Raw genomic sequence first — 91,522 nt, forward strand, 5'->3', positions numbered from 1 at the left:
CTCAATCCAGCCGGTCACGCCGGCCAGTTTGCGGTGACCACCTCCGTTACCTTGCGGTCGTGGTGTCAGTGATCCGGTTTCCCGCCGCAGCTTGATCAGATCGTTCACAAATCTCGGCGAAACCCGGAAGTGCCGCGCCGCCTCGCGGTGCCCGTGACCTTCATCGACAAAGGCGACGACGCGCTCGCGTAGCTCTATTGGATGTGGTTTGCCCATCTGAGACCCCTATATCTGCCTCAACAGAAGGGAATCACATCACAACCAATCTGGGAAGCCTGAATCAGATAGGCCGCGACACGCTCTAGTTGCTCGCGGGCTGGTCACCGCCCGGCTTGCAGTTCGGCTGATTCGGCGGGCATTTCTTCGGACCCGGCTTCCCTTGCTTTCCCTGCTGCGGGCCGTCGTTGTTCGGGCCGTTCTTCTGCGGGCCGCCGTTATTCGGGCCGTTCTTGATCGGGCCGTTACTCTTCGGACCACCCTGAGCGGGACAACCCTCTGTTCCCGGCTTGCAGTTGGAGGACTGCTGTTTCCTTGGTCCTTGTCCCGGCTGCGGCTTGGGTTGGTTTTGGGCCAGCTCGACCTGGCTCGCCACGGGCGCTTTCAGACCCAGCCCGTCGGGCATGAATCCTGTCGGCACGGGTGCAAAGGCAATCGCAGGAAAGGAGATACCAACGGCCGCAACCGCGATCAGGCAAAACTTCATCAGAAAACCTCATTCAAAGAACAGACAATATCACGAAGTTACCGCAACCAGGATGCACCAGATAGCGTCAACTGAAAACATTATTTGCTTTTCTACCCCAAACCGGGTCTCCCCTCACCTCCGGGGCGCATTACTAGCCGCGCAACGCCAACCGGTCCGACTACGCCAACCGAAAACAGACGGAGGAAAAACGCCGTATGTCCCGATTTCGCGAACAAGGTGAATCATGGGCGACACACGGCTGGCCCGCCCCCGGAACCTTGCTGCTCGACGGCTGCACGGCCTTCTGAAACAGCCTTTCACTTTTTCCATCCAAAGGGGCGAATACGGTAAGATTGGGGTGGAACGCCGCATAAGCGCCCGTGAGTCACCTGACCTGCATCCGGAACCTCGAAGCTCCGGTAGCGTGACTTGACCGAGAACCGGGCAACAGCCGTCGCAAACTGTGTTCCCTCCACAACACCCTGCACAACCCGAGCGCATGCCAGCGATTCTGACGGATCACGTTTTGCTGCCGCGTGAAGCTGTGGTAACAAAATCGATAACACTCCTAAATTGGCAAAGCAGACATGTATCGTCCCGCACTAGATTCCCTACTCCTCAGCCTTCTGCTTGTGGTTGGATCGGTCAATTCGATCAAAGCTCAGGAAATGGCGCCAACGCTCCCGTCCGTCGACCAGCTGAACTTCACGGTTTCAGGGCTGTCCGGTGACTTGGGCGGTTACAGCAATTCGATGGTCGCCGGCAGCGTCGCGTTTCCGGTGAACGCATGGTACGGTGTGCAATTGGACGGAGCAGTCGGCAGCTACCGTGAAGACTACATGAGCTTCGGCACCGCCTTTCACTTCTTCCACCGCAACCCGGAACGCGGCGCGGTCGGGTTCTATCTCGACTATGGCTACGTCAACCCGGAACATAACGGACAGTTCGGCGTGGAGGGCGCGCTCTATCTCGACAATGTCACGCTGGAAGCGCTCGTCGGCGTTCGCGGCGGAACCAATGTCTATGTCGAGGCTTTCGACGAGATCGACATCACCTACTACTTCAACGAGAACATCAAGGCCTCGGTCGGTCACCGCTACAGCGCGCGCGGAAACGTCGGCAATGTCGGGTTCGAGATCGCCCCCTCGTCGTTGAACGGATGGAGCGTCTTTGGCGAGGCCGAGGCGGGTGAGGATGACAACCAGTCCGCATATCTGGGCATTCGGTACGCCTTTGGCAGCCAGCGTTACTCGTCGCTCATGGAGCGCGACCGTGAAGGCCAGATGCGCGTGCGGCTTCCGCGCGTCATCAACAACGTGACCCGCTGCGGTCCATTGCCGGAAACCCAGGATGCGAATCTGGGCCGCCACGAAATGAACATTCTGTGCGCCTCCGCCTCCGATCTCGAGGATGAAGGCGCGACCGAGGAAAAGAAATAGGCGTCACCCGGATGCGGGCGATGCATTCCATCGCCCCATAACGGTCCCAGCTTCCAACAAAGTCCAAAGGGCGCCGCAAGGCGCCCTTTTTCGATTCCGACCGGTAGATCGCACGCGCCACAGCGCCTGTCGCCGCCCTCGCCAGATCCGGAGGCTCAATGCCCCCGCCTTCGAAGAGCGGCACCATCCCGATGCAGCCGCGAAACGACCGCTCGGTCGATCCGGTAAGATTGTCTTGGAAGGAAATGGTGGGTGATGAGGGATTTGAACCCCCGACATCTTCGATGTGAACGAAGCGCTCTACCCAACACCGCACTTAAACCGCATGCAGTCCACTGACGTCGCGTGCATACTAATGCCAAATGATGTCAGATCCTTACATTGTATCCGCAGGTCATGTTTAGAGAAATGCCTATGCCGCCCGACGCACGCTTAATCAGGGCGCTGCGTCCACGATTGCAGCGGAGGCGCAGCGGAGACCTAGCCAAATTCGTTGGATGGGGTGCCAAAAACCGAAGGACGATGCGACGACCGGCGAGCGCATTTGCCGTTTTCCTTTGTGGAGCACCGCACGCATCATCGACACGATCTCGTGCAACACTCCCCCCGCAAAACCAAAAGGTGGCGTGGCCCACTGCACGCCAGCGTGGAGTGAGGTTGGACGCCCACCATACTTGAACGGAATTCGTTTTCAGTGTCAGGATGCCCTTGGATGGTATTAGAATGCCGGGTTTGCCGCCTTCGCAGTCATCCGATGAAAAAGCTCGGATGACGACTTCGCACCCAGAAGCCGCCGTCCGTGGCGACTGCAGCATCCCGTAGGAAGGGCGGTTTGCAGACATCTGCTGCAGCTGGTTCCAAGGTCCGGTTCAGTGCTCTGCAAAAAAGCCGCCTATGTGGAGGATTCGGGGTTCGGCGCCCCCGAGTTCAGGCTGTTTCGAAATCCAGCTGTGCTCTTCCCGTTCTTCGTCTTGAACGCCCTCGAGAAGTTTGAAGTGCTTCTGTAGCCCAGTTCGGCGGCTATCTCGGAAACACTGCACTCCTCTGATGTCAGTAGGTCTCGGGCCCTGTGCAGGCGCAGATCGTCGGGGATGTTCGCCGTGTTCGACGCCAAGGTCTCAGCAGCGGATTTTCTGGCCATATTCATCACGAAAGGGGATTGTGCTACTCGACCCACGGCAGCCATCAACACGCAAAAAAACGGACCGACCGAAAGCCACCGGAAAAAACTCGAGTATTTCAACGTCGCCGAGCTGAACCAGGTCTGGCGGAAATGGCGTTACGCCATGCGTTCTGCGACTTGCAGCGTCGACATATACGCTCTCCGAACCACTCACTCCAGAACGAGGTTTTGCAGCGAAGACACAAACGCTCTTGCGGCACATCATTGCGTGCGCGTTTGGGCGACATCGTGTCTTGCTCAGGCGATGTTATCATTGGTTCGTGACCTCCGTGTCAGACAAGCGGGCAAGATCGTCGAGCGCGCTTTGGATGAGTTCCTGTCGGCTGGCGTCCTGAGCCTCAGCGGTCTCGGAATAGCGGCGGATCAGGTACTGCACCTTCACGGCTGCATCCCGCCAGTTCATTGCTGGCTCGACGAGAAGGGTGGCTTCCAGTTCCTCTTGCCGCTCTCTAAGGTTTTCCCGATCGACCTCGAATTTCTGGAGAGAATGTCGACGGATGTGAGTCACCATGCTGCTTTCGGCGCTGCGTTTTGTGCCAAGCTCGACTGGGTTACTGGTCATGGCAGTGCTCCCGCCCGTAAGGCCGTCCGTCCGGAATGTAACGCTCCTAAAGAGCGAGATTGCACGCCCGGGTCGGCAATCCTTCGTTTTCGGCGGCCTCAATCGAAGCCGCGTCTTGCAGGCAATCTCGGGGCATTCGGACCACGGGCTTGTCGTCCAGTACCTCGCTATCCGATTGTTGTGCGCACGATCTGGAATAGAGCTGGCGAATCTGGATTTCAGAGAATCCGTCAGCCTGCATCACGAGGCGCACCATCGAGTCGGCCAACATCTCTTCCAGAAAGAGCTGCGACAACTCAAGCCCGGTCAACTTGTCCTTTGCTCGCACGCTGTCGAGATCAGCGAGCGAGACAGTCAGGGTCCGAACCAGCCCGGTATGGGACACCCGCGGTCGCAGATGAACAAGAACCGAGGCTTTCCATGCTTCGGGGTTCAGATGGTCGGGGGGCGAACAGAGTTCGGTTTCAATCTCGTAGTCTCCCGCCGGAAGCGTTTCATCAAAACCGGGCAAGGTGAACGGCCGAGAGAATATGGCGGTTGTCTTTTTGGTGAGAGGAGTCATAATTTTTCCAGTGCTGGAATTTCTTGTTCGTTTACGGAGCCAAGGACAGCTCAATTACTGTTGGAAGATGTCTTTTCATCTTTTGATTTCGTCTGCGCTTTCGGCTTGTGGACGTCGATTGCCCTGTCCTTGAGTTCGAGTGGGTCAGTCAAATCTTCAGGGGGCCGAAACTTCCGCAAAGCCGTCGCCCTGGACTTCAAATCCTTTAAAGACATGCTGTCTATTCCTTGATTGCCCGCGACCATTTCATGCCTGCAAAAGGGCGAGAAATGTTTGTGCGGCTATCACCTATATGGGGATCGAAGTCCCATTTTGCGATGGGTCGCCAAAATAGGAGACCACTGATTGGGGGCGGATTGGTTCCGTCGCGAGCCGAATGGTTACATTAAAGCCGGTCTCGTGTGGCATTGGCTATCCGCGATTTCGTTTCTCAAAGACCTGTCATGGCTTGAAATTTTCACAACACCGGGCGCGTTCATGACCCGCATAAGTGCATTGTAATTAAGTTGAAACCTCAGCTCGCTCCCAACGCGCAGCGGACTGTTTCTGCTTTCAACGACAATGTGATCACTGGTCGCTCCAACAAATGTGACTCCTAGCGGAAACTTCAGACCCGCCGCATCGGTGTCCTGAAATCCGACGGCGAGGAGAGATCGTGTTTTCCAATGGTCGTCGTGCACCAGACGCAGGTCCGAACGGGCCGGATTGACCGACTGCAACACCAATTTCTGTGGTTTGATCTTTGTTTCGATCACCTCGGCGACAAGCGTGAAGGCATCCGTGTGAAGCCCACCAATTGAAGCGCCTGAAACAGGGTCAACTCCCAGCAAAATCGCCTCACCCAGACGCAGATTGTTGACCCGGCCCATAGTCCCCAAACCGAGAGCCCAGGGTAAGCTTGCAGAGCTGCCTCCCGAAACCGTTTCAAGGACTGGCCCATATGATCCCTCGATGTCATTCGCCAGCGAAGTGAGCATCGCCATGGCCTCGGGGTTTGGCGCACCGCCACTCAGGCAAGTGAAATTGGCACCAATACCTTTCAAAGCGACACCGGGCATCTTGACGACTTGAGAGGCTGCGTCTGCCAGGTCCTCGGGCATGATCCCTTCCCGCATATCGCCGACTTCGACCATCAAGATGACGTTATGAACACTGCTGGTGCGCATAGCCTCGGCTGCAAGCTCCGCGATCACCTCCATCTCCGTGTTGTAACTGGTCTCGCTACTCGCGCAGATTCGTTCTATCTGGCTCAACATCGGCGTTCGGATCAGGGAGATGTGACACGTAATTCCCGCCTTGCGCATCCTTTCTACGTTCGTGATCCGTGCATCCGCAAGTCCCGCCGCGCCTCCTGCTAGCATTGCATTTGCAATGTCAGGGTGGCCGCAAGCGGCTTTTGTCACGCCGGTCACGATGATCCCGCGCGCTTTCAGACGCTCGACGAGGCAGCGAGTATTGTGCTGGATCTTGCCCAAATCGACTTCGATGCGCGGTGCCGTCATTCTGCTGCTATGACGGGCGCTCGTCGCAGTTCCGGAAATGCCGCAAGAACCAGTTCCGTCAGATATGGGACTGGTCGGTCAAGAGCATCGGTGACGGGGAGGTGCAGGCTACGCGAATAGCTTGTGATTGCGCCGTCAACCTCGGCATCCGTCATCCCTTCGTGATTGATCGTTAGCCCGATCACCTTGGTATCGGCGAAGGCTTCGATGAGGGCGATCTCGTTACTCGGTTCGGGCATCGCCATGTTTGGAAAGTCGCAGCGATGGGCGCGCTTTGGCGCATGCTGAAGGATCACGGCGTTCGGTTGACTGCCGCGCAAAATGAATGCCGACGTACAGAAGGCGGGATGACTGAGCGCACCCTGCCCTTCGATCAATATGACCTCGGGCCGTTCGCCTTTCGAGGCCGCAACGATGGCCCCCTCAAGTTCGCCACAGCAAAACTGTGGCGGCACCGCGTCCATCGCGACGCCGTATTTGGCACCCTGCATCAGACCTGTCTGACCCGTGCCAACCAGAACCGTCTTGATCCCCATTGCATTCAGGGCAAGCGCCAGAACGGTTGCTGTCGTCCGCTTTCCGATGGCGCAATCCGTCCCCAGGACGGCGATGCGGATCGCCTCTACATTGGCGACGCTGCCGTCGAACAACCGCATGTCCTTGCTGGGGCGCGGCTTGCGAAGATCGTGGATGGTTACCTTCTCGATTTGAGCGGCGGAGGAAATTTCCGTATCATCTCCGAGATATTCATGCAGCCCGCTGACGATGTTCATACCAAGCGAAATAGCATCAAGAACAACACGGCGATCCTCCACGGACAGTCTTCCATTGGATGGTGCCATTCCGTAGATCAATGTGTCTGGAGTCGTTACTTCGTTAGTAACGGCCGTTTCGAGACTCCCGAAAACGGGTATATGGTTTGTCATATTGTCGAGAACCTGACCGCTGTCCTTCCCGCCGTGGTCGCTGTCGATCACCGAAAGAATGCGGTAGGTTTGAGAATGTCGGACAAGTCCATTTGCAGTCTTTCCGTCAAGCTTCGCAAAGTTCCCTTCGCAGTACACAATTGCGGTGGGTATTCTCGACGAGGCGGATTCGGCCGAACGTCGCGGAGAATTGGCCCTTTTGGACTTGAACAATTGCTTGGCTTCGACGATCTCGCGCAAAACGTTCGGGTGAGTATGTGTCATTTCCATGGTCTATCCCTCTGATTCCGCAATGCCCTTCGCATCAATTCCAATGAGGCACGCAGAGTGCGTGCTCGGCTTATGCGCCGGAGCGGCATCTAATTGTTAAGTACGCACCGGCCCTTTGACCGTTGAAAGTTCCTGTGGCACTCCCATCGATTCCCTGACCGGTCGAGATGAGCATTCGGGGGCACTTCAATGGCGACGCATGTATCGCCAGACACAAAGAAGCCGCGGTCGCATTTCCAGCCGGAACCATAGCTCGTATCGTCAAGGTAGGCGTTTTCGGGGATGTCGACGGCCATGCATTTTCCGTCTTCCTCGAAATAACCACGTTCACATGTCCACGGATTGCCGTGACTAGAGGTGTTCAGAAAGGCATTATCCGGCACCGCAATGGCCGAACATGTCTCTCCCTTGACTTCATATCCGCGATTGCAGCGCCAAACTGATCCGTAGGAACCGTCTTCCAGATAGGCATTGTCAGGCAGCAGGACTTTGTTGCAGCCGCCATCAACCTTTGTGTAGCCGCGCAGGCATTTCCATCTGTTCCCCGAGTCGTCGAGATACGCGCCTTCGGGAACCGGAACCTCGACACAGGATGCGCGATCCACCTGTGTGAAACCATGCAGGCATTCCCACCCGGCGCCATAGGTCCGGTTCGTGGGATATGCGTTCGCCGGCACGACGATGGCGACGCAGGTATCGCCATCCAACCGATAGGACAGATCGCATTCCCATCCGCCGCCATAGCTTCTCGCATGTGCATTTTCGGGCATCGACGCAGTTGTCGATTGCGACATTGCCGGCGATGCAAAGGCCGTCAAGGTACCGATTGTGACCAAGAGAAGCGTTGCCACAACCTGTCCGATGGACCGAAGGTTGAGCCTTCGGTCCATGGTCGTGCCGTTTCGCGCGGCAGGCAGGTTTCTCCTTGGATTACGATTCACCTAGTTCCAGCCCCGCAATACATGCCTGTGCCAGATCACGGTTCGGTGCGTCGGAACCGGGGACTGTCGCCCAACCGGCCTCCATTACGGCATCACGCCGCTTGTAGTTCGTCGCTTCGCGGATCGTCGCAAGTTTCGCTATGCGGTCTGCATCGGTCCGGGCCATATCAACACAGACCGGAAGCAAAGCTGCGATGACATTGTCGTTGGCCAGGTCGCTGGCCATCTCTTCTGCACTGCCACCGGTGACCCAGCCACCCCAGGAGAAACCGACAATTACAGTAAGGGCGGCACCGACGAGGGCACCGTAGATGCCGGGTTTCAGCCATTCGAGAGAGTTCATTTTAGTTCCTCCAGCGGAGAAAGCGCCGCCTCGCTATATTTGATGGTTTCGGTGGTGATCCGATCACGCCGCAGTACCAGTTCGAGGTCCTTCTGGGTGATCGGGCGCATCGCAATGGAGCCCCCGCGATTGCCTTTTCCATGGACGATCAGGTAGGTCGAAATCCTTCGCCAGGCTTCGAAGCTGAGGCCTTGCAGAAGCTCTTCCTCGACGAGCACCTCGTAGGTACCGGCGGGAAGCTGGCCCGGATAACCAGGTTGGGCGAACGCATTGAAAAACGTCACCATTGATTTGGACGACCGTGTATTCATTCCAGGCCTCCGTGAATTTCTGTGGGGACAACCTGCACCATCCTGCGTTGGACATTCGGCAACGAGGTTCGGGCAAGGCTTGGTATTGTGGACGACCATAGGCCGAGACTGTCAGGCTTGCGCTGATCGAGGTTAGTTCCGGACGAAAATCTGTCTGGTCGGAAATGATCAGCGGACCACCTGCCAAGATCACCCTGGTGCGCCACTGATCTGCGTAAGGGCACCGGACCGTTCAACTCCATATGATTCCATCCAACAGCCCTGCCCTTTGGTAGGTGCATCGCCGACGGCGTGCGAACCTGATCATTGCCCCGGGCTCAAAGAGAAAAAGGGATACACTTGTCCGGAGTTGAACATCTGCAACCAGACCGAGCCGATTTCGATCGCTTTCTATACGCTACCGTTGGCGAAGACCGAAACGGGTCTGCCGTAACCGTTGTGTCCGCGCTGGCAAGACTTGGCCTCGATCCCTGGATAGAGGCCTCCAAACTTGCATCGCTGGGACGGGAGGCAGCCTGTGTACGACTTGGAAGGTCGCTCTCAGGGTTCAAGGATGTCCCAACGCTTGCGCTTGAACACGCGGCCGTTGCCGCAACCCTGACAGCGCTGTTGCCGGACCGCCTATCCCGCCACGCGACGAAACTGGCCAGGCCGGCGATGCCCAAGGGACCTCCGGTTCGAGGCAGATGGATTCTGGCCATCCTCATTCTCTTTCTCGTACTGGCACGCGTCTTATTCCTTGCCAATGGGGGGTGAGGTCGGACTCCTTCGAAACAGAAAACGCACCGACGGCAGGATCAGACGTCGACCGTTAGGCATAGCGGCGTAGTTCTTCGCCCAGAACGTATAGCCGGGTCGCAGGCGAGAAAACCAACCTGAAAACCACAATTTCGGTCGACGCTAACCTGCATCAGGGGCGAATAGCCGGTTCGGCGGTAGTGTATTAAGTGACTTCCAGACATCTGGGGGAGTGAGTGGATTTTAGCATTTGAGGGGCGCAGGAGCGTGAAGACCCCAAAGGTCTGATACGTCTCCGCGCTTCATATTCCTTTTGGTTTGCCGGGAGCCAGTCCCGGAATTCCGGAGAAGACCATAAATCCGGCCAGATAGCATTCGCATTGGTGTTGAGCCAAAATCGGCCGTCCTCAGCTCAGGAGAGGCCCGGTGTGGTTCAGATACTCGGGATCAAACTCCGCCAAGGTCACGAGACCATCGTAGTTTTCGAATGACACCCGGCCATCTCGAAAAGTGACCAATCCTTCTTCACGAAGCCTTCGAAGCACGCGGTTGACATGCACCGCACTGAGACCTAACGAATCGGCCAGATGATACTGGGTCAATGGGCACTCGAAGCCTGCCTTGCTTCCCAATCCGACGAGAGCCAGCCTGGCAGCGAGTTCCAGAAAGAAATGTGCAACGCGTGCTTCCGCGTCTCGTTGTCCGAGGCCAACAAGATGTTCGACCACCATCGCCTCGTCGCGTGAGGCTGCCCAGAGAATGGCCGTCGCCAGTCGCGGGGTGTGAGCGAAAGCATCCAGAAGGTCGCTTACGAGGATTTCCGCCGCTTCGATCTCGACGATAGGCACGATGCTGTGGTCCGACGTGTGCAACAGAACACTGCGTAGCCCAAGAAAATCGCCCGGGATCTGGAAATCGACGATCTGACGCGAACCGTCACGCTGGATCTTGTAGGAGCAAACCCAACCCTCGGCCAGAACATAAGCCGCCTGATCCGACTGCCCCTGATGCACGAGATCGATCCCCTGCACGAAGGTTCTCCGGCGCTGATGCAGACGATCAAGCACGGCCAGTTCCATGTCGCTCAGTGCCACGAAGACGGAAAGCTTTCGTGTGAGCGGGCTGTTTTCGATGGCGTTCAAGGAAACCTCCGAACTCGGTGAAGGAATCACGAAGATATCCGCGTAGGGACTGCTTTCGATCAGTTCTCAGTATCACGTTTCCTGCGAAAGTGCGGGAGATCATCAGGCTCTCGCTCGATCCTGCTCTCACATGCAAGGAGGAACGGCACGCGATGTCCGACCAAAATCACTATTCAGGGATGGCAGCGCTCTCGATTTGCGAAGCGCTCCTGCTCGCAATGAATGATCGCAAGCTTCTTCCCGAGCGCGAGATCGTTGGTATTCTCCGCGACGCGGCTGCGGCGCACGAAAACGCCATCGGTTCCGTCGCCGCAACGGAATCCCACCAGGCCGTTGCCGGGTTGATCAACATGATCATCGCGGGCGGATACTCTTCCGGGCGGCCGTGATGAAATCCGGCAGGTGCTGCAATCGTACGAGAATACTTGTGCGAGATGCGGGACCGGTGCGTTGCCCGGAAATTCGAAGGCGCGAGCTTCATTGGATCGAGCTTGCTTGACCGCCGAGCTCCGCCGCCCTGCGCGATCGACCCGCTCGTTCATAAACGACAAGATATCTACCTGATCCCGAAAGGAAAATCGATGTCCAAAGGCAACAAGAAGCGTAGCAACCGGGAAGTTAAAAAGCCCAAGAAGATCAAGGAAAAGGCTCCGGCAACTGCCGATTTTTCCAAAGGCAGAAGCCCGGCAACTCTCGGAGAGAAGAAGAAACCGTAGTTTGGCGCCGAACCGTATCGGTTGTTGATTTCATGATGCGGCAATTTCCGAGCCGACCTGTACGACCAGGCGACAGGATCGCCGTCTCTGGGTGGTAGTTCCGTTCGCCAAAGCTGCCATTCATCCGCCCTGCAGAATCCACCAAATTGGGCTCGTTCCGGCCGTTCGCCGCGGCTTGCATGAATGGCGGCAGTGGGCCGATAGCGACAGTTGAGTGATCCGAGGCAAAGGTCCGGAAAACCTCCACACCGGACCGTGCTCTAGGCACCCTGATGTCCGCAGCTAGCTGCCGTCACCGCGCATAGACCGACCGTAAACACAAACGGATTCCCGCCCGTTGCTGCGTGGTGCGTCGTCGCTATGCGCCATTGCTGGCAGGTGTCATCAGCTACTCCGGTATCAGATTGGTGCCGCGACATCGCCTCGTGCGTGTCTGGTGGGCTTGAACAGCCTAGCCGAACTGACCAGCTAAGTCAACTTATGACAACTATATCAAGATGATAGGAGGCTCATTGCAACTACATGTCGTGCGGATCACTGCGGCGGCATTGCCCTTCATTACACGTGCGATAGCAATGCCGCCACACAAGCAGGTCTGGCACTACCGCAGCTTCTCAACGATGTTAACGGCGTGTAAATGTGTATAGCGCATCAACATACGTGCATCGCGGTGCCCCGATATCATCGCCACTTCCGGCATCGACAAGCCGCGCTCGAAGAAAGACGAGATCGCCTCATGCCGTAGGTCATGAAAGTGCAAGTCTTCGATGCCTGCCCGCGTGCAGATCTGTCGCCATGCCAGTAGCACCGCGTTCTGCTTCATCGGGAACACCGTCGCAGCGCCCTCGCCCCGATCTGTCAGAATGCCTCGCACGTCTTCGAACACCGTTAACGCGGCGGGAGAGAGTGGAACGGTGCGAGCGTGACCGTTCTTCGTGCGAGGCAGATGCAGGGTAGCCAACCGCTCATTCAAATCGCACCAGCGCGCCGACAGCATTTCGCCTCTGCGCATACCGGTCTCCAATGCCAGGGCGATAAGAGGTGCCATAAGCGGATTAGCGTATGCCCTTGCCGCTTCCATAAGAACAGTACGTTCATTGTCCCGAACTCGACGCTCGCGACGGTTCCGAATGGTGGGTCTTCGAACGCCCCGCACGGGATTTGAATGCAAAGGCAATTGCCAATCTTGCATGGCGATGTCTAGGGCGTGCTGCATCAAACCAAGGTAGCGGCAAATGCTGGCAGGCTTCATTTCCGTCATCCGCTGGTCGCGCCACGCAGCGAAGTGGACGGCTTTCAATCGGTCGAGGGTCGTCCTCGCCAACTTGTCGTCGCGTTCTAGGACGCTGTTCAACATGCACGCTTCGTTGCGCCCTGCCTGTTTCTGCGGGACGATTTCATCACGGTAGCGAATTAGGATGGAAGCAAGCGTTGTCTCGCGCAGATCCGCCAATGCAGCGATATCCTGTAACTCTCCACGTTCTGCCTGCCGCTCCGTCTCGCGCGCCCACTGCACCGCATCTGCGCGCTTGCCAAACGATTTACTGCGCGCTTTCCCATCGTGCCGAACTTGGGCCTGCCACTTGCCGCTCGGACGTTTAACGATAGTTGCCATTCCTGCTGTCTCCCGCAAATTGCGGGCATTTCGTGCAGCGGAGGCGCAGCGGACAGTCTGCAGTGCAACAAGCACGGATCACGCAAAAACGTGCAAACCACTGACAATGCGGAGAAAGGAAATGGTGGGTGATGAGGGATTTGAACCCCCGACATCTTCGATGTGAACGAAGCGCTCTACCACTGAGCTAATCACCCGGTGCCGCGCGTCTTAGCGCCCTGAACCGCCGGCTGCAAGGGGGAAGCGGGCACTCGCATGCGCATTTTTTCCCGCCAGCCCGACAAAAAAAAGGGCGCGACCGAGCGCGCCCTTTGCAGGTTGTCAAATTGCAGACCGGCGCTCAATGCGCGGTCTTGCCCGCCTGGCTGCCTTCGGACAGGCTTGCGGCACGTGCCGCGGCGGCCTCTTCCTCGGCCGCCTCGTCCCATTCCACCGGCACCGGCGTATCGATCAGCGCGAGTTTCAGCACGTCGCGCACATGGGCAACCGGGATGATGTCGAGGCCTTCCTTCACATTGTCCGGGATCTCCGAAAGGTCCTTCTCGTTTTCCTGCGGAATCAGCACCGTCTTGATGCCGCCGCGCAGTGCCGCAAGAAGTTTTTCCTTGAGCCCACCAATCGCCAGCACGTTGCCGCGCAGCGTGACCTCGCCCGTCATGGCGATATCCTTGCGCACCGGAATGCGGGTCAGCACCGAAACGATGGAGGTCACCATCGCCACGCCGGCTGACGGCCCGTCCTTGGGCGTGGCGCCCTCCGGGACGTGCACGTGAATGTCGATCGTGTCGAATTTCGGCGGTTTCACCCCGATCTCCGGCGCGATGGAGCGCACGAAACTGTTGGCCGCGTCGATGCTCTCCTTCATCACGTCGCCGAGCTTGCCCGTCGTCTTCATCCGCCCTTTACCGGGCAATTTCAGCGCCTCGATCGACAGCAGGTCGCCACCGACAGAGGTCCATGCAAGCCCCGTCACGACACCAATCTGATCCTCTTTCTCGGCCAGGCCATAGCGGAAACGCTTCACGCCGAGGAAACCTTCAAGATCCTCCGGCTTCACGGTGACCGTCTCGGCCTCCTTCTTGACGATCTTGGTGATCGACTTCCGGGCCAGCTTGGCGATCTCACGCTCCAGGTTCCGCACCCCCGCCTCGCGGGTATAGGTCCGGATGATCTCCGTCAGCGCCTCGTCCGTCATATTGAACTCCTTCTCCCGAAGCCCATGGTTCTTCATCTGCTTCGCGATCAGGTGACGCCGCGCGATCTCGCGCTTCTCGTCCTCGGTGTAGCCGGCAAGCGTGATGATCTCCATCCGGTCGAGCAGCGGCCCCGGCATGTTGTAGCTGTTGGCCGTGGTCAGGAACATCACGTTGGAGAGGTCGTATTCCACCTCCATGTAGTGGTCGACGAAGGTCCCGTTCTGCTCCGGATCGAGCACTTCCAGCATCGCCGAGGCCGGGTCGCCACGGAAGTCCTGCCCCATCTTGTCGATCTCGTCGAGCAGGATGAGCGGGTTCGTGGTCTTCGCCTTTTTCAGCGCCTGGATGATCTTGCCAGGCATCGAGCCGATATAGGTCCGGCGGTGGCCGCGGATCTCGGATTCGTCACGCACGCCGCCGAGCGAGATGCGGATGAACTCGCGCCCCGTGGCATTGGCAACCGATTTGCCGAGCGAGGTTTTACCGACGCCCGGAGGCCCAACGAGGCAGAGGATCGGCCCCTTGAGCTTGGCCGAACGCTGCTGCACGGCCAGGTACTCGACGATACGTTCCTTGACCTTCACCAACCCGTAATGGTCGTTGTCGAGAACGGTCTGCGCCCGGTTCAGGTCCTTCTTCACGCGGGACTTCTTGCCCCACGGAATGGACAGCATCCAGTCCAGGTAGTTGCGCACCACCGTCGCCTCGGCGGACATCGGGCTCATGTTCTTGAGCTTCTTGATCTCGCCCTCGGCCTTTTCCAGCGCTTCCTTGGAGAGCTTCGTGGCGGCGATCTTCTCTTCGAGCTCGGCAATCTCGTTCTGGCCTTCGTCGCCATCACCCAGCTCGCGCTGGATCGCCTTCATCTGCTCGTTGAGATAATACTCCCGCTGCGTGCGCTCCATCTGGCTCTTCACGCGGGTCTTGATCTTCTTCTCGACCTGCAGGACGGACATCTCCCCCTGCATCAGGCCATAGACCTTCTCCAGCCGCTCCGCGACCGAGAGCGTCTCCAGAAGCTCCTGCTTCTGCGCCACTTCCAGCCCGAGATGGCCGGACACCAGGTCGGCCAGCTTGGCGGCCTCCCGCGTCTCGGCAACGGCGGCCAGCGCCTCCTCGGGGATGTTCTTCTTCACCTTGGAATAGCGCTCGAATTCCTCACCGACCGAGCGCACCAGGGCGGCGATGGTATCCGCATCGCCCGGCACTTCGGTCAGGAACTCCGCCCGCGCTTCGAAGAAATCTTCGTTTTCGAGATATTCGAGGATCTGCACCCGGCGGATACCTTCCACCAGCACCTTGACGGTGCCATCGGGCAGTTTCAGCAGTTGCAGCACATTGGCCAGCACGCCGGCCTGGTAGATGCCGTCGGTATCGGGATCGTCCTCGGCGGGATCGATCTGGCTGGCCAGAAGGATCTGCTTGTCGTCCTGCATCACCTCTTCGAGGGCGCGCACCGACTTGTCCCGCCCGACGAAAAGCGGGACGATCATGTGCGGAAACACGACGATGTCGCGCAGCGGCAGCACGGGATAAGATTGGCTCAGTGGCTCTTGCATGCTCGTTTTCCTGTTCTTGGCAAGAGGGTTCCGGTCCCGTTTCTCGGCAACACTCGACCCCCTCCGGTCCTGATTGCTAAAAGTGGGTCCTGACTCGCCCCGTTTCAAGCAGACCTTTCAATCCGGCCCAATGTGCCCGTCCCTGCGAGCATGGGCAAGCCGCCAACGGGAAGCTGGCGCTGCGAATGTCGCGCGGGTCCGGCAAAGCACTGGAAAGGCTACATTCAATCTGCGTGCGCTGAAACGGCTCCGCACGCAACGACATCGCCTTGCGAAAAGCCCCGGGCCCCTGCGATCGGTGCATGGTCTGTGGCGACAAATGTCGGCGCGCCTGTCCCGGATCCGAACCGGAATCAGAGCGGCTCGATATCGCCCTGCGCCCGTTCCGCGTGGAAGCCCGCCTCCCAATCGGCAAAGCGCCCGGCAGAGATAGCCTCGCGCATCCCCTGCATAAGCTCCTGATAATAATGCAGGTTATGCCATGTCATCAGCATCGAGGAGATGATTTCATGCGCCCGGAACACGTGATGCAGGTAGGCACGCGAATATTTCTGGCAGGCCGGGCATGTGCAATACTCATTGAGCGGGCGCGGATCGTCCTGGTGACGGGCATTCTTGATGTTCACCACGCCGCGGCGCGTGAAGACCTGCCCCGTTCGCCCCGAGCGCGATGGCAGCACGCAATCCATCATGTCGATGCCGCGCTTTACCGCCCCGACGATATCGTCGGGTTTTCCAACGCCCATGAGATAGCGCGGCTTGTCCCGTGGCAGCATTTCGGGCGCAAAATCGAGCACGCCGAACATCGCCTCCTGGCCTTCGCCGACCGCGAGCCCGCCGATGGCGTATCCATCGAAGCCGATCGTCCGCAGCGCTTCGGCGCTTTCGGCGCGCAGATCCTGCTCCAATCCCCCTTGCTGGATGCCAAAGAGCGCGTGACCGGGGCGATCGCCGAATGCGTCCCGCGAGCGCTCCGCCCAACGCATGGAGAGCCGCATGCTCTCTTCGATCCGCGCGCGGTCCGCCGGAAGGGCCGGGCATTCGTCGAAACACATCACGATGTCGGAGCCCAGCAAACGCTGGATTTCCATGGACCGCTCGGGGGTCAGCATGTGTTTGCTGCCGTCGATATGAGATCGGAACTCGACCCCTTTCTCGGTCAGCTTGCGCAGATCGGTCAGGCTCATCACCTGGAATCCGCCCGAGTCCGTCAGGATGGGGCGCTCCCAGTTCATGAACCGATGCAACCCGCCAAGACGGTCGATCCGTTCCGCCGTTGGACGCAGCATCAGGTGATAGGTGTTCCCCAGCAGGATATCGGCGCCGGTCGCCCGAACGCTTTCCGGCAACATTGCCTTTACCGTCGCCGCGGTTCCTACGGGCATGAAAGCCGGTGTCCGGATGTCGCCTCGCGGCGTTCGGATCACGCCAGTGCGGGCCCGGTCATCTGTCGCTTGAAGTTCGAATGTGAATCTCTGTGTCATGGCGTTCCAATCTCAGAAGCGAGACAGGAGTGCAATCTCGGCCAGCAGCCCAGCCAGACAAAGGAGGGCTTTTCCGGCTCCGGGCGGCTCGTCCTCGCCCCTCACTCTTCCGCCCTTCGAGACGTCATTCTCTCGCCTCAGAAAGCCCGCCGACCATTTCCTTACCGGCCCTCAAGCCAGTCCTTACCGGCCCTCAAGCCAGCAATCCCGTCTCAGGCAAAGTCCGAACCTGCTGCTGGGCCTTGGGTCTAGCTTGCGACGGGCAAGGAGCGCAAAGTTGATCCACCACTGCAGCCCAGTTCACCTCCCAACTGCCCTGACTTGAGAAGTTCCGAAATTTCAGCGCCGGGCAACGGCCTTTCGAAAAGGAACCCCTGGCCAAGTTCGCAATTGAGGTCGGCAAGCAATTCGTAAGTCTCCTCAGTTTCGATCCCCTCCGCCGTCACGCTGAGATCAAGCGTGTCGGCAAGCGAAATGATCCCGGCAACGATCTTGGCCTTTTGCGCATCCTTCGTGACCTGCGTCACGAAACTGCGGTCGATCTTCAACTTGTCGAACGGCAGGCGGGAAAGCGTCGCAAGGCCGGAAAACCCGGTCCCGAAATCGTCCAGCGAAATCCGGATCCCGATCCAGCGAAGCCGCTCGATTGTCTCCCGAGCATATCCCAGATCCTCGATCACTGCCGACTCCGTGATCTCGATCTCAAGCCGCTCGGGCGGAAAGGACGTGTTGCGCAACACGGCGGAAATCGTCTCGGCCAACTCGCTGTCGCGGAACTGACGCGGCGAGAGATTGAAGGAAATGCTCAATTCCTCGGGCCATTCCCGAACCGTATTGCACGCCTGCCGGAGGATCAGCCAGCTGATCGCGTTGATCTGGCCGGTATCCTCTGCGAGGGCAATGAAACGCGTTGGCGGCACTTGCCCGAGACGGGGATGTTTCCACCGCGCAAGCACTTCGAAACCGACAAGCCGACGCTCCGAAATGTCGACGATGGGCTGAAAATACGGCACGATCTCCTCGGCCTCGATGGCCTCGGTCAGCTCAACCTCAAGCTCGGCCTCCTCGCGGAGCCTCTCGCCAAGATCGTCATCGAAGAAATTCAGCCGACCACGCCCTTCGCGCTTTGCACGATACATCGCCTGGTCGGCATGACGGAACAGCTGTTCCTCGTCGATTCCGGGGCTCCAGACCGCAATTCCAACAGATGTGCCGACCGTGATTTCTCCCCCTCCAATCTGGAACTTGGTCTTCAGGGCCGACAGGATCCGTCGGGCCAGCCCGGTCGCGGCATCGAAATTCTCGTTTTCCGGGATCACGACGGCGAACTCGTCGCCCCCAAGGCGGACCGGCACCTGCCCCCACTGGCAGACAGTCTTCAACCGCCTGGCCACTTCCTGCAGAATCTGGTCACCTACATCGTGACCGCGCAAATCGTTGATCGGCTTGAAACGGTCCAGATCCATCAGGAGAATTGACAGCGCGCCACCGCCGCCCTCGGCATCCTTGATCCGCTCTCGCATGATCTCCGCCATGGCGCGACGATTGTGCAGTCCTGTCAATGGATCGTGGCGCGCAATGTGCTGGGCGCGCTCTTCGGCCTTCTGTCGCGCCAGAAGGCTCTTGCGCAGTTTGGTATTGGAGATTGTCAGGATCACCGGCAGAGCCAAGCCCAGCAGGATCATGAAACTGAAGACCTCGTCGATATCCCACGTCTCGTGCGCCCGGCTGAAATTGAATACCAACTCGAACATTTCAATATGTCCGGCCATGAGCCAGCCGGCAATCAACAGAATGGCCCAAATCGCAAACCATGTTTTCTGCATGCCCATGGCAATGCCTCCAACCGAACACATCGCCATGAAAAGAGCCGTAATTCCTGTAGAAATGCCTAACGTCCGATTTTTCTTTCAACCGGCGCGCGAAACCGAACGCCTCTGGACGCTTGGGCAGGCATTTCTTATATAATCCCTCAACATTCCCCCAACCCTGGGCATATGATGAACTCTGACGCGACCCCCATGGAAGGCGAACCCCTAATTCGGCCCTCCGATACGGAACACCCGCTGCACGATTCTGTCGTGGAAGCCTGCCGCACCGTTTTCGATCCGGAAATCCCGGTAAACATCTATGATCTCGGGCTGATCTACACGATCAACATCAATCCGGAGTCCGAGGTGAAGGTGACCATGACGCTGACTGCGCCGGGCTGCCCGGTTGCCGGCGACATGCCGGGCTGGGTCGCCGAGGCGATCGAGCCGATCCCGGGCGTCAAGCATGTCGAGGTCGATCTGACCTGGGATCCGCCCTGGGGCATGGAGATGATGTCGGACGAGGCGCGGCTCGAGCTGGGCTTCATGTAGGAAACACAGATATCTGGCCGTTTCGTGGCCGGATGAGAGACAAGGACCGAGCAATGTTTTCCATTCCCGGCAAGCAGGCCGTTACCCTGACGCCGCGCGCAGCGGCCCAGATCGTCAAGCTGATGGTCAAGGATGGCCACCAGGGCCTTCGGCTCGGCGTGAAGAAGGGCGGTTGCGCCGGCATGGAATACACGCTCGAATTCTCCGACACGATCGACCCCAATGACGAGGTGGTCGAACAGGATGGCGCGCGTGTCATGATCGCGCCGATGGCGCAGATGTTCCTGTTCGGAACCGAGATCGATTACGAGGTCTCGCTGCTGGAAGCCGGGTTCAAGTTCCGCAATCCGAATGTCACGGAAGCCTGCGGTTGTGGCGAATCGATCAAGTTCGACGAGAGCCTGGGCGCGCCGAAACCCTGAGCTTCCCGTCCCCCGAAAGGGAACGCCGCGACCGGCACTGCCCCGCTCCCCCCTGGAGGGAATGACGCGTCTCCGATCGTGCGGCGCGTTGTGATACGGCCAATCCGAACACAACTGAAGACCATTGCATGTCCGGTGATAGCGGCTTCGCTGCGCACAAACCCGGTATGAAACCGCCGGGAAGGCATCATTTGGCCGCGCCCTGCAGGCCTTGACGCGCCCGCCCCCCGGCGTCAAGCAAGCGCCAACCAGAACGCCCAAACGGAGGGATTCCCCATGGCGCAGAAACTTGCTGCCGGCAACTGGAAGATGAATGGCACCGAGGCCTCCCTGGCCGAGATCGACGCGATGCTCGCCGCCTATCCCGATCCGGGCTGCGGCGTGCTGATCTGCCCGCCCGCCACCCTGCTCGAGCGGATGAGCAGGCGCATTGGCCGTGGCAAGATCGCCACCGGCGCGCAGGACTGCCACATGAATGCCAACGGCGCCCATACCGGCGACATCTCCGCCGAGATGATCAAGGATGCGGGCGGCGCCTACGCGATTGTCGGCCATTCCGAGCGCCGCACCGATCACGGCGAGACCAACGAGATCGTCAACGCCAAGGCGCAAGCCGCCATCGGCGCCGGCCTCGTGGCCGTTGTCTGCCTCGGCGAGACGCTGGAGCAGCGCGATGCCGGCGAGACGCTGGACCTCGTAGGCAGCCAGCTTGCCGGCTCGATCCCCGACGGCGCCACCGGCGAGAACCTCGTCGTCGCCTATGAGCCCGTCTGGGCCATCGGCACCGGCCGCATCCCGACGATGGAGCAGATCATCGAAGTGCATGACTTCATGCGCGCCCGCCTCGTCGAGCGCTTCGGCGCCGAGATCGGCAAGTCCATTTCCCTGCTCTACGGCGGCTCGGTGAAACCCTCCAACGCCGCCGAGATCTTCGCCGTCGAGAACGTGGACGGCGCCCTCGTCGGCGGCGCCTCCCTCAAGGCCGCCGATTTCGGCGCGATTATCGACGCGCTGCAAAACGCCTGATCAGACCGCGGCGGCTTCGAGGCACCAGCCCTCGAAGCCGCCCGGCAAACCACCCGAGCGGCGACACAGGTTGCCGCTCCCTTCGGCCGACCGCGAGTTCGCACCCGGCACAAGCCCACCGGCCCGGATCTTGTTGTCTCCGGTCCTATCCTCTCCTTTTCTAGAGATCCGCCAATCATCATCGGCGCGGCGAGTGACGGCGATGAACCGAGAGTACTGAATGCTGCGGTCAGAACGAATGTATCGTTTGCCGACTGAGCGGCTATCCAACCAGATTTTTCGAATGCCTGCTTCGGCGTGTCGCTCTCCCCTTTGATACAAATCATTGCGCCTTGGCGCCTCAAATCGAAATAATGTTTTAACTGCTCAGAAGGTTCTGTGGGGCGGAATGGGTGGTTGTTCTTTTCGAAAGAGGGGTCAGCGTTCAAACCCGAGGAGGCGAGGATGGCAAAGGCGGTGGAGAGGTTGCGGAACTGTTCGCGGTGAAGCCACCGAATTTGACAAATCTCGCGGCACGGGCGGATGGGAAGTTCCCGTTTTCTGATGTCTTTCATGTCATTATCCTGGGAATGGAAGCGCCGGGCCACGGCCCTTCGGAGATGCCGATTTGAGGCGACTTTTTCCTTTCCGATGCGTTGCAGGATCGTGGTGTCAGCAAGGCCGAAGCCATCTACATGGCCGCCGGTCGAGCGATGTCACTTGCCTATTACCTAGAGTCCATTCAGGAGTGACAGAGGATTTCTAGTTCTCTCTGCCTTGGGATAACCAAGTCGAGATTCCATCGATCCATGCAAGATCAACGAACTTCGAGTTTGCGGAGGAAGCAGTTGAGACACGAGCGCCGCTAGGTCTTGATCTTAAGGCGATCGCAGAGCGGTGTATCTTGAATCTTCGTTTGTGGGGACGCGACCGGCCTCTATCTTCAGATCGGTCCATTTCGTGATAGACTACGGTGACGACTTACAGTGAAAACGGATCATCCTCGGCGTGGAGGTGGCGACATCAATCAAGTGCCTTCTATGCCGTTGCCCCCACCAAAAGGACCTCCACACCCAATAGATAACATCGAGTGAGATCGGGAATTGATAGGTTGGATGGAAACTGTTTGTTGACGCTAGGTAAGTAGCCAGCAGTATAGATCAAATGCAGAGCAGGCGTTGCCCGAATTGACCTTAGGTCGGCCAAACGCAGGAAGCGGCCCTCTGGTGGACCAACAGTGAAGGGCAGCAAGGTCCGATGACCAGAACCTCCGCACGATCTTCAGCCCAACGGGTGGGCCAGTCTCCGGGATTGGTTGGCACAAACGCAAATAGGTCGTTCTTTCGGTCAATCCCCATAAAGGAACGACCGAAAAAGCGACTCAAGCGCCCATTTTCAACCGTTTCGACCGCCACCCCTACCGCAGCCGCTCCCCCAGGTACAAAAACGACCGGAATTTCGGTCGTTCCGGACCGAGCTTTGTGCCAATTCGACCGGTTTTTCGGTCGATAACCCGCCCGGTCCGCCCTGTCTCGGCGTCTCGCCCTCCCGCCGCACTATTTCCGATTTCCGCCCCGAACAAAGTCCGATAAAAACGCTCATCATGAGCTTGCGCCCCTTCGCCCTGGCCGAGCGATTTGCGACCGGCCTCCTGCGTGGAGGGGCGCTTTTCGTTGCGGCCCTATGTCTGCTGCCGATGCTGGCCGTGACCGTTGCTGCGACCCTCGGCTCGACCGACACCTTCCGGCACCTCGCCGACACCGTGCTCTGGACCTATTCCGCTACCACGTTGAAACTGGTGGTAATTGTCGCCCTGGGCACCGCCGCCATCGGCACCGGGTCGGCCTGGCTGGTGACGATGACGCGCTTTCCCGGCGCGCGCTTTTTCGAGATCGGCCTCGCCTTGCCCATGGCCTTCCCGGCCTATGTGATGGGCTATGCCTATACCGATTTCCTCGACCATCCCGGCGCAGTGCAAAGCCTGCTGCGCGACGTGACGGGCTGGGGACCGCGCGACTACTGGTTCCCCGAGATCCGCTCGGTCGAGGGCGCGGCTATCATGTTGATTCTGGTACTTTATCCTTACGTCTACCTGCTCGCCCGCGCCGCCTTCCTGCAGCAGAGCGCGACAGCCTTCCTTGCCGCCCGCGCGCTCGGGCGCGGGCCTTGGTACTCCTTCCTTCGGGTCTCCCTGCCGATGGCTCGGCCCGCGATTGCCGGCGGCGTTCTGCTGGCCGTGATGGAAACCATCGCCGATTACGGCACCGTCTCCTATTTCTCGGTCCAGACCTTCGCCACCGGCATCTACACCTCCTGGTTCACCATGGCCGACCGGGCGGCGGCTGCGCAGCTCGCACTATGCCTGCTGGCATTCGCCCTGCTGCTGGCGATCATGGAACGCATCCAGCGCGGCGCGGCACGCCACCACGGGGCCGGGAAACGTTTTGAGCGCCTGCCACCGACCCAGCTGACCGGGCTGCCCAAATGGGGTGCCATGGCGCTTTGCGGCCTTCCGGTGCTCTTCGGCTTCGCATTGCCCCTCGTCTTGCTCTTCCTGATGGGGATGAGTTCGGAGCAATCGCTCTTCTCCGAGCGCTACCTGCGCTTCACCCGCAACACGGTGATACTGGCCACGACGGCGGCCCTGCTGACGGTGCTCGGCGCGATCCTGATCGGCTTCCGGCAACGGCTCTGGCCCGGGCGGGTGTCGAGCCTTGCGGGGCATGTCTCGCGCGTAGGGTATGCCGTGCCCGGAGGCGTGATCGCCGTGGGCCTACTCGTGCCCTTCGCCGCGCTCGACAACAGGCTGGACGCATGGATGCGCGCCACATTCGACATCTCGACCGGCCTGCTCTTCACCGGCTCGATCTGGTTGCTGGTGATCGCCTACATGGTCCGTTTCATGGCCGCCGCGCTGAACGCCTATGACAGCGGCCTGGGGACGATCCACCCCAACGTGGATTCGGTGACCCGCACCCTCGGCAAGCCGCCGCTGGAAATGCTGCGTCGCGTGCATGTGCCGATCCTGCGGCCCTCGGTGCTCACGGCCCTGCTCATTGTCTTCGTAGACACAATGAAGGAGTTGCCTGCCACGCTCATCATGCGCCCCTTCAATTTCGACACGCTTGCCGTGCAGGCCCACCGGCTCGCCGCCGACGAACGGCTCGATGGCGCGGCGGTGCCGAGCCTCGTGCTGGTCGCGGTCGGCTTGCTGCCGGTGATCATCGTCTGCCGCAACCTCGGGGAACGGAAGTCGCGGGTATATGGGCCTGCGCCCGTGATGGTTGAGTAAAGCGAGAGGGGCTCGGGGCGCCCGGTGGCGATATTGGCAGTTGCTCCTACGGTGGTGTCCGGCCGCGCTCTGCGCAATCCTGCCGTTGGCAGGTCACGGCACCTCGCACACGCAGCATGGTTTCCGACCGTCGTGAACGGCCCCGTGCGGATGTTCAGATTGAGCCCAGAGAAAGTCCGCTTCCAAGCGCCGATTCAGCGGGACGACGCTGGCTTTCCTTCCCGCGATCGAAACGGAGAGTGGAACTCGGTAAACGATAGCGTTGCCTAGCCAAGTGTCCAACTGTCCCCCTGGTGTCGCAGTGGCGGTTGCGCCGGCTCTGGATGGGATCGATTAAACTCACGCAATGTGTTGGGAGCCTCCTAATCGCAGCGACCTGCGTCGAGGAGGAAACAACCAAGCGTGGACTGCCTCGGAAATGATGAAATGATTTTGAAGGTCAATGAGGTCCAGACAATGATATGTGGGCAGTGTGGCCCGTGGGGCCAAGGAGACGATCCTCGGACGCCATCGGAGTGATTGGGCATGTCGGTATTTGGACTCAAACTGGAGCATCTGAGCTTTGGATACGGTGCCGATCCGGTCTTGAAAGACGTCAGCTTCACAGTCGAACGAGGCAATTTCTGTGCGCTGTTGGGGCCGAACGGGGCAGGAAAGACCAGCCTGTTCTCGCTCCTGACCCGCTTGGCGACCACGTCCACCGGGCGCATCGAGATCGCGGGGATCGACCTTGGCACGTCGCCGCGTGCTGCACTGGCCAGGATGGGGATCGTATTCCAGCAGATGACACTGGACCTTGACCTCACAGTTCGTCGAAATCTGTCCTACTACGCCGCACTCCGGGGGCTTTCGGGGCGGGATGCAGAAAGAAGGATAGACGCGGCCCTGGAAAGGCTGGAACTCGGGGAAAAGTCCTCGGTGCGCGCTCGCGACCTCAATGGCGGCCACCGGCGCAGGACCGAGATAGCACGGTGCCTCCTGCACGACCCAGAGATCCTGCTTCTGGACGAACCAACGGTGGGGCTCGACCCCGCCAGCCGGGCCGCGATCACGGACCATGTCCACAGGCTCTGCGCCGACGAGGCCCTGACCGTGCTCTGGGCGACCCATCTGGTCGATGAGGTCCGGGCCGAGGACGACCTGGTCATCCTCCATCGGGGCGGCGTGCTGGCCCATGACACGGCCAGGCGGATCGCGGGTGGCCAAACCGTCGAGAAGGTCTTTCTGGACATGACAGCGGTGACATCGTGAAAGCCTATCTTGTCGCCCTGCGGGCCATTGTCGAACGCGAAGTCCTGCGGTTTGTCGCGCAGCGCGGTCGGTTTGTCTCTGCCCTTGTACGGCCGCTGGTGTGGCTGCTGGTGTTCGCCGCCGGATTCGGCTCCGCTCTCGGGCTCTCGATCATACCACCCTACAACACCTACGTGACCTACGAGGTCTACATCGTGCCCGGCCTGTGCGGAATGGTGCAGTTGTTCAATGGCATGCAGTCGTCTCTGAGCCTCGTGTACGATCGGGAAATGGGATCGATGCGGCTCCTGCTGACCAGTCCGCTTCCTCGCTGGTGGCTGCTGTTCTCCAAGCTCGCCGGCGGAACGGCGGTGTCGATCCTGCAAGTCTATGCATTTCTCGCGATTGCGGCGGCGTTCGGCATCGTGATGCCGCCAGCGGGATACCTACTGGTGCTGCCGGTCCTGTGTCTGACGGGCCTGATGCTCGGTGCCCTTGGGCTGGCCCTGTCAGCCACGATCCGGCAGCTCGAGAACTTTGCCGGCGTAATGAACTTCGTGATCTTTCCCGCGTTTTTCCTATCGTCGGCGCTCTACCCGCTCTGGAAAATGGCCGAAAGTTCGACGCTGCTCTACCGGATCTGTGCGGTCAATCCTTTCACCCACGCGGTCGAGGCGATCCGCTTCGCGCTCCATGGCCAGGCCAACCTGCCAGCGATCGGATGGACGCTCGTGGCGTTTGTGCTTTTTCTGGGGCTCGCGCTTCTGGGGTACGATCCGACGCGAGGCATATCGCGGAAACGCTCTGCGGGCGGCTGACGGACGGTCAGGGTGCCGGGTCTTCAAATACCGCTGGGCTTCCGGTCAATCGAACGATCCGGGTCGCGAGCCGCTGCGCTTCTTCCATTGCATGGGAGACAAAGACCGTCGCGATGGAGCGGGACGCAAGCAGGCTTTCGGTGAGCTCCAGCATCTCCTCGACCAGGGGTGCGTCGAGCGAGACAAAGGGTTCGTCCATCAGAAGCATGTCGGGCGCGGCCGAAAACGCGCGCGCAAGCGACAGCCTGCGCCGCTGGCCAAGCGAAAGTTGCCCGGGAAACCGATTTGCCAAGTCGCGCAGGCCGACTTCGCCAAGCGCTGCGCGGGCGGCGGCGTCGCTGACACCGTTGACAAGTGTCAGGTTCTGAAGAGCGCTCCGCCATGGCAGGAGGGCCGGTTCCTGAAACACCATTGCACAGTGCTCCGGGACCTGCACCTGCCCCTCGAATTCAGTGTCCAACCCGGCCAGAACTCTGAGAAGGGTCGTCTTGCCGACGCCCGACGGCCCGACGACGGCAAGGGTCTCTCCCTCGGAAATCTCGAAGCTCACGCGGCCAAGCACCTTTGTATCGCCGATGCTCTTGCTGTCGATGGAAACGGAGATCATGCGTGCCGCCAACGCGCGGCATGCGCTTCCCAAGGTCGGAGAAAGAGGGCTTCGATCACCAGCATTACTACGACGAAACTGAGCGCATAGGCCAACACCATGCCAACATCGAAAAGCTGGAAGTAGAGGTGGATCTTGAAGCCGATACCGTCACTTCGCCCGAGGAACTCGACCACGAGGACGATCTTCCAAATCAACGAGATCCCAGATCGCCCGGCCGAGGCGATGTACGGGCCAAGCTGTGGCAAGACAACATGCCGGAACCGGATCCACCGGCTCATCCGGAAGACGGTCGCGACATCGCTCAATTGGCGGTCGAGGGCGCGCGTTCCTTCACGGATGGTGACGACCACGGTCGGGATCTTGTTGATCGCCACGGCTGTGACCGCCGCGACTTCGTTCAGCCCGATCCAGAGGTAGCAGAGAACGATCGTCACCAGCGCCGGCAGATTGAGAAACGCGATCAGCCAAGGGTCAAGCCACTGGTCGGCGCCCTGGTTGCTGCCCATCAGGAGGCCGACAGCAATACCGACGGACATCGCGATGACAAATGCGAGCGCCACCCGGCGAAGAGTGGCTGCTAGATGGTGTATCAGGTCTCCACTTGCGAGTTCGGCCCCGACAAGCGGAAGCACGCGCCAGGGGCCGGGAAGTACCGTCGGGTCTCCATTGATCAGCGCGAGAGCCCACCAGCCGAGTACCATCGCCAGAATCGAGGTCGCGGTGACCGCGATGGACCCTGAACGATCAGCCGCCCACTTCAACGAATACACCCTCAGGCATGCTGGAGGACGAACCGATCAGGTCGGAACCGCCAAGCTCGCCCATCAATTCGAAAACGCGCGCCGCGCTGCCAAGGTCGACGTCCTGTCCGTCCGGTATGCCGGCTCGATACCCGGCTTTCAGCGCCTCGAACTCGGCGTCATTTGCAGCCGGCATCCGCGGACGTAAACGCTCCCAGGCGGACTCGTCGGAATTCAGCAGTACCTTCGCGGCGCGCGAGGCGGCTGCGAAGCCCGCGACAAGTTCGGGCTGGTCCCGGAGGGTTTCCCCCTTGAAGACGTAGCCCAGAAGCGGCATGTCCGGATCGATTCCGAGCGCCTCGGCCGCCTCAGCCACCGAGATTAGATCTGTCATGCCGGCCGCCCGCATTCGTGCCATGAAATGCCAATAGTTGATCGCCCCGTCCAATTCACCGCTGAGCGCTGACTTGTATATGAGGGGCGGAGCGCCGAAGACCTGTTCGGTCTCGCCTGCAAGGTCCATGCCATGGAACTTCTCGGCGTAGGCGCGCAGGATGATCCAGCTCTTGTCCAATGGGCCACCGGCGATTCCGATCTTACCCCCCTTGAGATCTTCGAGCGACTTGGCAGTACTACCCGCAGGCACCATCATGCCCCCGACCGCCTTGGAATAGGGCACGAAGACGAAATCCCGGCCCTCGGCCCTCTGGCGCGCCACCCAGATCCAGTCAGACACGATCACATCCGCTTCGCCGCCCTGAAACGCGACCTGCGACGCCGAGCCGCCAGCCATGCCCTGGACCTCCATGTCGAACCCCTGGGCCGCATCGAGCCCATAGTTATCGATGGTGTCGATCTCCCAGTTGACCGTTCCGGCTTCCATGACCGCGATCCGAAGCACCGGTGTATCGGCGTGGAGCGCGCCGGCGATTGCCATGAGTGACGCGAACATCGAAGCGATCAGGATCATTCTCGGCATTGTGTTCTCCATTCAAATTGCTTCGAAATCTATTGTGGTTCCCTGAGACTGGTTCATCTCGCCCCCCCGGGCAATGGTGTTCTTCATCGTCGACACGCGCTGTCCGCCCTGTCGGCACCCAGGGTGTCGAGCGTATCGAACTGGTGTTCGAAGCCCCTGACCGGTGCGACCGCGATGACCGCGTTGGGTGTTGCAAGCAGGATCGGCTGCCGCAACTGGCCATCCCAGTCGCGGAGGTTCCCGCGTACGCCCTTGTAGAGATCCACGGACAAATCTGCCCCCCGAAGTGCCCGGTGGACAGCGGCGCGGTCGGCCGACTGGGCCTGCACTACGGCCTCGGTGACGATCTTGACGGCGACCCAGGCGGCCCAGTCCTCCGAGGTCATGTCGCGATCCGCCTGGCGCCGGAACCGCTGGTTCAGTTGCGGCGCCCCGTAGCGTTCGAATGTCCAGTGCCACGCACGCGGCACCAGTCCCTCTGATCCGATCACGGGGCGTGGCGAATAGGTCGCGAAGGGCAGATAGCGCCCGAAATCACCCAGATCATCGATCAGCCACACCACGTCGTATCGAACGCCGCCCGTCAGGAGCGCGATGTTGCTCTTGTCGCGGAGACGGGGATCGTTGGTCAACTCGAAGGCCCGTTCATCGACGATCTTGAGACCGAACTTGGTGGTGGATTGCCTGGCCGCCGCCGTCTGTTCCGCATCCGCATCCGTCGTTCCATGAATCAAGAGCACGTCGGTCCAACCGAGTGCCCGCATGTATTGGGCCAGCGCATCGCTCAGCATCGCGTGAGAAGGAGGAGTGTGCAGGAGTCCCGGGGCGCAGTCCTTGCCACGCCAGCGGCCGGACCGATCCCTAATGTTGATGAAAAGATCGTCCGTACCGGTGGCGGACAGAACCTGGACCATGCTTTCGGGCGGAAGATCGATCAGGATCGCGAGCGGTTGCGAGGTTTGAGCGTCGGTAAGCGCCTCGGAAAGCGTCTCGGGTGAGGCGATCACCTCGTCCAGCTCGAACGTCAGTCCCAGGGCTCGGCCTAGCACGCGCGTGTCCCGAAATCCGAGCCGTATCCCTTCGAGCGGCCGCTCTCGATCTCGCAACGAGAGCCCGGTGTAGAGCGGTTGCGGCTCGTAGTGAGGATCGCCCTCGACACCGAGATAGACCATTCGGGCGACATCCTGCGCGACCGCAGGACAGGTGAGTACGAACAGGAGTGCGAGAGCCCTAACGATCATCGATCAGAATGTCGTAGGGCACGCGGCCGACCGGGATCGAGGTGATTGGTTTCAGGCTCTTGGTGTCGACGACCGTGACATCATCGGAAAGCCCATTGGCGACGTAGAGACGCGACTCGTTGGCGGTCAGGGCAAGGCCCCAGGCGCGGCTGCCCACGAGCACATAGTCGATCACTTTCCGACTCGGGACCTCGACGACTGCAACATGGTTGGCACGGCCAAGCGCAACATAAGCGCGTTGCCCGTCCGCGGTGATTACAAGGTCCACCGGCGTCACCTGTTCCGGGCGGAACCCGGTTGGCAGGAAGGGAATGTCGCCGACGAGCTTCAGGGTCTCGACGTCGATGATATTAACGATGCCGGCGAGTTCGGCCGACACCCAGAGTTCCTTTTCGTCCGGGGTCAGGGCGAACCTTCTCGGGCGGGTGTCGACAAGAATGTCGGCGATCACGGCATCCGCTTCGAGATCAATCACATGGACCAGGTTAGCAGCCTCGGACGCGACGAATACCAGGCGCCCATCCGACGTGACCTGAACGCCTTCGGGTTCTTCTCCGGTCAGGTACTCGGCCAGGAACTCTCCTGTCTCCACGTCGTAGACAGACGCCGCCGCATCTTCCTCGTTGGAGACGATCAACCGGCGTCCATCCGGGTGAAGGTCAAATGTCTCGGGCGCTGGTACGCCACGGATTCGCCCGACGAGTTCCAGCGACTCGGTGTCGTAGATCGCGATCATGTCGTCATCCGCGCAGCCCAGGAAGAACCTCGTATGGTCAGAATCGAAATGGATGCCTCGGGGACGCGCGCAGGTCTCGACGGTTTTGACGACGTTCAGGTCGGGGGACAGAATGGTAAGATTGTCCCCGCGCTCATTGGGAACGATCGCATAGCCCGACTGCGCAGAGGCCGGCCCAGCTGCCGCTGGGAGCAAGAGCGTGCCCATCACCATGGCGGGGATGAAGAATCCGGATGACATCCAACCACTCTATTTTTTTTTCCGAAGTTGCGTTACGTTAGGTAAATATGTTGCGTTACGTTAGGTAAAATAGAAACAAAAATCCACAACGATAACCTTGGGAGGACACAGTATGTTTAACAGATCGGCAACGGCTGCGCTTTGTGTTGCGGCAACGTGTGTTTCGGGTGCAGCGAACGCCCAGGAGGAAACCTCGGCAAGTACGCTCTACGGCGATTTGCAGTCGGTCACGCAGAACATGCTGTCGCGTGCAGCGGGTGACGGAAACAACTTCCTTCACACCAACGGCAACTACGAACAGACCCGGTATTACCCTGCTAGCCAGATTAACACCGGCAACGTGAAGAATCTTCGCCCGGCCTGGATCTTCCAGACTGAGATCGTGGACACGATGGAAACCTCGCCGATCGTCGTGAACGGCATCATGTATGTCACCACGGCGTTCAACCACGTTTACGCGCTGGATGCGCGTACCGGCAAACAGATCTGGCACCACAAGCACGCCATGGGTCCGGTCACGACCTATTGCTGCGGGCCGAACAACCGCGGCGTGGCCGTTTCCGGCGACAAGGTCTTCATGGGCACGCTGGACGCCAAGCTGGTGGCGCTCGATGCCAAAACCGGTAAACAGCTCTGGGAAACCCAGATCGCCGAGGCCGAGCTTGGCTATTCAGAAACCATGGCGCCCAGCGTCGTCGAGAACATGGTGCTAATCGGCACCAACGGCGGTGAGTATGGCATCCGCGGCTTCGTGAAGGCTTTCGATACCGAGACCGGTGAAGAAATATGGACATTCCACACGATCCCCGAGGATTCGGTTGGTGTCTGGGCAACGCACGATGCCACCGGCCGCGACATGCTGCGCGACATCGAGGCGGAGAAGGCGGCGCTCGCCGAGATGGGCGACCCCTACGAGACTCTTGGCGGTGGCGTCTGGCAGAACCCGGCGGTCGATCTCGACACGCGCCGGATCTACTTCGTAGTGGGCAACCCGTCGCCCGACCTCGACGGCAGCCTGCGCCCCGGCGACAACCTTTACACCGACAGTCTGGTTGCGGTCGACTTGGATACCGGTGAGTATGTCTGCCACTTCCAGTATATCGCGCATGACGTATGGGACCTCGACGCGGTCTCCCCCCCGATCATCACCACCGTCGCGGATGCCGGCGGCAATGACGTGAAAGGCGTGCTGCATGCCGGCAAGACCGGCCATGTCTATGTCCACAACGCCGAAGACTGCTCGATGATCCGATTCTCCGAAGCGATGGTCCCACAGGAGAACATGTGGGTTCTGCCGACGGCCGAAGGGGCTCGGATGCTGCCAGGCGCGAACGGTGGTGTCGAGTGGTCGCCGATGGCAATCGACCCGAACCACCGTCTGAGCTATGCGATCAACCTACATCAGCCGATGACCTACACCGTGAAATCCACGCCCTATCCCGAGGGCAAGCTCTGGCTCGGTGGCTCGTTCGACGTGATCCCGGAAGAAGAGCAATGGGGCAACGTCACCGCGGTCGACTACGATACCGGTGATATCGCCTGGCAGGTGCGGACTGCGGAGCCGATGATCGGCGGCATCCTCGCGACAGCCGGCGGCCTTGTCTTCACGGGTGAAGGCAACGGCCTCTTCAAGGCCTTCGATAGCTCCAACGGTGCAGAACTGTGGCGCTTCCAGGCAGGTGCCGGCGTGAACGCGCCTCCGTCCAGCTACACGGTCGAGGGCCAGCAGTACGTAGTCGTCGCCGCAGGCGGCAATGCGCAACTCAACTTCAAGCGCGGCAACAACATCATTGCCTTCACGCTTGCCGACTGAGGACGTAACAGACTGACGTAAAGGGCGGGCTGCGCAGTCCGCCCTTTGCTTGCATGGAGACCCGCACATGAGACTGCCCTTTGTTACGTTGGCATGGACCCTTGCCGCACTGGCGCCAACCCTTTCCGCGACGCCTTCCATCGCGAAAGACGACTTCGTCCTTGAGGACGAGGTCGCGCTTTGCATGAGTTGTCATGGCGAAGACGGCATCCCGATCGAGCCGGAATACCCAGTCATCTGGGGACAGGAATACTTCTACATCTACACCCAGCTTCGCGATTACGGGGCCGGGCGACGCGAGAACGACACCATGTCGGCGATCGCTGCCGAGTATGACCGCGACCAGGCGAAGCTTCTGGCCGAGCATTTCGCGGCATTACCCTGGCCCGAACTTCCGGTAGTGTATCAAGAGGGTGATCAACAGTTGGCCGAGAAGGGCATCACCCGCGGGCAGTGCAGCGCGTGTCACGGGAAATGGCAGGGCGACAGCAGGATTCCCAGGATCGCGGGGCAGCAGCCGCACTACTTAAGCCAGACCATGCACGACTTCAAGAACGATGTGCGCATGAACGCCCCCGATCTGAACAGCACGATGAAACAACTCGACGACGAGACGATCGCCGCCCTGTCGCGCTATTTCACGACCATAAACGTGCAGTAGGGTCAGGGCTGCCTAAGCGCAGCGCGGATCTCGTCGGTAGCGGCGAAGTCCGCGGCGCTCGCATTGGATCTGTCCCGAAGGCCCGGATTGGCGCCCGCACCCAACAGGAACTCGACCATCTTGCCGTGCCCGCGTTCGGCGGCGATCATCAGCGCCGTGCGCCCCCTGTCGTCCTGCCGATCGATCCCGGCGCCAGCTTCGAGCAAGAACTCTGCCACAGCGCGCCCGTCCTCGGCCGGGGCATCGTTTGCGTGGCCGGCGGCCCACATCAAGGCAGTGAGGTCGTGGCCCCAGGTCCGGTCCGGGTCCGCGCCGGCTTCCAGAAGCGCCTCGATTATCGAGGGGAAAGCGCGACCCGCGGCATAGACCAGCGCGCCCTTTCCGTGGCGGTCCTCGACATCGGGCGCACCGCCCGCTTCGAGCAGCGCCGTCAGCATTCGGCGGTCACCCTCGAAAGCCGCGGCCATGACCGGCGTGATCCCCTCGCGGTTTGCAACGTTCACGTCGGCACCGGCGGCGATCAGGTCGGAGACCATGCGCCGGCGGCCCTCCTGCACGGCGGCCAGCAAAGGCGTCGTGCCCCCGAGGTTCGGATGATCAAGCTCGGCCCCGAGCTCCAGCAAGGTCGCAACGATCTCCCGCGCTCCGCGCGCCGCCGCCACGTTCAGTGGTGTGCCGCCGAAGCGGTTGCGCGCCTCGACTGAGGCACCCATCTCCAAAAGCACCGTCGCAGTCTCGGGGCAGTCCAGTGCAGCGGCTTCGAAGAGCGCATCGCTCAGGATCCTGCCTTCGAGGTTCGCGGGCGACTGGGCGATACGGGTTTCGAGCGCTTCACAGACGGGCGTGACAGGCTGGCCCTGAAGGCTTCCGGGTGCGGTGGCAAGAAGTGCGAGGCCAAGCAGTGCGGTCCTGATCATCGAACGATGAAGACGCCGCTGAACCCCTGTGTATCGAGCCCCTCGACAAAGAAGGGGTACTCGCCCGGGCGTTGGGGAATAAACCAGATGTCGATCTCGCCTTCGTCGTCGAATTCGACGGCGTGCAACCCGAATGGCTTGACCTCCTTGTCCTCGATCACGACCTGGTCGATCCAGCTTTCGCGAAAGAGACCCGGCGCGAGTAGCTTGTATTCCTCAAGACCGTCACTCTCGATCCGCCAACGGTAATAGACCCCGGTTTCAATCTCGTACTGCGTGACCGAGAAGCCGGTCGAGGCGTTCAGGACGAGCGGCTCTATGCGTTCAGCCCGGCGCGTCTTGTCACCCTCGGCGGCGATCGGCTGCGCAAGCGAGACAAACAACGTGGACAGCAAGAGTGAGTTGGATCTTCCCGGCATCTGTTCGTCGGCCTCCCCCATGATTTCCTGCCCTCGTCCTGAGGCTAACACCGGGTCGAGACACAAGGCAATCATGCTCGCGCATTGACCTTTCGAGGGCGAGCCACAACCTAACAGCCATGAGGCGTTGCTTTCACCTGCTTGCGGCATTGGTCGTAGTCAACTTCCTCGCGACCAACAATGCGCGGGCGCTCTCGCCAGACGACCTGCCGCCGCCGTTCGATGAGGAGATTTACCTCATCGAGCGCTACTGGACATGGTTGAAGGCGGAGGTGAATGCGCCCCTTTCTGTTTTATGGCCCAGGATCGAGATCGAACCCTTGCCGAAGACAGTCCGCATGGCGTTTGTGTTTCCAACCGAAGCTGCGCCTTGGCAAGAGACGCGGATCGTCATTTCGCCAAGGACCGTCGATCGTGCCGCCGGACCCGATCGGCCGGCTGGCATCGGCGAACTCGCCCATGAAGTGGTGCATTACATTCTGGTGCTTTCCGAGAATGTCTGGGATGCAGAGGCGGATGTCCTGCGAAACGACAGGCTGCACCACTGCGACCACGAGTTCATGCGGCTTTCCCGGAAGGTTTCTTACTTCATTTGGGAAGTTTATCATTCAAACGACGCCGTCAGATCCGTTCACCGCATGGTAAATCTCGCGTGCTGGCGTGATTGCCACACGATCGCGGATGACAGAGGCCGGTAAGCCGGTGCCATGGTCCTGCATGGCTGCGGGCGCCGGCCTGCCACAGCCGGACCAGCGGTTCGGTTCTCACGCCCGCATTCCCATCGCGCAAATCCCACCGCCATTGCAGTGCCGCTCACGATGCGTTCCGCCAAGGGTGTTACCTTGGGAGGGGGCAGCGCCAGCCTCGACCTGTCCGGGCGCGCTGATGAGTCCCGCTGCAAATTGGCGCGCTTCGGGGCCGATTTAGCTTGGCCGTTCAAATTCGGAATTATGCAAGTTCCGATACTCTGACCGGTACATCGGGCGGCGGCCTGTTTCATTGCCCTTCCAATGACCAGGCGCGACCAAAGGTAGTTCCCGCCTTGGCAGATTGGGAAATAAGCGGACGGTGGCACGGGTAGCAACGAATGGCGGCTTGCCGCCCTTCTTGACCGATGCCGCGAAGGCGTCGTCTCCTATTTCTCCATCGCAGCGAACGGCCGCTAGGTCGGCAAAGTCGACTCGCAAAACGGCGGGACCTGATAGGCCGATCGGATCGACCGGCCCAACTCGTCAGATCTCGACGGACTCGGCGATTGAGAGTGCATCCTCCAAATCGACACCGGCATAACGGACAGTACTGCCCATTTTCATGTGTCCCAGTAGGAGTTGCACCGCTCGCAGGTTGCCAGTTCTGCAATATATCTGAGCAACCCTGTTTCGAAGTATCGAATGCGTTCCGTACGAAGTGAGGTCCAGCCAGATTGACTGGACCCATTTTCGAACCAGGCGAGCATACTGGCTTTGCGCAACCCATTTCTTATCCGTTGGAATCATGGCTGGGCGGGGCTTGCGCGGCTGCGGTTGTTCTTTAGCGGGTGAACGACTGCACGTTTCCGGCATCCACGTTGATGATATTGCCTGTGGACTTGGCAGATGCCTCAGACACCAGGAAATACGTAGCTTCGGCGATGTCCTCGGGCAGGACCGAACGCTTGAGCAGGGAGCGTTGGCGGTACATCTCCTCAAGGCCATCCTTGTCGGTCTTGTAGGTGCTGGCGCGCTGGTCGAGCCACTCGCCGGACCAGATGCGCGAGCCGCGCAGCACCGCGTCGGGATTGACCACGTTGACCCGGATGCCCTCGGGAGCCCCTTCGAGCGCAAGGCAGCGGGCGAGGTGGATCTCGCTGGCCTTGGCGGTGCAATAGGCCGACGCGTTGGGGGAGGCTGCGAGGCCGTTCTTGGAGGCCACGAAGACCACGGCACCGCCGATGGATTGCACCTTCATAAGTTTGAAGGCGGCGCGCGAGACAAGGAAGTAACCGGTCGACAGGATCGACATGTTGCGGTTCCACAGCTCGAGGCTGGTGTCCTCGATCGGGGCGGACGATGCGATGCCGGCATTCGATACCAGCAGGTCCACGCCGCCAAATTCGCGAGCGGCGGTGGCAAAGGCCGCGTCCACGGCGGCTTCGTCGGTCACGTCGAGCGTCACGGCCCGGACGACGTCGGCGGAGTGGCGCGCCGCCAGCGCGGCCCGGGTTTCTTCCAGCGCGTCCTGGGCGATGTCGGCCAGGACCACGCAGGCGCCCTCGCGCAGGAACCGCTCCGCGGTGGCCGAGCCAATTCCGCCCGCCGCCCCGGTCACAAGTGCCACCCGACCGGCCAGCGGTTTCGGTTTCGGCATCCGCTGCAGCTTTGCTTCCTCGAGCAGCCAGTACTCGATGTCGAAGGCCTCCTGTTCCGGAAGGCCGCGATACTCCGAGACCGCCGAGGCACCGCGCATCACGTTGATCGCGTTGACATAGAACTCGCCCGAGATGCGCGCCGTCGCCTTGTCCTTGGCGAAGGTGATCATTCCGACGCCGGGCACCAGATACACCACCGCGTTGGGGTCGCGCATGGCCGGGCTGGTGTCACGCTTGCAGCGCTCGTAATAGGCGGCGTAATTCTCCCGATAGGTGGCAACCGACGCGTCCAAACCGTCGAGCAAGGCGGCCACATCCGGTGCGGCGGGATCGAAATCCACCACCAGGGGGCAGATCTTGGTGCGCAGGAAGTGATCGGGGCAGCTTGTCCCGAGCGCGGCGAGCGCTGGCATGTCCGCCGCGTTCACGAAGTCGAGCACCGCTGGCTGGTCGTCGAAATGGCCAACCATGTGCTGGGCGCCGGAGACCATGCCGCGGATGGCGGGCATCAGCTCGGAGGCGACGGCGGCGCGGGCTTCGGGCGCAAGCGCCGTGTGGATTGCACCGCCGAAAGCCGGCTTGCCGGCTGTCCTCGCGTCGAACCACGTGATGGCGCGATTGATCGTTTCAATCGTCAGCGCGTAGCAGTCCAGCGCAGTATCCGCCCATGTGAACAGCCCGTGGGATTCGAGGATGACGCCCTTGGCTTCCGGATTCCGCAGGCAGAAATCTTCCAGCCAGAGGCCAAGCTCGTACCCCGGCCGCTTCCACGGCAGCCAGCCGATCTCACCGCCAAAGATTTCCTGGGTGATCGCCTCGGACCCGGCCGAGGCGGCAATCGCGATGATGGCGTCCGGGTGGACGTGATCGACATGGCGCCTTGGCACATAGGCGTGCAACGGCGTGTCGATGGAGGCGGCGCGCGGGTTCAGGTTGAAGGTGCAATGGGGCAAGTAGCTCACCATTTCGTCCTCATGCTCAGCTCCGCGATACAGCCCCTTGAGCGCTTCAAGTTTGTCCATGTAGAGCGTGGAGAACCCGGCGCGTTCAATGGAGCCGAGATCACCGCCGGACCCTTTGACCCAGAGGACCTCGCAGCTCTGCCCGGTCAACGGGTCGGTCTCGGTGATCTTGGCCGAGGTGTTTCCACCGCCATAATTGGTCACGCGCTTATCAGAACCAAGCAGGTTTGACCGGTAGACCAGGCGGTCCGATTCGCTCATCCCGTCGGCGCGGGCTGCGTCCCATCGATTGCTCAGAAGGGTGTTTTCGGCTTTTATTGTCATGTGTTCTGCTCCTCCCAAGAGCGCGCGAAGTCTGTCAAAGCTGTGACAAGGCTGATAATCTATCCACTCAAAGTCAATCAATAATGATCACCACCGGACCAAAGTACTCAAAACTAGCGAATTGATGATTGAAAATGATTGACAGTGAGTGTTTGAGGGATCAACGTCTACGATAAGGAGGACGCAATGCTCGAGTCGGAACGCCACAGGGTCATTCTATCGGCTGTCCAGGACAGGCCGGTGGTCACCGTGGCAGATCTGTGCACCCTGACCGGGGCATCTGAAGCAACGGTTCGCCGCGATATCGCGGCATTGCACATGCAAAAGAAATTGCGCCGGGTGCGTGGTGGAGCCGAAGCGATTGCCCCGCCGAAATTCGTCGGGCTCGCCGGGCATCCATTTGCCATGAACCAGACCCGCAAGATCGCCGAGAAGCAGGCGATTGCGCTGGCCGCGGCGGAGCTCTGCGAGGATGGCGAGTCCATCATCATCAATGGCGGGACGACGACCTTCCAGATGGTGCACCCGCTGGCCAATCGCCGGCTGCAGGTTTTCACCAACAGCTTTCCGATCGCCGAGCACCTGCTGAAGAATTCCAAGAACACGGTGATGGTGCCGGGCGGCGTGATCTATCGCGAGCAGAACATCATCCTGTCGCCTTTCGACAATGACGTATCGAGCAACTTCTATGCCCGGCGCATGTTCATGGGCATCCACGGGATCGGGCGGCTTGGTCTTATGGAGGAAGACCCGCTGCTGATCCAGGCCGAACAGAAACTGATCGGTCAGGCTGATGAGTTGGTGGTTCTGGCTGACTCGTCCAAGTTCCGCAACCGCTCGAGCCTCGTGCTCTGCCCGCTGGAACGGATCGACACCGTGATTACCGATGACGGCATCGACGACGAGAGCGCCACGCTGCTGGAAGCAGCCGGTGTTCGGTTGATCGTCGCCACGGTTGACGCGCAACGCAATACCACCTCGCAGGCCGGGTAAAGGCCGGGCTGCGGGCAGGATACCAACGCTCAAGGGAGGAAACCATAATGAGCATCTTCAAGAAGGCCCTGACCACAGCCACGATTGCCACGACCCTGTTCGCCGGGGCCGCGCAGGCCGACGACATGCGCATCGCGCTCGTCGTCAAGGCGCTCGGCATCGGCTTCTTCGAGGCCGCCGCGAAAGGCGCCGAGGAAGCGGCCGCCGAGCTTGGCGGCGTCGAGATCATCTATACCGGCCCGACCGACACCACCGCCGAGGGGCAGATCGAGGTGATCAACTCGCTGATCGCCCAGCAGGTCGACGCGATTGCCGTCTCCGCCAATGATACCGACGCGCTTGTGCCGACGCTCAAGAAGGCCATGCAGCGCGGGATCACCGTGATCTCCTGGGATTCCGGTGTCGCCGAAGACGGCCGCCAGCTTCACCTCAATCCGTCGTCGAACTCGCTGATCGGCAACATGATCATCAAGCTGGCCGCCGACCATATGCCCGACGGTGGCGATGTGGCCGTGCTGTCCGCCACCACGACCTCGACCAACCAGAACATCTGGATCGAGGAAATGACCAAGGTCCTGCCGAACTACCCCGGCATCAACGTCGTGGCGACCGTCTACGGCGACGACCTTGCCGACAAATCCTATCGTGAGGCAACCGGTCTGATGCAGACCTACCCCGACCTGAAGGCGATTATCGCACCGACCTCCGTGGGCATCGTAGCCGCCGCGCAGGCCGTGGTGGATGCCGGCAAGGTGGGCCAGGTCAACGTGACCGGTCTGGGCCTTCCGTCGGAAATGGCGGGCGCCATTGAATCGGGTGCTTCCAAGTCCTTCGCGATCTGGAACCCGATCGACCTCGGCTATTCCGCAGCCATGCTGGCGCACGCGCTTGCTTCCGGCGAGGCTGAAGCCGGTCCGGGCGCCGAGATCCCGATGGGCCGCATGGGCAAGCTGAAGCTCGACGAGAATACCAACGGCGCGATGGCAGACCCGTTCGTCTACGACGCCTCCAATATCGAAGAGTTCAAGAGCATCTTCTGATCCTCTTGTCTCCCGGGTTCGGCCCATCCGGCGCCGAACCCACCCTTCATCACACATTGAACGGCTGGATCTCGCAATGTACCTCAGCCCTGATGTCAGCAAGGCAACCGACGCCCTCATGACAGACCCGATCCTCTCCCTCGACGGCATCACGAAGATCTTTCCGGGCGTGCGCGCACTCTCCGATGTCAAGCTCGATCTCTATCCCGGCCAGGTGACTGCGCTCGTGGGTGAGAACGGGGCCGGGAAGTCGACCATCGTCAAGGTCCTGACCGGCATCTACCAGCCCGAAGAGGGTACGATCCGCGTCGATGGCCAGGAAACCCGCTTTCCAACCGCCCAACACGCTGCCGATGCCGGCATCACCGCGATCCACCAGGAAACCGTCCTGTTCGATGAGCTTTCGGTGGCCGAAAACATTTATATCGGCCACGCGCCGCGCGGAAAATACGGGCTGATCGACACCGCGCGGATGCGTCGGGACGCCAAGGAACTGCTCGACCGCGTCGGCGCCGAAATCGACCCTGCCGTGCCCCTCAAGGATCTCGGTATTGCCAACAAGCACCTCGTTGCGATCTCCCGCGCGCTCTCCATCGATGCGCGCGTGGTGATCATGGACGAGCCGACCGCAGCCCTCAGCCAGAAGGAGATCGAGGAGCTTTACGAGCTGGTCGACCGTCTCAAGGCCGAGGGCAAGGCGATCCTCTTCATCAGCCACAAGTTCGACGAGATCTTCCGCATTGCCGACCGCTACACCGTGTTCCGTGACGGGCAGTATGTCGGTGCCGGAGCCATGGCCGATATCACAGAGGATGACCTCGTGCGCCTGATGGTCGGCCGCTCGGTCGAAAATATCTTCCCGGAGCGCGATGCGACGCCCGGCGACGAGATCCTGCAGGTCTCGGGTTACTGCCACCCGACCGAGTTCGAGGACATCAACTTCACTCTGCGCAAGGGTGAGATCCTCGGCTTCTACGGTCTCGTCGGCGCAGGCCGGTCCGAAGTGATGCAGGCGCTCTTCGGCATCACGAAACCTTCCGCCGGCACGATCTGCGTCGACGGAAAACCACGCCGCATCGGCTCGACGGCGGAAGCGGTCGAATCCGGTATCGTCTATGTGCCGGAGGATCGCGGAAAACAGGGTGCGATCATCGGCATGCCGATCTTCAAGAACGTCACCCTGCCATCGCTGAACCGCACTTCGAAAAACGGCTTCACCCGGATGGCCGAGGAATTCGCATTGGCGCGGAAATATACCGAGCGGCTCGACCTGCGGGCGGCTTCGCTCGATCAGGATGTGGGCAACCTCTCCGGCGGCAATCAACAGAAGGTGGTGATCGCCAAATGGCTCGCCACCGAGCCCAAGATCATCATCCTCGACGAGCCGACCAAGGGCATTGATATCGGCTCCAAGGCCGCTGTCCACGCCTTCACCGCCGAGCTTGCCGCGCAAGGATTGGCGGTGATCATGGTTTCCTCGGAGATCCCCGAGATCGTCGGCATGTCCGACCGGGTGATCGTGATGCGCGAGGGGCGCATGGTCGCCGAACTTCAGGGCGACGAGGTGACCCCCGAAACGCTTGTCCGACACGCAGCCGGCATTTCGGAGGGTTCGGCATGATTTCCAACATGATAAAATCCCGCGAGGCCATCCTTCTGGCAGCGATCCTCGGGTTGCTGGCGATCATCGCCTCGCGTTTTCCGGCCTATGTGGAACCGGGCAACCTTATCAACGTCTTCAATGACACGTCGACACTGATCATCCTGGCCATGGGCCAGATGTGCGTGATCCTCACCCGCTGTATCGACCTTTCGGTGGCGGCCAATGTGGCGCTCACCGGCATGGTCGTGGCCACGCTCAACACGTTGATGCCCGGAATGCCGGTGGTCGCGATCCTCGTCATCGCGCTCACGCTCGGCGCCTGCCTCGGCGCGGTCAACGGTTTGCTGGTCTGGAAGCTCCAGATTCCGGCCATCGTCGTCACGCTGGGCACGATGACCATCTTCCGCGGTATCGTCTTCCTGATCTCCGACGGCAAATGGATCAACGCGCACGAGATGAGCGCGGGCTTCAAGGCCTTTCCACGCATGGAGATCGCCGGCCTGCCGATGCTGTCCTGGATCGCGATCCTCGTGGTCATCTGCTTCGTGGTGATCATCAACCGCACGCCGCTCGGCCGCTCCTTTTTCGCCGTCGGCGGCAACCCGCACGCGGCAGTCTATACCGGCATTGATGTCGGCCGGACGCAGTTCCTGGCCTTCACCATCTCCGGCATGATGGCCGGGCTCACGGGCTATCTCTGGGTGTCGCGCTTCGCCGTGGCCTATGTGGACATCGCAGGCGGGTTCGAGCTTGAAGTCGTCGCAGCCTGTGTCATCGGCGGCATCTCCATCGCCGGCGGTGTCGGCTCGGTGGCAGGCACGCTTCTGGGCGCGCTCTTCCTCGGGGTGATCAAGAACGCCCTGCCGGTCATCAATATCTCGCCCTTCTGGCAGCTCGCGATCTCGGGCAGCGCGATCATCATCGCCGTCGCCTTCAACGCGCAGTCCAGCCGCACCAAGGGCCGGGTCATCCTCAAATCCGCGGAGCACACGGCATGACCGACGCAACTCATCACCATGTTCCCGACCGCCTGACCACGCCGCTTCAGCGCGCGCTGAAAAGCTGGGAAACGCTCCTGTTGACCGTCGCGGTGGCGATCTTCATCGTCAACTCCTTCGCCTCGCCCTACTTCCTCAATGCCTGGAACCTGAGCGACGCGACCTTCAACTTCACCGAAAAGGCCATGATCGCTTTCGCCATGGCGCTGGTCATCATATCGGGCGAGATCGACCTCTCGGTCGCTTCGATCATCGCGCTCACCTCGACCGCGATGGGGGCGGCTGCGGAAGTGGGCGTCGGCACGCCCGGCATCGTCGCCATCGGTCTCACGGTCGGGCTGGCCTGCGGGGCGTTCAACGGCGCGCTGGTCACAGGGCTGGGTCTGCCGTCCATCGTCGTCACCATCGGCACGATGAGCCTTTTCCGCGGCATCTCCTATATCGTGCTGGGCGATCAGGCCTTCATGAACTACCCCGACAGCTTCGCCTGGTTCGGACAGGGCTATGTGTTCTGGGTAATCACCGTGGAATTCGTCTTCTTTCTCGCCTTCGCGGCGGTCTATGGCGTGGTGCTGCACAAGACCAATTTCGGACGCGGCGTGTTCTCCATCGGCAATAACCCCGTCGGCGCCCTCTTCTCCGGTATCCGGGTCAAGCGGGTGAAGTTCATCCTCTTCCTGCTGACGGGCCTCATGGCTGCCTTCGCCTCGGTCTGCCTGACCTCCCGGCTCGGCTCAACGCGCCCCTCCATCGCCTTCGGCATGGAGCTGGAGGTGGTCACCATGGTGGTCCTTGGCGGGGTCAACATCCTCGGTGGCTCCGGCTCGATCCCCGGCGTGGTGATCGCGGCCTTCGTCATGGGGCTGGTTACCTTCGGCCTGGGCCTGCTCAACGTGCCGGGAATCGTCATGTCGATCTTCATCGGCTTGCTGCTGATTGGCGTCATCGCCTTGCCGCGGCTCTGGTTCCAGATCCAGGTGATGAGGGGCAAATGATGCAGAAATATGCTTTCCGCATGCGCCTCACCCCCGGTTGCCGCGAGGAATACCAGCGCCGCCATGACGAGATCTGGCCCGAACTGGAGGAACTGCTGCGCGGGGCTGGCATCTTGGACTATTCGATCCACCTCGATCCGGAGACAAACCTGCTCTTCGGCGTGCTCTGGCGGACCGATGATCACCGCATGGACAGCTTGCCCGAGAGCCCGGTTATGCAACGCTGGTGGGCGCACATGGCCGACATCATGGAGACCGGACCCGACAACAAGCCGGTCGTGACCGAGCTGGAAACGGTGTTTCACCTGCCATGAGCACGTACAGACATGTCGCCGTCATCGATATCGGCAAGACAAACGCCAAGGTGGCCCTTGTCGACATGCAGACCCTCACGGAAATCGATGTCCGGACAACTCCCAACACCGTGCTCGATACGCCGCCCTATCCGCATTTCGATATCGACCATCTCTGGGACTTCATCCTCGAAGGTCTGTCAACGTTCCAGAAGACCCATGGAATAGATGCGATCAGCGTGACGACACATGGCGCATCTATCGTGCTTCTGGACGCCGCGGGCGGGTTGGCTGTCCCGGTTCTGGACTATGAGCATGAGGGGCCGGACAGGCTTGCGGCAGAGTATGACGCGATCCGCCCGGGCTTCGAGAGCACGGGGGCGCCGCGCCTGCCGATGGGGCTCAATGTCGGCGCACAGCTTCACTGGCTGTTGCGTACCGTTCCCGGATTGCGGGAGCGGGTGGCAAAGGTCGTGACCTATCCGCAGTTCTGGGTGGCGCGTCTGACCGGGATCGCCTGTACCGAAGTCACTTCTCTGGGCTGTCATACCGATTTGTGGGAACCGGAAATCGGTCGTTTCAGCAACCTGCCGGCGCAACTGGGGATTGCCGACAGGATGGCGCCGGCCTACCTGGCCACGGACAAGGTAGGGCCCGTGCTGCCGATGTTGGCGCAGGCCATTGGGCTGGCGCCGGGTACCCCTGTTTTCTGCGGCATCCACGATTCCAACGCCTCGCTATATCCGCATCTTCTCGCGCTCAAGAGCCCGTTCACGGTCCTGTCGACAGGTACATGGGTCATCGCCATGGCTATCGGAGGGCAGGCAACGCGGCTCGACCCTGCACGGGATACGCTGATCAACGTCAATGCGCTCGGAAACCCCGTCCCTTCGGCCCGTTTCATGGGCGGGCGGGAATACGAACTGCTGATGCGGGGGGAGAACGTCGCCCCTACAACGGACGACATAGAGGCAGTGCTGTCGTGTGGCGCGATGCTCCTGCCCTCCATTGTCCCCGAGAGCGGACCGTATCAGGGACGACGCCCGGAATGGACCGTTCGGGGGGCAAGCCTCGCGCAAGGCGAGCGTGCAGCGGTGGTGTCGCTCTACCTCGCCATGATGGCCGAGACCTGCCTCTCGATGATCGGTGCCGCGGGACCGACGCTTACCGAAGGTCCCTTCGCCCGCAACCAGCTCTTCCTCGATATGCTGGCCGAGGCGACTGGCCGACCCGTCCTCCTCTCTTGCGGGTCGGCCACCGGAACGAGTATCGGCGCCGCGCTTCTGACCCGCGGCGCCGGCGCGACGCTTTCCGAGAAACCAAGGGTGCACCCACCGCTCGATCTGAGCCGCGCCCATGCGCTCCAATCCTATGCAAAAGACTGGCGGCAAGCCTGCGGCTCGCAAATCGCCGCGGCCCATTCCGCCTGAATACAAGGAAGCTGACATGACCCGTCCCGACTACACCGCCGCGCAAGACGCCTTCGGGCATTGGGGCGTCGATACCGAAGCCGCGCTTGACCGCCTCGCAAGGATCCCGATCTCGGTCCATTGCTGGCAGGGCGATGACGTGGTGGGCTTCGAAGGCGTGACCGCGGGGAGCGGCGGCGGCATTCAGGCGACCGGCAATTATCCCGGCCGAGCCCGAACGCCTGACGAACTGCGCGCGGATCTCGAGTTTGCCTATGCCAACATCCCCGGCAAGCACCGGCTGAACCTTCACGCCAGCTATCTCGACAGCGACGAGACGCCCGAGCGCGACGCGTTGGAATACAAGCATTTCGCACCCTGGGTGGACTGGGCAAAAGAGAATGGGCTCGGGCTCGATTTCAACCCGACCTTCTTTGCCCATCCCAAGGCTGACGACAACCTGACGCTGTCGCATCCCGACAAGGGCATCCGCGATTTCTGGATCCGACATGGCGAGATCTGCCGCGAGATCGCGGCGCGCATCGGCACTGAAATGGGTAGCCCCTGCGTGAACAACATCTGGGTCCCGGATGGCTACAAGGACATTCCCGTAGGGCGGATGGCCGCCCGAGAGCGGTTGGAGGCCTCGCTCGACGCGATGCTCGCCAAGCAGTTCGACAAGGCGCAGCTCCTCGACGCGGTCGAGAGCAAGCTGTTCGGGCTGGGCGTGGAGGCCTGCACTGTCGGCAGCCACGAGTTCTATCTCGGGTACGCGATCCGCAAAAACACGCTGCTCTGCCTCGACATGGGCCATTTCCACCCCACCGAGAATATCGCCGATAAGCTCAGCGCGGTGGCGCTGTCGGTGGACGAGATCCTGCTCCATGTCAGCCGCCCGATGCGGTGGGACAGCGATCACGTGATCCTGCTCAATGACGACATTCTTGCCATGGCGCAGGAGCTGGTTTTCGGCGATCTGCTTGGCCGCACCCATATCGGCCTCGACTTCTTCGATGCCACGATCAGCCGCACGGCCGCCTGGGTCGTGGGAACCCGCAACATGCAGAAGGCGCTGCTGCGGGCGCTGCTACAACCGGTCGAGATGCTGCAGGCCAAGGAGGCCGAGCTGAACTTCTCCGACCGTTTTATACTGACCGAAGAGCTCAAGGACCTGCCTTACGGCGCGGTCTGGAAGACCTTCTGCGAGCGGCAATCCGTGCCGAGCGGCGTGACCTTGCTCAACACACTCAACACCTACCAGGCCTCCGTGGCCGACCGAAAATAAGGAGGGCGACATGCCCGAATTCACCCACGCCATCTCGTTTGTCGAAGAGGCCGCCCCGTTCGTCCAGCTCTGCTGGGACATGGGCTGGAACGAGGCGAATGGCGGTAATTTCAGCTGGCGCCTGCCGACCGACGAGATCGAGGCAATCCTGCGTCGCCGCTTTCCAAAGGCGCGCCCGACCGCCCCGCTGCCGCTCGATCAGGCCCAACCGAGCCTCGATGGCGACTACTTCCTGATGACCGGCTCAGGGCAGTTCTTCCGCCACGCTCTGGCCCATCCCGACGAGGTGTTCGGCATCATCCAGATCGTCGATGGTGGCACGGCCTATCGCACCGTCTGGGGCTTTGCCATGGGTGGTCGGCCGACCTCGGAATTCGCCACGCATCTTGTTGGCCATGCCATCCGCAAGGAGGTCTCGGGCGGGCGCGAACGCGTGATCCTGCATTGCCACGTGCCGGAGTTCATTGCGCTCAGCTTCCTGATGCCGCTCGATTCCCGCGAGCTGAGCATGGCGCTCTGGCAGAAGATGCCGGAATGCATCGTGATCTTCCCCGACGGGGTGCGCGTGGTGCCGCCGCTGCTGCCCGGCACCGTCTCCATCGCTGAAGCTTCCGCGGTGGAGCTGCGAAACAGCCGCATCATCTCCTGGAGCCACCACGGGATTTTTGCCTCCGAGGAAAGCCCGGACAAGGTCTTCGCCCTTGTCGAGACCATCGAGAAGGCATCGGCGATCCAGCGCCGTGTTCTGTCTGCGGGCGGCCCGCAACGTGGGATCGAACCATCGCTTCTGAGGGAACTCTGCGACAAGTTCGGCCATATCATGGTGTCGGAACCGGCCTTTCTGGACTGACACCTCGCCTCCTTGAGGATGTGCAAGCCGATGCCAACGACAGAGCTGAGACGTGTTTGATCGAACCGGATCCGGCAAAGTCCGGATCTGGTTTATGATCTATGTACCCATTGCCAAAACTCCCAGCGGGGGGCGAATGGCACCGCAGAGTGTCTGGCAGGTTCCGAGTGACCGGCTCGAACCGGTCTTTCGCGATGGGTGCAGCGTGCGGAAGCACAGAGCTGATTGTGTTGAAAAACTCCTGCTTGATCGGGTGGTAGGTTGCTGATTCACTTTCCGTATTGAGCGGGAGAGTTGGTGATGATGGGACCGAGGAAAGAGGCGCAAGGCGCTCTGTTCTATGAGTTCTCGCTGGAAGATCATGTCCCGCAGGATCATTTGTTACGGTCGATTGACCGGTTCGTCGATCTGAGCGGTGTCCGCGGGCATCTGACAGAGTTCTATAGCCACACTGGCCGCCCTTCGGTCGACCCCGAACTGCTGATCCGGATGTTGCTGGTAGGATATTGCTTTGGCCTCAGATCAGAACGGCGCCTGTGCGAGGAGGTGCACTTGAACCTGGCGTATCGCTGGTTCTGTCGGCTCGACCTGACCGACCCGGTTCCGGATCACGCCACGTTTTCGAAGAACCGTCATGGACGGTTTCGCGAGAGTGACCTGCTCCGCCACTTGTTCAAGATGACCGTCCAGCGTTGCATGGAAGAGGGGTTGGTCGGCGGACAGGGTTTTGCTGTAGATGCCAGCCTGATCGTCGCGGATGTCCAGAAGCAGAACTCCAGCGGTCCTGACCAATGGAAGGCCACGGACATTGATCCCGACACAGCGCCCCGAGCAGTTCGCGAATATCTGGACGCGCTGGATGATGAAGCTTTCGGCGCAGCCACCACGGTTGAACCGAAGTTCACCGCGCATGCCGATCCAGCCAGCCAATGGACCGCGGCGCGCAAGGGGCCGTTCGCCATTGTCGCTCGGACCAATGGCGCTCCAAGGCTCACTTCTTTGCCTATTCCGACAATTACCTGATCGACACCGATCATGGCGTCATCGTCGATGTCCACGCCAGCCGGTCGATCAAGACCGCCGAGGTGGGCGCGATGCGCAAGATGATCGACCAAACGAAGGAGCGGTTCGGTCTGGAGCCGGATTGGATCGCCGCGGATACCGCTTACGGATCAACCGACAACTTGTTCTGGCTCACACTCAGGCGGAAGATCCTGCCGTTCATCCCGGTCTTCGACAAAGGCGAGCGCACGGACGGCACGTTTTCCAGATCCGACTTCACCTGGGACGACGAGAACGAGCGCTACATCTGCCCCGAGGGCAAGGAGATGCGACACACTTGGCGGACCTACTCTGATCCCACCCGGAATGCGCCGAACTGGAGATCGCGCAAATACCGGGCCCGGAAATCCGATTGCATGAACTGTCCCTCGAAGAGAGTGTCCCAACTCCGAGGCGCGCGCGATCCACCGGGAGAAATACGAGATCGTCCGAAACCTCGCCCGAAGTTGCACGGCTTCCGAATTCAACGCGACGGCTCAGAGGCGCCGAAAGAAGGTCGAGATGCTGTATGCAAATCTCAAGCGTATCCTCGGGCTGCACCGCCTCCGATTGCGAGGCCCATGTGGGGTCCAAGATGAATTCACCCTCGCAGCCACCGCCCAAAACCTCCGGAAACTCGCAAAACTCAAGCCATTGGTGCCAGCCGCAGGATAGAACGGCGGCATGGCCTCAGATTGCCTCGCCAAACCAAGCCGGAAATCCGGAGCCCCCCAAAAAACCGGCGACTTTTTCAACACAATCAGCCCGTTTGCGACGGATGCTGCGTGACGCACGAAGGTCAGCTTCATTTGCGACAAGGCGACCATTGCCTTATCGGAGTACAAGAGCGACAGGTCGTCAGGAGTATCGTGAAGATCGCTCTGACGAGGAGCGTTTTTTTCACGGAAGTGGCGCCGTCCGGAGACCCAAGTTCCACGACCCGTGACGTCTCGAAGAAGGAGGAATGACATGGAAATGAATCTCGCCGGAAAGACCGCGCTCATAACCGGAAGCTCCGATGGTATAGGATTGGCCGTCGCCAGGGGGCTCGCCGCCGAAGGCGTCGCGGTCCTGATCAACGGGCGTCACGCCGACAAAGTGGATCAGGCCTGCAAATCCATTGGAGAGCTTGCGACGCCGGCCGTTGGCGATGTGGCAACCGTTGATGGCATTGCCGCCGTCCTGAAGGCCGTCTCGGAAGCTGGCGGTGTCGACATCCTGATCAACAATGCCGGCACCGGGTCGAATGAGACGATCATGGAGGCGCCGGACGAGAAATGGCAGGACTACTGGGACCTGCACGTGATGGCTGCGGTCCGTCTGGCGCGCGGTGTCGTTCCCTATATGGAGGCTCGTGGCAGCGGTGTCGTGTTGAACAATGCCTCGATCTGCGCCGTCCAACCGCTTTGGTATGAACCCATCTACAACGTCACCAAGGCAGCGCTGATGATGTTTTCCCGCACCCTGGCGACCGAGTTGGTGGGCAAGAACATTCGTGTGAATTGCGTGAATCCCGGACTGGTTCAAACGCCCGACTGGGAGAACACGGCACGTGAACTGACCGCCGAAAGCGGTGGCGACTGGCAGGGCTATCTGCAAAACGTCGCGAACGAACACGCGCCAATCAAGCGGTTCTGCACGCCCGCGGAGTTGGCGGATTTCTTTGTCTTCCTGTGTTCCGACCGCGCGAGTTACTCGATCGGTTCCACCTATTTCGTCGATGGCGGAATGAAAGTAACCGTATGATGGCGGCAATAGCCTCCTGCTGAAGCAAGGATGCAATGGCTCTCCTTCCGGGAGGTTCGAGGGCCTCCGCTCCCTTCGCCTGGGTCAACCTCGCGGTGGTCTCAGGTCTGCGTTCAGAACGGAGACAAGCATTTACGCGATACCGGTCCATTGCTGAGGTATAGATAAACGGCCCCCCTTGGGCCGTTCACGCCTGTTCGGGCCTGCCGGCCGAAGAGCCGGATTGTCCGCTGACCGGAATTTGGCGGATCTCGTGATGAAAGTCTGCTCTTCTACCCCAGGACCGGACGCCCGGAGTGCACTGCAAAGGGCGTTGCGCCTGCAACGAACGGCGGCAAGCTCAGGAAAGCCGCCTCCGAAACTATGTACGGAATCGGTCCGCTTGGGCTTCAGCTGTCCCAGCCAATTACCCCCCCCAAAAAAACGGCGCCGTCCATCTTTGGAGGCGCCGTCCCGTGGTCCCGTGAGTGGGAAACGACTTACTTCCAGCCGACCTCGTTAAAGATCTTCTGCGCCGTGCCGATATTCTCCGCCACGATCGAGAGGTCGATCTCGTCGGCCTTGAAACTGCCGAGTTTCTCGACGGAATCGGCCAGCGCGACCCCATTTACCGCCGGGAACTCGTCATTTCCGGCCGAGAAATAGACCTGCGCCTGGTCGGAGGCGAGATATTCGAGGAACTTGATCGCGTTTTCCCTGTTCGGTGCATGCGCGGCAACACCGCCGCCCGAAAGGTTCATATGCGCGCCGCGGTCGTCCTGGTTCGGGAACACCCAACCGATCCGGTCGATTTCTTCCGACACGCCTTTCACTTCCGTGCGCAGCGCACGGGCGAAGTAATAGGTGTTGGACACGGCAATTACGCACTCGCCCGAGACGATGCCCCGGATCTGGTCGGTATCGCCGCCCTGCGGCGGGCGCGCCATGTTGTCGACCACGCCCTGCGCCCAGTCCCGCGCCGCATCTTCGCCCTCATGGACAACGATGGAGGCCAGAAGGGTCTGGTTATAGGTGTTGCCCGAAGAGCGGATGCAAACCAGTCCCTTGTATTTCGGGTCGGCCAGGTCGGCATAGGTCATGGGCGGGTCGGTCAACTCGTTCTTGTCATATAAGAAGATCCGCCCGCGCTGCGAGAAACCGAACCACTGGTTGTCACTGTCCTGCAGGTTCGAGGGGATGCGCTCTTCCAGCACCGCGCTGTCAATCGCTTGCAGCACGCCGGCATCCTTGGCCCGCTTGAGCCGGGAGGTATCGACCGTCAGCAGGATGTCGGCCGGGCTGTTGGCGCCTTCGGAGGACATGCGGGCGATCATCTCGTCGGCATTGCCTTCGATCCGGTTGATCCGGATACCAGTCGCCTCTTCGAAATCCGAGTAGAGCCGCTCGTCGGTGTCGTAGTGGCGCGAGGAATAAAGGTTCAACTCCCCCTCGGCAAAGGCCATCGTGGCGCATCCGGCCAGCAGGCCCGCGAGGGCTACACTGACGAGTCGAGTCGATCGAGATTGGGACATGCGTGTCTCCGGTACCTGTCTGCGTGCTATTTGTCCGAGCGTTATTATCGGAATTATTCTCGGGCGCAAGCCATTCCTTATCATTTCACTTGGGAAAGGGCATGCCTCCGGTCAACGAAACGGGCGCCCCACCGGGACGCCCGCTTCCATCGCATCAATTTCACCGGGTCAATTGGTGATGATCTCCGGGCCCATCAAGGCGGTGGGCAGGTAGGTCGATAGCCACGGGATATAGGTCACCATGATCAGGAAGACGAAGAGCACGGCCAGGAACGGCAGCGCTGCGCGCACGACCCGCATCATTGGCATCCCCGCGACGCCGGAGGTGACGAAGAGATTGAGGCCGACCGGCGGCGTTATCATGCCGATCTCCATGTTCACCACCATGATGATGCCAAGATGGATCGGGTCCACGCCCAGCTCGATGGCGATCGGGAAAACCAGCGGCGCCACGATCACCAGAAGGCCCGAAGGCTCCATGAACTGGCCGCCGATCAGCAGGATCACGTTTACGACGATCAGGAACATCACCTTGTCGAACCCGGCCGAGAGCATCGCTTCGGCGATCTGCTGCGGCACCTGCTCGTCGGTCAGAACATGCTTCAGGATCAGCGCGTTGGCGATGATGAACATCAGCGTGATGGTCAGCTTGCCGGCCTCGTAGAGTGTGTTGATCGTGTCGCGGTGAAAGAACGCCGTGACGAGCGCATAGGGGCGCTCCAGAAGCGTCTTGTTGCGCTGGCCTTCCTCATGCGCCGCGAGCGGTCCCATGTCCCGGTAGACGAAACAGGCAACGAGGAACGCATAGACCGAGGCGACAGCGGCGGCTTCCGTCGGGGTGAAGATAGCCCCCGTGAGGCCCGGCACACCGTAGATGCCGACCATGATGATGACGATCAGCATCAATCCCCAGAAGGCGTCGCGGAACGAGGCACCAATCTCGTGCCAGCCAAGCCAGTCTCCCTTGGGCAGGTTACGGATCCTGGCGATTGCATAGATCGTGATCATCAGCATCGTGCCGGCCATCAATCCGGGAATGACGCCAGCAAGGAACATCCGGCCTACCGAGACATCGGTGGCGGAAGCGTAGACAACCATCACGATCGAGGGCGGGATCAGGATGCCGAGCGTGCCGGCATTGGCGATGACACCGGCGGCGAAATCCTTGGAATAGCCGACCTTCTGCATCGCCGCGATGACGATCGAGCCGATGGCGACCACGGTCGCGGGCGAGGAGCCCGAGAGCGCGGCGAAGATCATGCAGGCAAAGACACCGGCAATCGCCAGGCCACCCGGCAGGTGGCCGACGCAGGCAATGGCAAAGCGGATGATCCGCTTGGCGACGCCGCCGGTGGACATGAAGCTGGAAGCCAGGATGAAGAAGGGGATCGCCAGCAGTGTGTAGTGGCCCGCCATCGCCTGGTAGAGCGACTGCGCGACCGAGGCCAGCGAGCTGTCCGAATTGACCAGCAGGAAGATGATGGAGCTGAGGCCGAGGCTGACGGCGATGGGAACGCCCACCAGAAGGAGCGCCACCACCATGGCGAAGAGAACAACGATTTCCATCTGATGTCAGTCCTTGTGAAGTGCGCCAGCGCCGAGGTCGTCCTCGAGCTCGTGGCTGACGATCAGGCTTTCGCGATGACCGGCGACAACGCCGATGGCGGCCTCGATCACCCGGACCAACAGCAGCAATGCCCCGACCGGAAGGATGAGATACACAACGAGCCGCGGCAGCTTTTCGTAGCTCTCGCCCTCGTTCAGCAGCGGTTCGAGCCAGCGCAGCCAGTCGAGCATCGGGATCTGGTCGGTCTCGTACCAGGCTTGATCGCGCGTGTCGGCAAGGCCGGTCGGGAACCAGCGTCCTGTCGTCGCGTCCAGCCCCGCGAACGGCGCGTAATAGTCCCACGCCCCCTTCATCAGCAACGCTGCGTAAACGACGCAGCAGACCGCAGAGATGATCGCAGTGATCCTGCGCCCTTCAGGACTAAGCGTATTGACGAACGCATCCACGCCCAGATGCGCGGTGATGCGGAAGCAATGCGAGATACCGAAGAGAACGAGCCAGGCAAACAGCACCAGCACGACCTCCAATCCCCAGATCAGACTGTCGTTGAAAACGTAGCGCAGGACCACGTTGACGAAGGTCAACACGACCATGGTCCCCAGAAGGAGCGCGATCACCACTTCCTCCGTGCGCGCCACGGCCGCCCCGAAGGCCGTCTTCGGTTTGTGTTTCGAATGTACGCTCATGTCCCCCTCCCGCAGGAATGTTGAAAAGGGCCGCCGAGTGTCGTTGCACCGGCGGCCCGTATCCTTGCGTGGCCTTACATGCTGGCGTTGATGGACTGGGCAGCCTCGATGTTCTCGGTGCCCACGTCGCCCTCGAACTGCTCCCAGACCGGCTTCATCGCCTCGACCCAGGCCGCGCGCTGCTCGGCGTTGAGCTCGCGGATGACGCCACCGGCATCGAGGATGGCCTGGCGGTTCGCGGCGTCGACCTCGGCAATGGCGGCGTTGCGCTCCGCGGTCACCTCATCAAAGATCGTGGCCAACTGGGTGCGGACATCCTCGTCCAGGCTATCCCACCAGTCGACGGAGGTGACGACCATGTAGTCGAGAACCCCGTGGTTGGTCTCGGTGATCCCATCCTGCACTTCGAAGAATTTCTGGCCGTAGATGTTCGACCAGGTGTTCTCCTGCCCGTCGACCACTCCGGTCTGCAGAGCGCCATAGACCTCGGAGAAGGCCATCGGTTGCGGCGAAGCGCCGAGCGCTTCCATCTGTGCCACTAGCACGTCGGAAGGCTGCACCCGGAACTTGAGGCCTGCGGCATCGGCCGGGGTCAGAAGCGGCTTGTTGGCCGAGAACTGCTTCAGGCCGTTGTGCCAGAAGCCCATGCCCTTGAGTCCGCGGCGTTCCATCGAGCCAAGCATCTCCTGCCCTTTCTCGGAGCTTTGGAAAGCATCGACCGATTCCATGTTCTTGAACATGAAGGGAAGGTCGAAGATCCGGAACTTCTTGGTGAATTTCTCGAATTTCGACAGCGACGGCGCGGCCAGCTGCACGTCGCCCTGCAGCATCGCTTCCAGCACCTGGTCGTCATTATAGAGGGTCGAGTTCGGGTAGACCTCCATGCAGGCCTTGCCGTTCATCTCGTCGTTCACGCGCTGCTGGAGCAGGCTGGCGGCGATCCCCTTGGGGTGCTTGTCGGTATTGGTCACATGGCTGAACTTGATGACGATTTCGCCCTCGTCACAGCTGGCCAGCGCCGCGCCCGCACCAATCACAAGAGAAATGGCCGTCGCAGCGGCTGTCACGTATTTCATCTAGATGTCCTCCCAAGACATTTGATCTGTCGCGCCCTGCTCTCCTGCAAGGCTTGACACATAGCAAACAGAGGACAGGCAATTCGGCCAACAGGAAAAATCACGCGCCCACGAAATTCAAATTTTTCACATGAAAAACAAATACATGACTGGCGATCCAGACACCTCCGGACACCACCTCCTGTCCGGGTCGTGCGGTCTGCCACACAAGCGCGAAACCGGTTTGTGCGAAAACCCGCACAGCACGCGGAACCGCCAGCCGACTCAACCGCCGCGGTAATCCTCTGCCCGCAGCCCATGCCGGGCGAGCTTGTCATAGAAGGTCTTGCGCGGCAGCTTGAGTGCCTCGGCGGCCTGCACCGCACGTCCTCCCGCCTTTTCAAGCGCAGCGATCAGAAGCGTGCGCTCAACCTGCGCCATCTGTTCGGCCAGCCCCGCATCCTCCGCCGGGGACGGATCGTTCAGCCCCATGGCAAAACGCATCGCGGCGTTCATGAGCGAGCGCGCATTGCCGGGCCAGTCCTGTGCCATCAGGCGCGCGATCACGTCGGAAGAGATGTCAGGCTCCGGCAAGGCCGCCTGCTCGCAGGCGAGCGAAACGTAGTGGCGAAACAGCGGGCCGATATCCTCCTTGCGCTCGTCCAGCGGCGGAATACGGACCCGCAAAACGTCGAGCCGCATTGCCAGGTCGGCCGAGAATCTCCCCGCCTCCACCTCGCGCTGCAGGTCCTTGTAGGTGCCGGCAATCACGCGGGCATCGCCACCGGCATCCAGCCGGTCCAGCAGGGCAAGCTGCGCCGCCGGGCCGAGCGAGGAGACCTCGTCGAGAAAGAGCGTGCCCGCGCCCGCCGCCTCGCAGGCCTCCTGCAGGCTTTCGGGCCCGAGCGCTGCGGCGGAGCGTTTGACAAAGGGGTGCGGCGCGGCCGGCGAGACGAGGTGGATCACCTCTGCCACCTTGGCCGTGCCAGATCCGGTCGGCCCAGTCACCAGCACCTCCGCCCCGGCCCGCGCAACGAGGCGCACCCGCGCGCGCAGTTCCTCCGATTGCGGGGAGGTTCCGCGCAACATGCGCGCCGCGGCATCGCCCGAGGCAAGCTCCCGCTTCAGCCGCCGGTTCTCCATCACCAGCTCGCGCGCCGCCAGCGCCTTGTGAACGACGGTCAACAAGGCGCTGGACTCACATGGTTTTTCGAGGAAATCGAACGCTCCGCGCGAGATCGCCCGTACCGCCATCGGCACGTCACCCTCACCGGTCAGCAGGATCACCGGCAATTCCGCGTCCGCCTGCAGGACGTAATCCAGCAGCGCGAACCCGTCCTTGCCCGGCATCCGGATATCGGTCACGACCACGCCGGCGAAATCCGTCGAGACATGGTCCTTCGCCTCGATATAGCTGCCCGCCAGGATCGGCCGCAGATCGGCCAGTTCCAGCGTCTGGCCGAGCGCCTCGCGCACCGCCGCATCGTCATCCACCAGAAGCACCCTGTCGGTCACGCCACCGCCTCCATTTCAGCCGGTTCAAGCTCCACCGTGAACACCGCCCCGCCCTCGGGCCGGTTCGCGCCCCGGATCGCCCCGCCAAGACTCTGCACGATGCCATAGGAGATCGACAATCCCAGCCCCATCCCCTCGGAGCGGCCGACCTCCTTGGTGGAGTAGAACGGGTCGAATATCCGATCGCTCGACGCGATGCCGCATCCGGTATCCGACACGCAGAGCCGCACCTTGTCCGCAAGCTCGATGGACACGCCCAGCCGCTTGTTTTCCCGGTCTTCCATCGCGTCGAGCGCATTCGAGACGAGGTTCATGACCACCTGCTGCAGCCGGACCTCGCCGCCGCGCACGATAACCGGCGAGGCGGGTGGATGCCAATCCAGCGTTACCCCCTCGCGCTTGATCCGTCCCTCGCTCAGAAGCAGCACCGCTTCAACAACCGCCGCGAGGTCCACAGGGCGTACTGGCTGCACCTCTTGCCGGGCGAATGCCCGCAGGTTGCGGATGATCCGCCCCATTCGCCGCGCCATCTCGGAGATCCGGCCGAGATTTTCCGCCGCCCGTTCCGGCCTGCCCCGCTCCAGGAAGGCGGCACCGTTTTCCGCAAAGGAGGAGATCGCCATCAGTGGCTGGTTCAACTCGTGGCTGATCCCCGCCGACATCTGGCCCAGAGCCGAGAGCTTGCCCGCCTGGATCAACTCGCCCTGCGCGCGTTTCAAAGCTTGCTCGGCGGCGATGCGCTCGTCCACCTCGCGCCGGAGCGCCTTGTTGGCCGCCGAGAGCGCCGCCGTGCGCTCCCGTACCCGCTGCTCCAGCCGCGCATTGGCCGCTGCTTCCGCGTTCAATTGCGCCGACAACCGCTGCCGCCGGTCCATAAGCGACAGGATGAAGGCGCCGATCACGAGACCAAGCGTCGCCGTCACCAGCGCCTGCCAGCCCGCAAGCGTCACCGCCGGCGCGATATCGACCAGTGCTTCCCCCTGCATGCCGATCACCGGCAGCGGCCGGGTCAGGTGGATCGACGCGCGCGGCACGTAGCGCCCGGCATCGAGCCGCCAGAGCTCAAACCCCGAGATCACGATTTCTCGCACCTCGGGGAAAGGAGAAAGCGGCGCGCCGCCATAGCGCCCGCCCGCTGTCGCCGGCAAAGGCAGGGTGCGGGTCCGGAACAGCAACTCCGAGCGGTTGGAAGACAGGATCACGCCATTTGAATCGGTAAAGGCGACCGTCATCGCGTCACCGCGCCATTCTGCCTCGATGGCACCGATATCGGCCCTCACGACCACGGCCCCCGCGACCGGCCCACTTTGCGAGAAGATCGGCGAGGCAAAGGTCGACACCCGCAATCCGCTGTTCGGCTCGACGGAATGATAAGCCCCGAGCGCACCGTCCTCGATTGCCCGTTTCAGGTAGGGCGAGCTGGCAAGCGGCGTCCAGGATTCCTCCGATGTCGCCAGCACCTGCCCGCCCGGCGCCACCGCGAGGATTTCCAGTGAGCCGGTCTTGTCCGCCGTCTCCCGCAGCAGCGCACTCGCCGTGCGTGCATTGCCCTGTCCGTTCAGAAGCGCCTCTAGGTCGGGATGATCCGACAGCAGCACGGCAAGTTCGCGAAAACGCTGCAACTGCCCGACGAGCCTGTCTGAGGCGACCGACAGGTCCGCCTCGCCGCGTTCGGCCAATGCCTCCAGGTCCGACGACAGGGAAAACCACCACACGCCGCCCGAGAACCCGGCCACGACAGCCAGATACGCCAGAATGGCCCAAATTCGTCTCACATCGCGCCTCCCTGGCCCAGCCTAGATGCGGCACGGGGCGAAGAAAAGACAGCGCCGCCGTGAAGCGCTTGCCTGGGGCGGCAATTATCGGCACCAACGACCCATGCAAAGAGTGACCCAATCTCCGACCGATCCGGATTTCGTCCAGAATCCCTACCCGTTTTACGCGCGTGCCCGCGCCACCGGCGATCTTGTTTTCTGGGAAGACTACGCCATGGTCGCCGCCACCAGCCACGCCGCCGTGAACGCGATCCTGCGCGACCGGCGTTTCGGCCGCGAGGTGCCGCCCGAATTGGCCCAGCCGGTGCCCGAACGGCTCGCGCCCTTCTATGCCATCGAGGCGCATTCAATGCTGGAGCTGGAGCCGCCCCGCCACACCCGCCTGCGCAAGCTGGTCACGCGCGCCTTCACCACCGCCCGGATCGAGGCCCTGCGCAGCGATATCGACGAGCTGGTGCAGGATCTCCTGCGCGCCTTGCCCGCCGGGCCATTTGACTTTCTGGATGCGTTCGCCCGCCCCCTGCCTGTTACCGTGATTGCCCGCCTGCTCGGCGTGCCCGAGGATCGGACCGACGATCTTCTGCGTTGGTCCAACGCCATGGTCGGCATGTACCAGGCCGGTCGCTCGCGCGCGATGGAAGACGCCGCCGTCGCCGCGACGCTGGCCTTCCGCGCCTATCTGGACGCGGTCATTACCGCCCGCCGCGAGCAACCGGGGAACGACCTGCTCAGCCAGTTGATCGCCGCCGAGGAGGACGGATCGCATCTCAGCGCCGACGAGCTGATCTCCACCGTGATCCTGCTGCTCAATGCCGGCCACGAGGCCACCGTGCACAGCCTCGGCAATGGTGTGAAGGCGTTGCTTGAGCATGGCGGGCAGGACCTGCTGGCCGATCCCGACAGCCGCGCCAGCGTGATCGAGGAAACGCTCCGCTTCGATCCCCCTCTGCACCTCTTCACCCGTTACGCTTATGAGGACATGTCGCTCTTCGGGCATGACTTCCGGCGCGGAGATCAGGTCGCCTGCCTGCTGGCCTCCGCCAACCGGGACGCGCGCATCTGGAGCGACCCCGAACGCTTCGACCCGCACCGATCGGTCGTGACGAATGCCAGCTTCGGCGCCGGGCTGCATTTCTGCATCGGCGCCCCGCTCGCCCGCCTCGAGATGTCCCGCGCCCTGCCCGCGCTTTTCGCGGCCCACCCGGGCCTCACCCTGGCCCAACCGCCGCGCTACGCCGACATCTACCACTTCCACGGCCTCGAAAGCCTGCACCTGCAGTTCTGAGAGCGGCCCCTCAGGGGCACGATCTTGTCAAAGATCGTTTGGACCCGCGCGCGGCAGCGCGCGGGCCACCAGAAGGCTCCACCGCCTTGGAGGGCTCCCGAAATAGGTCAGAATTCCAGCGGCAGGGCCGTGGTCGACTTGATCTCCTCCATCGACAGTAGCGCTGTCACGTTGTGAATGCGCACCTCCGAGATCAGCGCCTGGTAGAAGCGATCATAAGCGCGGGCATTTGGCACCAGGACCTTGAGAATATAGTCGATATCTCCCGCGAGCCGATGCGCCTCAAGCACTTCCGGGCGCGCGTTCAGCGCCTCGAGGAAACGCCGCTGCCACTCCTCTTCATGCTCGCTGGTGCGGATCAGAACAAAGAAGCAGGCTTCCAAACCGAGCGCTTCGGCATCGAGCAGGGCGGTGGTCTGCCGGATCACGCCCGCCTCCCGCATCTTGCGCACCCGATTCCAGACCGGCGTCTTCGACGAGCCCACCGCGCGGGCGATATCGTCCAGAGACTGGTCGGCATCGCGCTGCAATTCCGAAAGGATCTTCCGATCCAGCGCATCAAGACGGACATCCATTCCGGCATTCCCCCATTGCAAGGAACATGCGGCTCCCCACCCACCGCAGAAAGAACAAACATCCTTCTTTTCGTCAATACCTAGCGGAATACCGGAACAAAATTCTATATTGCAGTGCAGAAACAGCCGCCACGGAGCCACCGATCATGCAGCACTTCCCCATCTTCCTGGATGTCGCCAACAAGGCGATCGTCCTGTCGGGCGGTGGCGAGGCGGCGCTCGCCAAATTGCGCCTGCTGCTCAAGACCGAAGCGCGGCTGCATGTGTTCGCGGCAGATCCGGCCCCCGAAATCGAAAACTGGAACACTGACGGCCACCTCGCGCTGACCCGCCGCCCGCTGGCTGCTGATGATCTCGTTGGCGCCACCCTGGCCTATGCCGCCAATGAGGACACCGCCGAAGACGCGCGGGTTGCCGACATGGCCAGAGGCGCCGGGGTGCTGGTGAACGTGGTCGACAATCTCGACGCCTCCGCCTTCATCACCCCCGCCATCGTCGACCGGGACCCGGTCACCGTTGCCATCGGCACCGAAGGCGCGGCCCCCGTGCTCGCCCGCGCCATCAAGCGCGATCTCGAAGAGCGCCTGCCGCAGAATCTTGGCCTTCTGGCCCGGATCGGCAAGGCCTTCCGCGCGCGCGCGGACGCCCTGCCAATGGGCCGTATCCGCCGCGATTTCTGGTCGGCTTTCTATTTCACCTCCGGTCCACGCGCCGCCGTTTCCGGTCACGCCGCCATCGAGGCCGCGCTGGAGGCGGAGTTGCAGGCCCATCTCGGCAAATCCGCTCAGCCCGGCCATATTGCCTTTGTCGGCGCTGGCCCGGGCGATCCTGAACTGCTTACCCTCAAGGCCCGCCGCGCGCTGGACGAGGCCGATATCGTGATCCATGACCGGCTGGTCCCGGTAGAGATCCTCGAACTGGCCCGCCGCGAAGCGTTGATCCTCTCGGTCGGCAAGGAAGGCTTCGGCCCCTCCACGCCGCAGGACCGCATCAATGAGTTGCTCATCGAGCATGCCGGCACCGGCGCACAGATCGTGCGGCTGAAATCAGGCGATGCCGCTGTCTTTGGCCGGCTGGAAGAAGAACTCGACGCCGTCGAAGCCGCAGGAGTCAGCTATAGCGTCATCCCCGGCATCACCGCCGCCTCCGCCGCGAGCGCCCAGATCGGCCGTTCGCTCACCGCGCGGGGCCGCAATTCGGAACTGCGCCTGCTGACCGGTCACGACATGGACGGGCTGGCCGAGCAGGACTGGCAGGCACTGGCCCGCCCCGGCACCGTCGCCGCCATCTACATGGGCAAGCGCGCCGCGCGTTTCGTGCAGGGCCGCCTGCTGATGCATGGCGCCAGTGCCGACACGCCCGTCAGCATCGTCGAGAACGCCTCACGACCCCAGAGCCGGTCGCTCCCCAGCCGGCTCTGTACCCTGGCCGAGGACGTGGCGCGCGCTGATCTCTCCGGACCCGCCGTCATGTTCCTCGGTCTCTCTCCCCGAGACGCCGCCAACGCGGCAGCCCAGATCGACATCGCCGCAAAGGAACACGCCTGATGCCCCGCCCCTTCACGCCGAAAATCATCACCGCCAACGCCTTGCTGGAGGGCGATGTCGTCTACTTCACCGAGAACGGAAGCTGGTCGCGCAACATGAGCGAGGCGGAACTGCTCGAAGACGAGGCCCACGCCACGATCCGGCTGATCGACGCCGAACAGCAAGGGCATATCATCGTCGGCGCCTACCTGGCCGATGCGAAGTCTGGCCCCAAGGGGCCCGAGCCGGTGCATTTTCGCGAAAGCTTCCGCGCCCGCGGCCCGTCCAACTACCTCCATGGCAAGCAGGCCGACGCCCGGTCCGACGCCCGATCGAATGACAATTACTGAATACGTCTTTCAGCTTTCCTGAATCATTCCTTCAGGATAAACGAAAGTCGTGATCGGAGATTAAAGATGTATCGCTACGACGAATTCGACACCGCCTTCCTTGCCAAGCGCAATGCTCAGTTCCGTGCCCAAGTGGAGCGCCGCATCGACGGCTCGCTGACCGAGGACGAGTTCAAGCCGTTGCGCCTGATGAACGGGCTCTACCTGCAACTGCATGCCTACATGCTGCGGGTCGCCATCCCCTATGGCTCGCTCGACGCACAGAAGTTGCGCAAGCTGGCGGAGCTCGCGGAGCGGTGGGACAAAGGCTACGGCCATTTCACCACGCGACAGAATATCCAGTATAACTGGCCCAAGTTGCGCGACGTGCCGGACATGCTGGACGCGCTGGCCGAGGTCGGCATGCACGCGATCCAGACCTCCGGCAACACGATCCGCAACGTGACCGCGGACCATTTCGCCGGCGCTTCCGCCGACGAGATCGCCGACCCGCGCCCCTATGCCGAATTGATCCGCCAGTGGTCCACCGACCACCCGGAGTTCCAGTTCCTGCCTCGCAAGTTCAAGATCGCCATCACCGGCTCGCCCAATGACCGCGCCGTGACCCGCGCCCATGATATCGGCCTGCGGATGCTGGAGCGCGAAGGCCAGACAGGCTTCGAGGTGATCGTGGGCGGCGGGCTTGGCCGCACGCCGATGGTGGGCAAGGTGATCCGCGATTTCGTGCCGGAAAACGAGCTGCTGCCCTACCTGGAAGCCGTCGTGCATGTCTACAACCAGCACGGCCGCCGCGATAACAAGTACAAGGCCCGCATCAAGATCACCGTGCACGAGAACGGGCTCGACACGATCCGCGAGCAGGTTGAAGCCGCCTTCGAGCGCACCCGCGCCGAATTCGAGGGCGTGGACGAACGCGTCATCGCCCGCATCCGCGCCCGTTTCCGCGCACCAGACCTCGTGGGCGGCGAAACGCAGGCTTACCAAGATGCGCGCCTGGACCCTGTCTTCCGTTCCTGGGCGGACACCAACCTCGCCGAGCACAAGGACCCGGACCACGCCATCGTGACCATTTCGCTCAAGGCGCATGGGGCAACACCGGGGGATGCCACCGCCGGCCAGATGCGGGTAATGGCGGAGCTTGCCGAACAATATGGGTATGACGAGCTGCGCATCAGCCACCAGCAGAACGTGATCCTGCCCCATGTCCGCAAATCGGACCTGCCGGCGGTATTCGAGGAGCTGAAGGCGGCAGGGCTGGCCACGGCCAATATCGGGCTCGCCTCGGACATCATCGCCTGCCCCGGCATGGATTACTGCGCGCTGGCCACCGCGCGCTCGATCCCTGTCGCCCAGCAGCTCGCACAGCGGGTCGAGGACCTGCGCATCGAGCACGAGGTCGGCCCGCTGCAGATCAAGATCTCCGGCTGCATCAATGCCTGTGGGCATCACCATGTCGGCCATATCGGCATTCTCGGCCTCGACCGGGGCGGCGTGGAGACCTACCAGATCACGCTTGGCGGCGACGCCACCGAGACTGCCGAGATCGGCCAGCGCACCGGCCCGGGCTTCTCCTACGAGGAGATCGTGCCGGCCATCGAGCGGCTGATGCTGGCCTATCTGGAAGTGCGCGAAGACGAGACCGAAACCTTCCTCGAAGCCTATCGCCGCCTTGGCGTTGCTCCCTTCAAGGAAGCGCTCTACGGGCCGGAGAAACAACGCGATGCAGCCTGACGCAATCCAGACAGTCCCCGCCAACCGGGCGGAAATCGTGACCGACGCCATCGGGTCGCTGCAAGGTGCCAGGCGGCTGGCGGCGGCCATTGCGCATCCCCTGATGGGCAAGCTGGCGATGGTTTCCTCCTTCGGGGCAGAATCCGTCGTCCTGCTGCACCAGCTTTCGCTCGTGGCGCCCGAAACGCCGGTGCTCTTCATCGACACGCAGATGCTCTTCCCCGAGACGTTGGACTACCAGCGCGAAGTGGCGAACGCGCTCGGGCTGACGGGCATTCGGGTGATCCGCGCGCGGGCCATGAACCTCGCCGTGGAGGACCCCGCCAATGCGCTGCACCTGAGCGACACCGACGCGTGCTGCGACTTGCGCAAGACCCGGCCGCTGGAGAAGGCGTTGCAGCCCTTCGATAGCTGGATCTCCGGGCGCAAGCGGTTCCAGTCAGGCACCCGCGCCCGGTTGCCGCTGATCGAGGAAGAGGCCGGAAAGTTGAAGCTGAACCCGATGGCGGACTGGTCTTCCGAGCAGATCGCCGACTATATCCGCCGCCACGACCTGCCCCGCCATCCACTGGTGGCCAAGGGCTTCCCCTCCATCGGCTGCGCGCCCTGCACCTCGCCCGTGGCCGAGGGTGAAGACCCGCGCTCGGGGCGTTGGCGCGGCCAGGACAAGGTCGAATGCGGCATTCATTTCGTGAACGGCAAGATGGTCCGCGTTGGACCTGCCACAACAGAGCAAGGAACCTGACATGGCTGTCATCGTGACCGACCAGGGTTTCGGCCCCGAAACCTTTGACGGCGTTTTTACCGCGCTGGATGAGCTTCCGCCCTCGGGTGAAGCCCATGCGGTGGACCTCGCCCCTGACACCGTTACCAAGGCGCTGGCGCCGCTGGTGGGGGCTGTCGGGCTGATCCGCATCGACTTCCCCAGCTTCGCCGATGGCCGCGGCTTCTCCATCGCGCGCGCCCTTCGCCGCATGGGATATTCTGGCCGCCTGCGCGCCCGGGGCCACGTGCTGGCAGACCAATATGCCATGGCGCGGCGCTCCGGTTTCGACGAGGTGGAGATCGACGAGTCTCTGGCCGCGCGCCAGCCCGAGGATCAATGGCTTGCCCGCGCCGATTGGCAGGAGCATGACTATCGGTCGCGCCTCGCAAGCTGAACTCTGCCCTTTACATAAATTCAATATCCCGCATACACGAACAGGATCGGAGCCCGCCGGGCACCGAAATGGATGACATGACCGAGCTGAAACCCGTGACCGACGCAAACCCGATCAAGGCCGTTCCCACCCTGCCCGACGCGCAGACAGTGACTTTCGTGAAGCACTGGACGGACCGGCTGTTCCATTTCCGCTGCACCCGCCCGCAAACGCTTCGCTTCCGGTCGGGCGAATTCGTGATGATTGGCCTGATGGGCGATCCGGACCCGAAAACGGGCAAGCAGAAACCGATTCTGCGCGCCTATTCCATCGCCTCGCCCAACTGGGACGAGGAGCTGGAATTCTATTCGATCAAGGTGCCGGACGGCCCGCTGACCTCCCGGCTGCAAAAGATCAAGGTGGGCGACCAGATCATCCTGCGGCCCAAACCGGTCGGCACGTTGGTGCATGACGCGCTGCTACCGGGCAAGCGGCTGTGGTTCTTCGCCACCGGCACCGGGTTCGCGCCCTTCGCCTCGCTCTTGCGCGAGCCGCAGACCTACGAGGATTACGACGAGGTCATCATCACCCATACCTGCCGTGAAGTGGGCGAGCTGGCCTATGGCGCGGAGTTGATCGAGGACCTGCGCAAGGACGAGCTTCTGGCCGAGCTGATGGGCGAGGATTTCCACAAGAAGCTGCGCTACTACCCGACCACGACCCGCGAGGAGAGTCACAAGATGGGCCGCATCACCGACCTGATGCGCTCGGGTGAAGTTTTCCGCGATCTCGGCATCGAACCGATCGCACCGGAGACGGACCGGGCGATGGTTTGCGGCAATCTCGCCTTCAACCTCGAACTCAAGGAGATGCTCGAGGAATACGGGCTGCACGAGGGTGCCAATTCCGAGCCGCGCGAATATGTGGTCGAAAAGGCCTTCGTGGACTGAGCCAGCCCTTGACCGAATGCCGGACGCCGCGCCCGATGGAGCGCGGCGTCGTTGTTTCAAATTAGGTCAATTGTTGGAGGCGGCGCCATCCGTAGCGCTTTCGGTGGCGGCGGGCGCCATTTCGGCCTCCTCGTCCGTTCCTCCGGTGAAAAGGGAGTAGCCGACAACAATGAGGACGACGACGACAGCGATTCCGATCCACTTGCCCATTTTCGATATCCTTCTGACTAAATGACGCCGCAAGTTCTGGCGACGTTTCCACTATGCCACCGGATTGCGGTACTTTTGACAGCCATGGCATAATGGCGGTGTCGTCGGCGGCAGATCGCCTGTTTTGGGCTGAACGGCTCAAACGCGCGAAAGATGCGACCTTCCAAACCGCTTTGGATGCCCCTATGAAGCGGTCAAACACCCGTTTCCAATTCCAAGCAGATGAGTCGCCCAATGGACATCGCCTATGAATCCCGCAAGACGCTCGACACGATCCTGAGCGAAACGGATTTCTCGGAGATACCGGCCCGCCGCCGAAAAGCGTTCCTGAACCGGCTGGAACAGCATTTCCCCGCGTTGTTCGAGCACTTGCTGACACTCTATGGCAACCACTACGATGCCTGGCTGCACATGCGCCGGCTGGTCGAAACGCTCGCCCAACACCAGGTGAAGAAACACCATGCCGGGCTGCCCGGCGGCAACCAGCCTTGGTATCTCGGCGAAGATCAGGTCGGCATGGCGGTTTATGTGGACCTGTTCGGCGGCGACCTGAACGGGCTGATCGAACGCATTCCCTACCTGGAAAGCCTCGGCATCACCTATCTGCACCTGATGCCGCTCTACGAGGCGCCGAAGGAAAACAGCGATGGCGGCTATGCCGTCTCAGATTACCGCAAGGTGGACCCGAAGCTCGGCACCAACAAGCAGTTGAAGGCGCTGGCAGACGCGCTGCACAAGCGCGGCATCCGGATGGTTCTGGATTTCGTCTTCAACCACACCTCCGACGAACATGCCTGGGCCAAGGCGGCGCTGGCCGGCGATCGCCGGTATCAGGACTTCTACTACCTGCTCGACGAGCCGGAAGCCCGCGCCTATGACGCCACCCTGCGCGAGATCTTCCCGACCGTGCGGCGCGGCTCGTTCACCTATAACGAAACCGTCGGCAAATGGGTCTGGACCACGTTCAACTCCTTCCAGTGGGACTTGAACTATTCGAACCCCGACGTCTTCGTCTCGGTCGTGGACGAAATGCTGCATCTCGTGGCGATGGGCGCCGATGTGCTGCGGCTCGACGCGCTGGCCTTTGTCTGGAAAGAGCTCGGAACTGTCTGCGAGAGCTTGCCGAAGGCGCATACCTTGATCCAGACCTTCAATCTGTGCCTTCGGATCGCGGCGCCGCATGTGCATTTCAAATCCGAAGCCATCGTCCATCCGGACCAGGTGAACGAGTATATCGGATTGGACGAGTGTGAATTATCCTACAATCCGCTGATGATGGCGCTGATGTGGGAGAGCCTCGCCACGCGACGCACCGGACTGCTCAACGCCTCGCTGGAGAGGAGCTTTACCATCCCCGAGGGGACGACCTGGGTCAACTATATCCGCTGCCATGACGATATCGGCTGGACCTGGGACGACGCGATTTCCGGTCGGCTGGGGATCAACGGGCAGGATCACCGCTATTTCCTCAACCAGTTCTACACCGGCCGTTTTTCGGGCAGTTTCGCCAATGGCGTTCCCTTCCAGGAGAACCCGAGCAATGGCGACTGCCGCGTCTGCGGCACGCTGGCCTCGCTCGCGGGGGTTGAACAGGCCGGGGCATCCGGCGACCCGCAGCTTCTGGAACATGCGCTGCGCCGGGTTAAGCTGCTCAACGGGATCGAGCTGTCCATGCCGGGCCTGCCGCTGCTCTACCAGGGCGACGAACTCGGCGCGCTCAACGACCACAGCTACCTTAAGGATCCTGGCAAGGCGGAGGATTCCCGCTGGGTGCATCGCAAGGCACTGACCGAGGCGGATTTCACGGCGGCGGCAACGAAGGGCACGCCACAGAACCGGATCGCCACGGACATGGCCGCGATGATCCAATTGCGCAAATCGCACGAGATTTTCGCCGCGCAGGCGTTTGAGCTTCTACGCTCCGACAATCCGCACGTCTTTGCATTCTTGCGTCGGAATGGGCCGGAAACCCTTCTGGTCATTGCGAATTTCAGTGAACATTCCACGCAGCCGGGGCTTGATCCGGCGGCCATTCCCGGCATCGATGCTGCACGGGACCTGCTGTCGTCCGACACGACCGGAAAGGGGGCCCTACAGGAGCTTGAACCCTACGCGCTGCACTGGTTCCACCTGCAATCGGCCTAGCGCGCAGATGGTACAGTAAGGCGCCGCCCGGAAGGGCGACGCCGCAGGGGATTACATGCCAAGCGCGCCGCGCGCCTGCTGAAGCGCTGCGTCAAGCAGTGCCGGGTTGGACTGCGCCTGCTCCAGAGCGGTCTCGAGCGTCATTTTCTCCATCTCGGACAGCCTGGAAGAGTCGATGAGACTGGTGGCGGTGGACAGGTCAAAACCTTCGGTGGTCAACGCATCGGAATCGCCGGTCTCGGTCTCGGCGGTCTCGGTCTCGGTTGCTTCGGCTTCTGCAGCCTCGGTGGTCTCGGTTTCGGTGGCCTCGGCTTCCGCCGCTTCGCTCGTTTCGGCTTCCTCAGACTCCGCCGCCTCGGCTTCGGCCGCCTCGGTAGCTCCCGTAGCCTCGGCTGCAGCGGCATCGGCGGCCTTGTTCACTTCTTCGGTCGCCGACTTCAGGACGTCGCCCACGGAAACCTGTGCAATCTGGTAGCTCTCCGTTACCTCGGCAGCCGCCACGGGCGTGCCCGGCGCTTCGGTGCCAGTCGCCGCCGACGCAATCGTCGCCGGCATCAGGACCGCACTTCCAGCGAAAAGTCCAAACAAGGCGCATCCGGAAATATTTTTCTTCTGCAAAAAATCATCCTTCCCAAAAAGAATCACCAACGCGGCGATACCGGTCAAAGCATGCCACCTTCAGGCAACAGGGCAAGGATGGCGCACACAAACGGTTCGAATCCGCGAATTTCCGTGGAGATCGCTTGAAAGATCCGGGTTTGGCAGCTACTTTCCGCCAACTTTTCTCGCAATGACAGAAGGACCTACGTCATAGCCCGCAGACCTCATAACGCGCCGCCCCAGCGTGACACCGGCCCCCGCGTCAACGGACGCATCCGGGCCAATGAAATCCGCCTTATTGGCCCCGAGGGCCAGAATGTTGGCGTGGTTTCTCCCGCTCGAGCCATGGAACTGGCCGAACAGGTGGGCCTGGATCTCGTCGAGATCTCGCCGAATGCCAATCCTCCGGTCTGCAAGATCATGGATTTCGGCAAATACAAATACGAAACCCAGAAGCGCGAGTCCGAAGCGCGCAAGAAGCAGAAGACAATCGAGGTGAAGGAGGTGAAATTCCGCCCCAACACCGACACGCACGACTATGACGTCAAGATGCGCAACGTCATCCGCTTCCTGGAGAACGGCGACAAGGTGAAGGTCACCCTGCGTTTCCGTGGCCGCGAGATGGCGCACCAGAACCTCGGCCGCGAGCTGCTGGAACGGGTTGCCGAGGATATAAAGGAACTGGGCAAGGTCGAGAACATGCCCAAGATGGAAGGCCGGCAGATGGTCATGATGATCGGACCGATTGCCAAGTAGCGCCTTCCAGGCGAACCGGCGGGTCAACCGCTTGCGCCAGAAGATTTCCCGCCGGGTGCCAAGACATTCGGCGGAACGGCAGGACCCCGGCATCGGTGGCCCTGCCGTTTTTGGTTTCAAACCGGTAATGCGATGACCTCTGACAGAGACGGCAAGCGCCACACGGCGCGCTATACCCGCGAAATGCACGGCGCCGGGGCGGATGAACGGTTGGACTCGCGGGTTTTTCACCGCAACGCCCCGCCGATCATCGCCATGCTGAGCCAGTACCTGTTGGGGAGCACCGGCACCGTGTTGGAGATCGGCGCAGGCACCGGGCAACACGCCGCCGCCTTTGCGCTCGCCTTTCCGACGCTGGACTGGGTACCTTCGGACCCCTATCCGGATCACCTTGCCTCGATCCGCGCGTGGCGCCGGGAACTGCACCAGCGCGACGGGAGCGCAATCGAACTCGACGCCGCCGAAGACTGGGCGCGCCTCGCGGCGGTCCAAGCACTCGGTCCCCTTGCGGGCATCTATGCCGGAAATGTCACTCATATCGCTCCCTGGGCCGTGACCGAAGGCATCCTTGCCGGTGCAGGCAGATGCCTTGCACCGGAGGGGAAGCTCTTTCTCTACGGGCCGTTCCGGGAGGGAACCGAGTATTTCGGTGAAGGAAACCGGCGCTTCGACGCCGGCCTGCGGGCCGACAACGCCGATTGGGGCTTGCGCGACATGAACCATATCGAGGCGTTTGCGCGCGGCCACGGGCTGCACCCGACCGCGCGCCATGCGATGCCGGCGAACAACCACCTGCTGGTGCTGACCCGCCGGCCCTAGCGGTCAGAAGCTGCGGGTCGGACGGTCGAGCACCTGCCGGCCGAACAGGCTCGCCGTCAGGTCGACCATGAGCCGCGCTGTCCGCCCCCGGTCGTCGAGGAACGGGTTGAGCTCGACCAGGTCCAACGAACTGACCAGTCCGCTGTCATGCAGCATCTCCATCACCAGATGCGCCTCGCGGAAGGTGGCCCCGCCCGGGACGGTCGTGCCTACCGCGGGCGCGATAGCCGGATCGAGGAAATCCACGTCAAGGCTCACATGCAGCAGGCCGTTTGCCGCCGCGACGCGCTCGAGGAAAGGCGCAAGCAGGCGGGAGATCCCGATCTCGTCGATCGCACGCATGTCATGCGCCTCGACACCGGCGGCGCGCACGAGCCCCCGCTCGCGCGGGTCGACCGAGCGCAAGCCGAGGATGCAGACATTGCCCGGATCCAACACCGCCGGCAAAGGCCGGCCAAGATAGGGCTCGAAGCCCGGCAGGCCGCAGGCAAAGGCAAGCGGTGTGCCATGCAGGTTGCCGCTCTCGGTGGTCTCGAACGTGTTGAAATCGGCATGTGCGTCGAGCCAAAGGACGAATAGCGGGCGCCCCTTCTCATCGGCAACCGCGGCATGGCCCGCGACCGTGCCGAGCGACAGCGAGTGATCGCCACCGAGATAGATCGGGAAGGCCGGGCCGCGCGCCAGCTCACGCGCGGCGGCGAAAAGCGAGCGTGTCCAGCCGGCCACCAATTGCAGGTTCTTTAATCGACCGATATCGGACACCGCGTCCAGCGCCGCCGCCCGGACCGCGTTGCCACGGTCCTCGACATCGAAGCCGAGCGCTTCCAGCTCTTCGACAATCCCCGCCGTACGATAGGCATCCGGCCCCATCAGGCAACCGCGCCGGCCGCTGCCCTCCTCCACCGGGGCCCCCAGCAGAACAATCCTTTCCATGCAATGATCCTGTCTGCCCCTCCTCGCCGGATCCAACCAGCGTGGCTACGGGGGCGTTCGCATTTGCGGGTTTCTAGCCAAGCAGACGCTTCGTGGCAACAGCGCGGCCTCTGGCATTGCTCTGCCCACGCATCACCGTCTGCAAATCGCGCAAGGCCCTCGCATCTCGACTGAATGGCCGGGTCATGTAGAATCGGCCTCAGACAAACCGAAAAAACTTGACCCAGAACTTCGAAGAACGCGGGATCGGACGCCGTGTGGGACAACTTATTCGACATGTTGCTGCGCTGCCTTGTCGGCATCGGACAGCTGACCCTGATCTACACTGACGGACACCGCCACAGCTAAGGGCCGGGTGGAGAGCCGGATGTCACCGTTCGCTTCCATGACCCGCAGCTTGCCCGGAAACTGGTTCTCTCGCCGGAACTTTCGCTCGGAGAGGCTTATGTTGACGGGCGTCTGACGATCGAAAATGACGATCTTCCCGGCCTGCTCACCCTGCTGTTGAAAAGCCGTTGCATGGGGCAGACCAGCCCCGCGATCGAGGCCAACCTCGCCATTCGTCGGGTGCAGCGCCGCGCGGCGCAATTCAATCCTCTGCATCGGGCGAGGGAGAACGTCGCGCATCACTACGACCTGTCCGGCAAGCTCTACGATCTCTTTCTCGACGCGGACCGGAACTACTCCTGTGCCTATTGCCGATCTCCCGAGGCAAGCCTCGAGGAAGCCCAGGCAGAGAAGAAGACGCATATCGCCTCAAAGCTCAATCTCGTTCCCGATATGCGTGTCCTTGATATTGGCTGCGGCTGGGGAAGCATGGCACTGACACTTGCGCAGGATTACGGCGCAAGGGTCGTCGGGGTTACGCTCTCGGCAGAGCAGCACAAGATCGCGAGCCAGCGCGTTCAGGCGGCGGGATTGAACGAACGCGTCGAACTCAGGCTGGCCGATTACCGCACGATTACCGAGAATTTCGACCGTGTCTTCTCAATCGGCATGTTCGAACATGTCGGCGTGCCGCATTACCGGGAGTTTTTCTCCCATCTGCGCGACCGCCTGACCGGGGACGGCGTGGCGCTGGTCCATACGATCGGACGCAACACACCGCCCGGCTCCACCAGCGCATGGATCTCCAATGACATCTTTCCCGGCGGATATATGCCCGCGCTCTCCGAGATGATGGCCGCGGTGGAGAAAGAAAGGCGCTGGGCGACCGATATCGAGGTCTGGCGGTTGCATTACGCGGAAACGCTGCGCCACTGGCGGGAACGTTTCGAGGCGAATATCGTGGCCGCCGAGGCGCTCTACGACAAGAGGTTCTGTTGAATGTGGCGCTATTATCTCGCGGCCTGCGAGATGTCCTTCCGCCATTTCAACTAGGTCGTTTTCCAGGTGCAGCTTGCCCGCCACCGGCAAGCCGTGCCGCTGACCCGAGACTATATCTACGCCGATAGCTGAGGCGCCCCGCAGACCGAGAGCTGGCGGCGCGGCCTTCTTGCGGAACAGTTATAAACGGAAGATGGTCCCGAAAGCGTACCGGCCGGACAAACAATCCTCAGATCGCCTCTCCGGCCGGGTGTCCCCTCCCTGGACCTCGCTACTCGGCCACGACCGGATCTGGCTCGCCGGAGTTACGCTCGGGCAGCATGAAGGCCACCACGATGAACACCACGACCGGGGCAATCCCCAGGGTATCGCCAGGAAGGCCGGTCAGACCTTCGTATTTCGCACCGGGCACTGCTCCCGGCATAATGCTGCCACCAGCGATTGCGTCACGCGCGCCCGTGGACTTCACTGAAGGGTAAGTTGCCATATAGGCTGCGGTGCCAAGCAGACCGCCGACCATAAAGGCCAGCGTTTCCCGGCGACCCGAAGCCGCTGCGACCGGACCGGTGCCGGGGTAGCACCCCGCAAGCGCCCAGCCGATTCCGAGCAACACCCCACTAATAAACACACCGACATAGGCAGTTTTTACCGACATGTGGCCCACATCGACAAGGCCCGCCATCTGTCCAGCAGACATCAACACCGATCCGATGCCAATTGCCAGTAGAATCGTCCACTTCGGGCGAAAAATTCGTAGATTTCAGCATCTTTCCGATGTCATTCGGGCAAAAAACGTCAATCCGGTCCAGCACGGCACCGAAAGCCGCAGCAGTCATGAGTGCCAGAATGATTTCCATCTCGCACCCGTCGTGCCGGCTCACCCACCTCCGCCATCGCGGACAGGAAACTGCATCGGTTCGACATACCTTGATCCCGGTCGGGACTCGCGGATTGCTACGGCCAGCGCTTGCCCGTATCCAAGCAAGGACAAAGGCAGGACGGCAAGACATGCAACAGCAGGACATGATCGACATTCGCGGCTTGCGGTTTCCCGAAGATCGCCGGTTTCTGACGGAAAGAGTCCGGGGTGACATGGAGGAAGCAGCGCGGAACGAGGGTATCCTTCGCCGGTTGCAGAGCCTGGCCAAGCCAACGGACCGCGCGCTGGTGCTGGGAGACGGTTTCGGCCTGCTTGTCGCGGCACTGGCCGGCCATATCGGCCTGCGCCATGTTCACGTTGTCGAGGCAAACACGGCGCGACGAAACCACCTTCGGCGGGTCTGCGAGCTCAACGGGTTGTTTCGGATGACCTTTTCCGCCGATTTGCCCGCGCCCTTCGTACCGAGCCTGCTGGTCTGCGACCTCTCCGGTTCCGCGAACGAAACGGCCGGCCTTCTCGAAAACGCCCTGTCCGACGGGTTGCGCGGCGCGCTCGTCCGGCTTTCGGACCGGTTCGACTGCGCATCGACCGTTCTGCCGCGGCTCCTTGCGACGGGCCTGCATTACTATCCCAGGCAATCCTGTGCAGATGTGTTATGCTTGCTGCGGAAATGGAATTGATTTCAGTGCCCTCGCAGGCGCAATATCAGGGCACGTAGTGCCGCGGGACACTCCGAGCCGCCCGCGCAGGAAACGGAACCGACAGATGGAAATGATCCGTCCGCCAACCACGCCAGCCGGCCCGCAGAGGCTGGACTCCGATCTCGTCCAATGGCGAGAGCGGCTGGATGCGCATGGCGAGCTTCACGGCTATCACAGGGTTCTGGACTCACAGCATGGCGCCCTCTTTACCGAGGATGACGACATCCTGCTGGTCAGCTTCGAGCCCGCAGAACAGATGCGCGCCGGACCGACCGGCCTGCCGGCAGCGCTCGGTGTCGCCGGGCGCGCCGGATGGTCCCAACTCTGCCTCTATTGCGAAGGCGACAGCTTCTTTCGCTCCGAGGCCGTTTTCGGCTTCTTCGACGAATTGGTCGATAACGGATTTTTCGACCGTTTCGACCACGTGGTTTTTACCGGCGCGGGCCCCTGTGGCTATGCCGCCGCCAGCTATTCCGTCACGGCCCCGGGCGCGAGCGTGGTGTTGATTCGCCCGCTGGCGACGCTCGATCCGGCCCGTGCGGGATGGGACCACCGCTACCCGGCCCTGCGCCGCACCGACTTCACCAACCGCTACGGTTACGCGCCGCAGATGCTGGAAGCGGCCAGCGCCGCCTTCATCCTGTTCGATCCGGAAGTGCCCGCCGACGCGATCCATGCCTCGCTGTTCAACCTGCCGCCCGAGAACCTGTTCCAATGCCGCCATTTCGGCCCCGCGCTCGAACGCGACCTGGCGCAGATGGGCATTCTGGATCCGCTGCTTCTGGCGGCCGGCCGCGAAAAACTCGACTCGGCGGCATTCCACCGGCTCTTCCGCAAACGGCAGGAATATCGGCCGTACCTGCACCGGGTGCTGAATCGCCTGAGGTCCGAAAAGCGCGCCGGATTGTGTCGCCATTGGGCCAACGGCATCCGGGCACAACTCACCCCTGAAGCGCCGAAAAGAGCCGCATCAGGCGGTTAGTGGCTCGCGAGCCGAAGCCCGCGCTGCTCAGAACCCGCCCTGCTCGCGGATAAAGGCCGCGATCTCCGCCACGCCCTGCCCGCTGCGCAGCGCCGCCATCACGTGGGGACGCCCGTTGCGCGCGGCCTGCGTGTCGGCCTCCAACTGTGCCCGGTCCACCCCGACATGCGGGGCTAGGTCGGTCTTGTTCACGATCAAAAGGTCCGAGCGCGTCAGCCCCGGCCCCTTCTTGCGCGGAATATCCTGCCCGGCGGCGGTGTCGATCACGTAGAGCGTCACGTCGGCCAGTTCCGGGCTGAAAGTCGCGGCGAGGTTGTCGCCGCCGGATTCGATCAGCACGAGATCGAGATCGGGGAAATCCTTCACCAGCGCATCGATGGCGGCGAGGTTGATCGAGGCATCCTCCCGGATCGCCGTATGCGGGCAGCCGCCGGTCTCCACCCCGCGCACCCGCTCGGAAGGCAGCACCTGCGCCCGCATCAGGTAATCGGCATCCTCGCGCGTGTAGATATCGTTGGTCACAACGGCCATGGACAGCTCGCCCGCCAGCGCGCGGCAGAGTTGCTCGGTCAGGGTCGTCTTGCCGGCGCCGACCGGCCCGCCAATGCCGACGCGAAGAGGTCCGTTGGGGTTGGGCATGTGGTTCTCCGTCCTGATCTTCTTGCTTTTAGGTCAGCTCTTGAAGAGCCGCACTTCCATTTCCTCGTGGCGCATCGCCGCCATATCCGCGCCGAAAGCCGCGCCGCCGATCTCGTCCAGGGACGCCTTGGCCGCAATCTCGGCCAGTTCCACGATCTTCGGCTTCAGCCGGGCCAACACGCCCTGTCCAGCCGTCTGTCCAAGCGGGACGAAGCGAACCCCGACCGAGACAAGGTTGGAAACGAAGGCGTGCAGGTAGAGTGCCGCCACCTGTTCGGGCCCCAGCCCCAGGTTGGCCGCGGCCACGCCGACAGCCACCGGCAGGGGTTGCTCAGGCCGGTCCGTCCCCTTGAGCGCATTCACCGTGCGCACGAAGGCCGCGCCCTGCTCGCGCGTCTCCATCCAGCGTTCGCGCGAGGCCGAGAGCGCCTCCGCCAGCGCCGCGAGGTCGCCGGCCGCCGGCGTGCCCCGCATTGCGTGGCACAGCAGGATTGCGTCGCTGCGCCCTGCACCGTGCTGCAGAACCGATCCCAGCCAGGCTTCCAGCGCCTGGGCATCGGATACCTGCCCGGCCTCGATCGCCGCCTCGAGCCCGTGCGAATAGGCAAACGCCCCCAGCGGAAAGGCGGGGGAGAGCCATTGCGTCAGCTCAAGAATCGCCTCAGTGCTCATGATGGTGGTGCCCGTCATCCCCATGCGAATGGCCAAGCGTGCGACCGTGCCCATAGGCGCCGCCTTCGGGCGAGAAGGGCTCGGTGACATGCCTCACCTGCGCGCCCAACCCCTTCAGCATCGCCGCAAGGACATGATCGTCACGGATCAGAAGACGGTCTTCCTCGATCCGGCAGGGCGTGTGGCGATTGCCGATATGCCAGGCCAGGCGGGCAAGATCGGCGCTGGAAATGGCCAGCAACGGCTCGTCTTCGGCAATCACACCGACGAGCCCGCCACCCTCCAGAACAAGCGCATCGCCGTCTTCGAGCGACACCGTCTCGGGCAAGTCGACAAGCACCGCCTGCCCCGCCGCCGTCTCCAACCGCTTGCGCCGCAGGAACCGCCCTTCATAGTCCAGCCGGACGTGATCGGTCGCCTGCCCCCCTGCGCCGCGGCGAATTTCCAGCGCGCGTTCCGGTTTGCTCATCACCACTCCTGCCTTTTTCATGACCGGTCTTATCTAGCCGCCGCCCTGCAGCATGTGAAGGGCCGATCAAGGCATCTGAAGGCTGAAAGCCAACGGGGCAAACGCGATCGCACCGGAATCCGGATCCATCCGCGCCACCTCGACCGACAGGCCCAGGTCCGGCAGGTGAATCATCATCGAGGTGAAATACTCTTCGTCCCAGCTATAGGTGATCAGCATCGGGAACCCCGAATAGCGGCAACCGGCTATGTCGATATCATCGATGCCACCGGTACGTAGCTCGATATGCTCTTCTTCCGGCTCGGTGTCGTCGGCAAAGGTATTCACGGCCGTTAGCGACATCTGGATATCGGGCTGAACCGGCAGCCGGTCATAGAGCCCCGGCGGGAAGCGGCTGACGATCCGGCTTTCCGGGATTTCCCTGTCGCCGTCCAGGTCCACCTCGTCAATGATGAAGACGCCACCCATAGAAATCATGCGGAACTCGCCCTCGCCATCGGGATAGCGCGTGGTCTCCTGCACCATGCCGGCGCCGAGCCAGCGCAGCTCCACCGTCCCCTCATCGGGATAGGCAACATAGACCGTTGCACCGCTCTCAAGATCTGCCCGTGTCGGACATTGCGCCGAAGCCGACGCAGCGCCGGCAAGCGCAACACATCCGATAATCGCCAGTGACCGCATCCAAAGCCCCAATGGACCGTTCACCGGCCCCGTTCCGCGACGCTATCACGCCACATCGGCGGATGCGAGTTCAGCCGGCCGGGATTTCGCGTTGCTTGCTGTCGCGCCCCTCGACGCTCCACTTGAAATGGTCGCGGTAGACATGCGGCAGAATATCGGCACGGGTCATGCCGCGGGCGTCAAGCTCATCGTCGGACAGGCAGGACAGCGCTTCGATAGCCTCGATCCGCGACTCGTGCCGACGCCCCGCGACCATCATTTCCCAGAGGCCGCGCAACGGGGCGAGAAGCACTTGATACACAGGGATCGGTTTGCGGGCGTTTGCTTTCTCCACCATGTGCAGCACTCCTGTAGCGACTTTGTTTCTGCGTTGCAGCATTTCTTAATCCCATCACCGCAAGAGTACCAGAGCTTTTGCAAGGCGCCTCCGCTCCGCAGCCGCGCGCGCAGCGCGCGCCATCCCCAACGGGAGGCGCGCATCCTTGATGCGCAACCGACGGGCGGGAGCGCCCTTGCGCCGGTCAGAACAGGAAGTAACGCTGCGCCATCGGCAATTCGCTCGCCGGCTCGCAGGTCAGCAACTCGCCATTGGCCCGCACCTCGTAGGTCTCCGGGTTGACCTCGATCTCGGGCATCGCGTTGTTCATCACCATGTCGGCCTTGCCGATATTGCGGGTATTCTCGACCGCCAGCGTATCCTTGGCCAACCCCAGCGTGTTCTCGATCCCGTCCGCCTTGGCCGCTTCGGAGACGAAGGTGACGGCGGAGCGCTCGACCGAACGACCATAGGCACCGAACATCGGGCGGGTATAGACCGGCTGCGGCGTCGGGATGGAAGCATTCGGGTCTCCCATCTGCGCAACGACAATCGTGCCACCGAGCAGCACCATTTCCGGTTTCACACCGAAGAAGGCGGGCGACCAGAGCACGAGATCGGCCCGCTTGCCCTCATCGATGGAGCCGATATGGGCCGAAAGCCCGTGCGCAATCGCCGGGTTGATGGTGTATTTCGCGACGTAGCGCTTCACACGTACGTTGTCATTGGCGCCGCTTTCCTCTGCCAGCCGCCCGCGCTGCACCTTCATCTTGTGCGCCGTCTGCCAGGTGCGGATGATTACCTCGCCCACGCGGCCCATCGCCTGGCTGTCCGAGGCGATGATCGAGAAGGCCCCCATGTCGTGCAGGATATCCTCGGCCGCGATGGTCTCCTTGCGGATCCGGCTCTCGGCAAAGGCCACGTCCTCGGGAATCGCCTTGTCGAGGTGGTGGCAGACCATGAGCATGTCGAGATGCTCTTCCAGCGTGTTCACCGTGTAGGGCCGTGTCGGGTTGGTCGAGGAGGGAATCACATGGGGCTCGCCACAAACCTTGATGATGTCCGGCGCATGCCCGCCGCCCGCGCCTTCAGTGTGGAAGGCATGGATCGTCCGGCCCTTCATCGCCTTGATCGTGTTTTCGACGAAACCAGACTCGTTGAGCGTGTCGGTGTGGATCATCACCTGCACGTCCATCGCATCGGCCACGCTCAGGCAGCAATCGATGGCGCCGGGCGTCGTGCCCCAGTCCTCGTGCAACTTCAGCGCGCAGGCCCCGCCCTTCACCTGTTCCTCCAGCGCCGCCGGCAGCGAGGCGTTGCCCTTACCGGCAAAGGCAAGATTCATCGGGAAAGCATCGGCCGCTTGCAGCATCCGCCCGAGATGCCACGGCCCCGGCGTGCAGGTCGTTGCCAGCGTGCCGTGCGCGGGCCCGGTCCCGCCGCCGAGCATCGTGGTCAGGCCGGAATGCAGCGCGTCGTCGATCTGCTGCGGGCAGATGAAGTGAATATGGCTGTCGAAACCGCCCGCGGTCAGGATCTTGCCCTCGCCCGCAATCGCCTCCGTGCCCGGTCCGACGATGATGTCCACGCCCGGTTGCGTGTCCGGATTGCCCGCCTTGCCGATCTTGGCAATGCGCCCGTCCTTGAGCCCCACATCCGCCTTGTAAATGCCGCTCACATCGAGGATCAGCGCGTTGGTGATCACCGTGTCCACGGCCCCCTCGGCGCGCGTCGCCTGGGACTGGCCCATGCCGTCGCGGATCACCTTGCCTCCGCCGAATTTTACCTCTTCTCCGTAGGTTGTGAGGTCTTTTTCAACCTCTATGATAAGATCGGTATCGGCCAGCCGGACCCGGTCTCCTGTTGTGGGGCCTAACATCGCGGCATAAGCGGCGCGGGAAATCGTGGCGGGCATATTTCAACTCTCCTGTCGGGACCACCTGAGGGGTGGTTTCAGTCTCTTATCGGGCAGAGGTCCAACGCACGCAGCGGGCGCTCCCGGCCCGCGCCTGTCATTACATCGAACCGCCTATCCCAGCGGTACCCGGTCCGCAGTTCCCCAAAAACGGGAACTTTGCCAAACCGGTGCAAAAGCCGTGTCACATTGCTCTACCGGCAGGCAGATTTCGTCAAATCCTCGGGGGATGGCGGGCACGGTCAATCGAACGTCAAAGGACGCAGAACAGACATCTGCATAAATGCTAGGCAAGAAATGCCCAGTCATTGCCGATCCTCGGCGACATGTAGAAACGAATCGCATTGCCCCGATCCCGCTCGATTCGAGACCAACGGGAATGCGCGGCAGCGGCCATCGGACCGGCGGCATTCTGTTTCACGGAGAATGGCAGAGACGGGTCGCGTCATGCGCGCGCCCGTATTTTGCTCAGCGACGCGGACCCTTCGGATCCCGCACGGGGATCGGAATAGGCTGCGGCACAGGGGCGAGCAATCCAAGAAGGCGGTCGATCAGGTTGAGCAGAGGCATGAGGGCCCTTGTCTGGCAATTGCTGATTACCACACAAGGTAGTCCTTGCGCCGCAAAGCGCAAGGGCCGAATTCATGTCATACGCTATCACGCGTCGTCCTTCTTGGGCGCTTCGGGCGTCGGGCTTGCCTTTTTTGCCGGTGCACGGCGGCGCGGTGCGGGCTTGGCCGCCGCTGTCTTGGCAGCAGGCGTTGCAGCCGCGGCAGGCTTGGCCTTGCGTGCCGCGCGACGACGCGGTTTGTTCGCCGGCGGGGCGGTCTTTGCCTCCTCGATCGGCGCAACGGCGTCGGTCATTCCCTCAGGCGCCTTGGGCTTGGACGGCGCACGGCGGGGCGTGGTCACGGGCTTGGCCGCAACCGGCTTGGCGGCGGGCACCGCCTCTTCGGCCTTGGGCGTTTCGAGCGGCACGACCTTGGCAGAGACCGCGGCCGGCGTTGGCGCCACGGCTTTCGCCTGCACAGCCGCCCCGGCTGCCGGCCTGGGCTCGGCCTTCTCGGCGGCAGGCTTCGCGCCTTTCTGCTTCTTGCCCGACATGCCGGTCGGCGTAAAATACTTCATCACCGCCGGGTCGGGCTTCATCAGGCCGCCGGTCCAGCTATCGGCAAGCCCCATGGACATCCGCATAACCTCGAGCTGCAGCTCGGCCGTGCGACTCCACATGGCCATGCTCGTTCGCAGGTAATCGACGGGCATCATGTATTGGAACATCTCTAAACTCCTTGAATTCCTGTTCGTCCAGAAAACGGGACGGGCGGCCGCGCGGTTACAGCTCTCCCATCACGGCCTGATTGAAACCGAACACCCTGCGCCCGCCCGAGAGCGGCACGAGGGACACTTCCCGGCTCTGGCCGGGTTCGAAACGCACCGCGGTACCAGCGGCGATATCGAGCCGCTGACCCTTGGCGGCCGCGCGGTCGAAATCCAGCGCCGAGTTGGTCTCGGCAAAATGGTAGTGGCTGCCCACCTGCACCGGCCGGTCGCCGGTATTGGCCACCATGAGCACGGTCACATCGCGGCCCTCGTTCAGGGTGATGTCGCCGGGGGCGGTCATGATTTCGCCAGGGATCATCGGTCTTTCTCCTCTTCGGGGCGTGTCTCGTCCTGGATCGCGGCCTGTACCGCGCGCAGGGTTTCTTCGTTTTCCGTATCCAACTGGTCGGCATCCATGTGATCGGCCAGCCGGCGGCGGGGGCCGGTCTCGACGACATCCCCGTCCCAATCGTCGGACTCCTCGCCCTGCGCACCATCGGGGTCGCGCATATAGGCATAGAGATCGCCGCCGAAATAACCGAGCAGGCCGCCCGACACTGCCATATAGGCTGAGCTGTTTGCCCCCACGAGCGCCGTGGCAATCGCGGCCAGCAGCAGCATTAAGCCGAAACTGAGGATACGCAGCTCCATCGCATCGAGCCGCAGATCGAACAGGTCCGTCTTCTTCAGCCACGCGGACAGTGGCCCCTCGACATACAATGTCAGGAACCCGGCTAGCAGGGAGAAGACGAAACTGGCGATCATGGCGGCCTCAGCGGATCGGGTGGTGCACGGTCACGAGCTTCGTGCCGTCCGGGAAAGTTGCCTCGACCTGCACCTCGTGGATCATGTCGGCGATTCCGTCCATGCATTGCGCGGCAGTGACCACATGGGCGCCGGCTTCCATCAGCTCGGACACCGGGCGTCCATCCCGCGCCCCCTCGACAACGAAATCTGTGATCAGCGCGATTGCCTCGGGATGGTTGAGCTTCACGCCGCGCTCCAGCCGGCCACGCGCCACCATCGCGGCGAGACTGACCAGGAGCTTGTCTTTTTCACGGGGTGTCAGGTTCATCTCTTTCCTCAGATTTGCCAGACGCGCGGCGGAACCGTGCCCCTGATATGTGTCAACAGCTTGACCATCTGCCGCCGCAGTGGCCAGGCGTCGCGCGCCATCAGACGCACCAGGCAGCGCCCGTCCCAGCCGGAGGCCTCCGCCGAAACACCCGGCTCGTCGAGCAGGCGCCGCACCGACCCGAGCGCGTCTTCCGCCCCCGGCGCCACCAGCGCCAGAAGCGCGACCGCACGCGCATCGCCCAACATCGCCGGATTGCCCGCCATGGCAAGCCCCGCGCGATCAAGCCGCACGCTGTCGACCAGCACCGGCCGGCCATAACGCAGCACCTCGCGGCGATCGGTCAGCCGCATCTGTCGGACCGTCTCGCCCATTGCCGCCCGGCCAAGAACCAGCGTCTCGCAGAACAGAAGGCGGGCATCTCCGTCAAGCTCGATCCGCGTCCGGCGATCCATCGACGAGCGGTCGAACAGGATTGTCTCCTGCGGCAACCAGTCGAGCGAGGCCCCCGCACCGGCCGACAGATGACACAGGACCGCCGCCGCGCCGCCCGAGGACTCGTAGGCCCGCTCGGCGGTCTGCGTCGTCCCGGTCACCTGCCCGCCAGCGGCCAGATCCAGGCGAAACTCCAGCTGATCGCCCCCGGTCAGGCCACCGGCCGTGTTCAGGAACACCACCTCCGGCGGGCCCGGCACCTGCGGCAGCATCGCCTTCGCACAACCCGATTGATGCAGGTCCTTCAGCCGTGTCCGGCCGCCACTGAAGGCAAACCCGACCCGGGCACTGCCGCGAGCGCGCTGAAGTTTCCGATCTGTCGGTTCGATGTCGAACATTGGGTGCCTATAAATCTCGACGGACACTAACGTGAAGCACCAAATGCTGCAATGCAGCATGGTGCAATCTCCCCCTTCGATGCTCAATTTTCCGCTCACTGCTTGAATTTCAGGCAAGCGATCCGGCCAATTGCAGCCGGTCGCGCTCTGGTATCACCGCAAACGCTGGGCTAAGCCTTCCTCATCATGACCCAGACCCTGACGCTCCGCCGCCCCGACGACTGGCACCTGCACCTGCGCGATGGCGCGGTCCTGCAGGCTGTCCTCCCTGACACCGCACGCGATTTCGCCCGCGCGATCATCATGCCGAACCTGGTGCCGCCCGTCGTAACTTCCGCCGACGCAATGGCCTATCGCGACCGCATCCTTGCCGCACTGCCGGAAGGGGCGGATTTCACGCCGTTGATGACCCTCTACCTGACCGAAGCGACGGACCCGGCAGACGTGATCGCCGCCCACGCCTCGGGCATGATCACCGCGGTCAAGCTCTACCCGGCCGGCGCCACGACCAACTCTGCCTCCGGCGTGCGCGATTTCGACAAGGTCCGCGGCGTTCTGGAAGCCATGGCCGAGGCGGGCGTTCCGCTCTGCGTGCATGGTGAGGTCACCCGCGCCGAGGTCGACATCTTCGACCGCGAAGCGGTGTTCATCGACGAGGTGCTGGACCCGATCCGCCGCAAGACACCCGGCCTGAGGGTGGTCATGGAGCATATCACAACCTCGGACGCCTGCGACTATCTCCGCTCGAGCGACGGCTCGCTGGGCGCCACGATCACCACCCACCACCTGATGATCAACCGCAACCACATCCTCGTGGGCGGTATCAAACCCCATTACTACTGCCTGCCCGTCGCCAAGCGCGAAAGCCACCGCGAGGCGCTGGTCGAACTGGCCACTTCCGGATTCGAGCAAGTCTTTCTCGGCACAGACTCGGCCCCGCACACGCAGGCCAACAAGGAATGCGCCTGCGGCTGCGCCGGCGTCTACTCTGCCCCGGTCACCATGCCCTGCCTCACGCAAGTCTTCGACGAGGCGGGTGCCCTGGACAGGCTCGAAGCCTTCGCCTCGCTGAACGGCCCGGCCTTCTACGGCATGGCCCCGAACGCGGAGACCATGACCCTCGAAAAGGGCGATGCGCTGGATACCCCGGCCCCGCTGCAAACCGGCGACGGCCCCATCGTGGTCTTCGATCCGGGCAAACCCGTGCTCTGGCGGGTGCAAAGGGACTAGCCTTTTCTTCTGACCGGAAATATCCCCGCCGGAGGCAAGAAGACTCACGTCCCGCCAGAAGATTTCATGCCTCCGGCGGGGATATTTTTAGAAAGATGAAGAAAGGGCCCGAAATGATCCCGACGACCCATCCCGATGACGCGACCATGGCCCGGATCTCGGCCGGCATGCTGCTGGAGATCGGCGCGGTGCATTTCAACGCCTCAGAGCCTTTCACTCTCGCCTCAGGCCTGCCCTCGCCCACCTATATCGACTGCCGCAAGCTGATCTCCTATCCGCGCATCCGTTCGACGCTGATGGATTTCCTGACTGCAAAGGTGATGCGCGACGCCGGCTTCGAGGCCTTTACCAATATCGCCGGAGGCGAAACCGCGGGCATCCCCTTCGCCGCGCTGGTGGCCGAGCGGATGGGCCTGCCGATGACCTATGTCCGCAAGAAGCCCAAGGGCTATGGCCGCAACGCCCGTATCGAGGGTGTCATGGGCGAACAGGACAGGGTTCTGCTGGTCGAGGACCTGACGACCGATGGTGGCTCAAAGCTGAGCTTCGTCGATGCGATCCGCGACACCGGCGCGTCCTGTGCGCATACGGCCGTGATCTTCTATTACGGCATTTTCCCCGAGACGATCAAAACGCTCGGCGATCACGGCGTCAGCCTGCACAGCCTGTGCACCTGGCATGACGTGCTGGCGGAGGCCCGGCGGCAGCAGGCATTCGATTCGCACACCCTGAGCGAAGTCGAGGCCTTCCTGAACGATCCGAGGGCGTGGCAGGCCGCCAGGAGTTGAACGAGCGCGGCGCGTCGTCACGCGCGGCGGGAAATTGCCGACGAGAAATTTCCCGCCTCCTGGTCGACTTTCTGCCAGATGTTGACGGATGGCGCCACACTAACACAATATGGGGTGAGCTCCGTCCACCCACAATTTGTCCACAAGTTTATACATTTTGACCGGGCCACTGGCGGATCTGTATGACACGGGGATACGAAAAACGGGCAGTGCAGTGATGAATGAACTGACGGCGGTGGGCGAGGCCGTACCGGAATTGGCAGCGCGGGCAAGCACGGGCAGTGCAGTGGAGCAGATAGCTCCCCATAATATCGAGGCCGAGCAGCAGCTGCTGGGCGCGATCCTGACGAATAACGATGTATTCGACAGGGTCGCGTCCGTTATCACCGAGGAGCATTTCTATGACCCGGTGCATGCGAAGATTTACGAGGTCGCCAAGGCGCGCATCGCCAAGAACCTGCAGGCAACGCCGGTCACGCTGAAAGCGTTTCTCGAGGATCACCCCGGGCTGCAGGAGCTCGGTGGGCCAGCCTATCTTGCGAAGCTGGCCGGCAACGCCATCGCCAGCTTTGCCGCTGGAGACTACGCCCAGATCATCTACGACCTCGCCATCCGCCGCGAACTGATGGCGCTCGGCAAGAATATCGCCGCCCAGGCCGCAAATGTGGATGTTGAATCCGAGCCGCGCGAACAGATCGTGCAGGCCGAACAGGCGCTCTACAAGCTGGGCGAAGCCGGCAAGAGCGATACCGGTTTCCAGAGCTTCCTCAAGGCGGTCACCGATGCCGTGCAGATGGCCCATGCTGCCTACCAGCGCGAAGGCGGGCTCGCCGGCATCTCGACCGGGCTGAAAGATCTCGACAAGAAACTCGGCGGGCTGCACCCCTCGGACCTGCTGATTCTCGCCGGCCGCCCCTCCATGGGCAAGACGTCGCTGGCCTGTAACATCGCCTTCAACATCGCCAAGGTCTACAAGCGCGGGCTGCGTCCGGACGGGCGCGAAGGCGCGGTGAATGGAGGCGTGGTGGGCTTCTACTCGCTCGAAATGTCGGCCGAACAGCTTGCTTCGCGGATCCTGTCCGAAGCCTCGCGCATTCCTTCCCACAAGATCCGCCGCGGCGACATGACGGAGGAGGAGTTCCGCCGCTTCGTCTCCGCCGCCAAGGATCTGGAAGCCTGCCCGCTCTTCATCGACGACACGCCGGCCCTGCCGATCTCGCAGCTGGCCGCCCGCGCACGCCGTCTGAAACGAACCCACGGGCTTGATGCGCTTTTCATCGACTACCTCCAGCTCGTCCGCCCTGCCACGGCCAAGGACAGCCGGGTTAACGAGGTGTCGGAAATCACCCAAGGTTTGAAAGCCATCGCCAAGGAGCTGAACATCCCGGTCATCGCGCTCTCGCAGCTCTCGCGCCAGGTGGAGAACCGCGACGACAAGCGTCCACAGCTCTCGGACCTGCGGGAATCGGGCTCGATCGAGCAGGACGCGGACGTGGTGATGTTCGTCTACCGGGGCGAATACTACAAGGAACGCGAGAAGCCGCCCGAGAACGACACCGAACGCATGGCCGCCTGGATGGAGGAGATGGAGTCGTTGCACGGCAAGGCCGATGTGATCATCGGCAAGCAGCGTCATGGCCCCATCGGCGACGTCTCGCTGGCCTTCGAGGGCGAGTTCACCAAGTTCAGCGATCTGGTGCAGCCCTGGCAGCAGGATGGCGACGGGTATCAGTAATCCGAACGGATGGTGCATGGGCCACGGCGCTTCCCCGAAGCCGGGCACGGCACGAAGGATGATACCGAACCGCGGCCAGGGTCAGCAATTCCGACCCGACAGTCAGCTGAGGCTATCGATCAGATGTTCGGTGGTTTGATAGGAAAGCGCCCGTTCGCTGTCCTTTCTGCTCCGGCAATCCGAAACGCTTGCAGAATTCCAACGACGCGTTTGAGGTCCGAACAGCGAATCCCGGGGGGATCCGTGCTCCCCTTCTGCGAATTGAAAGCGACGCGTATATGTGCCGGAGCCGCTGCTCGGTCATCCGGCACGAGAAAGAGTAAAATGCAAAACGGGGAACAGCCCCGCCGGCCACCAACATGGATCGGATCGGTATTGGCCGTAAGACTGAATGCACCCGCGTCAGGAGGCAAGCCACTTCAACAAATTCGTCACGCAATTCACCCCGACGCAGGAGCTGTAACGTTCAGGCGGCACCTCGCAACGGTCGCGCAAGAACCATTGATTTCAGCGAGCGAATCCGCTGATCTGCGGCATGAATGTCGGCGAAAATGGCGCAAGCACTTCCTTCAGGTCGTCGCCCGCCGGCCCATATACCGCGACCGAGGTGATCGAGAAGGTCTGCATGAACTCTTCGGCGAAGTTGGCACCGAAATTGCCCATATGCGTCATCGCGGCCGCATTGTCGGCGTAGCGTTCCGAGATATGCACCTGATCGCCATCGCCCATGTAGTCGTAGACGAGAGCACCTGGCTCGTTCGCCTGCGTCGCGGCGACCATCCGATCCAGAAGCGGCTTCACCGCGTCTGCCTGGCCGGCATTGACCGTCATCGTGATGTGCCAATGCACGTCATCCGCACTTTGGCCCTCGGCAAAAGCAGCTCCCGCAGCAAGGGCAGCTATGGCGACTGTTGGAAAAAGTTTCATTGTATGGTCCTTATGAATAGATCCAGCAAGGGTGGAGTATACACCGCCGCAAATCAACCTTTGGTAGTCCGGGCCACTCAAACACACCTGTCGGCATCCAGCGCTGTGCACAGGTCCAACAATCCCGAAAACGCCACACAGATTTGGGGTTCGGCCGGATGGCGACAACGTCTGTGACGGGAGCTTCCATCGGAAATCAGTACCAACCCACCAATGGGACCAAGGTTTCGAGCATCGAACCAATCGGACTAGCCGTCGAGCCTTTGAAGCGGACAATCGCACGCTCCCTTCAATGGAGCGTTTTGGTAGAAGTCCGCCACCCGAGCGAGACGGGTCCTTGTGACCAGCGCAGTCCTCCGGACGCATCTCATCCCCCGAACCCGAGCGTTTCCCCTTGACCTCCCGCACCGGAATGGCAGAACCGACCCCATGGCGACTGGTACTCTCACGATTGATCTCGACGCGATTGCCGCGAACTGGCAAGCGCTGAATTCCCTCTCCGGCGATACGGTTGAAACCGGCGCCGTGGTCAAGGCAGATGGCTATGGGCTGGGTGCGGCCCGTGCCGCACGGACACTCGCACGCGCAGGCGCGCGGAAATTCTTCGTGGCTGCGGCCGAGGAAGGCGCGGCGGTGCGCGAAGCGCTTGGGCGCGGGCCGGATATCTTCATCTTCGGCGGGCATATGGCGGGCGACACGGAAATGATCCACGATCTGGATCTGGTGCCGATGCTCAACTCCATCGACCAGCTCACCCGCCATTTCGAAGCCCTGCCCGGCGCCGCTTTCGGCATCCAGCTCGACAGCGGCATGAACCGGCTCGGCTTGGAGCCAGCGGAATGGGCGGCGGTTTCGGAGCTTGCAGTTTCCCAATCCCCGAAGCTCATCATGAGCCACCTGGCCAGCGCCGACGAGCCCGACTCGCCCCAGAACGCCGACCAACTCCGCCAGTTCCGCGAGATGACCGACGGGCTGGACGTGCCCCGCTCGCTCTCGGCCACCGGTGGCACGCTGCTCGGCCCGGACTATCATTTCGACGTCACCCGCCCCGGTATCGGCCTCTATGGCGGCCTGCCCTTCGCAGAGGCGAAACCGGTCGTCCGGCTCTCCCTGCCGGTGATCCAGACCCGCCTCGTCGCGCCGGGCGAGACCGTGGGCTATAACGCGACCTGGAGCGCGCCGGAAGAAAAACTGATCGCCACGGTCGCCGCCGGTTACGCGGACGGGATCCTTCGGGCGATTTCGAACAAGGCCGATCTCTATTTCAACGGCACCCCCTGTCCCATTGTCGGCAGGGTCTCGATGGACCTCATCACGGTCGACATCTCGGCCCTGGGCGAAGTCCCGCCCGCACTCGACATCCTGTGTGCGGAACAGGGCGTAGACGATCTTGCAAACGCCGCCGGAACCATTGGCTACGAGATCCTCACCTCGCTCGGCGCTCGCTACGAACGCAAGACGATCGGCGGCTTCGCGTGAGCGCGGCCCTGCTGACCCGCCCGCTTGCCGCGATCGGTCGGCCGGTCCTGGCGGGGCTGGCCAGCGTAGGGCGCATGGTGCTGTTTGCCGTCGCGGTCTTCAGCCACCTGTTCCGCCCGCCCTGGTACTGGCGCGAGTTTGCCCATGCGGTGATGACCATCGGCTGGTACTCGCTGCCCGTTGTCGGCCTGACCGCGCTTTTCACCGGCGGCGCGCTAGCGCTGCAGATCTATGACGGTTCCTCCCGCTTCTCCGCCGAGGCCGCCGTTCCCTCCATCGTCGCCATCGGCATGGCGCGCGAGCTTGGCCCCGTGCTCGGCGGCCTCATGGTCGCGGCCCGCGTCGCCTCCTCCATCGCTGCCGAGATCGGCACGATGAAGGTCACCGAGCAGATCGACGCTCTGGTCACGCTCTCGACCAACCCGATCAAGTATCTCGCCGTGCCGCGCGTGCTCGCCGCAACGGTGACAGTGCCCGTTCTTGTCGCCGTGGGTGATTCCATCGGCATCATGGGCGGCTGGCTGGTCGGCGTGAACCGGCTGGACTTCAACTCCGCCGCCTATCTCAAGAACACCGTCGACTTCCTGGAGGCCGCCGACGTTGCCTCCGGGGTGGCCAAGGGCGCTGTCTTCGGCTTCCTCGTCGCGCTCATGGGCTGCTACTACGGCATGAATTCGGGCCGCGGCGCCCAAGGCGTTGGCAAGGCGACCAAGCTCGCCGTGGTCTCGGCCTCCGTGCTCATCCTCGGCTCCAACTACATTCTGACGGAGCTGTTTTTCTCGGCATGATCCAGCTCGACAATGTTCATAAGGCCTTTGGCGAAAAACGCGTCCTGCGCGGCGTCACCCTCGAAGTGCCGCGCGGCGAGAGCATGGTCATCATCGGCGGCTCCGGCACAGGAAAATCGGTCGCGCTGAAGTGCATCCTCGGCCTCGTGCGCCCCGATAGCGGCACGATCACGCTGGATGGCCAACCTGTCGACAAGGGTGATCGGGACGATTTCCTCGCCCGTTTTGGCATGCTCTTCCAGGGCGCTGCGCTCTTCGACAGCCTGACCGTCTGGCAAAACGTGGCTTTCCGCCTGCTGCGCGGCAACCAGAAGCTGCCCAAAACACAGGCGCGCGAAATTGCCATCGAGAAGCTGCGCCGCGTCGGGCTGACACCGGAAACCGCCGACCTGTATCCCGCCGAGCTTTCGGGCGGCATGCAGAAGCGCGTGGGCCTCGCCCGCGCCATTGCGGCCGATCCGGAAGTGATCTTCTTCGACGAACCCACCACCGGGCTGGACCCGATCATGGCCGGCGTCATCAACGAACTGATCCGCGAAATCGTGGTCGAGATGGGCGCCACCGCCATGACCATCACCCATGACATGACCTCAGTGCGCGCCATCGCCGACGATGTCGCCATGTTGCATGACGGGGTGATCAAGTGGACCGGGACGGTGGTGGAAATAGACAGCTGCGCCGACCCTTACGTGCAGCAATTCATCCACGGCCGCGCCGAAGGGCCGATCGAGGCGGTACGCTAGAGCGTTTCGCGGCCTATCTGATTCAGGCTTCCCAGATTGGTTGTGATGTGATTCCCTTCTGTTGAGGCAGATATAGGGGTCTCAGATGGGCAAACCACATCCAATAGAGCTACGCGAGCGCGTCGTCGCTTTTGTCGATGAAGGTCACGGGCACCGCGAGGCGGCGCGGCACTTCCGGGTTTCGCCGAGATTTGTGAACGATCTGATTAAGCTGCGGCGGGAAACCGGATCACTGACACCACGACCGCAAGGTAACGGAGGTGGTCACCGCAAACTGGCCGGCGTGACCGGCTGGATTGAGGCGCGCATCGCCGACAAGGGAGAGATCACACTCGGCGAATTGGCAGCG

89 protein-coding genes, 1 tRNA gene and 2 pseudogenes are annotated in these 91,522 nt (G+C 62.0%); 44 read left to right on the forward strand and 48 right to left on the reverse strand.

Annotated features, from left to right (window positions below):
- A partial coding sequence (locus tag BLR85_RS10180; protein WP_139188352.1) for a helix-turn-helix domain-containing protein occupies positions 1–216 on the reverse strand: 216 nt, incomplete at its 3' end.
- Positions 217–301: 85 nt separating this feature from the next.
- On the reverse strand, positions 302–703 hold the full coding sequence (locus tag BLR85_RS10185; RefSeq protein ID WP_093155001.1) for a hypothetical protein: 402 nt from the start codon (positions 701–703) through the stop codon (positions 302–304).
- Positions 704–1,353: 650 nt separating this feature from the next.
- On the opposite strand from BLR85_RS10185, the gene BLR85_RS10190 reads away from it, so the two are divergent.
- Positions 1,354–2,124 carry a hypothetical protein gene (locus tag BLR85_RS10190; RefSeq protein ID WP_139188353.1) on the forward strand — a complete coding sequence of 257 codons (771 nt, stop codon included), beginning with the start codon at positions 1,354–1,356 and terminating at the stop codon, positions 2,122–2,124.
- Positions 2,125–3,016: 892 nt separating this feature from the next.
- Here the strand turns inward: BLR85_RS10190 and BLR85_RS30450 are convergent.
- From BLR85_RS30450 to BLR85_RS10235, 9 genes are all read right to left on the reverse strand, one after another.
- Complete coding sequence (locus tag BLR85_RS30450) at positions 3,017–3,310, reverse strand: helix-turn-helix domain-containing protein (protein ID WP_425284472.1); 294 nt, start codon at positions 3,308–3,310, stop codon at positions 3,017–3,019.
- Positions 3,311–3,557: 247 nt separating this feature from the next.
- Positions 3,558–3,869 carry a hypothetical protein gene (locus BLR85_RS10200; RefSeq protein ID WP_068318285.1) on the reverse strand — a complete coding sequence of 104 codons (312 nt, stop codon included), beginning with the start codon at positions 3,867–3,869 and terminating at the stop codon, positions 3,558–3,560.
- 46 nt (positions 3,870–3,915) lie between these two features.
- Complete coding sequence (locus BLR85_RS10205; RefSeq protein WP_093155008.1) at positions 3,916–4,431, reverse strand: hypothetical protein; 516 nt, start codon at positions 4,429–4,431, stop codon at positions 3,916–3,918.
- A gap of 380 nt (positions 4,432–4,811) precedes the next feature.
- A complete protein-coding gene (locus tag BLR85_RS10210) occupies positions 4,812–5,933 on the reverse strand; it encodes an alanine racemase (RefSeq protein ID WP_093155010.1) in 1,122 nt (373 codons plus the stop codon).
- Positions 5,930–7,129, reverse strand: a complete 1,200-nt coding sequence (locus BLR85_RS10215) for an N-acetyltransferase DgcN family protein (protein ID WP_244520682.1) — start codon at positions 7,127–7,129, stop codon at positions 5,930–5,932. Before BLR85_RS10215 ends, BLR85_RS10210 begins: the two co-directional genes overlap by 4 nt.
- Positions 7,130–7,218: 89 nt before the next feature.
- Positions 7,219–7,899 carry a hypothetical protein gene (locus tag BLR85_RS10220; protein ID WP_244520683.1) on the reverse strand — a complete coding sequence of 227 codons (681 nt, stop codon included), beginning with the start codon at positions 7,897–7,899 and terminating at the stop codon, positions 7,219–7,221.
- 160 nt (positions 7,900–8,059) lie between these two features.
- Complete coding sequence (locus BLR85_RS10225) at positions 8,060–8,413, reverse strand: hypothetical protein (RefSeq protein WP_093155012.1); 354 nt, start codon at positions 8,411–8,413, stop codon at positions 8,060–8,062.
- Positions 8,410–8,724 (reverse strand): hypothetical protein, encoded by a 315-nt coding sequence (locus BLR85_RS10230; RefSeq protein ID WP_093155014.1) that lies wholly within the window; start codon positions 8,722–8,724, stop codon positions 8,410–8,412. Before BLR85_RS10230 ends, BLR85_RS10225 begins: the two co-directional genes overlap by 4 nt.
- 1,145 nt (positions 8,725–9,869) lie before the next feature.
- Positions 9,870–10,541: a Crp/Fnr family transcriptional regulator gene (locus tag BLR85_RS10235; RefSeq protein ID WP_093155218.1), complete on the reverse strand. Its 672-nt coding sequence runs from the start codon at positions 10,539–10,541 to the stop codon at positions 9,870–9,872.
- 215 nt (positions 10,542–10,756) lie between these two features.
- Between BLR85_RS10235 and BLR85_RS10240 the strand changes: the two genes are divergently transcribed.
- Together BLR85_RS10240 and BLR85_RS28465 are read left to right on the forward strand one after the other, a co-directional pair.
- A complete protein-coding gene (locus tag BLR85_RS10240; RefSeq protein WP_093155017.1) occupies positions 10,757–10,993 on the forward strand; it encodes a hypothetical protein in 237 nt (78 codons plus the stop codon).
- Between the two features lie 36 nt (positions 10,994–11,029).
- Positions 11,030–11,320 (forward strand): hypothetical protein, encoded by a 291-nt coding sequence (locus tag BLR85_RS28465; protein ID WP_139188354.1) that lies wholly within the window; start codon positions 11,030–11,032, stop codon positions 11,318–11,320.
- A gap of 601 nt (positions 11,321–11,921) precedes the next feature.
- Here BLR85_RS28465 and BLR85_RS10250 read toward each other — a convergent pair.
- The 5 genes from BLR85_RS10250 to BLR85_RS10270 all read right to left on the reverse strand — a co-directional run bounded on the left by BLR85_RS10250 (position 11,922) and on the right by BLR85_RS10270 (position 19,006).
- Positions 11,922–12,935 carry an integrase gene (locus BLR85_RS10250; RefSeq protein WP_093155020.1) on the reverse strand — a complete coding sequence of 338 codons (1,014 nt, stop codon included), beginning with the start codon at positions 12,933–12,935 and terminating at the stop codon, positions 11,922–11,924.
- A gap of 122 nt (positions 12,936–13,057) precedes the next feature.
- Positions 13,058–13,132, reverse strand: a tRNA-Val gene (locus tag BLR85_RS10255).
- Between the two features lie 143 nt (positions 13,133–13,275).
- Positions 13,276–15,690: an endopeptidase La gene (gene lon / locus BLR85_RS10260; protein WP_093155023.1), complete on the reverse strand. Its 2,415-nt coding sequence runs from the start codon at positions 15,688–15,690 to the stop codon at positions 13,276–13,278.
- A 353-nt stretch (positions 15,691–16,043) separates the two neighbouring features.
- Entirely contained in the window at positions 16,044–17,174 is a 1,131-nt protein-coding gene (gene tgt / locus BLR85_RS10265; protein ID WP_093155026.1) for a tRNA guanosine(34) transglycosylase Tgt, read from the reverse strand.
- A 248-nt stretch (positions 17,175–17,422) separates the two neighbouring features.
- Entirely contained in the window at positions 17,423–19,006 is a 1,584-nt protein-coding gene (locus BLR85_RS10270) for a putative bifunctional diguanylate cyclase/phosphodiesterase (RefSeq protein WP_170844524.1), read from the reverse strand.
- A gap of 168 nt (positions 19,007–19,174) precedes the next feature.
- Here BLR85_RS10270 and BLR85_RS10275 point away from each other — a divergent pair, with 168 nt between their 5' ends.
- The 7 genes from BLR85_RS10275 to BLR85_RS10305 all read left to right on the forward strand — a co-directional run bounded on the left by BLR85_RS10275 (position 19,175) and on the right by BLR85_RS10305 (position 26,304).
- Positions 19,175–19,537: an SUF system Fe-S cluster assembly protein gene (locus BLR85_RS10275; RefSeq protein ID WP_093155224.1), complete on the forward strand. Its 363-nt coding sequence runs from the start codon at positions 19,175–19,177 to the stop codon at positions 19,535–19,537.
- Positions 19,538–19,590: 53 nt separating this feature from the next.
- Entirely contained in the window at positions 19,591–19,959 is a 369-nt protein-coding gene (locus BLR85_RS10280; protein ID WP_093155031.1) for a HesB/IscA family protein, read from the forward strand.
- A 276-nt stretch (positions 19,960–20,235) separates the two neighbouring features.
- Positions 20,236–20,985, forward strand: coding sequence for a triose-phosphate isomerase (gene tpiA / locus BLR85_RS10285; protein WP_093155034.1), 750 nt, complete (start codon positions 20,236–20,238; stop codon positions 20,983–20,985).
- Positions 20,986–21,377: 392 nt separating this feature from the next.
- On the forward strand, positions 21,378–21,596 hold the full coding sequence (locus tag BLR85_RS10290; protein WP_093155037.1) for a hypothetical protein: 219 nt from the start codon (positions 21,378–21,380) through the stop codon (positions 21,594–21,596).
- 971 nt (positions 21,597–22,567) lie between these two features.
- The gene (locus BLR85_RS10295) at positions 22,568–24,256 is read left to right on the forward strand and encodes an ABC transporter permease (protein ID WP_093155039.1); all 1,689 of its coding nucleotides are present in this window, start codon (positions 22,568–22,570) and stop codon (positions 24,254–24,256) included.
- 525 nt (positions 24,257–24,781) lie between these two features.
- Positions 24,782–25,507 (forward strand): ABC transporter ATP-binding protein, encoded by a 726-nt coding sequence (locus tag BLR85_RS10300; RefSeq protein WP_093155041.1) that lies wholly within the window; start codon positions 24,782–24,784, stop codon positions 25,505–25,507.
- The gene (locus BLR85_RS10305; RefSeq protein WP_093155044.1) at positions 25,504–26,304 is read left to right on the forward strand and encodes an ABC transporter permease; all 801 of its coding nucleotides are present in this window, start codon (positions 25,504–25,506) and stop codon (positions 26,302–26,304) included. The genes BLR85_RS10300 and BLR85_RS10305 overlap by 4 nt, the downstream gene beginning before the upstream one ends.
- A 7-nt stretch (positions 26,305–26,311) precedes the next feature.
- Here the strand turns inward: BLR85_RS10305 and BLR85_RS10310 are convergent, their stop codons facing one another.
- The 5 genes from BLR85_RS10310 to BLR85_RS10330 all read right to left on the reverse strand — a co-directional run bounded on the left by BLR85_RS10310 (position 26,312) and on the right by BLR85_RS10330 (position 30,850).
- Positions 26,312–26,911, reverse strand: coding sequence for an ABC transporter ATP-binding protein (locus BLR85_RS10310; RefSeq protein ID WP_093155047.1), 600 nt, complete (start codon positions 26,909–26,911; stop codon positions 26,312–26,314).
- Complete coding sequence (locus BLR85_RS10315; RefSeq protein WP_425284471.1) at positions 26,908–27,675, reverse strand: ABC transporter permease; 768 nt, start codon at positions 27,673–27,675, stop codon at positions 26,908–26,910. Before BLR85_RS10315 ends, BLR85_RS10310 begins: the two co-directional genes overlap by 4 nt.
- Positions 27,659–28,633: an ABC transporter substrate-binding protein gene (locus tag BLR85_RS10320; RefSeq protein WP_212635058.1), complete on the reverse strand. Its 975-nt coding sequence runs from the start codon at positions 28,631–28,633 to the stop codon at positions 27,659–27,661. Before BLR85_RS10320 ends, BLR85_RS10315 begins: the two co-directional genes overlap by 17 nt.
- 83 nt (positions 28,634–28,716) lie before the next feature.
- Positions 28,717–29,874, reverse strand: coding sequence for a type 1 periplasmic-binding domain-containing protein (locus BLR85_RS10325; protein WP_093155053.1), 1,158 nt, complete (start codon positions 29,872–29,874; stop codon positions 28,717–28,719).
- Entirely contained in the window at positions 29,864–30,850 is a 987-nt protein-coding gene (locus BLR85_RS10330; RefSeq protein WP_093155056.1) for a PQQ-dependent catabolism-associated beta-propeller protein, read from the reverse strand. Before BLR85_RS10330 ends, BLR85_RS10325 begins: the two co-directional genes overlap by 11 nt.
- 112 nt (positions 30,851–30,962) lie before the next feature.
- On the opposite strand from BLR85_RS10330, the gene BLR85_RS10335 reads away from it, so the two are divergent.
- Positions 30,963–32,663 carry a pyrroloquinoline quinone-dependent dehydrogenase gene (locus BLR85_RS10335; protein WP_093155059.1) on the forward strand — a complete coding sequence of 567 codons (1,701 nt, stop codon included), beginning with the start codon at positions 30,963–30,965 and terminating at the stop codon, positions 32,661–32,663.
- Positions 32,664–32,730: 67 nt separating this feature from the next.
- Complete coding sequence (locus BLR85_RS10340; RefSeq protein WP_093155061.1) at positions 32,731–33,324, forward strand: c-type cytochrome; 594 nt, start codon at positions 32,731–32,733, stop codon at positions 33,322–33,324.
- Between the two features lie 2 nt (positions 33,325–33,326).
- On the opposite strand, the gene BLR85_RS10345 is transcribed toward BLR85_RS10340, so the two are convergent.
- Positions 33,327–34,241 carry an ankyrin repeat domain-containing protein gene (locus tag BLR85_RS10345; protein ID WP_093155064.1) on the reverse strand — a complete coding sequence of 305 codons (915 nt, stop codon included), beginning with the start codon at positions 34,239–34,241 and terminating at the stop codon, positions 33,327–33,329.
- Entirely contained in the window at positions 34,238–34,681 is a 444-nt protein-coding gene (locus BLR85_RS10350; protein ID WP_244520685.1) for a cupredoxin domain-containing protein, read from the reverse strand. Before BLR85_RS10350 ends, BLR85_RS10345 begins: the two co-directional genes overlap by 4 nt.
- A 251-nt stretch (positions 34,682–34,932) precedes the next feature.
- Between BLR85_RS10350 and BLR85_RS10355 the strand changes: the two genes are divergently transcribed.
- Positions 34,933–35,358, forward strand: coding sequence for a hypothetical protein (locus tag BLR85_RS10355; RefSeq protein WP_139188355.1), 426 nt, complete (start codon positions 34,933–34,935; stop codon positions 35,356–35,358).
- A 534-nt stretch (positions 35,359–35,892) separates the two neighbouring features.
- Here BLR85_RS10355 and BLR85_RS29830 read toward each other — a convergent pair.
- Both BLR85_RS29830 and BLR85_RS10365 read right to left on the reverse strand, forming a co-directional pair.
- Positions 35,893–36,123, reverse strand: a pseudogene (locus tag BLR85_RS29830) (site-specific integrase); the annotation flags it as partial.
- A gap of 67 nt (positions 36,124–36,190) precedes the next feature.
- Positions 36,191–38,293: a bifunctional rhamnulose-1-phosphate aldolase/short-chain dehydrogenase gene (locus BLR85_RS10365; protein WP_093155070.1), complete on the reverse strand. Its 2,103-nt coding sequence runs from the start codon at positions 38,291–38,293 to the stop codon at positions 36,191–36,193.
- Positions 38,294–38,479: 186 nt separating this feature from the next.
- Here BLR85_RS10365 and BLR85_RS10370 point away from each other — a divergent pair, with 186 nt between their 5' ends.
- The 11 genes and pseudogenes from BLR85_RS10370 to BLR85_RS10420 all read left to right on the forward strand — a co-directional run bounded on the left by BLR85_RS10370 (position 38,480) and on the right by BLR85_RS10420 (position 50,546).
- Positions 38,480–39,286 carry a DeoR/GlpR family DNA-binding transcription regulator gene (locus BLR85_RS10370; RefSeq protein ID WP_093155073.1) on the forward strand — a complete coding sequence of 269 codons (807 nt, stop codon included), beginning with the start codon at positions 38,480–38,482 and terminating at the stop codon, positions 39,284–39,286.
- A gap of 47 nt (positions 39,287–39,333) precedes the next feature.
- Complete coding sequence (rhaS, locus tag BLR85_RS10375; RefSeq protein ID WP_093155076.1) at positions 39,334–40,326, forward strand: rhamnose ABC transporter substrate-binding protein; 993 nt, start codon at positions 39,334–39,336, stop codon at positions 40,324–40,326.
- Between the two features lie 76 nt (positions 40,327–40,402).
- On the forward strand, positions 40,403–41,947 hold the full coding sequence (locus BLR85_RS10380) for a sugar ABC transporter ATP-binding protein (protein ID WP_093155078.1): 1,545 nt from the start codon (positions 40,403–40,405) through the stop codon (positions 41,945–41,947).
- Positions 41,944–42,927, forward strand: coding sequence for an ABC transporter permease (locus BLR85_RS10385; RefSeq protein ID WP_170844525.1), 984 nt, complete (start codon positions 41,944–41,946; stop codon positions 42,925–42,927). Before BLR85_RS10380 ends, BLR85_RS10385 begins: the two co-directional genes overlap by 4 nt.
- Positions 42,924–43,922 (forward strand): ABC transporter permease, encoded by a 999-nt coding sequence (locus BLR85_RS10390; protein ID WP_093155080.1) that lies wholly within the window; start codon positions 42,924–42,926, stop codon positions 43,920–43,922. The genes BLR85_RS10385 and BLR85_RS10390 overlap by 4 nt, the downstream gene beginning before the upstream one ends.
- The gene (rhaM, locus tag BLR85_RS10395; RefSeq protein ID WP_093155237.1) at positions 43,922–44,236 is read left to right on the forward strand and encodes an L-rhamnose mutarotase; all 315 of its coding nucleotides are present in this window, start codon (positions 43,922–43,924) and stop codon (positions 44,234–44,236) included. Before BLR85_RS10390 ends, rhaM begins: the two co-directional genes overlap by 1 nt.
- Positions 44,233–45,645 carry an FGGY-family carbohydrate kinase gene (locus tag BLR85_RS10400; protein ID WP_093155083.1) on the forward strand — a complete coding sequence of 471 codons (1,413 nt, stop codon included), beginning with the start codon at positions 44,233–44,235 and terminating at the stop codon, positions 45,643–45,645. The genes rhaM and BLR85_RS10400 overlap by 4 nt, the downstream gene beginning before the upstream one ends.
- 16 nt (positions 45,646–45,661) lie before the next feature.
- On the forward strand, positions 45,662–46,909 hold the full coding sequence (locus BLR85_RS10405) for an L-rhamnose isomerase (RefSeq protein ID WP_093155086.1): 1,248 nt from the start codon (positions 45,662–45,664) through the stop codon (positions 46,907–46,909).
- 10 nt (positions 46,910–46,919) lie between these two features.
- Positions 46,920–47,759, forward strand: coding sequence for a rhamnulose-1-phosphate aldolase (gene rhaD / locus BLR85_RS10410; RefSeq protein WP_093155090.1), 840 nt, complete (start codon positions 46,920–46,922; stop codon positions 47,757–47,759).
- Positions 47,760–48,059: 300 nt separating this feature from the next.
- Positions 48,060–49,475: pseudogene (locus tag BLR85_RS10415) on the forward strand (transposase).
- A gap of 294 nt (positions 49,476–49,769) precedes the next feature.
- Positions 49,770–50,546, forward strand: a complete 777-nt coding sequence (locus tag BLR85_RS10420) for an SDR family NAD(P)-dependent oxidoreductase (protein ID WP_093155095.1) — start codon at positions 49,770–49,772, stop codon at positions 50,544–50,546.
- Positions 50,547–51,025: 479 nt separating this feature from the next.
- On the opposite strand, the gene BLR85_RS10425 is transcribed toward BLR85_RS10420, so the two are convergent.
- The 6 genes from BLR85_RS10425 to BLR85_RS10450 form a co-directional block, all read right to left on the reverse strand.
- Positions 51,026–52,057 (reverse strand): Fe(3+) ABC transporter substrate-binding protein, encoded by a 1,032-nt coding sequence (locus tag BLR85_RS10425; protein WP_093155098.1) that lies wholly within the window; start codon positions 52,055–52,057, stop codon positions 51,026–51,028.
- A gap of 168 nt (positions 52,058–52,225) precedes the next feature.
- Positions 52,226–53,623: a TRAP transporter large permease gene (locus BLR85_RS10430; protein ID WP_093155105.1), complete on the reverse strand. Its 1,398-nt coding sequence runs from the start codon at positions 53,621–53,623 to the stop codon at positions 52,226–52,228.
- 6 nt (positions 53,624–53,629) lie between these two features.
- Positions 53,630–54,310, reverse strand: coding sequence for a TRAP transporter small permease (locus BLR85_RS10435; protein WP_093155108.1), 681 nt, complete (start codon positions 54,308–54,310; stop codon positions 53,630–53,632).
- 74 nt (positions 54,311–54,384) lie between these two features.
- Positions 54,385–55,386, reverse strand: coding sequence for a TRAP transporter substrate-binding protein (locus BLR85_RS10440; RefSeq protein ID WP_093155111.1), 1,002 nt, complete (start codon positions 55,384–55,386; stop codon positions 54,385–54,387).
- A gap of 264 nt (positions 55,387–55,650) precedes the next feature.
- Complete coding sequence (locus BLR85_RS10445) at positions 55,651–56,880, reverse strand: sigma-54-dependent transcriptional regulator (protein WP_093155114.1); 1,230 nt, start codon at positions 56,878–56,880, stop codon at positions 55,651–55,653.
- Positions 56,877–58,655 carry a sensor histidine kinase gene (locus tag BLR85_RS10450; RefSeq protein WP_093155117.1) on the reverse strand — a complete coding sequence of 593 codons (1,779 nt, stop codon included), beginning with the start codon at positions 58,653–58,655 and terminating at the stop codon, positions 56,877–56,879. The genes BLR85_RS10445 and BLR85_RS10450 overlap by 4 nt, the downstream gene beginning before the upstream one ends.
- Positions 58,656–58,758: 103 nt before the next feature.
- Between BLR85_RS10450 and BLR85_RS10455 the strand changes: the two genes are divergently transcribed.
- On the forward strand, positions 58,759–59,940 hold the full coding sequence (locus tag BLR85_RS10455; RefSeq protein ID WP_093155120.1) for a cytochrome P450: 1,182 nt from the start codon (positions 58,759–58,761) through the stop codon (positions 59,938–59,940).
- A 107-nt stretch (positions 59,941–60,047) separates the two neighbouring features.
- On the opposite strand, the gene BLR85_RS10460 is transcribed toward BLR85_RS10455, so the two are convergent.
- Complete coding sequence (locus BLR85_RS10460; protein WP_093155123.1) at positions 60,048–60,515, reverse strand: Lrp/AsnC family transcriptional regulator; 468 nt, start codon at positions 60,513–60,515, stop codon at positions 60,048–60,050.
- A gap of 146 nt (positions 60,516–60,661) precedes the next feature.
- Between BLR85_RS10460 and cysG the strand changes: the two genes are divergently transcribed.
- The 6 genes from cysG to BLR85_RS10490 all read left to right on the forward strand — a co-directional run bounded on the left by cysG (position 60,662) and on the right by BLR85_RS10490 (position 66,211).
- Positions 60,662–62,062: a siroheme synthase CysG gene (gene cysG / locus BLR85_RS10465; RefSeq protein ID WP_093155126.1), complete on the forward strand. Its 1,401-nt coding sequence runs from the start codon at positions 60,662–60,664 to the stop codon at positions 62,060–62,062.
- Positions 62,062–62,391, forward strand: coding sequence for a DUF2849 domain-containing protein (locus tag BLR85_RS10470; RefSeq protein ID WP_093155129.1), 330 nt, complete (start codon positions 62,062–62,064; stop codon positions 62,389–62,391). The genes cysG and BLR85_RS10470 overlap by 1 nt, the downstream gene beginning before the upstream one ends.
- A gap of 66 nt (positions 62,392–62,457) precedes the next feature.
- Entirely contained in the window at positions 62,458–64,122 is a 1,665-nt protein-coding gene (locus BLR85_RS10475; RefSeq protein WP_093155132.1) for a nitrite/sulfite reductase, read from the forward strand.
- The gene (locus BLR85_RS10480) at positions 64,112–64,867 is read left to right on the forward strand and encodes a phosphoadenylyl-sulfate reductase (protein ID WP_093155135.1); all 756 of its coding nucleotides are present in this window, start codon (positions 64,112–64,114) and stop codon (positions 64,865–64,867) included. The genes BLR85_RS10475 and BLR85_RS10480 overlap by 11 nt, the downstream gene beginning before the upstream one ends.
- A gap of 1 nt (position 64,868) precedes the next feature.
- Positions 64,869–65,282, forward strand: coding sequence for a DUF934 domain-containing protein (locus tag BLR85_RS10485; protein ID WP_093155138.1), 414 nt, complete (start codon positions 64,869–64,871; stop codon positions 65,280–65,282).
- 68 nt (positions 65,283–65,350) lie between these two features.
- Positions 65,351–66,211, forward strand: a complete 861-nt coding sequence (locus BLR85_RS10490) for a ferredoxin--NADP reductase (protein WP_093155141.1) — start codon at positions 65,351–65,353, stop codon at positions 66,209–66,211.
- Positions 66,212–66,277: 66 nt separating this feature from the next.
- On the opposite strand, the gene BLR85_RS29095 is transcribed toward BLR85_RS10490, so the two are convergent.
- Positions 66,278–66,421 carry a hypothetical protein gene (locus BLR85_RS29095; protein WP_170844527.1) on the reverse strand — a complete coding sequence of 48 codons (144 nt, stop codon included), beginning with the start codon at positions 66,419–66,421 and terminating at the stop codon, positions 66,278–66,280.
- Positions 66,422–66,655: 234 nt separating this feature from the next.
- Here BLR85_RS29095 and BLR85_RS10495 point away from each other — a divergent pair, with 234 nt between their 5' ends.
- Complete coding sequence (locus tag BLR85_RS10495; protein ID WP_093155144.1) at positions 66,656–68,566, forward strand: alpha-amylase family glycosyl hydrolase; 1,911 nt, start codon at positions 66,656–66,658, stop codon at positions 68,564–68,566.
- Between the two features lie 51 nt (positions 68,567–68,617).
- Here the strand turns inward: BLR85_RS10495 and BLR85_RS10500 are convergent, their stop codons facing one another.
- The gene (locus tag BLR85_RS10500) at positions 68,618–69,121 is read right to left on the reverse strand and encodes a hypothetical protein (RefSeq protein WP_139188356.1); all 504 of its coding nucleotides are present in this window, start codon (positions 69,119–69,121) and stop codon (positions 68,618–68,620) included.
- 342 nt (positions 69,122–69,463) lie between these two features.
- Between BLR85_RS10500 and infC the strand changes: the two genes are divergently transcribed.
- Both infC and BLR85_RS10510 read left to right on the forward strand, forming a co-directional pair.
- A complete protein-coding gene (gene infC / locus BLR85_RS10505; protein WP_244520689.1) occupies positions 69,464–69,922 on the forward strand; it encodes a translation initiation factor IF-3 in 459 nt (152 codons plus the stop codon).
- Positions 69,923–70,054: 132 nt separating this feature from the next.
- On the forward strand, positions 70,055–70,741 hold the full coding sequence (locus tag BLR85_RS10510) for a DUF938 domain-containing protein (RefSeq protein WP_212635059.1): 687 nt from the start codon (positions 70,055–70,057) through the stop codon (positions 70,739–70,741).
- A 3-nt stretch (positions 70,742–70,744) separates the two neighbouring features.
- Here the strand turns inward: BLR85_RS10510 and rocF are convergent, their stop codons facing one another.
- Positions 70,745–71,674 carry an arginase gene (gene rocF, locus BLR85_RS10515; protein ID WP_093155153.1) on the reverse strand — a complete coding sequence of 310 codons (930 nt, stop codon included), beginning with the start codon at positions 71,672–71,674 and terminating at the stop codon, positions 70,745–70,747.
- Between the two features lie 519 nt (positions 71,675–72,193).
- Between rocF and BLR85_RS10520 the strand changes: the two genes are divergently transcribed.
- Positions 72,194–73,000, forward strand: coding sequence for an SAM-dependent methyltransferase (locus BLR85_RS10520; protein ID WP_244520686.1), 807 nt, complete (start codon positions 72,194–72,196; stop codon positions 72,998–73,000).
- A gap of 271 nt (positions 73,001–73,271) precedes the next feature.
- Here BLR85_RS10520 and BLR85_RS10525 read toward each other — a convergent pair whose 3' ends face one another.
- Entirely contained in the window at positions 73,272–73,697 is a 426-nt protein-coding gene (locus BLR85_RS10525) for a hypothetical protein (RefSeq protein ID WP_244520687.1), read from the reverse strand.
- Positions 73,698–74,008: 311 nt separating this feature from the next.
- On the opposite strand from BLR85_RS10525, the gene BLR85_RS10530 reads away from it, so the two are divergent.
- Both BLR85_RS10530 and BLR85_RS10535 read left to right on the forward strand, forming a co-directional pair.
- Complete coding sequence (locus tag BLR85_RS10530) at positions 74,009–74,560, forward strand: MDR/zinc-dependent alcohol dehydrogenase-like family protein (RefSeq protein WP_093155156.1); 552 nt, start codon at positions 74,009–74,011, stop codon at positions 74,558–74,560.
- A gap of 85 nt (positions 74,561–74,645) precedes the next feature.
- Positions 74,646–75,563: a hypothetical protein gene (locus tag BLR85_RS10535; RefSeq protein WP_093155159.1), complete on the forward strand. Its 918-nt coding sequence runs from the start codon at positions 74,646–74,648 to the stop codon at positions 75,561–75,563.
- A 27-nt stretch (positions 75,564–75,590) separates the two neighbouring features.
- Here BLR85_RS10535 and ureG read toward each other — a convergent pair whose 3' ends face one another.
- The 11 genes from ureG to BLR85_RS10590 all read right to left on the reverse strand — a co-directional run bounded on the left by ureG (position 75,591) and on the right by BLR85_RS10590 (position 83,483).
- A complete protein-coding gene (gene ureG, locus BLR85_RS10540) occupies positions 75,591–76,202 on the reverse strand; it encodes an urease accessory protein UreG (RefSeq protein WP_093155162.1) in 612 nt (203 codons plus the stop codon).
- 33 nt (positions 76,203–76,235) lie between these two features.
- The gene (locus BLR85_RS10545; protein ID WP_093155243.1) at positions 76,236–76,874 is read right to left on the reverse strand and encodes an urease accessory protein UreF; all 639 of its coding nucleotides are present in this window, start codon (positions 76,872–76,874) and stop codon (positions 76,236–76,238) included.
- On the reverse strand, positions 76,864–77,343 hold the full coding sequence (locus BLR85_RS10550; RefSeq protein WP_093155165.1) for an urease accessory protein UreE: 480 nt from the start codon (positions 77,341–77,343) through the stop codon (positions 76,864–76,866). The genes BLR85_RS10545 and BLR85_RS10550 overlap by 11 nt, the downstream gene beginning before the upstream one ends.
- A gap of 66 nt (positions 77,344–77,409) precedes the next feature.
- A complete protein-coding gene (locus tag BLR85_RS10555) occupies positions 77,410–78,048 on the reverse strand; it encodes a hypothetical protein (RefSeq protein ID WP_170844528.1) in 639 nt (212 codons plus the stop codon).
- A 46-nt stretch (positions 78,049–78,094) separates the two neighbouring features.
- Complete coding sequence (locus tag BLR85_RS10560) at positions 78,095–78,361, reverse strand: hypothetical protein (RefSeq protein WP_093155171.1); 267 nt, start codon at positions 78,359–78,361, stop codon at positions 78,095–78,097.
- A 184-nt stretch (positions 78,362–78,545) separates the two neighbouring features.
- Positions 78,546–80,255 carry an urease subunit alpha gene (gene ureC, locus BLR85_RS10565; RefSeq protein WP_093155174.1) on the reverse strand — a complete coding sequence of 570 codons (1,710 nt, stop codon included), beginning with the start codon at positions 80,253–80,255 and terminating at the stop codon, positions 78,546–78,548.
- A gap of 657 nt (positions 80,256–80,912) precedes the next feature.
- Positions 80,913–81,533 (reverse strand): hypothetical protein, encoded by a 621-nt coding sequence (locus BLR85_RS10570; RefSeq protein WP_093155176.1) that lies wholly within the window; start codon positions 81,531–81,533, stop codon positions 80,913–80,915.
- 55 nt (positions 81,534–81,588) lie between these two features.
- Positions 81,589–81,894, reverse strand: a complete 306-nt coding sequence (locus BLR85_RS10575; RefSeq protein WP_093155182.1) for an urease subunit beta — start codon at positions 81,892–81,894, stop codon at positions 81,589–81,591.
- The gene (locus BLR85_RS10580; RefSeq protein WP_093155185.1) at positions 81,891–82,340 is read right to left on the reverse strand and encodes a hypothetical protein; all 450 of its coding nucleotides are present in this window, start codon (positions 82,338–82,340) and stop codon (positions 81,891–81,893) included. The genes BLR85_RS10575 and BLR85_RS10580 overlap by 4 nt, the downstream gene beginning before the upstream one ends.
- Before the next feature lie 7 nt (positions 82,341–82,347).
- Positions 82,348–82,650, reverse strand: coding sequence for an urease subunit gamma (locus BLR85_RS10585; RefSeq protein ID WP_068313709.1), 303 nt, complete (start codon positions 82,648–82,650; stop codon positions 82,348–82,350).
- 8 nt (positions 82,651–82,658) lie between these two features.
- Positions 82,659–83,483, reverse strand: a complete 825-nt coding sequence (locus BLR85_RS10590) for an urease accessory protein UreD (protein ID WP_093155188.1) — start codon at positions 83,481–83,483, stop codon at positions 82,659–82,661.
- Positions 83,484–83,669: 186 nt separating this feature from the next.
- On the opposite strand from BLR85_RS10590, the gene pyrC reads away from it, so the two are divergent.
- From pyrC to BLR85_RS10605, 3 genes are all read left to right on the forward strand, one after another.
- Positions 83,670–84,713 (forward strand): dihydroorotase, encoded by a 1,044-nt coding sequence (gene pyrC / locus BLR85_RS10595; protein ID WP_093155191.1) that lies wholly within the window; start codon positions 83,670–83,672, stop codon positions 84,711–84,713.
- A 113-nt stretch (positions 84,714–84,826) separates the two neighbouring features.
- Entirely contained in the window at positions 84,827–85,501 is a 675-nt protein-coding gene (locus BLR85_RS10600) for an orotate phosphoribosyltransferase (protein ID WP_093155194.1), read from the forward strand.
- Between the two features lie 217 nt (positions 85,502–85,718).
- Positions 85,719–87,236, forward strand: coding sequence for a replicative DNA helicase (locus BLR85_RS10605; RefSeq protein WP_093155197.1), 1,518 nt, complete (start codon positions 85,719–85,721; stop codon positions 87,234–87,236).
- Positions 87,237–87,743: 507 nt separating this feature from the next.
- Here the strand turns inward: BLR85_RS10605 and BLR85_RS10610 are convergent.
- Positions 87,744–88,163 carry a putative quinol monooxygenase gene (locus tag BLR85_RS10610; protein ID WP_244520688.1) on the reverse strand — a complete coding sequence of 140 codons (420 nt, stop codon included), beginning with the start codon at positions 88,161–88,163 and terminating at the stop codon, positions 87,744–87,746.
- A 429-nt stretch (positions 88,164–88,592) separates the two neighbouring features.
- Between BLR85_RS10610 and alr the strand changes: the two genes are divergently transcribed.
- The 4 genes from alr to BLR85_RS10630 form a co-directional block, all read left to right on the forward strand.
- On the forward strand, positions 88,593–89,642 hold the full coding sequence (gene alr, locus BLR85_RS10615) for an alanine racemase (RefSeq protein ID WP_093155203.1): 1,050 nt from the start codon (positions 88,593–88,595) through the stop codon (positions 89,640–89,642).
- Positions 89,639–90,430 carry an MlaE family ABC transporter permease gene (locus tag BLR85_RS10620; RefSeq protein WP_093155206.1) on the forward strand — a complete coding sequence of 264 codons (792 nt, stop codon included), beginning with the start codon at positions 89,639–89,641 and terminating at the stop codon, positions 90,428–90,430. The genes alr and BLR85_RS10620 overlap by 4 nt, the downstream gene beginning before the upstream one ends.
- Positions 90,427–91,173 (forward strand): ABC transporter ATP-binding protein, encoded by a 747-nt coding sequence (locus tag BLR85_RS10625; protein ID WP_093155209.1) that lies wholly within the window; start codon positions 90,427–90,429, stop codon positions 91,171–91,173. Before BLR85_RS10620 ends, BLR85_RS10625 begins: the two co-directional genes overlap by 4 nt.
- An 85-nt stretch (positions 91,174–91,258) precedes the next feature.
- The coding region (locus BLR85_RS10630) for a helix-turn-helix domain-containing protein (protein ID WP_139188357.1) at positions 91,259–91,522 on the forward strand (264 nt) is incomplete at its 3' end.

Source organism: Aliiruegeria lutimaris (assembly GCF_900099935.1).
Taxonomy (GTDB): domain Bacteria; phylum Pseudomonadota; class Alphaproteobacteria; order Rhodobacterales; family Rhodobacteraceae; genus Tropicimonas; species Tropicimonas lutimaris.

Excerpts from the sequence above, each read along its gene's own strand:
- BLR85_RS10185 (WP_093155001.1), bottom strand. The coding sequence starts at position 703 with ATGAAGTTTTGCCTGATCGCGGTTGCGGCCGTTGGTATCTCCTTTCCT.
- BLR85_RS10190 (WP_139188353.1), top strand. The coding sequence starts at position 1,354 with ATGGCGCCAACGCTCCCGTCCGTCGACCAGCTGAACTTCACGGTTTCA.
- BLR85_RS30450 (WP_425284472.1), bottom strand. The coding sequence starts at position 3,310 with ATGGCTGCCGTGGGTCGAGTAGCACAATCCCCTTTCGTGATGAATATG.
- BLR85_RS10200 (WP_068318285.1), bottom strand. The coding sequence starts at position 3,869 with ATGACCAGTAACCCAGTCGAGCTTGGCACAAAACGCAGCGCCGAAAGC.
- BLR85_RS10205 (WP_093155008.1), bottom strand. The coding sequence starts at position 4,431 with ATGACTCCTCTCACCAAAAAGACAACCGCCATATTCTCTCGGCCGTTC.
- BLR85_RS10210 (WP_093155010.1), bottom strand. The coding sequence starts at position 5,933 with ATGACGGCACCGCGCATCGAAGTCGATTTGGGCAAGATCCAGCACAAT.
- BLR85_RS10215 (WP_244520682.1), bottom strand. The coding sequence starts at position 7,129 with ATGGAAATGACACATACTCACCCGAACGTTTTGCGCGAGATCGTCGAA.
- BLR85_RS10220 (WP_244520683.1), bottom strand. The coding sequence starts at position 7,899 with ATGCCCGAAAATGCACATGCGAGAAGCTATGGCGGCGGATGGGAATGC.
- BLR85_RS10225 (WP_093155012.1), bottom strand. The coding sequence starts at position 8,413 with ATGAACTCTCTCGAATGGCTGAAACCCGGCATCTACGGTGCCCTCGTC.
- BLR85_RS10230 (WP_093155014.1), bottom strand. The coding sequence starts at position 8,724 with ATGAATACACGGTCGTCCAAATCAATGGTGACGTTTTTCAATGCGTTC.
- BLR85_RS10235 (WP_093155218.1), bottom strand. The coding sequence starts at position 10,541 with ATGGAACTGGCCGTGCTTGATCGTCTGCATCAGCGCCGGAGAACCTTC.
- BLR85_RS10240 (WP_093155017.1), top strand. The coding sequence starts at position 10,757 with ATGTCCGACCAAAATCACTATTCAGGGATGGCAGCGCTCTCGATTTGC.
- BLR85_RS10250 (WP_093155020.1), bottom strand. The coding sequence starts at position 12,935 with ATGGCAACTATCGTTAAACGTCCGAGCGGCAAGTGGCAGGCCCAAGTT.
- lon (WP_093155023.1), bottom strand. The coding sequence starts at position 15,690 with ATGCAAGAGCCACTGAGCCAATCTTATCCCGTGCTGCCGCTGCGCGAC.
- tgt (WP_093155026.1), bottom strand. The coding sequence starts at position 17,174 with ATGACACAGAGATTCACATTCGAACTTCAAGCGACAGATGACCGGGCC.
- BLR85_RS10270 (WP_170844524.1), bottom strand. The coding sequence starts at position 19,006 with ATGGGCATGCAGAAAACATGGTTTGCGATTTGGGCCATTCTGTTGATT.
- BLR85_RS10275 (WP_093155224.1), top strand. The coding sequence starts at position 19,175 with ATGAACTCTGACGCGACCCCCATGGAAGGCGAACCCCTAATTCGGCCC.
- BLR85_RS10280 (WP_093155031.1), top strand. The coding sequence starts at position 19,591 with ATGTTTTCCATTCCCGGCAAGCAGGCCGTTACCCTGACGCCGCGCGCA.
- tpiA (WP_093155034.1), top strand. The coding sequence starts at position 20,236 with ATGGCGCAGAAACTTGCTGCCGGCAACTGGAAGATGAATGGCACCGAG.
- BLR85_RS10295 (WP_093155039.1), top strand. The coding sequence starts at position 22,568 with ATGAGCTTGCGCCCCTTCGCCCTGGCCGAGCGATTTGCGACCGGCCTC.
- BLR85_RS10300 (WP_093155041.1), top strand. The coding sequence starts at position 24,782 with ATGTCGGTATTTGGACTCAAACTGGAGCATCTGAGCTTTGGATACGGT.
- BLR85_RS10310 (WP_093155047.1), bottom strand. The coding sequence starts at position 26,911 with ATGATCTCCGTTTCCATCGACAGCAAGAGCATCGGCGATACAAAGGTG.
- BLR85_RS10320 (WP_212635058.1), bottom strand. The coding sequence starts at position 28,633 with ATGCCGAGAATGATCCTGATCGCTTCGATGTTCGCGTCACTCATGGCA.
- BLR85_RS10325 (WP_093155053.1), bottom strand. The coding sequence starts at position 29,874 with ATGATCGTTAGGGCTCTCGCACTCCTGTTCGTACTCACCTGTCCTGCG.
- BLR85_RS10330 (WP_093155056.1), bottom strand. The coding sequence starts at position 30,850 with ATGTCATCCGGATTCTTCATCCCCGCCATGGTGATGGGCACGCTCTTG.
- BLR85_RS10335 (WP_093155059.1), top strand. The coding sequence starts at position 30,963 with ATGTTTAACAGATCGGCAACGGCTGCGCTTTGTGTTGCGGCAACGTGT.
- BLR85_RS10340 (WP_093155061.1), top strand. The coding sequence starts at position 32,731 with ATGAGACTGCCCTTTGTTACGTTGGCATGGACCCTTGCCGCACTGGCG.
- BLR85_RS10345 (WP_093155064.1), bottom strand. The coding sequence starts at position 34,241 with ATGATCAGGACCGCACTGCTTGGCCTCGCACTTCTTGCCACCGCACCC.
- BLR85_RS10350 (WP_244520685.1), bottom strand. The coding sequence starts at position 34,681 with ATGGGGGAGGCCGACGAACAGATGCCGGGAAGATCCAACTCACTCTTG.
- BLR85_RS10365 (WP_093155070.1), bottom strand. The coding sequence starts at position 38,293 with ATGACAATAAAAGCCGAAAACACCCTTCTGAGCAATCGATGGGACGCA.
- BLR85_RS10370 (WP_093155073.1), top strand. The coding sequence starts at position 38,480 with ATGCTCGAGTCGGAACGCCACAGGGTCATTCTATCGGCTGTCCAGGAC.
- rhaS (WP_093155076.1), top strand. The coding sequence starts at position 39,334 with ATGAGCATCTTCAAGAAGGCCCTGACCACAGCCACGATTGCCACGACC.
- BLR85_RS10380 (WP_093155078.1), top strand. The coding sequence starts at position 40,403 with ATGTACCTCAGCCCTGATGTCAGCAAGGCAACCGACGCCCTCATGACA.
- BLR85_RS10385 (WP_170844525.1), top strand. The coding sequence starts at position 41,944 with ATGATTTCCAACATGATAAAATCCCGCGAGGCCATCCTTCTGGCAGCG.
- BLR85_RS10390 (WP_093155080.1), top strand. The coding sequence starts at position 42,924 with ATGACCGACGCAACTCATCACCATGTTCCCGACCGCCTGACCACGCCG.
- rhaM (WP_093155237.1), top strand. The coding sequence starts at position 43,922 with ATGCAGAAATATGCTTTCCGCATGCGCCTCACCCCCGGTTGCCGCGAG.
- BLR85_RS10400 (WP_093155083.1), top strand. The coding sequence starts at position 44,233 with ATGAGCACGTACAGACATGTCGCCGTCATCGATATCGGCAAGACAAAC.
- BLR85_RS10405 (WP_093155086.1), top strand. The coding sequence starts at position 45,662 with ATGACCCGTCCCGACTACACCGCCGCGCAAGACGCCTTCGGGCATTGG.
- rhaD (WP_093155090.1), top strand. The coding sequence starts at position 46,920 with ATGCCCGAATTCACCCACGCCATCTCGTTTGTCGAAGAGGCCGCCCCG.
- BLR85_RS10420 (WP_093155095.1), top strand. The coding sequence starts at position 49,770 with ATGGAAATGAATCTCGCCGGAAAGACCGCGCTCATAACCGGAAGCTCC.
- BLR85_RS10425 (WP_093155098.1), bottom strand. The coding sequence starts at position 52,057 with ATGTCCCAATCTCGATCGACTCGACTCGTCAGTGTAGCCCTCGCGGGC.
- BLR85_RS10430 (WP_093155105.1), bottom strand. The coding sequence starts at position 53,623 with ATGGAAATCGTTGTTCTCTTCGCCATGGTGGTGGCGCTCCTTCTGGTG.
- BLR85_RS10435 (WP_093155108.1), bottom strand. The coding sequence starts at position 54,310 with ATGAGCGTACATTCGAAACACAAACCGAAGACGGCCTTCGGGGCGGCC.
- BLR85_RS10440 (WP_093155111.1), bottom strand. The coding sequence starts at position 55,386 with ATGAAATACGTGACAGCCGCTGCGACGGCCATTTCTCTTGTGATTGGT.
- BLR85_RS10455 (WP_093155120.1), top strand. The coding sequence starts at position 58,759 with ATGCAAAGAGTGACCCAATCTCCGACCGATCCGGATTTCGTCCAGAAT.
- BLR85_RS10460 (WP_093155123.1), bottom strand. The coding sequence starts at position 60,515 with ATGGATGTCCGTCTTGATGCGCTGGATCGGAAGATCCTTTCGGAATTG.
- cysG (WP_093155126.1), top strand. The coding sequence starts at position 60,662 with ATGCAGCACTTCCCCATCTTCCTGGATGTCGCCAACAAGGCGATCGTC.
- BLR85_RS10470 (WP_093155129.1), top strand. The coding sequence starts at position 62,062 with ATGCCCCGCCCCTTCACGCCGAAAATCATCACCGCCAACGCCTTGCTG.
- BLR85_RS10475 (WP_093155132.1), top strand. The coding sequence starts at position 62,458 with ATGTATCGCTACGACGAATTCGACACCGCCTTCCTTGCCAAGCGCAAT.
- BLR85_RS10480 (WP_093155135.1), top strand. The coding sequence starts at position 64,112 with ATGCAGCCTGACGCAATCCAGACAGTCCCCGCCAACCGGGCGGAAATC.
- BLR85_RS10485 (WP_093155138.1), top strand. The coding sequence starts at position 64,869 with ATGGCTGTCATCGTGACCGACCAGGGTTTCGGCCCCGAAACCTTTGAC.
- BLR85_RS10490 (WP_093155141.1), top strand. The coding sequence starts at position 65,351 with ATGGATGACATGACCGAGCTGAAACCCGTGACCGACGCAAACCCGATC.
- BLR85_RS29095 (WP_170844527.1), bottom strand. The coding sequence starts at position 66,421 with ATGGGCAAGTGGATCGGAATCGCTGTCGTCGTCGTCCTCATTGTTGTC.
- BLR85_RS10495 (WP_093155144.1), top strand. The coding sequence starts at position 66,656 with ATGGACATCGCCTATGAATCCCGCAAGACGCTCGACACGATCCTGAGC.
- BLR85_RS10500 (WP_139188356.1), bottom strand. The coding sequence starts at position 69,121 with ATGCCGGCGACGATTGCGTCGGCGGCGACTGGCACCGAAGCGCCGGGC.
- BLR85_RS10510 (WP_212635059.1), top strand. The coding sequence starts at position 70,055 with ATGACCTCTGACAGAGACGGCAAGCGCCACACGGCGCGCTATACCCGC.
- rocF (WP_093155153.1), bottom strand. The coding sequence starts at position 71,674 with ATGGAAAGGATTGTTCTGCTGGGGGCCCCGGTGGAGGAGGGCAGCGGC.
- BLR85_RS10520 (WP_244520686.1), top strand. The coding sequence starts at position 72,194 with ATGGGGCAGACCAGCCCCGCGATCGAGGCCAACCTCGCCATTCGTCGG.
- BLR85_RS10525 (WP_244520687.1), bottom strand. The coding sequence starts at position 73,697 with ATGTCTGCTGGACAGATGGCGGGCCTTGTCGATGTGGGCCACATGTCG.
- BLR85_RS10530 (WP_093155156.1), top strand. The coding sequence starts at position 74,009 with ATGCAACAGCAGGACATGATCGACATTCGCGGCTTGCGGTTTCCCGAA.
- BLR85_RS10535 (WP_093155159.1), top strand. The coding sequence starts at position 74,646 with ATGGAAATGATCCGTCCGCCAACCACGCCAGCCGGCCCGCAGAGGCTG.
- ureG (WP_093155162.1), bottom strand. The coding sequence starts at position 76,202 with ATGCCCAACCCCAACGGACCTCTTCGCGTCGGCATTGGCGGGCCGGTC.
- BLR85_RS10545 (WP_093155243.1), bottom strand. The coding sequence starts at position 76,874 with ATGAGCACTGAGGCGATTCTTGAGCTGACGCAATGGCTCTCCCCCGCC.
- BLR85_RS10550 (WP_093155165.1), bottom strand. The coding sequence starts at position 77,343 with ATGAGCAAACCGGAACGCGCGCTGGAAATTCGCCGCGGCGCAGGGGGG.
- BLR85_RS10560 (WP_093155171.1), bottom strand. The coding sequence starts at position 78,361 with ATGGTGGAGAAAGCAAACGCCCGCAAACCGATCCCTGTGTATCAAGTG.
- ureC (WP_093155174.1), bottom strand. The coding sequence starts at position 80,255 with ATGCCCGCCACGATTTCCCGCGCCGCTTATGCCGCGATGTTAGGCCCC.
- BLR85_RS10570 (WP_093155176.1), bottom strand. The coding sequence starts at position 81,533 with ATGTTCCAATACATGATGCCCGTCGATTACCTGCGAACGAGCATGGCC.
- BLR85_RS10575 (WP_093155182.1), bottom strand. The coding sequence starts at position 81,894 with ATGATCCCTGGCGAAATCATGACCGCCCCCGGCGACATCACCCTGAAC.
- BLR85_RS10580 (WP_093155185.1), bottom strand. The coding sequence starts at position 82,340 with ATGATCGCCAGTTTCGTCTTCTCCCTGCTAGCCGGGTTCCTGACATTG.
- BLR85_RS10585 (WP_068313709.1), bottom strand. The coding sequence starts at position 82,650 with ATGAACCTGACACCCCGTGAAAAAGACAAGCTCCTGGTCAGTCTCGCC.
- BLR85_RS10590 (WP_093155188.1), bottom strand. The coding sequence starts at position 83,483 with ATGTTCGACATCGAACCGACAGATCGGAAACTTCAGCGCGCTCGCGGC.
- pyrC (WP_093155191.1), top strand. The coding sequence starts at position 83,670 with ATGACCCAGACCCTGACGCTCCGCCGCCCCGACGACTGGCACCTGCAC.
- BLR85_RS10600 (WP_093155194.1), top strand. The coding sequence starts at position 84,827 with ATGATCCCGACGACCCATCCCGATGACGCGACCATGGCCCGGATCTCG.
- BLR85_RS10605 (WP_093155197.1), top strand. The coding sequence starts at position 85,719 with ATGAATGAACTGACGGCGGTGGGCGAGGCCGTACCGGAATTGGCAGCG.
- BLR85_RS10610 (WP_244520688.1), bottom strand. The coding sequence starts at position 88,163 with ATGAAACTTTTTCCAACAGTCGCCATAGCTGCCCTTGCTGCGGGAGCT.
- alr (WP_093155203.1), top strand. The coding sequence starts at position 88,593 with ATGGCGACTGGTACTCTCACGATTGATCTCGACGCGATTGCCGCGAAC.
- BLR85_RS10625 (WP_093155209.1), top strand. The coding sequence starts at position 90,427 with ATGATCCAGCTCGACAATGTTCATAAGGCCTTTGGCGAAAAACGCGTC.